This window comes from Faecalibacillus intestinalis, from assembly GCF_003024685.1.
Lineage (GTDB): Bacteria > Bacillota_I > Bacilli_A > Erysipelotrichales > Coprobacillaceae > Faecalibacillus > Faecalibacillus intestinalis.
Map to the genome: position 1 here is coordinate 1 of NZ_PYLQ01000007.1, position 104,932 is coordinate 104,932.

At 28.3% G+C, this 104,932-nt stretch carries 104 protein-coding genes, 3 pseudogenes and 1 riboswitch; of the genes and pseudogenes, 14 read left to right on the plus strand and 93 right to left on the minus strand.

The window, feature by feature from the left end:
- From C7U54_RS06470 to C7U54_RS15520, 22 genes are all read right to left on the minus strand, one after another.
- On the minus strand, positions 1-284 hold a 284-nt coding region (locus C7U54_RS06470; protein ID WP_277738285.1), incomplete at its 3' end, for a transaldolase family protein.
- Between the two features lie 11 nt (positions 285-295).
- Positions 296-1,222 carry a glycyl-radical enzyme activating protein gene (locus tag C7U54_RS06475; RefSeq protein ID WP_022002004.1) on the minus strand — a complete coding sequence of 309 codons (927 nt, stop codon included), beginning with the start codon at positions 1,220-1,222 and terminating at the stop codon, positions 296-298.
- Positions 1,185-3,518 (minus strand): glycyl radical protein, encoded by a 2,334-nt coding sequence (locus C7U54_RS06480; RefSeq protein WP_107029717.1) that lies wholly within the window; start codon positions 3,516-3,518, stop codon positions 1,185-1,187. Before C7U54_RS06480 ends, C7U54_RS06475 begins: the two co-directional genes overlap by 38 nt.
- Positions 3,519-3,623: 105 nt before the next feature.
- Complete coding sequence (locus tag C7U54_RS06485) at positions 3,624-4,388, minus strand: DeoR/GlpR family DNA-binding transcription regulator (RefSeq protein WP_022002002.1); 765 nt, start codon at positions 4,386-4,388, stop codon at positions 3,624-3,626.
- A gap of 169 nt (positions 4,389-4,557) precedes the next feature.
- Positions 4,558-6,249: a sensor histidine kinase gene (locus C7U54_RS06490; protein ID WP_107029718.1), complete on the minus strand. Its 1,692-nt coding sequence runs from the start codon at positions 6,247-6,249 to the stop codon at positions 4,558-4,560.
- A 1-nt stretch (position 6,250) separates the two neighbouring features.
- On the minus strand, positions 6,251-6,931 hold the full coding sequence (locus C7U54_RS06495) for a response regulator transcription factor (RefSeq protein WP_107029719.1): 681 nt from the start codon (positions 6,929-6,931) through the stop codon (positions 6,251-6,253).
- A 115-nt stretch (positions 6,932-7,046) separates the two neighbouring features.
- Positions 7,047-8,210 carry a hypothetical protein gene (locus C7U54_RS06500; protein WP_107029720.1) on the minus strand — a complete coding sequence of 388 codons (1,164 nt, stop codon included), beginning with the start codon at positions 8,208-8,210 and terminating at the stop codon, positions 7,047-7,049.
- The gene (locus C7U54_RS06505) at positions 8,207-8,899 is read right to left on the minus strand and encodes a LytR/AlgR family response regulator transcription factor (protein ID WP_107029721.1); all 693 of its coding nucleotides are present in this window, start codon (positions 8,897-8,899) and stop codon (positions 8,207-8,209) included. Before C7U54_RS06505 ends, C7U54_RS06500 begins: the two co-directional genes overlap by 4 nt.
- A gap of 52 nt (positions 8,900-8,951) precedes the next feature.
- Positions 8,952-9,662 (minus strand): hypothetical protein, encoded by a 711-nt coding sequence (locus C7U54_RS06510; protein WP_107029722.1) that lies wholly within the window; start codon positions 9,660-9,662, stop codon positions 8,952-8,954.
- 9 nt (positions 9,663-9,671) lie between these two features.
- The gene (locus tag C7U54_RS06515) at positions 9,672-11,654 is read right to left on the minus strand and encodes a penicillin-binding transpeptidase domain-containing protein (protein WP_107029723.1); all 1,983 of its coding nucleotides are present in this window, start codon (positions 11,652-11,654) and stop codon (positions 9,672-9,674) included.
- A gap of 447 nt (positions 11,655-12,101) precedes the next feature.
- A complete protein-coding gene (locus tag C7U54_RS06520) occupies positions 12,102-12,668 on the minus strand; it encodes a hypothetical protein (protein ID WP_107029724.1) in 567 nt (188 codons plus the stop codon).
- 83 nt (positions 12,669-12,751) lie between these two features.
- Positions 12,752-13,411: a phosphate signaling complex protein PhoU gene (gene phoU, locus C7U54_RS06525; protein ID WP_107029725.1), complete on the minus strand. Its 660-nt coding sequence runs from the start codon at positions 13,409-13,411 to the stop codon at positions 12,752-12,754.
- A 12-nt stretch (positions 13,412-13,423) separates the two neighbouring features.
- Positions 13,424-14,179, minus strand: coding sequence for a phosphate ABC transporter ATP-binding protein PstB (gene pstB / locus C7U54_RS06530; RefSeq protein WP_106988360.1), 756 nt, complete (start codon positions 14,177-14,179; stop codon positions 13,424-13,426).
- A 1-nt stretch (position 14,180) separates the two neighbouring features.
- Positions 14,181-15,047: a phosphate ABC transporter permease PstA gene (gene pstA / locus C7U54_RS06535; protein ID WP_107029726.1), complete on the minus strand. Its 867-nt coding sequence runs from the start codon at positions 15,045-15,047 to the stop codon at positions 14,181-14,183.
- Positions 15,040-15,969: a phosphate ABC transporter permease subunit PstC gene (pstC, locus tag C7U54_RS06540; RefSeq protein WP_107029727.1), complete on the minus strand. Its 930-nt coding sequence runs from the start codon at positions 15,967-15,969 to the stop codon at positions 15,040-15,042. The genes pstA and pstC overlap by 8 nt, the downstream gene beginning before the upstream one ends.
- Before the next feature lie 19 nt (positions 15,970-15,988).
- Positions 15,989-16,822 carry a phosphate ABC transporter substrate-binding protein gene (locus tag C7U54_RS06545; RefSeq protein ID WP_107029728.1) on the minus strand — a complete coding sequence of 278 codons (834 nt, stop codon included), beginning with the start codon at positions 16,820-16,822 and terminating at the stop codon, positions 15,989-15,991.
- 128 nt (positions 16,823-16,950) lie between these two features.
- On the minus strand, positions 16,951-17,175 hold the full coding sequence (locus C7U54_RS06550; protein ID WP_107029729.1) for a hypothetical protein: 225 nt from the start codon (positions 17,173-17,175) through the stop codon (positions 16,951-16,953).
- Positions 17,159-17,857, minus strand: a complete 699-nt coding sequence (locus tag C7U54_RS06555; RefSeq protein WP_107029730.1) for a PRD domain-containing protein — start codon at positions 17,855-17,857, stop codon at positions 17,159-17,161. Before C7U54_RS06555 ends, C7U54_RS06550 begins: the two co-directional genes overlap by 17 nt.
- Before the next feature lie 144 nt (positions 17,858-18,001).
- Positions 18,002-18,847 carry an aldo/keto reductase gene (locus tag C7U54_RS06560; RefSeq protein WP_022001988.1) on the minus strand — a complete coding sequence of 282 codons (846 nt, stop codon included), beginning with the start codon at positions 18,845-18,847 and terminating at the stop codon, positions 18,002-18,004.
- 2 nt (positions 18,848-18,849) lie between these two features.
- Positions 18,850-19,698: an aldo/keto reductase gene (locus tag C7U54_RS06565; RefSeq protein WP_022001987.1), complete on the minus strand. Its 849-nt coding sequence runs from the start codon at positions 19,696-19,698 to the stop codon at positions 18,850-18,852.
- A complete protein-coding gene (locus tag C7U54_RS06570; RefSeq protein WP_022001986.1) occupies positions 19,691-20,539 on the minus strand; it encodes an aldo/keto reductase in 849 nt (282 codons plus the stop codon). Before C7U54_RS06570 ends, C7U54_RS06565 begins: the two co-directional genes overlap by 8 nt.
- Before the next feature lie 264 nt (positions 20,540-20,803).
- Entirely contained in the window at positions 20,804-20,890 is an 87-nt protein-coding gene (locus C7U54_RS15520; RefSeq protein WP_396129920.1) for an NAD(P)H-dependent oxidoreductase, read from the minus strand.
- Positions 20,891-21,019: 129 nt separating this feature from the next.
- Here C7U54_RS15520 and C7U54_RS06575 point away from each other — a divergent pair, with 129 nt between their 5' ends.
- A complete protein-coding gene (locus C7U54_RS06575) occupies positions 21,020-21,907 on the plus strand; it encodes a LysR family transcriptional regulator (protein WP_158548261.1) in 888 nt (295 codons plus the stop codon).
- Positions 21,908-21,952: 45 nt separating this feature from the next.
- Here the strand turns inward: C7U54_RS06575 and C7U54_RS06580 are convergent, their stop codons facing one another.
- The 5 genes from C7U54_RS06580 to C7U54_RS06600 all read right to left on the minus strand — a co-directional run bounded on the left by C7U54_RS06580 (position 21,953) and on the right by C7U54_RS06600 (position 26,030).
- Positions 21,953-22,639 carry a metallophosphoesterase gene (locus C7U54_RS06580; RefSeq protein WP_193448610.1) on the minus strand — a complete coding sequence of 229 codons (687 nt, stop codon included), beginning with the start codon at positions 22,637-22,639 and terminating at the stop codon, positions 21,953-21,955.
- An 8-nt stretch (positions 22,640-22,647) separates the two neighbouring features.
- Positions 22,648-23,637, minus strand: a complete 990-nt coding sequence (locus tag C7U54_RS06585; RefSeq protein WP_107029733.1) for a helix-turn-helix transcriptional regulator — start codon at positions 23,635-23,637, stop codon at positions 22,648-22,650.
- Positions 23,638-23,646: 9 nt separating this feature from the next.
- Positions 23,647-24,279, minus strand: coding sequence for a hypothetical protein (locus C7U54_RS06590; RefSeq protein ID WP_107029734.1), 633 nt, complete (start codon positions 24,277-24,279; stop codon positions 23,647-23,649).
- Positions 24,280-24,369: 90 nt separating this feature from the next.
- Entirely contained in the window at positions 24,370-25,539 is a 1,170-nt protein-coding gene (locus C7U54_RS06595) for an aminotransferase class I/II-fold pyridoxal phosphate-dependent enzyme (RefSeq protein ID WP_048924762.1), read from the minus strand.
- Positions 25,539-26,030, minus strand: a complete 492-nt coding sequence (locus tag C7U54_RS06600) for an Lrp/AsnC family transcriptional regulator (RefSeq protein ID WP_107029735.1) — start codon at positions 26,028-26,030, stop codon at positions 25,539-25,541. Before C7U54_RS06600 ends, C7U54_RS06595 begins: the two co-directional genes overlap by 1 nt.
- Before the next feature lie 136 nt (positions 26,031-26,166).
- Here C7U54_RS06600 and nagA point away from each other — a divergent pair, with 136 nt between their 5' ends.
- The 4 genes from nagA to C7U54_RS06620 all read left to right on the plus strand — a co-directional run bounded on the left by nagA (position 26,167) and on the right by C7U54_RS06620 (position 29,880).
- Positions 26,167-27,306: an N-acetylglucosamine-6-phosphate deacetylase gene (gene nagA, locus C7U54_RS06605; RefSeq protein ID WP_107029736.1), complete on the plus strand. Its 1,140-nt coding sequence runs from the start codon at positions 26,167-26,169 to the stop codon at positions 27,304-27,306.
- Between the two features lie 96 nt (positions 27,307-27,402).
- Positions 27,403-28,425, plus strand: coding sequence for a lactonase family protein (locus C7U54_RS06610; RefSeq protein ID WP_107029737.1), 1,023 nt, complete (start codon positions 27,403-27,405; stop codon positions 28,423-28,425).
- A gap of 13 nt (positions 28,426-28,438) precedes the next feature.
- Complete coding sequence (locus tag C7U54_RS06615) at positions 28,439-29,113, plus strand: AIM24 family protein (protein ID WP_107029738.1); 675 nt, start codon at positions 28,439-28,441, stop codon at positions 29,111-29,113.
- Positions 29,113-29,880: an HAD family hydrolase gene (locus C7U54_RS06620; RefSeq protein WP_107029739.1), complete on the plus strand. Its 768-nt coding sequence runs from the start codon at positions 29,113-29,115 to the stop codon at positions 29,878-29,880. Before C7U54_RS06615 ends, C7U54_RS06620 begins: the two co-directional genes overlap by 1 nt.
- Positions 29,881-30,187: 307 nt before the next feature.
- Here C7U54_RS06620 and carB (C7U54_RS06625) read toward each other — a convergent pair whose 3' ends face one another.
- From carB (C7U54_RS06625) to C7U54_RS15525, 13 genes are all read right to left on the minus strand, one after another.
- Positions 30,188-33,385 carry a carbamoyl-phosphate synthase large subunit gene (gene carB / locus C7U54_RS06625; protein WP_107029740.1) on the minus strand — a complete coding sequence of 1,066 codons (3,198 nt, stop codon included), beginning with the start codon at positions 33,383-33,385 and terminating at the stop codon, positions 30,188-30,190.
- 1 nt (position 33,386) lies between these two features.
- A complete protein-coding gene (locus C7U54_RS06630) occupies positions 33,387-34,457 on the minus strand; it encodes a carbamoyl phosphate synthase small subunit (RefSeq protein WP_107029741.1) in 1,071 nt (356 codons plus the stop codon).
- Positions 34,458-34,729: 272 nt separating this feature from the next.
- Entirely contained in the window at positions 34,730-34,942 is a 213-nt protein-coding gene (locus tag C7U54_RS06635; RefSeq protein WP_107029742.1) for a hypothetical protein, read from the minus strand.
- A 47-nt stretch (positions 34,943-34,989) separates the two neighbouring features.
- Entirely contained in the window at positions 34,990-35,196 is a 207-nt protein-coding gene (locus C7U54_RS06640) for a hypothetical protein (RefSeq protein WP_107029743.1), read from the minus strand.
- 1 nt (position 35,197) lies between these two features.
- Positions 35,198-35,395 (minus strand): hypothetical protein, encoded by a 198-nt coding sequence (locus tag C7U54_RS06645; protein WP_048924770.1) that lies wholly within the window; start codon positions 35,393-35,395, stop codon positions 35,198-35,200.
- Between the two features lie 5 nt (positions 35,396-35,400).
- Positions 35,401-37,284 carry an ATP-binding cassette domain-containing protein gene (locus C7U54_RS06650; RefSeq protein ID WP_107029744.1) on the minus strand — a complete coding sequence of 628 codons (1,884 nt, stop codon included), beginning with the start codon at positions 37,282-37,284 and terminating at the stop codon, positions 35,401-35,403.
- Positions 37,281-39,299, minus strand: coding sequence for an ATP-binding cassette domain-containing protein (locus C7U54_RS06655; RefSeq protein WP_107029745.1), 2,019 nt, complete (start codon positions 39,297-39,299; stop codon positions 37,281-37,283). The genes C7U54_RS06650 and C7U54_RS06655 overlap by 4 nt, the downstream gene beginning before the upstream one ends.
- Positions 39,300-39,326: 27 nt before the next feature.
- On the minus strand, positions 39,327-39,650 hold the full coding sequence (locus tag C7U54_RS06660) for a hypothetical protein (protein ID WP_107029746.1): 324 nt from the start codon (positions 39,648-39,650) through the stop codon (positions 39,327-39,329).
- Positions 39,651-39,776: 126 nt separating this feature from the next.
- Positions 39,777-40,907 (minus strand): hypothetical protein, encoded by a 1,131-nt coding sequence (locus C7U54_RS06665; protein ID WP_107029747.1) that lies wholly within the window; start codon positions 40,905-40,907, stop codon positions 39,777-39,779.
- Positions 40,904-41,587 carry a LytR/AlgR family response regulator transcription factor gene (locus tag C7U54_RS06670; protein WP_107029748.1) on the minus strand — a complete coding sequence of 228 codons (684 nt, stop codon included), beginning with the start codon at positions 41,585-41,587 and terminating at the stop codon, positions 40,904-40,906. The genes C7U54_RS06665 and C7U54_RS06670 overlap by 4 nt, the downstream gene beginning before the upstream one ends.
- A gap of 113 nt (positions 41,588-41,700) precedes the next feature.
- The gene (gene carB / locus C7U54_RS06675) at positions 41,701-44,919 is read right to left on the minus strand and encodes a carbamoyl-phosphate synthase large subunit (protein ID WP_107029749.1); all 3,219 of its coding nucleotides are present in this window, start codon (positions 44,917-44,919) and stop codon (positions 41,701-41,703) included.
- Positions 44,920-45,267: 348 nt separating this feature from the next.
- Entirely contained in the window at positions 45,268-45,885 is a 618-nt protein-coding gene (locus tag C7U54_RS06680; protein ID WP_146137618.1) for a hypothetical protein, read from the minus strand.
- Positions 45,886-45,980: 95 nt separating this feature from the next.
- Positions 45,981-46,115 carry a helix-turn-helix transcriptional regulator gene (locus C7U54_RS15525; protein WP_107029791.1) on the minus strand — a complete coding sequence of 45 codons (135 nt, stop codon included), beginning with the start codon at positions 46,113-46,115 and terminating at the stop codon, positions 45,981-45,983.
- 199 nt (positions 46,116-46,314) lie between these two features.
- On the opposite strand from C7U54_RS15525, the gene C7U54_RS06690 reads away from it, so the two are divergent.
- The gene (locus C7U54_RS06690; protein WP_107029751.1) at positions 46,315-46,776 is read left to right on the plus strand and encodes a hypothetical protein; all 462 of its coding nucleotides are present in this window, start codon (positions 46,315-46,317) and stop codon (positions 46,774-46,776) included.
- A 21-nt stretch (positions 46,777-46,797) separates the two neighbouring features.
- Here C7U54_RS06690 and C7U54_RS06695 read toward each other — a convergent pair whose 3' ends face one another.
- The gene (locus C7U54_RS06695; RefSeq protein WP_107029752.1) at positions 46,798-47,115 is read right to left on the minus strand and encodes a helix-turn-helix domain-containing protein; all 318 of its coding nucleotides are present in this window, start codon (positions 47,113-47,115) and stop codon (positions 46,798-46,800) included.
- 150 nt (positions 47,116-47,265) lie between these two features.
- On the opposite strand from C7U54_RS06695, the gene C7U54_RS15415 reads away from it, so the two are divergent.
- The 4 genes from C7U54_RS15415 to C7U54_RS06710 are packed head-to-tail and all read left to right on the plus strand — an operon-like array spanning position 47,266 to position 49,755.
- Positions 47,266-47,397 carry a hypothetical protein gene (locus C7U54_RS15415; protein ID WP_277738300.1) on the plus strand — a complete coding sequence of 44 codons (132 nt, stop codon included), beginning with the start codon at positions 47,266-47,268 and terminating at the stop codon, positions 47,395-47,397.
- Positions 47,398-47,413: 16 nt separating this feature from the next.
- Complete coding sequence (locus tag C7U54_RS06700) at positions 47,414-48,112, plus strand: LytR/AlgR family response regulator transcription factor (RefSeq protein WP_107029753.1); 699 nt, start codon at positions 47,414-47,416, stop codon at positions 48,110-48,112.
- Positions 48,099-49,289 (plus strand): hypothetical protein, encoded by a 1,191-nt coding sequence (locus C7U54_RS06705; RefSeq protein ID WP_107029754.1) that lies wholly within the window; start codon positions 48,099-48,101, stop codon positions 49,287-49,289. The genes C7U54_RS06700 and C7U54_RS06705 overlap by 14 nt, the downstream gene beginning before the upstream one ends.
- Complete coding sequence (locus tag C7U54_RS06710) at positions 49,270-49,755, plus strand: accessory gene regulator B family protein (RefSeq protein ID WP_158562523.1); 486 nt, start codon at positions 49,270-49,272, stop codon at positions 49,753-49,755. Before C7U54_RS06705 ends, C7U54_RS06710 begins: the two co-directional genes overlap by 20 nt.
- Before the next feature lie 21 nt (positions 49,756-49,776).
- On the opposite strand, the gene gltA is transcribed toward C7U54_RS06710, so the two are convergent.
- The 7 genes from gltA to C7U54_RS14955 form a co-directional block, all read right to left on the minus strand.
- Complete coding sequence (gene gltA / locus C7U54_RS06715; protein WP_032090871.1) at positions 49,777-51,165, minus strand: NADPH-dependent glutamate synthase; 1,389 nt, start codon at positions 51,163-51,165, stop codon at positions 49,777-49,779.
- Entirely contained in the window at positions 51,165-52,013 is an 849-nt protein-coding gene (locus C7U54_RS06720; protein ID WP_022001960.1) for a sulfide/dihydroorotate dehydrogenase-like FAD/NAD-binding protein, read from the minus strand. Before C7U54_RS06720 ends, gltA begins: the two co-directional genes overlap by 1 nt.
- A 103-nt stretch (positions 52,014-52,116) precedes the next feature.
- Positions 52,117-52,311, minus strand: coding sequence for a hypothetical protein (locus tag C7U54_RS15165; RefSeq protein ID WP_241522581.1), 195 nt, complete (start codon positions 52,309-52,311; stop codon positions 52,117-52,119).
- 123 nt (positions 52,312-52,434) lie between these two features.
- On the minus strand, positions 52,435-52,653 hold the full coding sequence (locus C7U54_RS15170) for a MurR/RpiR family transcriptional regulator (RefSeq protein ID WP_241522582.1): 219 nt from the start codon (positions 52,651-52,653) through the stop codon (positions 52,435-52,437).
- A 115-nt stretch (positions 52,654-52,768) separates the two neighbouring features.
- Positions 52,769-53,536, minus strand: a complete 768-nt coding sequence (locus tag C7U54_RS06730) for a DeoR/GlpR family DNA-binding transcription regulator (protein WP_107029756.1) — start codon at positions 53,534-53,536, stop codon at positions 52,769-52,771.
- A 122-nt stretch (positions 53,537-53,658) separates the two neighbouring features.
- Positions 53,659-54,405: a PTS transporter subunit EIIC gene (locus C7U54_RS06735; protein ID WP_107029757.1), complete on the minus strand. Its 747-nt coding sequence runs from the start codon at positions 54,403-54,405 to the stop codon at positions 53,659-53,661.
- A gap of 243 nt (positions 54,406-54,648) precedes the next feature.
- A complete protein-coding gene (locus C7U54_RS14955; protein ID WP_206603602.1) occupies positions 54,649-55,452 on the minus strand; it encodes a YARHG domain-containing protein in 804 nt (267 codons plus the stop codon).
- Positions 55,453-55,522: 70 nt separating this feature from the next.
- A riboswitch (PreQ1 riboswitch) is annotated at positions 55,523-55,569 on the plus strand.
- Positions 55,570-55,643: 74 nt separating this feature from the next.
- On the opposite strand from C7U54_RS14955, the gene C7U54_RS06745 reads away from it, so the two are divergent.
- Positions 55,644-56,123, plus strand: a complete 480-nt coding sequence (locus tag C7U54_RS06745) for a QueT transporter family protein (protein WP_022001956.1) — start codon at positions 55,644-55,646, stop codon at positions 56,121-56,123.
- A 37-nt stretch (positions 56,124-56,160) separates the two neighbouring features.
- Here the strand turns inward: C7U54_RS06745 and acpP are convergent, their stop codons facing one another.
- Complete coding sequence (gene acpP, locus C7U54_RS06750; RefSeq protein WP_107029758.1) at positions 56,161-56,388, minus strand: acyl carrier protein; 228 nt, start codon at positions 56,386-56,388, stop codon at positions 56,161-56,163.
- 121 nt (positions 56,389-56,509) lie between these two features.
- Here acpP and C7U54_RS06755 point away from each other — a divergent pair, with 121 nt between their 5' ends.
- Positions 56,510-57,004, plus strand: a complete 495-nt coding sequence (locus tag C7U54_RS06755) for a GNAT family N-acetyltransferase (RefSeq protein WP_022001954.1) — start codon at positions 56,510-56,512, stop codon at positions 57,002-57,004.
- A gap of 8 nt (positions 57,005-57,012) precedes the next feature.
- Here C7U54_RS06755 and C7U54_RS06760 read toward each other — a convergent pair whose 3' ends face one another.
- Entirely contained in the window at positions 57,013-58,020 is a 1,008-nt protein-coding gene (locus tag C7U54_RS06760; protein WP_022001953.1) for a glycoside hydrolase family 25 protein, read from the minus strand.
- 115 nt (positions 58,021-58,135) lie between these two features.
- Between C7U54_RS06760 and C7U54_RS06765 the strand changes: the two genes are divergently transcribed.
- Positions 58,136-59,296 carry a C40 family peptidase gene (locus C7U54_RS06765; RefSeq protein ID WP_022001952.1) on the plus strand — a complete coding sequence of 387 codons (1,161 nt, stop codon included), beginning with the start codon at positions 58,136-58,138 and terminating at the stop codon, positions 59,294-59,296.
- A 106-nt stretch (positions 59,297-59,402) separates the two neighbouring features.
- The gene (locus tag C7U54_RS06770; RefSeq protein WP_241522583.1) at positions 59,403-60,767 is read left to right on the plus strand and encodes a coiled-coil domain-containing protein; all 1,365 of its coding nucleotides are present in this window, start codon (positions 59,403-59,405) and stop codon (positions 60,765-60,767) included.
- Positions 60,768-60,826: 59 nt separating this feature from the next.
- On the opposite strand, the gene C7U54_RS06775 is transcribed toward C7U54_RS06770, so the two are convergent.
- The 43 genes and pseudogenes from C7U54_RS06775 to C7U54_RS06990 form a co-directional block, all read right to left on the minus strand.
- Entirely contained in the window at positions 60,827-61,837 is a 1,011-nt protein-coding gene (locus C7U54_RS06775; protein ID WP_107029759.1) for an aldo/keto reductase, read from the minus strand.
- A 23-nt stretch (positions 61,838-61,860) separates the two neighbouring features.
- The gene (locus C7U54_RS06780; RefSeq protein WP_107029760.1) at positions 61,861-63,090 is read right to left on the minus strand and encodes an N-acetylmuramoyl-L-alanine amidase; all 1,230 of its coding nucleotides are present in this window, start codon (positions 63,088-63,090) and stop codon (positions 61,861-61,863) included.
- Positions 63,091-63,148: 58 nt separating this feature from the next.
- The gene (atpC, locus tag C7U54_RS06785) at positions 63,149-63,547 is read right to left on the minus strand and encodes an ATP synthase F1 subunit epsilon (protein WP_022001948.1); all 399 of its coding nucleotides are present in this window, start codon (positions 63,545-63,547) and stop codon (positions 63,149-63,151) included.
- Positions 63,540-64,943: a F0F1 ATP synthase subunit beta gene (gene atpD / locus C7U54_RS06790; protein ID WP_022001947.1), complete on the minus strand. Its 1,404-nt coding sequence runs from the start codon at positions 64,941-64,943 to the stop codon at positions 63,540-63,542. The genes atpC and atpD overlap by 8 nt, the downstream gene beginning before the upstream one ends.
- 10 nt (positions 64,944-64,953) lie before the next feature.
- On the minus strand, positions 64,954-65,808 hold the full coding sequence (gene atpG / locus C7U54_RS06795) for an ATP synthase F1 subunit gamma (RefSeq protein ID WP_032090881.1): 855 nt from the start codon (positions 65,806-65,808) through the stop codon (positions 64,954-64,956).
- Positions 65,808-67,331, minus strand: coding sequence for a F0F1 ATP synthase subunit alpha (gene atpA, locus C7U54_RS06800; protein ID WP_022001945.1), 1,524 nt, complete (start codon positions 67,329-67,331; stop codon positions 65,808-65,810). The genes atpG and atpA overlap by 1 nt, the downstream gene beginning before the upstream one ends.
- A 9-nt stretch (positions 67,332-67,340) precedes the next feature.
- Positions 67,341-67,874, minus strand: a complete 534-nt coding sequence (locus C7U54_RS06805; RefSeq protein WP_022001944.1) for a F0F1 ATP synthase subunit delta — start codon at positions 67,872-67,874, stop codon at positions 67,341-67,343.
- On the minus strand, positions 67,874-68,374 hold the full coding sequence (atpF, locus tag C7U54_RS06810; protein WP_032090883.1) for a F0F1 ATP synthase subunit B: 501 nt from the start codon (positions 68,372-68,374) through the stop codon (positions 67,874-67,876). The genes C7U54_RS06805 and atpF overlap by 1 nt, the downstream gene beginning before the upstream one ends.
- A gap of 31 nt (positions 68,375-68,405) precedes the next feature.
- Positions 68,406-68,630, minus strand: a complete 225-nt coding sequence (atpE, locus tag C7U54_RS06815) for an ATP synthase F0 subunit C (RefSeq protein WP_022001942.1) — start codon at positions 68,628-68,630, stop codon at positions 68,406-68,408.
- Positions 68,631-68,696: 66 nt separating this feature from the next.
- Positions 68,697-69,365, minus strand: coding sequence for a F0F1 ATP synthase subunit A (locus C7U54_RS06820; protein ID WP_107029761.1), 669 nt, complete (start codon positions 69,363-69,365; stop codon positions 68,697-68,699).
- The gene (locus tag C7U54_RS06825) at positions 69,362-69,727 is read right to left on the minus strand and encodes a hypothetical protein (protein WP_107029762.1); all 366 of its coding nucleotides are present in this window, start codon (positions 69,725-69,727) and stop codon (positions 69,362-69,364) included. The genes C7U54_RS06820 and C7U54_RS06825 overlap by 4 nt, the downstream gene beginning before the upstream one ends.
- Positions 69,724-69,936 (minus strand): hypothetical protein, encoded by a 213-nt coding sequence (locus C7U54_RS06830; protein ID WP_032090885.1) that lies wholly within the window; start codon positions 69,934-69,936, stop codon positions 69,724-69,726. Before C7U54_RS06830 ends, C7U54_RS06825 begins: the two co-directional genes overlap by 4 nt.
- Positions 69,920-70,546, minus strand: a complete 627-nt coding sequence (gene upp / locus C7U54_RS06835; protein WP_107029763.1) for a uracil phosphoribosyltransferase — start codon at positions 70,544-70,546, stop codon at positions 69,920-69,922. Before upp ends, C7U54_RS06830 begins: the two co-directional genes overlap by 17 nt.
- Positions 70,547-70,555: 9 nt before the next feature.
- Positions 70,556-71,794, minus strand: coding sequence for a serine hydroxymethyltransferase (locus C7U54_RS06840; RefSeq protein ID WP_107029764.1), 1,239 nt, complete (start codon positions 71,792-71,794; stop codon positions 70,556-70,558).
- A gap of 6 nt (positions 71,795-71,800) precedes the next feature.
- Positions 71,801-72,241 carry a ribose 5-phosphate isomerase B gene (gene rpiB / locus C7U54_RS14795; protein ID WP_022001936.1) on the minus strand — a complete coding sequence of 147 codons (441 nt, stop codon included), beginning with the start codon at positions 72,239-72,241 and terminating at the stop codon, positions 71,801-71,803.
- Complete coding sequence (locus C7U54_RS06850; protein WP_022001935.1) at positions 72,238-72,840, minus strand: L-threonylcarbamoyladenylate synthase; 603 nt, start codon at positions 72,838-72,840, stop codon at positions 72,238-72,240. Before C7U54_RS06850 ends, rpiB begins: the two co-directional genes overlap by 4 nt.
- 509 nt (positions 72,841-73,349) lie before the next feature.
- Positions 73,350-74,873 carry an ATP-binding protein gene (locus tag C7U54_RS06855; RefSeq protein ID WP_107029765.1) on the minus strand — a complete coding sequence of 508 codons (1,524 nt, stop codon included), beginning with the start codon at positions 74,871-74,873 and terminating at the stop codon, positions 73,350-73,352.
- Positions 74,874-75,003: 130 nt separating this feature from the next.
- A pseudogene (locus C7U54_RS15460) lies at positions 75,004-75,153 on the minus strand (GtrA family protein); the annotation flags it as partial.
- Positions 75,154-75,202: 49 nt separating this feature from the next.
- On the minus strand, positions 75,203-75,901 hold the full coding sequence (locus C7U54_RS06865) for a hypothetical protein (RefSeq protein ID WP_022001929.1): 699 nt from the start codon (positions 75,899-75,901) through the stop codon (positions 75,203-75,205).
- Positions 75,902-75,962: 61 nt separating this feature from the next.
- Complete coding sequence (cps2T, locus tag C7U54_RS06870) at positions 75,963-77,120, minus strand: beta 1-4 rhamnosyltransferase Cps2T (protein WP_107029767.1); 1,158 nt, start codon at positions 77,118-77,120, stop codon at positions 75,963-75,965.
- 3 nt (positions 77,121-77,123) lie between these two features.
- Complete coding sequence (locus tag C7U54_RS06875; protein WP_107029768.1) at positions 77,124-77,960, minus strand: glycosyltransferase family 2 protein; 837 nt, start codon at positions 77,958-77,960, stop codon at positions 77,124-77,126.
- 11 nt (positions 77,961-77,971) lie between these two features.
- Positions 77,972-79,054, minus strand: a complete 1,083-nt coding sequence (locus C7U54_RS06880; RefSeq protein ID WP_107029769.1) for a glycosyltransferase family 4 protein — start codon at positions 79,052-79,054, stop codon at positions 77,972-77,974.
- Positions 79,055-79,062: 8 nt separating this feature from the next.
- On the minus strand, positions 79,063-80,025 hold the full coding sequence (locus C7U54_RS06885) for a glycosyltransferase (RefSeq protein ID WP_107029770.1): 963 nt from the start codon (positions 80,023-80,025) through the stop codon (positions 79,063-79,065).
- Between the two features lie 465 nt (positions 80,026-80,490).
- A complete protein-coding gene (locus C7U54_RS06890) occupies positions 80,491-81,177 on the minus strand; it encodes a hypothetical protein (RefSeq protein ID WP_107029771.1) in 687 nt (228 codons plus the stop codon).
- A 127-nt stretch (positions 81,178-81,304) separates the two neighbouring features.
- The gene (gene rfbD / locus C7U54_RS06895; protein WP_107029772.1) at positions 81,305-82,195 is read right to left on the minus strand and encodes a dTDP-4-dehydrorhamnose reductase; all 891 of its coding nucleotides are present in this window, start codon (positions 82,193-82,195) and stop codon (positions 81,305-81,307) included.
- Between the two features lie 14 nt (positions 82,196-82,209).
- Positions 82,210-84,393 carry a glycosyltransferase family 2 protein gene (locus C7U54_RS06900; RefSeq protein WP_227352124.1) on the minus strand — a complete coding sequence of 728 codons (2,184 nt, stop codon included), beginning with the start codon at positions 84,391-84,393 and terminating at the stop codon, positions 82,210-82,212.
- An 11-nt stretch (positions 84,394-84,404) separates the two neighbouring features.
- Entirely contained in the window at positions 84,405-85,178 is a 774-nt protein-coding gene (locus C7U54_RS06905; protein ID WP_107029773.1) for an ABC transporter permease, read from the minus strand.
- A gap of 13 nt (positions 85,179-85,191) precedes the next feature.
- The gene (locus tag C7U54_RS06910) at positions 85,192-86,325 is read right to left on the minus strand and encodes an ABC transporter ATP-binding protein (protein WP_107029774.1); all 1,134 of its coding nucleotides are present in this window, start codon (positions 86,323-86,325) and stop codon (positions 85,192-85,194) included.
- Positions 86,326-86,390: 65 nt separating this feature from the next.
- Positions 86,391-87,974, minus strand: a pseudogene (locus C7U54_RS06915) (CDP-glycerol glycerophosphotransferase family protein).
- A 296-nt stretch (positions 87,975-88,270) separates the two neighbouring features.
- The gene (locus C7U54_RS06925) at positions 88,271-90,040 is read right to left on the minus strand and encodes a hypothetical protein (RefSeq protein ID WP_107029777.1); all 1,770 of its coding nucleotides are present in this window, start codon (positions 90,038-90,040) and stop codon (positions 88,271-88,273) included.
- An 87-nt stretch (positions 90,041-90,127) separates the two neighbouring features.
- On the minus strand, positions 90,128-92,317 hold the full coding sequence (locus C7U54_RS06930) for a DUF2142 domain-containing protein (protein ID WP_107029778.1): 2,190 nt from the start codon (positions 92,315-92,317) through the stop codon (positions 90,128-90,130).
- A gap of 30 nt (positions 92,318-92,347) precedes the next feature.
- Positions 92,348-93,133, minus strand: coding sequence for a glycosyltransferase family 2 protein (locus tag C7U54_RS06935; RefSeq protein ID WP_107029779.1), 786 nt, complete (start codon positions 93,131-93,133; stop codon positions 92,348-92,350).
- Positions 93,134-93,151: 18 nt separating this feature from the next.
- Complete coding sequence (locus C7U54_RS06940; protein ID WP_107029780.1) at positions 93,152-93,520, minus strand: DUF2304 domain-containing protein; 369 nt, start codon at positions 93,518-93,520, stop codon at positions 93,152-93,154.
- Complete coding sequence (locus C7U54_RS06945) at positions 93,513-94,241, minus strand: glycosyltransferase family 2 protein (protein ID WP_107029781.1); 729 nt, start codon at positions 94,239-94,241, stop codon at positions 93,513-93,515. The genes C7U54_RS06940 and C7U54_RS06945 overlap by 8 nt, the downstream gene beginning before the upstream one ends.
- 14 nt (positions 94,242-94,255) lie before the next feature.
- The gene (locus C7U54_RS06950; RefSeq protein ID WP_107029782.1) at positions 94,256-95,230 is read right to left on the minus strand and encodes a glycosyltransferase family 8 protein; all 975 of its coding nucleotides are present in this window, start codon (positions 95,228-95,230) and stop codon (positions 94,256-94,258) included.
- Between the two features lie 21 nt (positions 95,231-95,251).
- Positions 95,252-96,178, minus strand: a complete 927-nt coding sequence (locus tag C7U54_RS06955; protein WP_107029783.1) for a glycosyltransferase — start codon at positions 96,176-96,178, stop codon at positions 95,252-95,254.
- A gap of 8 nt (positions 96,179-96,186) precedes the next feature.
- Positions 96,187-97,419, minus strand: a complete 1,233-nt coding sequence (locus C7U54_RS06960) for a lipopolysaccharide biosynthesis protein (protein WP_107029784.1) — start codon at positions 97,417-97,419, stop codon at positions 96,187-96,189.
- A 141-nt stretch (positions 97,420-97,560) separates the two neighbouring features.
- Positions 97,561-99,210, minus strand: coding sequence for a DUF2142 domain-containing protein (locus tag C7U54_RS06965; protein ID WP_107029785.1), 1,650 nt, complete (start codon positions 99,208-99,210; stop codon positions 97,561-97,563).
- 148 nt (positions 99,211-99,358) lie between these two features.
- Positions 99,359-100,909, minus strand: a complete 1,551-nt coding sequence (locus tag C7U54_RS06970; protein WP_107029786.1) for a glycosyltransferase family protein — start codon at positions 100,907-100,909, stop codon at positions 99,359-99,361.
- Between the two features lie 9 nt (positions 100,910-100,918).
- On the minus strand, positions 100,919-101,293 hold the full coding sequence (locus C7U54_RS06975; protein WP_107029787.1) for a GtrA family protein: 375 nt from the start codon (positions 101,291-101,293) through the stop codon (positions 100,919-100,921).
- Positions 101,286-102,251, minus strand: coding sequence for a glycosyltransferase family 2 protein (locus tag C7U54_RS06980; RefSeq protein WP_107029788.1), 966 nt, complete (start codon positions 102,249-102,251; stop codon positions 101,286-101,288). The genes C7U54_RS06975 and C7U54_RS06980 overlap by 8 nt, the downstream gene beginning before the upstream one ends.
- Before the next feature lie 154 nt (positions 102,252-102,405).
- Positions 102,406-104,589 carry a L,D-transpeptidase family protein gene (locus tag C7U54_RS06985; protein ID WP_107029789.1) on the minus strand — a complete coding sequence of 728 codons (2,184 nt, stop codon included), beginning with the start codon at positions 104,587-104,589 and terminating at the stop codon, positions 102,406-102,408.
- A 121-nt stretch (positions 104,590-104,710) separates the two neighbouring features.
- Positions 104,711-104,932 (minus strand): annotated as a pseudogene (locus C7U54_RS06990) (hypothetical protein); the annotation flags it as partial.

Here is a 104,932-nt window from a genome sequence, read left to right on the forward strand (position 1 = left end):
ACTCCTTCATAAGAAACAGGCACTTTGATATAAACTTGATCATCAATTTCTTCAATAATACGATGGGCTTCTTTAACGATTTCATCACATTCCTTAGAAATCACTTGAATATGAAGACTTCTTTCTTTTCCAATGATTTTTCTTACTTCTTTCATATGTTGAAAGAAGTCTTTTGGACTTGTTTTCTTTACGATTGAAGGATTACTTGTTACTCCTACAATTGGCATATATTCTACTGCTTCTTTTATATCTTCTAAGTTTACTGTATCAATTATAAATTCCATTTTCTTTTCTCCTATTCTTTTATTAAGTTTTTTATTCCTGCTTGTAAAGCAACATCATAAAAATGTTGCATTTGTTGCTTGGTAAACGTTTGATATGATTCTAATCTGTATTTTAAATTCACAAGTTCATATTTTGCTGAAGCTAATGAATTATAGTTAAGCATTTCATATTTTACTTCTGGATTTATTTGAATTAAAAATTTTACGATTTGATGAATATTTTCATCCGTTGCACTCATTGTTGGAATCAGTGGTGTTCTAATGATCACTTTATCTTTATATTCACTTTGTAAAACATAACGAATATTTTCTTTAATAAGTTGTGGTGATACATTTGTACAGGCTTGATGTTTTTGCTCATCAAATATTTTTAAATCTATATAAACTAAATCTAAATAAGGCAATGCCTTTTTTATAAGTTCTAATGATGTATAAAATGATGTTTCAATAGCTGTATGAATTTTTTCTTTCTGACATCTTTTTAAAATTTCAATAAGAAATTCACCTTGCATAAAGGGTTCTCCACCGGAAAATGTAACACCTCCTCCATGTTGAAAGAAAACTTCATCCTCTTTAATTTTATTCATTAATTTATCTAAAGTATACTCTTGACTATCATATTGAATAGCACCACTAGGACATGTTTTAATAACTTGATCAAAGTCTTGATGATTTTGAAAATATGGCCGATCGTTTTGATAATTAATTTGTTCTTTGAATTGTTGACAACATCTACAATGAATACATTTATTTTTAAAATAGATGACTTGTCTTTGAGTGTTTAATCCTTCTGGATTTTGACACCATAGACAACGAAGTGGACACCCCTTAAAAAAAACTGTTGTTCTTAAACCACTGCCATCATGTATTGCAAATCTTTTAATATCAAAAACCAATGCTTTAGATATTTTCATAAGTTGTTCTTTCAATAATTTCATCTTGTAGCTTGCCAGCAAGTTCAACAAAGTATGCTGTATAACCAGCAACACGAATTGTCAACGATTGATGATTTTCAGGATGAACTTTAGCATCAAGCAAATCTTCTTTTCTAACAACATTAAATTGTATATGAGGTACTTTTAAATCCACAAAAGCACGTAAGAAATTTTCAAATTTCAAACAGCCTGTTTCTGTTTTAAAAAATTCTGGTAAGAATTTCATATTTAAAAGGCCACCATTCGTCGTACATGAATTATTAAGTTTTGAAACAGATTTTAAAACAGCTGTTGGGCCTTGTAGATCTCTACCATAGACAGGTGACATGCCTCCATCAGCAAGTGGTTTTAAAGCATTTCTACCATCTGGTGATGCTCCTACATTTTCACCCATTGGAACATGTGCAGAAACAGTATACATTCCTGTATGATAAGGGCCTCCTCGATAATTTGTATAACGTTTCATCTTTTCTCTAAAGTAACATGCCCATTGATTTCCAAGCTCATCGACCCACTTTACATCGTTTCCATATTTAGGCACTTTATTTAAAAGCATTGTTTGCATGATTTCATAGCCTTTAAAATCTTCTTGTAAAGCATTTAATAAATCATGTTGACTTATCATTTTATCATCATAAACAAGTTGTTTAATAGCTGCTAGAGAATCTGCAAGATTGGCTACTTGAATCATTTGAATACCTGATAGATTATATTTAGCTCCACCTTTAGTAACATCTAATCCTTTTTCTAAACAATCATCAATAACAGTAGATAGAAAAGCTGTTGGTAAATAATCTTGATGTGCTTTTTCTACAATCTTTTCTGTAGCCATCATTTTATCAATAAAATAATCAATTTGTTTTTGAAAAGCATTTTCTAAATCTTGATAAGTTTGATATGTTTCTAAACTTCCTAAATCTAATCCTATTTGTTGCTTTGTTAGTAAACATTTTCCATGATTCAAAGTAAGTTCTAATACTTTATTTAAATTAAACATGGCTGCATCAGACCATCCTAAATTGTTGCCATGTGTTGTCAGTTCAACACATCCAACAATAGCATAATTACGTGCATCTTTTTCTTCAATTCCTAAATCTTCAATCATTGGTTGAATAATAGCTTCATCATTGAAAAATTGTGGCATTCCACTACCAAGTGAAACAACTTTGATAGCAGCTTGCATTAATTCATGGCTAGAATTTTTATTAAGTCTTACAGATAAATTAGGTTGTGGTAATCCTAAATGCTCTTGTGCTTTTAAACAAAGTAAAGAAAGATCATTATATGTATCATTTCCCTTTTCATCCACGCCTCCTATCGCAATATTAAATCCTATTGGAAATCCAGCAAAATATTTAGCACTATTTTGATTTCTTAAATAAACAACTTGATTAAATTTCAACCACAAACATTCTAATATTTCTAAAGCTTCTTGTTTAGTAAGACTACCTTTTTCTATATCTCTTTGATAATAAGGATAAAGATATTGATCCATTCTCCCTGGTGAAAAAGAAGAAGCATTGGATTCCATATGTAATATCACAAATAAAAACCATAAAGATTGCACCGCCTCATGAAAAGTTTCTGGAGGTCTTTTAGAAAGATTCGTACAAATCTTTCCCACTTCTTTTAATGATTCGATTTTTTCCCTTTCAATCAAATCATGATATCTTTGCATAAAATGAACTGCTCCTTCTAATACAAGAATCGTACATTCATAAAATTCTTTTTGTTCATCTTTACAATTCTTTAATTTTTCTTTTGCTTTTTCCATTAAACCTTGAGGACCAAGTTTTAACCATAAAGCACTATCAGGACAAATATGACCTTGAGCATGATCCTTTTGATTAATTTTTACTACTTTACTTATTTCATTAATTTCTTTTCCATAAGTCCCTTTAATTGCATCTTCTAAAGATTTTCCTTTCCAATAAGGATAAATCTTTTCTCTAAATTCTTTAATATCTTCTTCTTTTACTAAAAACTGATCTTGTGGTCTTGTTGGTAACGTTTCAAATTCTTGATTGATCCACGAACAACCACTTTCAGGAAAAACCACCCCGTAACGTACACCCTTTGTACGATTTCCAACAATCAACTCTTCATCTTCAACAGAAATCTCTAATTTCTCTAATGCTGCTTTTAAAGAAAGAGCTCTTTTTTTAGGAATAGATAACTCTTCATTTTCTTGATAAACACGTGTAATGATTCGTGCTTGTTCAATAGAAGCATAACGTTTACTGCTCAACATCTTTTCTTTTAACTTAGAAATTCTTTTTGTTTGATATAAACAATTCATAACACGCCTCCTTTTATTGATTTTTATTATTACAAGGGTATTATAAGCTATAAAACAATAATATTCAATAATCGTTTTATTGTTTTTACATAAAAAAAGAAATCATTAAATGATTTCTAATCCATACTCCATTATTTTTTCTTTAAAAGGACTTCCTAACTCTTGTTCACCAATATATCCGGTAAATTCACTTAAATGCCCAAAAACATAATTCCCATCCAAATTGAACTTTTCATTTTCTGCCACAAGATAACATTTTTTACTTGCATCCATGACTTCTTTTTTTGTAAGTCCATCTTCTACATCATACGTTGTTACCTTATCATCATGAATATTCATGCCTACTGTTCCAATAAAAGCAAGATCAAAACGATAATTGTGAATTTGTTCAATTGTCAATGCACCAATAAAGCCATCTTTAGCACGATTAAAATGTCCTCCAATAAAAATAAGATTTACATGATGATCACCTTGTTTAAATAATTGCATAATATCAATCATATTAGTAACAATAGTGAGTGGTATATTTTTTTGATAAATACATTTAGCAAGTTCTAAATTCACGGTAGAAATTCCTAAAAATATCACTGTATTTTCTTCTATTAATTCAACTGCTTTTTTAGCAATAATTTTCTTTTGAGTTAAGCGCACACTCATACGTTCATCTACATGATAAGCATGAAGATTCTTTCTTACTTGCATAGCCCCGCCATGAATCCGTTTTAAAAGTCCTTCTTTTTCTAAAGCTGTTAAATCTTTACGAATACAATCCTCTGTGACTTCAAAATCAACAGCTAATTCTTTAACTTTTACTTTTCCATCAGTATTTAATCTTGCAAGTATTTGTTCATGTCTTTCTTGTTGAAGCATCTTTATCAACCTCTCTTTAAAGTCATTTTATCATATTCAAAATATCTTGAAAATGAATACCTCTTATCCTCAACTTGATAAAATACGTAAAAATACATTTTTTACTTGATAAAATATGTAAAATTACATATTTTATCAAGTTAGATACTTTTTCATAAAAAAATAAGGACTACAATGAGTCCTTAATGATTGGTAAAACAACCTTAAATGTTGTTCCTTTACCTAATTTACTTTCTAAATGAATTGTTCCTTTATAATATTGAACAATGTGTTTTACAATTGCAAGTCCAAGACCTGTACCACCTGTTTCCTTATCACGCCCTGCATCACATCTAAAGAAACGTTCAAAGACACGCCCTTGATCAATAAGTGAAATTCCACGACCTGTATCACTTACTTCAATAATGTAGTCTTGATCAACAAGATAAGAGTGAATATTTAAATTTCCTTTTTGTTTATTATATTTTACTGCATTATTAATCAGGTTATTCATTAATTGTTGGACATGTTGATGATTTGCGAGATATGTTTGTGGTGTTAAATCACATATAACTTTAATTTCTCTTTTTTCTATTTCTACTTTTAATGATTCTAAAATATCATCAACAATTGGTTGGAGATGAACAGGATGTTTAATGACCTCAATATCTTTGTTTTCAAGTCTTGAAATCATTAAAATATCACCTATCAATTGTGACATATGATCAACTTCTTTTTGTATTTTATCAAGAGATTGTTTTCTTACTTTAGGATCATCAATCATTCCTGCTTGTAATAATTCACTATAACCTCTAATGGATGTCATAGGTGTTTTAAGTTCATGAGAAACATTTGAGAAAAATTCTTGTCTCATTTTTGTAGCATTAACAGATTCAGTAACATTTACAAAGAGCAAAGTCACTCCATATTCTACTTTAGCAAGATGGCAATCATAGACTTCTTCATCTTTTTTTAGAGTAACGATTTTAGGTTCTACGCCGATATTTTCTAATTGATCTATAATTTGGTGATCGAAGATAAAATCTTGGATAGGTTGATTCACTTCCATTTTATCACTAAAAAGTTGTTTAGCTTTTTTATTGACCATAAGTATTTCATAATTTGTATCTAATAAAATGAACCCTTCATTCATTTTATCAAGAATACTATTTATTTTTAATCTTTCATTTTTCAAAGTTTTTAGCGTTTTTCTTATTGTATCTGCTTGTTCTTTAAGTTTTGTCGCAATAACATTAAATTCTTCATATTGATAATGATCAAAACTTAAATAACGATTATCATTAATTTTAGAAACCTCTTCACTAATTTCTTCTAATGGTTTAGTAAGTGTTCTAGAAAAACGATAAGAAAGAGCTAAAGCAACACATAATGATAAAGCAACACTAATAAATAATGGCTCTAAAAGTGGTCCTATATTATCAAAGATACCATTATAAGGAATCGCAATACGAACAACATAACCACGATGATAATAAGCCACATACATCATATTCTTTTTAACAGTTGAAGAATAACGTGTCGCATAACCAAACTGATCACTTAAAGCTTCTTTAAATTCACTACGTCCACTATGATTTTCTTGAATTCCCTCTTTATCACTATCCGCTAAAACATTTCCTTCTTTATCAATAATTGTTAAACGTGTATCTTTTGTATAAGCTAAATCATTAAGTTTCTCTACTTGATTATCTAAAGGTTTTTGATAATCAATTTGATTTTCTACAAGCTTTACCGTATAGTACATATCTTTTCTTGTTGTTTGCATCATTTGATCAGAAAGAATCACCATTGAAACACTTGAAGAAAATAATAACGTAATAATTAAAACTGTTGCAAAATATTTAAATAGAGCTTTATTCATCTTATTTCACTTCCTCAACATAGCGGTATCCTACACCTCTAATAGTTTTAATATACTTACTTCCATCATCATCCAATTTAGCTCTTAGAGCACGAATATGCACATCTAAAACTCTTGATTCACCAATAAAATCATACCCCCAAATATGATTTAAAATTTCATCTCTTTCTACGACACGTGTATGATTTTCTACCAAATATAAAAGTAGTTGGTACTCTTTATTGGTAAGTTCCATGACTTGTCCATTATGCATCACTGTTCTTGTTTGTTTATCAATTTTTAAAGTTTGACTTTCGATAATTGGCGCTGCTTTAGGAGCATGTCTTCTAAGCAAAGAACGTACTCTAGCTTGTAACTCTAAAACACCAAATGGTTTGGTCATATAATCATCACTACCACTATCTAAACCATTGACTTTATCAATTTCTCGGTCCTTCGCACTTAAAATCAAAATAGGTAATTCTTGATCAGTTTCACGTATCTTTTTGATAGCATCAATTCCTGAAATGCCAGGTAACATTAAATCAAAAACAGCTAGATCCACTTGATCATTTTCCATACTTTTTAAAGCATCTAAAGCATTAGAAAATTGTTTAACATTATACCCTGCACTTGTTAAAGCTAAATCTATAATTTCTCTAATATTTTCATCATCTTCTACTACATATATACATTCTTTCATTATTTCCACATCCTTTACATTATCTTAACATAGCAAAGGGGAGATTATGTTAAGTTTAGGTTAAAAGTTGATTAGAAATAAAAGAACTTATACCATGCTGTATAAGTCCTTTTTATTATTTATCAAAAATTCTTCTTAGATGTGCATAATCATCAAAGTAATCAATGTTGGTATCATCATTTATTTTATCAAAATTACTTTCTACGAATAAATCTAATTCAATATATGTTCCATATTCAATTAATTTTATTTCTAAATATGTTTTATCTGATTGCTCAAAGAAATTGGAGATAATAGTTATTATTTCTGTACAATTATTTACATCTTTAAAAAAGGAATCATTTCCTATATTGATCAATGATTTTACTTTGGCATTATATTTAGATTTTATGAGAAAAATATAATCATTTAACAAAGTATCAAATATATAATTATTCGTCATAATATTTATTTTATTATCTAATAAATCATAAAATTGTTCTATTTGATGTTTAGCATCATCATATTTTTTATCATCTATGTTATTTTCTATCAAAATTAATCCATATCTTAAACTATGTTGTATTTTTAAAATATTATCATGAAGATAATGTACTAAAGATTGATTTTTTTCTACATATTCTAATTCTTGATTCTTTAACATATATTCTGTTTTTTCATTATAAAGTCGTGTCATATGTAAAAACAAAATACAAACTACAAAAAATAAAACTGTTAACAAAAGTAAAACTAAATAGATATCATCTATAATTAGATGCATATGACCTATATCATTCAACAGAATAAAATATATTCCAAAAATCAACATCATAGTAATTGTTAATAAATATTTATTTTTTTCAATAATTGTATTTTTTATTTTAGATTTGAAATAATTTAATACCACAATAAGTGCAAAGAAAAGAATTCTTGCTAAAAAAATGATAGGTATTCTATACAACTTTATAATATTTTCTATATTATAATTTGTTATTACTTTAAAGAAAAATAAAACTATAGTTGAAGTAAAAACAGATATCCATTGAGAAAATATACAAGGAATAAAATTATAAAATTTAATTTCTTTTTTCATAACAGAAACAATTATAAAGTTAATAATTGTTATTGCATATGCCATTTCATTGCCAAACAAATCATAAGTTTGCATAAATTCCATAACTAAGAAACTAATTACTGATGAAATCAAACAATATCTATTTTTTTGTTCAACATCACAAAAAATACAAATTAATAAAGCTACCAATAACACTTCTAAATAATCTAAAAATAAATACATCATTTTAATAAATACTCCTTATACGATGCAAGTACATCTTGTTGATACTTCTTTCCAATCTTTAAAGTAACTCCATTTCTCAATAATAACTCTTCTTTATAAATTTCTTTGACCCAAAATAAATTAACTGCATATGATTTATGAATTCTAACAATATTAGTAGAATTTATAAGAGACATCATTTTATTAAAAGTGCTCGAATATTTATAAGAATTAGAGGATGTATGAATCGTAATTTCATGTAAAAACGATTCTAAATAAATGATATCTGATAATTGAATAGCTGTTTTTTTACCATTAAAATCAAAAGTAATAATTTTATGATTCTTATTAATATATTTTTTTATTAAATTACATGCAATTTTCATGTCTCTATCAAAATTATCTTTCCTAATAAAGTAAAATGGTTGTACAATTAATGAATCAAAAATCATATCATTCATTGCTGAAACAAATATAATGATTGCATTAGAATTATTTTCTCTAATTTCTTCAGCAATTTTTATGCCATTTTTTTCTTTTAAATCAATATCTAAAAAGAAAATATCCCCTTTTTCAAAATACTGAGCTTCAAAATTACTCGTTATACATTCTATCGAATAATCAAGAAAGATATCTTTAAAATTATCATAAACAATATCTTTTATCTTTTTTACAAAAACTTGATCATCATCTACTATCTTTATTAACATTCATATTTCACTTCTTTCTAAATAAAGTTACGAAAACAAGTATACCATATTATTATTTTTTATACTTATCTTTAATTTCTTTAACATAATGTATTTGATCATTGAATTCTACCATCTCATTAATACAATCATTCAATTCATTTTCTTTTTCTAAATGTTCTAAACAAATAATTCTATAATATAGCCTCATAACATATCCTATGTCTTTTTGTTGACTTGTAACCTTCTTTGATAATTCAAGAGCTTCTTCATATTCTTCATTTAAAATGAGATACATAATTTTAAAAAGTGGGTTTTTAACTTTATTATCCAATTGAGGATCATATAATTTTAAATATTCATCCTTTTTATTCAAATTATAATAATACTGTAATTTTATAGTATACCAATGTTTATTTTGCTTTTCATCAAAAATTCTTTTACTATTTTGTTCTACAAAGTTTTGATATTCTTCTTTATAATTAGAGATTTCTAAAAGAAAAATATATATTGTTATTAAACTGTCATTAATAGACTTATTATGAATTTTATCGATTGCTTCTTTTACTGTAGATAAATTCTTTTCAATATACTTATTTGACAACAATAATTTTGGAATATTCAATATATAAATATGCACTACAATACCAAACAAAACGATTAAAATCAAAGAATAGATTAATACCCTTTCTAAATGATTAATATTCATAATAACAATCAAAAAAGCCAATAAATAATAAACTAGTATAATGAATCGATAACTTAAAACTATCTTATTCTTCATAGTTTTTACCTACTTAGAAAGATATAAATCTAAAGATGTTTTTGTATGTTCAACAACATAACCACTGCCACCTCTATCTTTAACATCTTCAACCATTGTTGTTATTAAAAGAGGTTGTTTACTATCTGTCGTCATTACTGTAAACCAACCAAGTTCTGTTCCTGTGGTATCACTTTGGCTTTGTTTGATTTCTGCTGTTCCTGTTTTTCCAGCAAGAGCGATACTATCATGATAGATGGCATGCCCTGTTCCTTTTTCGTCTGCAATAACATTAATTAAATCTTCTTTTATTGTTTGTGATGTTTCTTTAGAAAAGACATTTTTAATCCATGTTCTTGTTTTTCCTTGAACGATATGGGGTTGATAGATTGAACCATTATTTACAAAAGCACTATAAATACTTGCAAGTTGTAGGGGATTCATCAAAATTTGTCCTTGCCCATAACCACTATCTGCAATTAATTGATCACTTACTTTTTGATTTTTGTTTATATATTGACTTCTATTCAAAGATAGTTCAAAAGGAATCTTTTTACCAATCTTTAAATTTTTGTAATATTTAAATAAATTATCTTTTCCAATATTTAACGCATTTCTTGCAAAATAAACATTATCTGAATATGTGATCGCATTCTTTAAATTATTAGGTGAAGGAGCATGTAATGTTGTTACATAATAGCTTCCCCAGCTTGAATCTTTTTGCCATTTATCTTTAGCCCCTAAATCTTTATCTGGATCAATTGTCTTTGTTTCTAAACCAATAGCTGCTGTGATTGGTTTCATAGTTGATCCAGGGGTATAAGTTTGTTTATAACGACTCATTAATGGTTGATTACTATCATTATTTAAAGCGTTCCATTTATCCGTTGAAAGTCCTAAGACAAAATCATTATTTGAATAAGATGGCATTGAAACAAGCGCTAAAACTTCTCCTGTTTGTGGATTTAAAGCAACAGAAGCACTTTTATCATTTTGATATTCATTATAAAGACTTTGTTGTAAATCAATATCGATTGTTAAACGAATATCTTTTCCATCTTTAGCTTCTTTTTGGGCAACTGTTTTAATGATATTGTTATTTTCATCAACAATGACAATTTTTCCACCTACTTCTCCACGTAACTGCTTTTCATAAGTGGCTTCAATCCCACTTCTTCCAATTACTGAACTACTTGTGTATCCTTCACTTTTATGTTTTTTTAAATCTTCTGAATTAACATTTTGGACATATCCAATGATGTGAGATGTTATTTTATCATAAGGATAAACACGCATAGAAATCGTATTGATTTTAACACCTTTAATATTTAAAATTCCTTGTTGAATCAATTGATTTTTTACTTGTTCTGATACATTTTTAATAGGTACAAAAGAATCATCTTTGATCCAAGATGCACTCATTTTCTTTTGAATGGCTTCAACATCCGTTTCTAAATACTTAGCTATTTGTGCATAATCATTTTCACCATTTAATTTTCCTCTTACAAGACCAAATGAATAAGCATTTCCTTGTTTAGCTAAATATTTTCCATTTCTATCTAAAATATACCCTCTATAAGGTTGTGTCGTAATCACTTTTACTTTGTTCTTATCAGAAAATTCATCAAAAATAAGTTGCTTATTAAATTTAATTTGTTCATTTTTAATTTCAATCTTATTTTTATATTTAACTTTTCCAGCTACAGTATCCATCGATATTTGATATTGAACCATATTATCGTTTTCATCTATTACTTTTACCTGTATATTACTTGGATTTATTACATCATAGATTTCTTTATGCTTTTCAATAAAATATTTTTGTGTAGGAGTATAGACTGTCTTTTGATCTAGCATTTGATACATTTGTTTATAATCTTTCTTTTTTAAAAGTTCAAAATATTCTGTAACAACTTGTTCATTACTTTTTCCATGATTAAAAACAAAAAATACCACTGTCATAAGCAGTACACAAACTATTGACCCAATTATAATATTTCTTTTCTTGTTCATATGGTAATCCTCCCTAATTAATACAATTATATATGATGATTAGCATTAATGATATATTTATTGCACAAGATGTTCTTTATTTGCATAAAAACCTTTTTTTAAACTGTCATTTTGTGATATTGACTTAGAAATTATCATAAATTATAATATAAATGAAAAAAGGAATAGTTATAAACGACTAGCCTTGGATTTTCTTGAGAAAAATAACTACCTCAATGTTCGCCAAAACCGTGTAAGGTAGCTTTTTTTTGTATTATTTTCGTTATATATAGAAGTATTTATAGCAAACTATAATTTTTTCATGACGATAAATGTATAACTGATACAAAATATGAATTTAGATTTCAAATTTTTCTTAATAATTTAAGAAAAACAAGTAAAAATCAAAGAAAACCACTCAAAATATTAAATTTCTTTACATCTTTTCTTACCTAATTATTATTAATTTTATTCGTAAGTTAAGTGCAATTTTATTTTTGAATTACTTTTCAAACTTTCTCCTTCCATCAATGTATAAACATTTTTATCTTTTAACCTTTTTTCTGAAATAAAATAACATTTATAATTAGAAAAATCCTCATTTTCTAATAAATTAATTTTAGATATTGTTTTTGGTTTTGAGGTATTTATATTGCTAGAACAATCAAGATAAATACATGTATCTTCATCGATTAATTTCAAAGTTATTTTCCCTTCATCAGCACTATAACCTTTAAATATATTTTTTATATCAAAATGGTTATTGATTTCGTAACTGCCTAAAACATCTTGAATAATTTCACCATCTTTTTCATATTGGAAATAAAATGTTATATTATTGACATTTTTTGATAAATAATGATATTTTGCATAATAAGTTGAAGATACATCATCTTGTTTTAAAGATAAAACAGCATCTTTTTCTAAAAACATATAATGAACAATACTTATACCAAAGGCAACGATAAAAAGAACAAAAATATAAAATAGCTTCTCATTCTTTTTAGCTATATGTCTACGAATTTGACCTAGCATAATAATACCTCCTTATATTTTTATTATATAGAAATCAATCATCCTTTTAAATCAAATAAAGAAAAAACCTCTCTAAAAGAGGTCTAAATTAATCGAGTATTGTTAAGTTTTCCTGTTTGGTTGAACTCAATCCATTCACAGATATTAACAACATGATCACCAATTCTTTCAAAATACTTTGCAATCATTAAGAAATTGATTGTTAAATCACCTTTATCATTTGATTCTTTAATCATTTGAATAATATCTTCTTTAACTTGATCAAACAATTCATCCATTTTAATATCCATCTTCTTTACTTCTAAAGCATGTTTTAAATCATGTTGATGGAAAGCATCTAAAGCTTCTTTAACCATTTTAGTTGCAATTTTTGCCATATCTTGAATATGTCCAATCATTAAGAAACTATCCATTTCTTTCATTTCTAAAATCAATTCAGCAATATCTGCACTTTGATCCCCAATTCTTTCTAAATCAGTAACTACTTTTAAAGCAGTAGAAACATCTCTTAAATCAGAAGCAACGGGTTGTTGTTTTAAAATCAAAGATAAACATTTTGCTTCAATCGATCTTTCCACATCATTAATTTGTTTATCCCCATGAATAATATCTCGAGCAAGTTCATAATCTTGTTCCCTAAATGCTGTAACACAGTTTTCAATAGCTAAAACAACAAGATGACACATTCTATCTAAATCAACATGCATCTTATTAAGCTCTTGATCAAATTGACTTCTTGGCATCTTTCTTTCCTCCTATCCAAATCTACCAGTAATATAATCTTCAGTTCTTTTATCTTTTGGCATACCAAAGACATCTTTTGTTGGTCCATATTCTACCATTTCTCCAACTAAGAAGAAGGCAGTATAATCAGCAATACGACTTGCTTGTTGCATATTGTGAGTAACGATAGCAATTGTATATTGATCTTTTAATTGTAATAAAAGTTCTTCGATTTTAAGTGTTGAAATTGGATCTAAGGCACTTGTTGGTTCATCTAATAAGATAACTTCTGGTTGCACCGCTAAAGCACGGGCAATACATAATCTTTGTTGTTGTCCACCAGATAAACCTAAGGCGCTTGAATGTAAACGATCTGACACTTCATCATAAAGTGCTGCTGCTTTTAAACTATCTTCAACGATTTTATCAAGTTGTTTTTTATTTTTAATACCATGAATACGTGGTCCATAAGCCACATTATCATAAATTGACATAGGGAATGGATTTGGTTGTTGGAAAACCATCCCAACTTTTTTTCTAAGTAATGTTGTATCAACACGGCTATCATAAATATCTTCACCATCTAAGATAACATCCCCTTCAATTTTAACGTTATCAACATAATCATTCATACGATTTAGTGTTTTTAAAAATGTTGATTTACCACACCCTGAAGGGCCAATAAACGCAGTAATTTTATTTTCTTTAATATCTAAACTGACATCTTTTAAAGCATGTTTTTGTCCATAATACAAATTCAGATGTCTTGCTTCTATTTTATTTTCCATCTTAATTATCCCCTTTATTTACATCAAATCTGCGACTGATCCATTTAGCTAACATATTTAAACCTAAAACAATAACTACTAAAACAAGAGCAATCACAAATGAAACTTCATAATTTCCTTTAGCCATTTCTAAATATAATTGAATAGTAAGTGTACCCCCACTACTTAATAAATGACCAAAAATATTTGTTGGTAAAATAGCAACTGATCCTGCTGTAAATAATAAAGCAGCTGATTCAGCAACGATACGTCCCATTGCAAGAATAACTCCTGTTAAAATACCAGGAATGGCACTTGGTAAAAGTACTGTACGAATCATATACCATTTTGTTGCTCCAATTCCTAAAGCAGCTTCACGATAGCTTTTAGGAACACATTCTAATGCTGTTTGAGTATTTCTTGAAATGATTGGTAAAATCATAATGGCAAGTGTAAGTGACCCTGTTAAAATAGAGAAATTCAAATGACAAAATGATCCAAAGAACAACATCCCAAATAATCCATAAATAATTGATGGAATACCTGCTAAAACTTCCGTTGTAAATGAAATGATACTAACGAATTTTTTATTTTTTGTATATTCATTTAAATAGATTGCTCCACCAATTCCTATTGGACAAGCAATTAAAAGTGTCACAATAACGATATAAAGTGTATTAACGATATTTGGTAAAATACCTACAGTATCATTAATAATACTTGTTGTATTTACTAAATAAGAAAAATCAAAGGCCGGTATTCCTCGATAGAGAATATAACCAATAATAACTAATAAGATAAAAATTGAAAGAAATGAACTTAATTGAATAAGTGCATAGAGAATTTGATCACTAACACGTTTCTTTTTTTCTAATATTGTATTATTCATCTAAGTCACCTCTTTTTAAAACATATGTTAAGACTAAGTTAATAACCATGATAAAGATAAACAGTACAAGTCCAATTGTAAATAGTACTTGACGATGTGTACCACTGGCATATCCCATTTCTGAAACGATGGCTGTTGTTAAAAAACGTACCGAATTAAATGGAAGTGGAAGAGATACTGCATTTCCGGCTACTAACAAAATAGCCATTGCTTCTCCAATAGCACGTCCTACGCCAAGTACTATCGCTGACATAATACCTGATTTAGCACTTGGTACAACAACTTTAAAAATTGTTTGCATTTTACTTGCCCCTAAAGCAAGTGAGCTTTTACGATAATCATCAGGTACAGCTTTTAAGGCTGTTTCTGAAATATTGATAAGCGTAGGTAAAATCATGATTGCTAGTACGATAATGGCTGATAAAAGATTTGCCCCACCTGTAAATTGATGTGTTTTAGATCCATGGTAGATCATTAATTCTAATTTATACATCATTGGATTGACAATCAAAATACCTAATAATCCATAAACAACAGACGGAATCCCTGCAAGTAATTCAATTGCTGATTTTAATATTTTTCTAAGTCTTGCTGGAGCAATTTCAGCAAGGTTGATTGCTGTAAATAAACCAATAGGTACTCCAATACAAATTGCTAGAAAAACCCCTACAATAGAAGTTAAAATAACATAAGCAATCCCATATTGAGGATGAGCTGCTGTTGGCGCCCATGTTGTAGAAAACAAAATACCTGTAATTCCTTCTTTAAAAATGGCAGGTGTCCCTGAAATAATCATATATCCTGTAATAGTAACAACTGCTAAAACAGAGATAATAGCACAGCCACGAAAGATCATCGCGGCTGTTTTTTCTACTAGGGATTTTGCTTTCTTATGGCTAATAATTGATAACTTTTTTTCCATAATACTTCCCTCTTTATTTTTATTTATTTGGTGTTACTAATCCAACTTTTTTAATGATTTTTTGTCCATCATCACTATTGATGAAATCAAATACTGCTTGAACTTGTTTAGATTGTTCACTAATTTTTCCATTTGTAGCCATTACGAATGGTCTTTGTAAAGCATAGCTTCCATCTTTTACAGTTTTTTCACTTGGTTCAACACCATCTAATTGAAGAGGAGAAACTGTATCATCCAATACATCTAATGAAACATAACCGATTGATCCAGAAGTTTTAGCAACTTTAGCAAGAACAGCACCAGTTTCATTTAATTCTTGAGCATATTGACATTGATCTTCAATTCCTAATAATTCTTCAAATGCTCCACGAGTTCCTGAACCAGCTTCACGTCCGATAACAACGATTGCTTCATCTTGTCCACCTAAATCTTTCCAGTTAGTAATTTGTCCTGTATAGATTTTTGCTAATTGATCTTTTGTTAAGTTTGTTACTTTATTAGATTTGTTTGTAATTGTTGCGATACCATCGATAGCAACAATATTTTCTTCTAATCCTTTTGCTTTTTCTTCATCTGTTAAAGCACGAGAAGAATCTCCGATATCTGTTGTTTTTGAAGCAACTGCTTCTAGACCTGCACCAGATCCTGTAAATTGTGCTTCTAATTGTAAGTTTGGATATTTTTCTTTAATTCCTTCTGATAAGGCATTAACGAATTTTTCCATTGAAGTTGATCCGTTTAAACTTACCTTTCCACTAATGTCATCTGATGTACTATTTGATCCTCCGCCACATCCGGCTAAACCAAGACACATCATGAAAACCATTAAAACACTTAATACTTTCTTTTTCATTTTTTATTTACCTTCCTTTGTTTTCTCTTAAGATATTATTTATTTTTGTTTCCTTTTCTTAAGACACTCATATCATAGTGTTTTTCAACACTTTCAAAAATCAAAAGAACGTATGGTTTATGTTAAGTTTATGTAAAATGAAAAAAGTCCATGTTTATAAACACGAACTCATTTTTATAACGTTTATCCTTAGTAACTCCTTTTTCTACAAACACATTTGAAAGTTCTCTTGTACAACGATAATCTCTCGTATGTATTCTTTTAAAAGTTCCATTAAATAAATCATCATTAATATAAACCAGCTTTTGTCTTTTTTTGTCATTGGAACATAGATTACTATGTATTCGATTCAAAAAAACATCTTCTTGCTTGTTTTGTTTTTTTATATTCAACTAAACGTTGTGCAAAAAATTTCAAATGGGTAATAAAGCGATAGTAATAAGCACTTTCTTCATTAAATTCTATCTTGAAGCGATAACGCACAATATTTTCAATTTCTTGCATGATTTTCGTAATTTCATACATGTCATGAACATCTTCATCTAATTGTCCATTGACAATATGTAACGCAATAAATCCTGCTTCATCATTTGGTAAAAGCACACCTGTTTTCTTTTCGATAATTACAAGAGCCTTTTTCACTATTAGATATTCTTCTTTATAAAATTTTTGAATATCCCATAATAAAGCATTCTTCACTAAAATATCGTCTTTTGCTCTAACAACTGCTGTATAAATGTGATTGACCATAGAAATATAGATATTATCATTTAAAGCTTTGCCTAAACTTAGTCTCGCTTCATCCATAATTTCTTCACCGATTTCTAAATATTCTAAAGGAATATCCACAACAAGTTCTTTAAATCGACTTAAAACTTCTTGGTTATGTAAATAAAAATCTTTATCAATTGTTTCTGGTTCTATCGTATCCCCTATTTTCTTTTTAAAACAGATTTCTCGTCCCATCACAATCTTTTCTTCATTATTTTCAAGAACAACAGCTACATTATTGTTAAAAACTTTGCTTATTTCCATAATCACCCCTCCAAAATAAAAACCTATTTATTGCGCACTTAAAAAGGGTGGCAATAAATAGGTTTAGCTTATACTTAAATAATCACTATCCTATAAACTACTCGAACATATTATCACAAATTTAAAATGGATGTAGTCTTTTTATTAGCGTTTTAAGCCACAAATCATTTCTACAGTTGCTGGATCATAGTGAGAAAAGAAAGAACTTGTATCTTTATTAAGTGAAGCAATTGTTTGCATATCTTCTTCACTTAATTCAAAATCAAAAATATTTAAGTTTTCTTGCATTCTTTCTTTTCTAACTGTTTTAGCTAAAGATACAATTTCTCTTTGTACAAGCCATCTTAAAATAACTTGTCCGACTGATTTATTATATTTATTACCAATTTCTACAAGTGTTTCATTTGTGAAAATACCATTTTTACCTTCCGCAAAGGGAGCCCATGCTTCTAATTGAACACCATATTTTGCATTGTAATTTAATGCTACATCTTGTTGATGGAAAGGATTGACTTCTACTTGGTTAACAGCTGGTACAACTTCTGTATCTAAAGCTAAGTCTACTAAACGATCTGGATAGAAGTTAGAAACACCAATAGCTTTAATTTTTCCTTCTTTATATAAATCAATTAAAGCACGATAAGCTCCATGATAATCTTTAAATGGTTGATGTAATAAAACTAAATCTAAATAATCTAATTGCATTTTCTTTAATGATTCTTCAACAGAAGCTTTTGCCTTTTCATACCCATAATTAGAAATCCATACTTTTGTCGTAATAAATAATTCTTCACGAGGGACATTTGTTTCTTGAATTGCTTTACCTACAGCTTCTTCATTTCCATAAGATTGTGCAGTATCAATTAAACGATATCCTGCATCAATCGCATCTAAAACAACTCTTTTACATTCTTCTTCATCTTTCACTTGGAAAACACCAAAACCAACAACTGGCATTTTCACTCCATTATTTAATGTTTTGTATTCCATAATTATTCTCCATCTTCAAAATTACATTTTGTTGTCGCCATTTTGTGCAATGATTCTTTAGTTACTTTATAAAATGGTGTATGTTTATTCACTTTTTCAATTTCTTTCATTTCTTCTTCTGTTAGTTTAAAATCAAAGATTTGAACATTCGCTTCAATATGATCTAATGATTTGCTTCCTGGAACAAGACCAAATCCCATTTGGAGATGCCATCTTAAAATGATTTGTACAGTTGATTTATGATATTTTTTTGCAAGTTCTACAAAAACTGGTTCTTTTAACATATCACTATTTCCATGTCCTAGAGGATACCATGATTGAAGTTGTATATGATTTTTCTTACAAAAATCATAAACATGTTCTGCTGGATAATAAGGATGACATTCTACTTGCATGATCATTGGTGGAATTTCACATTGATCTAAAATTTCTTGAATTTGTTCAATTTGGAAATTAGAAAGTCCAATCACTTTGATTTTGCCTGCTTTATACGCTTTTTCTAGCATTTTATAAGCATAAATATAGTTATTAACAGGATGATGTAAAATCATCACATCAACATAATCAACACCTAATCTTTTTAAAGTGTCATCAATTGCTTGATCGTTTTCATAAAGTGTTGGTCCTAATTTTGTTTCTAAAAAATAATATTCTCTTTTTAATCCTGATAATTTTAAACCTTTACCTACTTCAACTTCATTTTCATAACGATTGGCAGTATCAATAAGTTGATAGCCATGGTTTAAGGCAAAAGCTACATTGTCTTCAATTTGTTTACCAAATTGTTGAATGGTACCAAATCCAAGTTGAGGGATTTGGTATCCATTATTTAAAGTAATGAAATTAGTCATGAATTTTTAATCCCATTAAACGTGTTTCGTTGGCAGGATCTTCAGGATTATGAGATGGTTTATTTGTATCTAAGGCTTGCATGTTTTTCATTTCTTCATCTGTTAATTCAAAGTCAAAGATATCAATGTTTCCTTTCATTCTTTCTTCATTTGTAGATTTAGGTAAAGAAATAACTCCTTCTTGATAAATCCATCTTAAAATAATTTGACCTGCATTTTTATTATATTTTTTAGCAAGCTCTACAATTGTTTCATTTTCTAATAATTCTTTATTTCCATGTCCTAATGGATGCCAAGCTTCTAAACGAATATTATTTTCAGCCATCACTTTTCTTAATTCTTTTTGTTGAACAAATGGATTAAATTCTACTTGATTTACAGCTGGCATAACAGTCATACCATTTTTAAATTTATTCCATAAATTAACGGTAATATTAGAAATACCAATAGATTTAATCTTACCTTCTTGATAAGCTTCTTCTAAAGCTTTCCAAGCTCCTAAATAATCACCATATGGTTGATGTAATAAATAAAGATCAATATAATCTACTCCTAATAATTTTAAAGAAGTTTCAATACCTTTTTTCGCATTTTCATAACCATAATCTTGTAACCATAATTTAGAAGTAATAAAGATTTCTTTACGATCAATCCCACTATCTTTAATCGCTTTTCCTACATCACTTTCATTCATATATCCTGCAGCTGTATCAATATGACGATAACCTGCTTTTAAAGCAGCTAAAGTTGCATCATAAGTAGGTCCATCATTAGGAATCATAAAGACTCCAAATCCTACTGCTGGAATTGTTTGTTTGTTATTAAGTTCAAATATTTTCATTGTCATTCCTCCTTGTTTTCATTTATATTTTAGTTTTACTTTACTAAAAAGTACAATATGAATAATGCATATTAGTATAACTTTCAGTTATACTATTTTATTTAAACTTAAATTCTCCATATAATAAGTTATGATCAGAAAAAGAAGTAATCTTTACATCTTGATTAACCTTTGAAAAATGAGATGAATAATAAATATCATCAAGTGAAGCAAAATCTCTAAAAGTCATATATTCTTTATTTTGATTAATACTTTCTATTCCTTCTATTTTAAAATCTTCACCATTTCATCTAAAGCAACTCTTGTATTTCCTTGAGGACGAGGACTACCATTAATAATAAGTACTTTCATCTTATTTCTTTTTCCATTTCTTTACTATTATTTTAATCATTATTTATCCTATTGTACATGACTAAAAACAAATATCACTATAACCAAAAGTTATACTGTGTTATAATACGGAAAAGGAGAAGTGATACAATGATTGAATTCAACCAATTGAAACATCTTGTTGCTATAGCAAAAAATAAAACAATTTCTAAAGCAGCTGAAGAACTTCTTATTTCCCAACCTGGTCTTACAAGATCTATGCAACGGTTAGAAGAAGATTTAGGTTTATCGTTATTTAATCGTAAGAAAAATAAAATAGAATTAAATGATAATGGTTTACTAGCTGTTGAATTTGCGAAAAAGTTACTTGATGGTAGAGAAGAAATGATCAAAGAACTGACAAAACATAATCAAAATTATTTATCTTTTGCTAGCTGTGCACCTGCTCCTTTATGGGGAATTGAATATACTTTTCAAACAAATACAAATTCACAATTTGAAAGTTATCTTATTCAAGATGAGCAAACACTCATTGATGGTTTAGAAAATGGAGACTATTCATTAATTGTATTAACACATCCTTTAGATAATAAAAACTATATTTGCCAAGAATTCTTAAATGAATCACTTTACTTATCTGTGCCTCCGGCACATCCTTTAGCACCATTTAAAGAAATTTCATTTTCTGATTTAGATGGACAAAGTGTTCTTTTATTATCACATATTGGATTTTGGAATGAAGTATGTAAACAAATGATTCCTAAATCTCATTTGTTATTTCAAGATGATCCCTTTGTCTTTAATGAACTTACAAAGATGTCTGCTTTGCCTAATTTTAAAAGTAATATTACAATACAAAGAGACAATGAAGAAGATAATCGTATTTTAATACCAATCACAGATAAAGAGGCTCATGTTAACTACTATGCTATTTATCCAAAAGACAAAAAACAATTCTATCAACCACTTCTTAAACAAATAAAAGATCTTGATTGGAAAAAAACAAAAGATTTACCTAAAGTATTCAATAATCAATAATAAAATATTTTCTATCTAAAAAGCTGTTACATTTGTAGCAGCTTTTTAAAATTCAACAATTTCATTAAACATAAATATCATACAATCTATCTTTTTATCAGTATGAAAATGTCCACAATACCATTTCTTATAATCTAATCTTAATTCCAATTTATCTAAAAAAAATTCTGTACTATAATCTACTTTTAAAGGATTAATACTTTTCATAAACACTTCTCGCGGAAGATATTTATAAGGACAAGTATGAGAAAGTACAACATCTATTTGTGGATTCTTTTCTACATACATTAAAAGTTTATCTTTTATTTCTTCACTAGGTTGTTCACTTGAATACCAATTATATCCCATTTGTAGACGATAGTTTTTATCAACACTATAAGCTCCACCAATAACTAAAACACTTTGTTCATTAAATTGATACACTTCGCCATCTTTCGCAAATAATATATGAGGATATTCTTCTTCATAATATACAAGACCACCATGAAATATTTTTGTTTTATAGCCTTCTATATTTTCAGGACGTTCTTCATGATTACCATGAATACAAAAGAAAGTCATAGGATATTGTAAAAGACTATTTTTTAAATAAATATCTTGTTCATTGGCGTAATAGTTAATACCTGCATCTCCTAAAACAATCATAAGATCATCTCTTGTTGTTTTATTTTTATAACAAAATGCATAAACTTCACTAAAATCTCCATGCTTATCACCTGTTATATAAATCATAATTTCTCCTATTGATATTGTTTTAATGTCTTTTCAATTCTTTCTTTCATATTTTCTTTTAATGAATAGGGTTTAATAACTGTAATTTTATCTTGTAACATCATTAACCATCCTATTAATCCTTCATTAATTAAAACATCTTTTACTATTAAATGATAACGATTTTCATAATCCTTTGTCACACGATTATCTTGTCCAAACTTATCTACCACTTCTTTAATAATCGATTGATCAAAACTAATCTCTAAATCTTCTTTTTCTCCGGAAATATACATATTAATTGGATTATCAATTTGTTCTACATCAAATTGTTCTCCTTCAAAATATTTACTTTTATGATTTCTTACAAGTCTCATACGATCCAATCGATAAAGAGATAAACTATCTGGTCTTTTATCAAAATAACCAATCACATAATATTTAGAATTATTTTGAATGAGTTTATACGGAGAAATAATATAAAATTCTTTATTATCTTGATGATTACCATGGATATTTGATATTTCTACCAACCTATTTCTTTTTATTTCATAATTAACATACTTAAAATAAATATTTTTCTTTTCATTAATAGCTTTAATAATGGTTGTCATATTTAATAGCAAATCATAATTTCTTATATCATTTTGTCTAATTGTTTGATTTTGAATACGAGATAATTGTTTATTTGAACTTAATGTTTGTAATTTTGTAAGTAGTATATTTACTTCTTTTTGATCTAAATCATTATTATAAAGAATACTATCCCATAAATATTGTATTTGTCCATCATTAAAGAATTCTTCATTTATTGTATAGCCTTTACGATGTTTAGTCTTAATGATTTCTTTTTGATAAATATACTTCGATAATTCATTAATATTTTTTATAGCTTGATAAACCGTTTTAACATCAACTTTGATTCGATATTTTTCTTCAAGTTGCCCTTTTATTTCAATAGCAGGTATATAATCTAATGATTCTTTGATAATAAGATATGTGTAATAGAGTCTGTCCATAGTTTTCTCCTATCTTGCATAATTAAGTGAATATGTCTTGTCTTTATGATACAACATTTCATAACGATATGGTGAATAATTATAAAGAGATTTTTCAAAGCGTTTAAAGGCTTCATCAAGTGTTACAAATGGTAAATGAAAATAAGCTTGTTTATATTGTTTTTCTAATAAAAGAATAAGACTTGCTTGATAATGCATTTGTTCATCACTCATCATTTTATAATGTGTCATACCTAAAATGACTTGATTGAGTTGATTCATTTTAAATGTAAGCAAATGCCTTACTAGACAATAAATTTCTATATTAAAATCACTATGATCTAAAATATAATAAAATAAATTATATTTATATTCGACTAATGGTTTAAAATGTTGATTGATTAATAAATTCATCATGACTAAATGATATTCCATTTCATTATAAGATAAGCAACAATCAATATATCTTTTAATATTTGAAAAAAGCCATAATTGAATATCTTTTCTTTTATTTAATTTTCTTTTTAATTGAAAAACATCAATACACGTATTCATTAAATCATAAATATCTTGTTGATAAATTCCGGTACTATGAATTAATAAATATGTTTTTACCTCCATAATTGATACATCTGTCATTTGTTCATAACTTTTAACTACCATTAAAATCATCCCCTTTTCTTTATCTATATTATAGGGAGATGATGATTTTTATGATTAATTTGTATCTGTTTTAAAACCAAAAAAAAGGAGTTAAATAACTCCCTTATTTTCTAAGAATTTTCTAATTTTCTTTGTTGCTGCTTTAAGTTCTTCTAAACTATAAGCATAAGAAACACGAATATATCCTTCTCCTGCTTCACCAAAAGCACTTCCTGGCACACAGGCTACTAACTGATCATTTAATAATTCTTCACAGAATTGTTCTGATGTAAGCCCTGTTGATTTAATACATGGGAAAACATAGAAAGCACCTTGTGGTGTAAATGTTTTAAGTCCCATTTCATTAAATGTTTTGACTAAGAAGTTTCTTCTTGCAAGATAAGCTTGTCGCATTTTTTCAATTTCTTCATCACAATGTCTCATCGCTTCAATGGCTCCATATTGAGCACAAGTTGGAGCTGACATAATGACATATTGATGAATTTTTTTCATCATTTTAACTAGATATTCATTCGCAAGAACATAACCTAAACGCCATCCTGTCATCGCATAAGCTTTAGAAAAACCACTGACAAGAATAACTTGATCTTTGATTTCATCAAAAGATGCAATTGAACAGAATTTATGTTCATAAGAAAGTTCTGCATAGATTTCATCAGTTATGATCATAATTCCTGATTCTTTAAAGATAGGCACCAATTTTTCATAGTCTTCTTTTGTCATAAATCCACCTGTTGGATTACTTGGATAGTTTAAAAGAATGGCCTTTGTTTTTTCATTGATAGCTTCTTTTAAAAGTTCAGGTGTTAATTTAAATTCATTTTCTTCTGTTAAAGTAATGTTTCTTACCACTCCACCAGCAAGTGCAACACCCGGTGTATAAGCAACATAACTTGGTTGTAATAAAATGACTTCATCACCTGGATTAATAATTGTTCTAAAGGCTAAATCGATTCCTTCAGATCCCCCAACAGTGACAATACATTGTTCTGGTTTATAATCTAAATTAAATCTTCTTTTTTGATATTTACAAATTTCTTTTCTTAATTCTAATAATCCTTGATTTGCTGTATAGAATGTTTTTCCTTTTTCAATTGAATAGATTGCAGCTTCTCTAATTGTCCAAGGGGTTGCAAAATCAGGTTCACCTACCCCTAAAGAAATAACACCTTCCATTTGATTAGCTAAATCAAAAAATTTACGAATTCCACTAGGTGGAATATCTTTTACAACAGGATTAACAATTTTTTCAAAATCCATTATGGAGTTACCAATAATCTTTCTGCTGCATCTTTATTATCATCCTCAACAAGTTTACCCATGTTTTTATATTGTTTTAAAACATACATTGTGGCTGTTCTTTCAATACCTTCAATAACCGCTAAACGACTATTAACAAATTTAGCAACCTCAACCATTGTTTTTCCTTTAACAATTAATAAAAATTCATAATTACCCGCTAATAAATACATTGTATCTACTTCTGGGAAATTATAGATTTTTTTCGCAATACGATCGTATCCATAATCTCTTTCAGGTTTCGCATTAACTTGAATTACAGCTGTACACACATCGTGATTTGTTTTATCCCAATTGATCAAAGTATGATAACCATAGATTGTTTTATTTTTTTCTAAATCTTTAATTGTCTTATCAACATTTTCTTTTGTTTCGTTTAAGGCGGCCGCAAGATCAACGACTTCCATTTTCGCGTTGTTTTCAATTAATGATAAAAGTAAATTTTCATCCATATCCTCTTCCTCCTTATTATGACTCTAATTATATACTAATTTAGAGGTAAGGTAAATTGAATTTTTATTAGAAATAAGAGGAGTTGTTGCTTGTCTAGATAAGTAAAGTGTTCTATAATAAATATGAGGTGAAATTATGATTATACAAAGTAAAAAAGTCTGGATTGCGGATCAATTCACGCCAGCACAATTAGAATTAGAAGATGGAATTATTAAAGAAATATATCCTTACAATGAAAAAGAAGTTACGAAAGATTATGGAGATTTAAGAATTCTTCCTGGCTTTATTGATATTCATTGCCATGGAGCTTATGGTTTTGATACAAATGATGCTGATCCTGAAGGATTAAGAAAATGGGCAAAAGGAATCGTTGATGAAGGAGTTACTTCTTTCCTTGCAACAACTCTTACTCAAAGTGAAGAAGTTCTTACAAATGCGGTAAGTAATGTCGCAAAAGTTGTGGAAGAAGGTTATGAAGGTGCTGAAATCTTAGGAATTCATTTTGAAGGTCCTTATTTAAATAAAGCACATAAAGGTGCTCAACCTGAAGAATACTGTGTTAAACCTGATATTGAACAATTTAAAAGATATCAAAAAGCTGCTCATGGTTTAATTAAATATATTACTATGGCTGTTGAAAATGATGAAGATTACGCTCTTACAAAATATTGTAGTCAAAATAATGTGGTCGTAAGTATTGGACATTCAAATGCAACTTATGAACAAGCTGTTCAAGCATACGCTCATGGAGCAAGAAGTATGACTCATGTTTATAATGCAATGACACCATTTACGCATCGTGCAAATGGTCTTGTTGGTGGTGCTTTACGTATTAGAAATATGTATGGAGAAATTATTTGTGATGGAAATCATTCTACTCTTGCCGCTTTAAATAATTTCTTTACTTCAAAAGGTCCTGATTATAGTATTATGATTACTGATTCATTAATGTGTAAAGGATTCCCTGTAGGTACTAAATTTGATTTTGGTGGGCAAGAAGTTGTCATTTATCCAGATGGTAGTGCACACTTAGTAGAAGCTGGTAACTTAGCAGGATCTACTTTAAATGTAAACAAAGGATTAAAAATCTTAATTGAAGATGCATTAGTTCCTGTTAATTACGCGATCAATGCATGTACATCAAACCCAGCAAGATGTTTACATGTTGCTGATCGTAAAGGAACAATTGGCGTTGGTTATGATGCTGATCTTGTTGTTTTAGATAGAGATTATGAAGTTGTACAAACTTATTGTAAAGGCGTTGGGCAAAAATAAGATTTTGAGATGCTTCATGCATCTCTTTTTTTTTCTTATATAGAAAGCTTTTTATAGTCATTTTATGGTACAATTGTTTCAAAAGGAGGCGATTTTGTGTATCGTTTTTATGTATCAAGTTACGCTAAAGGAAAAGAAAAAGGTCTTTATGTATGTACTTTAGATGAAACTAAAAATGAACTTCATTTAAATAAACATATTCCTACCGAAGATTTTCCTTCTTATGTTATTAAAAAAGATGATTATCTTTATGTATCTTTAAAAGATGCACGTGTTGGTGAAGGAGGAGGTGTCGCAAGTTATCATATTGAAGAAGATGATTTAAAACAACTTTCTTTTTATAATTCCCATGGTCGTTCTTATACTCATTTATGTTTAAGTCCTGATCAAAAATATTTATTTACAGCCAATTATCACGTTGGAGCAACAGCTGCTTTCCCATTAAAGGATCATAAAATTGGAGATAAACTTTCAGTTGTTCACCATCATGGTTCAGGAATTGATTTACTTAAAAGACAAACAAGTCCTCATGCTCATTATGTAGGAATTACTCCTGATCATAAATATCTTTATAGTGTTGACCTAGGTGCTGATAAAATTGTTATGTATGAATTTATTAATGAAAAATTACAAGAAACATCATTAAGTCAATCTGTGATTCCTGGTAGTGGGCCTCGTCATATGATTTTTTCTCATGATGGTAAATATTGTTATCTCGTCAATGAAATTAGTAACAGTATTATGGTTTATCAATATCATGATGGACACTTTACTTTGATTCAAGTTATTCATTGTGTACCTCGTCATTTTCATGGCTTTTCAAGTGCTGCTGCTATTCATATGACATCAAGTGGTAAACATATTATTGTTTCCAATCGTGGACATGATAGTATTGTCCTTTATCGCGTTAATCAAGAAACAGGAAAAATCACTTTACTTTATATGGTGCATACAGGAAAAGGACCTCGTGATTTTAATATTATTGATGATCGTTATATTGTTGTTGCAAGTCAAGAAGAAGATTGTTTAGAGCTTTATACATTTGATGAAGAAAAAGAAGAAATTAAGCCTACAGGAAATACTTTAGATATTATTCAACCTGTTTGTGTAGCTTTATAAAAGGAGAAAGATTATGAAATACGAAATTGTTGGAGATACTCTCCCTGTTGTTATTTGTCACTTAAATAAAGGTGAAAAAATGATTAGTGATAGTGGTGCTATGGCTTGGATGGATCCATGTATGAAAATGGAAACAAACGGTGGTGGTGCTGGTAAAATCATCGGTAGAATGTTTTCTGGTGAAACTTTATTTAGAAATAGTTATACGGCAAATGAAGATGGTTTGATTGCCTTTGCCTCAAGTTTCCCTGGAAAAATTGTCGCTATTGATGTAGATTCTGGAAAAGAAGTCATCATTCAAAAATCTGCTTTTCTAGCTAGTGAAGAAAATGTAGAAACATCGGTTTTCTTTAATAAGAAATTTTCTTCTGGTATATTTGGTGGTGAAGGTTTTATTTTAACAAAGGTTTCAGGACATGGAACATGTTTTATTGAAATTGATGGAAGTACCGTAGAATATAATTTACTACCAGGTCAACAAATGGTTATTGATACCGGTTATCTTGCAATGATGGATGCTACTTGTAAAATGGATATCCAATCAGTTCCTGGTTTAAAAAATAAATTTTTAGGAGGAGAGGGATTATTTAATACCGTGGTTACTGGTCCTGGTAAAATTGTGGTTCAAACAATGCCTATTTCAGCAGTAGCAAATTCACTTGCAAAATTTTTCCCTCAAGGTAAATAATGAAGAAATTGTTTTGTTTTGATATTGATGGTACTTTAAGAACAACCACAGATCATCAAATACCAGAAAGTACCATCAAAGCCTTAAATTTATTAAGAGAAAAAGGTCATCTTTTATTAGTATCTACAGGTAGAAGTGTTGACTCTTTAAAGAATACTCACATTTATGATACTTTTGCCTTTGATGGGTATGTATGCAATAGTGGACAAGCTTTATTAGATAAAAATTTAAAACTTATTCACAAAGAAAGTTTATCTACAACTGTTGTTTTAAAAGCTTTAGACGCTTCTAAAAAACACAACATTCCTTTAGCTCTTAAATGTACACCAAGAATTATTAATATGGAACCCAATGAAGATGTCATTCGTTCATGTAATTATTTCAATAATCCAATTCCCCCTGTTGGTAGCTATACCAATCAAGAAGTAGGTGCCATGATTGCTTATGGTCCTTTAGATTATGACTATCAAGAATTTAAAGATATTGAAGAACTTGATGTGATGGTAGGAGAAAGTAGTTATGCTGATATTACTATTAAAGGAATTTCTAAAGCAACTGGCATTGCTTATTTTATGAAGTTATGGAATATGAAAAGTTATGTAGCTTTTGGGGATTCTTTAAATGATGTTGAAATGTTTAAACATGCTTCTTTTTCGATTTGTATGGGACAAGGAAATAATGAGTTAAAGAAATTAAGTGATTTTGTGACAACTTCTATTGATGAAGATGGTATTTATTATGCATGTAAAGAATTAGGCTATATCTAAAATAGCCTTTTTTATTTCGTCTAAGTTCTTACCTATTAAAAGTAAATCAAAGAGTTCTTCATATTGTTTGGTTGATAGATTTTCTAAAAAAATTGAATCTACATCAGGGAAGCGAATAAGGAAAAGTTTGAGAGCATTTCTTCTTGCAATCAGTTTTTTTGTTTTTCAAAAGAAGTATTTTCTTGATTCATAAAAAAACTCCTTCTTTCATTATAGAAAAATATATTTTTTTATAAATGGACAGATAGTCCAAAATACTCCTTAAAATTATGCCCAAAATAAAAATGGTCTTTCGACCATTTTTTAATTATCTTAATTTTGTAATATCAATTAACGATGGCACACCATGTTTACGTTTTTCAAGTGAATCAATAAGTGCTTTTGCTGTATCAAGTGAAGTATAAATTGGAATACCAGCTTCTACAGCAAAACGTCTAATTAAGAAGCCATCTTTTAAGTTATCATTTCTTGTTGGAATATCGATTACTAAATCAACTGTATCCGTAAACATTAAATCAAAGATTGTATTTGTTTTTTCACAAATACGATTGACAAAATGTACAGGTACATCATGTTCTTTTAAGAATTTATATGTTCCTTCTGTTGCATATAAATCATAACCAAACATATAATATTGTTTAGCGATTGGTAAGAATTCTTCTTTAGAAGAATCTTTAATTGTACAAATGATATTCTTTCTCTTAGGTAATTGAATACCTGTTCCCATGAATGCCTTATAAATAGCTTCATCTAAGTTTTTAGAAATACCTAAAACTTCTCCTGTTGATTTCATTTCAGGTCCTAAAGAAATTTCTGCACCTTTGATTTTTTCAAATGAGAACACTGGCATCTTAACTGCAATTGTTTCTTTTTCCGGAACAATTCCATAAGAATATCCTTGTTCTTCAATTGTATGTCCCATAATAGCTTTTGTTGCAATGGCAACAATTGGGATATCTGTAACTTTTGAAATATAAGGAATTGTTCTTGAAGATCTTGGGTTAACTTCAATAACATAAACTTGATCTTCATAAACAATGAATTGAATATTGATTAATCCGACAACATGTAATGCTTTAGCAAGACGTTTTGTATAATCAACGATCACATCTTTAATTTCTTGTTTGATTTTTTGTGGTGGGTAAACAGAAATACTATCTCCCGAGTGAACTCCCGCACGTTCAACGTGTTCCATAATACCTGGAATTAAGATACCATGTCCATCACAAACTGCATCAACTTCAACTTCTTTACCAGATAAGTATTTATCAATTAAAATTGGATGTTCTTGGTATTGTCTATTAATGATTTTCATGAACTTTTTAATATCACCATCATTTAAGGCAATTTCCATACCAGCACCACCTAATACATAAGATGGTCTTACTAAAACTGGATATCCTAATTTATTAGCAACTTCAATTGCTTCTTCTGCAGTAAAGACTGTTGAACCTCTTGGACGATCAATATGACATTTTTCAAGAATTTCATCAAATCTTTCTCTATCTTCTGCAGCATCTACATCATCAGCATCTGTTCCTAAGATTTTAACACCCATATCTGTAAGTGCTTTGGTAAGTTTGATCGCTGTTTGTCCCCCAAATTGAACGATTGCTCCATCAGGTTTTTCAATGTCTACAATACTTTCTACATCTTCAGCAGTAAGTGGTTCAAAGTATAAACGATCAGCAATATCAAAGTCTGTTGATACTGTTTCAGGGTTGTTATTAACAATAATTGTATCGTATCCTGCTGCTTTTAAGGCCCATACACAATGTACCGAACAGTAATCAAATTCAATACCTTGACCAATACGAATTGGTCCTGATCCTAAAACCATGATTTTTTTCTTTTCTCTTTGTGGTTCTACTTCGTTCACTCCACCTTGAATTGAATAGTAATAAGGTGTTTGTGCATCAAATTCTGCCGCACATGTATCAACAACTTTATAAGCTGCAACAATATTATTATCTTTACGCATTTGATGAATTTCTTGTTCTGTTTTTCCAGTTAATTCAGCAATGACTCTATCTGGGAATTGTAATCTTTTTGCTTGTTTTAATAAATCAACTGTTAATTCTTCTGTTTTAATTCTTTCTTCCATTTCTACTAAATGTTTTATTTTATCAATGAACCAAACATCAATTTTAGTAATTTCATGGATTTCTTGTTCAGTAATTCCTTTTCTTAATGATTCAGCAACTGCAAAGATACGTTGATCATCAACATCTTTTAATTTTTGTTTTAATTCATCATGTGTTAATTTTGTAAAGGCATCTAAGCGTAAGTAGAAAACATTTTGTTCAAGAGAACGTAAAGCTTTCATTAAAGCTCCTTCAAAGTTATTACAGATTGACATAACTTCTCCAGTTGCTTTCATTTGTGTTCCTAATTTTCTTGAAGCATCAACGAATTTATCAAATGGCCATTTAGGAATTTTACATACCACATAGTCTAATGTTGGTTCATAAGAAGCATATGTTTTACCTGTAACGGCATTTTTGATTTCATCTAAAGTATATCCTAAAGCAATTTTAGCTGCTAATTTAGCGATTGGATAACCTGTTGCTTTAGAAGCTAAAGCTGATGAACGAGAAACACGAGGGTTTACTTCGATAACACAGTATTCAAAACTATTTGGATTTAAAGCGTATTGTACGTTACATCCACCTTCAATATTTAAAGCTGTAATAATATTTAAAGCTGATGAACGTAACATTTGATATTCTTTATCTGATAAAGTTTGGCTTGGTGCCACAACAATACTATCTCCTGTATGAACACCAACAGGATCTAAGTTTTCCATGTTACATACAGTAATGCAGTTTCCTGCACTATCTCTCATTACTTCATATTCGATTTCTTTCCATCCAGCAATACATCTTTCAATTAAACATTGACTTACTCTTGATAGACGTAAACCATTTGAACAAATATCATGAAGTTCTTTTTCATTATTTGCGATACCTCCACCAGTACCACCTAATGTATAAGCAGGTCTTACAACAACTGGATAACCAATTTTTTCTGCAAATTCTAAAGCATCATTAACATGGTTAACAACGATGGATGCAGCACATGGTTCGTTAATTCTTTCCATTAAGTTTTTAAATTCTAAACGATCTTCTGCAAGTTTGATTGTATCTGTATTTGTCCCAATTGTACGAACATTGTGTTCTTCTAAGAATCCTTCATCCGCTAAAGCCATAGCGATGTTTAATGCATTTTGTCCACCTAATGTTGGTAAAATGCTATCTGGTTTTTCTTCCATGATTAATTTTTTAACAACAGGAACTGTTAATGGTTCGATATAAACTTTATCTGCGATATCACCATCTGTCATGATTGTTGCTGGGTTGGAGTTAATTAAAACAACTTCTACCCCTTCTTCTCTTAAAGCTCTACAAGCTTGAGTTCCAGCATAATCAAATTCTGCTGCTTGACCAATGATGATAGGCCCTGAACCGATAACTAATACTTTTTTTATACTTAAATCTCTTGCCATCTTATTTTACCTCCATCATTTTTTCAAATTCATCAAATAAAGCATCTGTATCTAATGGACCAGCACATGCTTCTGGGTGAAATTGAACTGTTTTAATATTTTTACCCATATATTCAACACCTTCGATTGTTTGGTCATTTACATTAATAAACCAAGGTTTTGCAATATTACGATCAATAGAATCATCACAAATTACATAGTTATGATTTTGTGTAGAAATATAAACACGACCTGTATTTAAATCTTTAACAGGATGATTTGCACCATGGTGTCCATATTTTAATTTTTCAGTTTTAAATCCATGAGCTAAAGCCATCAATTGATGTCCTAAACAGATTGCAAAGATTGGCAAACCACTTTCAGATAGTTTTTTAACTTCTTTAATGATTTCAACATTTTCGCTTGGATCTCCAGGACCATTTGATAACATCACTCCATCATAGTTTCCTTCAATGATTGTACTTGCAGGAGTAGATGCTGGATAAACTGTGACTTCTATATTTCTATTTGCTAATGATTTAGCAATATTTTTCTTAGCACCAAAGTCTAATAAAGCAACTTTTCGATCTCCTGTTCCTACTTTATATGGTTTGTCACATGTTGTTTTTTCAACGACACCAGTTACTTTAAAGTTATGTATTTTTTCCATCACTTCACTTAAATCATCATATTTTGTTGTTGTAATCATTCCGTTCATACAACCTTTATTTCTAATGATTTTAGTTAAATGTCTTGTATCGATTCCTTGAATACAAGGAATGTCATGTTCAATTAAATAATCTTTTAAATCAATATTTTTTCTAAAATTACTTCCAAGTCTAGCAAGTTCATTCACTACAAATCCTTCAACATAAGGTTTTGTAGATTCTTGATCTTCTAAACATACTCCATAGTTTCCAATTAATGGATATGTCATAACAACTGATTGTCCTGCATAGGAAGGATCCGTTAATACTTCTACATATCCTGTCATTGAAGTATTAAATACAAATTCACTGACAACTTCTTTGTTAGCCCCTACGCTTTCACCTTCAAATACATTTCCATCTTCTAAGATTAAATAGGCTTTCATATATTTTCCTCCTTTTTTTGTTATAAAAAAACATATCAATTAAAAATGATATGTTAGAAACAATGAGAATATAAAAATGAGGTACTCGTATTCAATTGTAAGCAATCATATTTGACACTTTGTTGTAACATAGCCCTCATCTCCTTTTGTTCTTGAATAGTATAGTAGATTTGATAACATTTTTCAACACTAATTTATAATTTTTTATTATTCTGTAATTTTATTTTATTAACAATTTTTTAGTATAAGAAAAAAGAAATTTTACTCTCTTTCTATGATTGAAAATACTTTTCAATATCCTTTCTTTCATCCTCTGATAATATTAAAATATCCCTCGCTCTTTGATATGAACAATTTAATTCATTTATAACACTTCTAACATGTTCAATATTTTTTTTACGTTCCATTTGTTTACCCTGTTTGATTCCTTGAGTAATTCCTTCATTCCTTGCTTCTAATGCAATACTTTCACCTAAATCACACATATCTTTAACCTCACTTTCTATTTTCTTTGTATCAAATCCATACTCTTCTATAATTCCTGTTTTCCCTTATAATCTAATACATTATTTAAAAAGACCATTAATGGTGTCAATAATGCATCACATTCTTCATACTTTTTATTTAAGTCATGTTCTTTGTTTAAGTATACCACAAGAATAACTACTTCTCTAAAATTCTTCCAATCCTTTATAAATAAAAGGCAGATCTTATTGACCTGCCTATAATAAAATTTCACTTTACTTGTTATTTCTCTTTATGACCCACAACAATATAATTCCTACTAATAAACTAATTGCGAATCCAATTGCCATCAATTGATAATTAAAATATGAATATGTTGATTGATCAATAATCTTTGTAACAGGATTCATACTTGCTATTAGCCAACTGAATACACATCCTATGAGTACAACAAATACTGGAACTTTTTTCATAGTAATCACCCCTCACTTGTTTTTAACATATTTCCTTCATTGTTTATTTTCATTAAAATGATAAATGTAACACATGGTACAAAAAGAATAATTAAATTCACAATCATCAAAACACTAAACGCTCTTTCTATAATTATACTTGCCAATGTATGGTATTGTAAGTAGAAAATACCCATTACTGAAACTTGCGCTAAAACAATAGATAGTAAACAATAGTTAATCCTTTCTTTTAAAATAAGTTTTAAACATTGTTTTTTATTGAACCCATTGACAAGCAACAATGCGTATTGATAACGCCTTGTGACAACATCAAATATTCCTATAATAAAACATGAAAGTACAAAGAGTATAAATATGATCTTTGAAAAATTGTAAATCATTTCAAAGCCAAATGATGTTGTTTGATTTAGAATCGTAGAAGATACTGGATTATAAACTTTAATTTGTTGATCGTGTTTTTTTATAAAATCTGTGACTGCCTGTATATTCTTATAAGAATTTATTTTTAAGATATAGACATTTGATTGATACGTGGCATCAGGTATACATTGATTGATGATTTTTTGATAGAGATTTTGTGAAATATAAATGATATTTTCAGTTGATTTCGTATAGCGATTACCAATATCCTTATCAGCAGTATCTGCATTTGAAAGTTCAAAAGGAATTTCAACAAATTCAAATTCATTGTTTTTTAGCACCTGCATTGTTCCAGTCAAATGAATATGACCTTTTATTTTTTGATAAAGTGAATAAGAAATATAAATCTTGTCTGTATTTATTTTTTGTTTATCAATTGAAAATACATGGTTGCTGTTTTTTTTGACTGTTTTCATTTTCTTATAATAGGGTTGTATGACCACTGTTTCTTTAAAAGATGAATCATTGACCGTCATATGAGCCACATTCCATTCAAAAAAGGGAGAAATATTTTGAATCATATGATTTTGTGATAAATCTTGTACAAGTGTTCTAGAAACTGGCGTTCCAGCCATATCATAAGCATTTCCACCATCCTTATAAGAAATCCTTAATTCATTATCGATTGCTTTATTTATCATTCTTTCTGTTTCTTTTTGATAATAGGCTTGAAAACACATCATATAGGCCATAATGATCATCAAAAAGGAAATGATGATATTTCTTTTATAATGGATTTTATTTGATTTTTGTGCATGTAAATAATAATTAAGTGGAAATGTTTGAATTGTTTTTCTTGCAATTAAATTCTTATTTTCTTTGATGATATTTTTCTTTAATAGAATTTGTTGATTTTCAATATGATAGTGTTTATCTGCAATCTCTAACATCTCTAAATCATGAGAAGCAATAACAACTGTCTTATGATATTTATAGCATAAATCATAAATGATTTTTCTCATACGTCTTCTGTTTTCATCATCTAAATACGCTGTTGGTTCATCCAAAAAAATGATTTCAGGTTCTTTCATCATACAGCATAAAATCAAAAGCCTTTGTTTTTGCCCTCCTGATAAAACTTTTACTTCTCCATTTAAATCAATATTTAAATCAAGTTCATCTAACAAATTCATCATTTTATCTTTCTTAAATTCAACCTGACCAAGTTGACTAAAGAATTCAATATTTTGAATGACTGATAGATCATTAAAAAGTCGACAGTCTTGAAAAACAAATGCGATTTTTCTTCTAAATGATTCCTCATCTAAATCAGACATTTTTTCATTTTCATAAATATATTCCTTATTTGCATAATCTGTAAGTCGTGCAAGTTCAAATAATAGAGTCGATTTACCCGAACCACTCTCTCCTGTAATCAATGTAATTTTCCCTGAATCAATTTTAATTTCTTGATCAGTAAATAAATCTTTATCCCTAAAGGATAAATTAATATGTTTCATTTCAATCATTGTTTCACCTTCTTAACAAAATACTTACTGTAGAATAAATACAAGATGTAAATAATGATAGAAACAGCTATTTGAATACTAAAGAAAAGTAATAAACTGATGATTAAACTTTGATCATTGACTGCAAAAAACCCCATCTTTCTTGCGATAAAAAAGCCCGGTATACCTAATGCAAGTGACAATAATAATTGAACAAAGCCATTTTCATTAATCAATGAATGAACATTCTTATCATTTAGTCCATAAAGTTTTAATAGTTTTACTTCATTTTTACGATCATCAAGTGCATTGATTTGTACCATTGCATAAAGTACAATGGCGACAAGAACCACCATAACCATGTAGATATATCTTCCTTTTCTTTCTTCTTTATAGATATCTGTCATATCAATAACTGAATTATATTGATCATAGGTTGCAAGATTTTTAGAAATCTTTGTTATTTCTTTCTCTACTATTTTTAAATTATTTATACGATCTACTTCTATAACATAATTCTTACTATGATAAGGTGTAATTGTTGCATTTAATTCTTTAGCGTCTAATAAACTATCTGGTGTCTGATTATTGTATTGATTCAATAAACTATAAAATGATTTTTCTGGCATTAAAATAGTATATCCTGCACTCAAAAATTCATTATAGTAATCATCGACAGAAATGATATGATCTACTTCTAAATCAAGTTTTACTTTTTTAGTAAGGACTTGCGACATCTCTGCCTTTAGCCCTGATTCATTCATTTCTCCTTGATAACTGTATTGTTGGACAGGTATATAGACCTCTACAGAAATCTTAAAATTCTTTTCATCCTTATCTATTCCTAGCTTATTAGCCAATGACTGACTGATAGCGTTTCCTTTAAGCTTTTTACCATTTGTTTTGATATTTTGAAAAGAATAATAAGGCGCCACAAGTGGACTGCCATCTTGTAAATAATCAAAATTTACCTTGTTTCCTTGAAAGTAAACACTCGTCGTTGATACATTTTGTATCTGATTGATCGTATCAAAAACATCAAAAGGATAAACACCTTTAACATGCTTGATTGCTTTCATTTGTGCGAGTTCATCATCACTAATATCAAGATTATTTATCTGATCCCCTATAAAATAACCATCATTTCCAAAAAAAGCATCATTCATTTTTCCTGTATAGACTTCTGCTTTATTAGCTCTTTCTATACCGTTTGCAAGCTGATTTTCCTGTAAAATACTGTCACTTATATTGGTAGAAATAGAAACTGTCATAATAAATCCCAGTAACATTACCAATATGAATTGAAACCATTGTCTTTGATTTTTATAGAAAAAATATTTTTTGATTCTTTGATGTTTTGTATTTTCTATTTTTAAATTCTTCTGAACTTCTTTTATTCCCTGATGACAGTAAAGTTGCTTATTTTCTATTTCATAAACGATATCTAAATGTTCTATAAGGAAATCATCATGTGTCGTAATAATAATATATTTATTGTCTTTCTTTAGTTTTTGTAACAGGTTTAAAATAATTTCTTTATTTTCTTGATCTAAAGATGCAGTTGGTTCATCAATGATAATGATTGATGCATCTTTATACATCGCCAATGCTATTAAAAATCTTTTTCTTTGTCCTATGGATAAAGAAGAAGGAAAGTAGGATAGATCTATATTATCTAATCTTACTAAATGAAGCATTTCTAACATTTTATCTTGGTCAAACCCTTGATTCTTTAATTGACTTATAAATTCAAAATGTTCACGTATTTTCATATTTTCAAAGAATGTACCAAATTGATCAATATAGCTGACATAATTCAATAAATAATCTTCTTTGTTTTTATCAGTAATTACTTGTTCATCAATAGAAAGTGTTTGATTACTGTATTGATAGATTAACGCTTTTAAGAATGTTGTTTTTCCACATCCACTTTTTCCTATGATACCTGTTATTTTCCCTGGACATGTTTTAAAGTTGGCATTCTTAAATATTATTTGGTTATCAAATTTGATGTCTAAATGCTTCATTTCAATCATAGTATTTCGCCTCTTTCTTTATATTATTTAAAATTTAATTGTTGAATATTTTGTTTGTTCTGCATTTCCAAGTCTTCCAATAACTTTTATTTGTGCGGTTTTTCCAGAATCTAAATTTTTTATACTTTGCGTTCCACCTGTCACTAAATATTTAGTCGAAACGGTACTTTTTGCTTTAGAATTTGTACAAGTTGCTTTATGCTCATTTATACAAATAATTAACCCTGATGTGTCTTTAGTTGTATAAACAACAACATTTCTTGTTTGTGTCGCTGCACTTACGCATCCTAAAGAAAACATAAAAACAAATGCTAAACTTAAAATTGATGTAATGACTTTTTTGTTTTTCATAATAACTTTCCTCCGTTCTACTATGATTATTTCCTTCTGATTACATTGTAACAAGCTTTAAAAAAATGATAATGCTTTTAGGACGTTTGACCATTTTATGAGGATAATTGACATAAAAAATACCTGTTATCTGCTAACAGGTATTAATAGTGAAATGTTTATATTTTGATTTTCATGAATAATTTTTATACTTCCCTGATATTTTTTTAGAATTAATTTTAATGTATCGTATTTCATACGATCAATATTTTCAATTCCCTGACTAATAAATATTGCAATTTCAAATACACATTCATCTTGAATAGCTTTTATTTCTAACTCATTATTTTGAATACAATTCATTGCTATATCAAAAAGATAACTAATGATAATATTTAAATGTTCATCATTAATAAAAGAAATATCTTGAATTGAAATAATCATTGTTGGCGTAATATGTTCTAGTTTTAATTGTTCTAATTTCATGTTTACAAATGCATCAAATAATTTATTTCCTGAAGTAATTATCATTTCTTCTTGATCAAGAGATGCTACCTTTTGATCAATCATTTGATTTACTGTTTCAAATTCTTTCCTTTTAACATATTCTTTCATTTGTAAATATTCATATTTTAAATCATGTTTTAATTTATTTAATTCATTATTTTTCTTTTCAATAAATGCATAATTTTGTTGATCGTTCTTAAAATAATTTACAGCTTGATTGAGTAACTGTTGTTCATGATAAAGTTTTGTATATCTAAAAAATAGATAATAAGAAAAAATGATTGTTAGTACTAAAGTTATTAGAATAATTAGATTTCGATTTACGCCCAACACATCTAAAAAATCATAATAAAGGATGTGATATACACATAACGTGCTTATCGAAATAAGCATTAATAATCCCCAATACATATTTTGATTATCTATAGGATAAAAATGTTTTATATATATCATCAAAGCAATAATAATCATGAAAACAATAAATGAAATAGCTTCATAAAATGGTAATAAAAGCACTATATCTTTTATAACCAATGAAAATGAAAGATAAAATAAAATTTCCGTTATATTCCTATCTAGGAAATAAAAAAGAAAAAAACATATAACTTCTAAAAACAAAACATCTTGTAACAATAAGGTTGATGCAATAGCGTTTATTAAACTATTTGATAACAGACAAACAATTAAATATTTCTTAAAAAATTCTTTTGGAACATCCAAAAGATAAATCAGCGCAATTTCAATACAACAAAAATATAAAAAAGTAATCATTGTAAGTATCTCCTATATGCATGATATTTTTCTACAATATCTTTTGATTGTCTAGAAACATTGAATGTTTGTTTATTAGAAAGTGTCACACTTTGACTATTGATTTTCGTTACATATTTAAAATTAATAATTGTATAAGAATTTATTTTATAAAAAGCAATATTCTTACATAATGTTTCTGCACATCTTTTTAAAGTTATATACTGTTGGTACTCATGATCTATTGTAAAAAAAGTACAAATATTTCTATGAGATTGAATATAACAAATATCTACATAACGGATATATTGATTATTTTTTTCATCCACCAAATATTGTTTATTACTTTCTGCTTCATCTTTTTCTATTTTAGTAAGTAATCTTTTAAAATCATCTTCATAAAATGCTTTCCTTATAAAAAAATAAAGATGCATATCAAAGCAATCATAAACAAGTGCTTCATTATTAGAAATAAATATAATTTTTGTTGTTTTATTGTTTACTTTTTTTGCTAAAGAAATTCCATCATCTTGCGCTAAAATAATATCAATAAATAAAAAATCATAATTTTCTATATCAATTGTTTGAAAATCATCATTATAAATATCTATATCATTTTCACAAAAATAATTACTATTTTCTATTTGTTTTTTTAATATATTACTAAATACAAGATCATCATCAATAATTCCTATTTTCATAAATACTTACTCCTTTTTTTAATTATATAAAAATGTATACGTGATTAATAGTAAATATTTCGTTTATAAAAAAATTGTTAGGAAATCAGATAATTTCCTAACAATCATGTATCTTAGTCTTTAATAGCTTTATGATATTCTTGAAGCGATTTTACTTCATGTGTTCCATGAATTTCAGCTTCTAAGATACCTTCTACAGCTGCATTTGCAGCAGCAATATTTGTCATATATGGAATTTTCATTTTAATAGCTGTTTTTCTAATATAACTATCATCATGTGCAGATTCTTTACCATGTGGCGTATTGATCACTATATCAAGTTCACCATTTGTAAGAGCATCTGCAATATTTGGACGACCTTCTTTGATCTTTTTAATTTTGATAGCTGGAATATTATTGCTATTGATTAATTCAAATGTTTTACCTGTAGCCACAATTTCAAATCCTGCATCATAATATTTTCTAGCAAGAGCAACAACATCTTTTTTATCTCTATCAGAGACAGAAATTAAAACACGACCAGATGTTGGTAATTTTGTTTGAGTAGCTTCTTCAGCTTTAAAGATAGCAGCTCCATAAGAATTAGCTAAACCTAATACTTCTCCTGTTGATCTCATTTCAGGCCCTAGAATTGGATCAACTTCAGGGAACATATTGAATGGGAAAACAGCTTGTTTTACACCAATATGAGGAATCTTTCTATCTTTTAAATCTTTAACAGGTGATGGTCTACCTGTAAGTTCACGCGTAACGATATCTGTTGCAAGTTTTACCATGTTGATGTTACATACCTTAGATACTAAAGGTACTGTTCTTGAAGCACGTGGATTTGCTTCTAAAACATAAACTTTATCATCAGCAATGGCATATTGCATATTCATTAAACCACGTACATTCATTTCTCTAGCAATTTTCTTAGTATATTCTTTTATTGTTTGTACATGTCTTACTGGAATATGTTTAGATGGTAAAATACATGCTGAGTCCCCTGAGTGAATACCAGCAAGTTCAATATGTTCCATAACAGCAGGCACAAAAACATTTTCTCCATCAGAAATAGCATCTGCTTCACATTCCATCGCATCATTTAAGAAACGGTCAATTAAGATGGGACGATCAGGTGTTACCCCAACAGCAGCAGCCATGTATTGTTTTAATGATTCATCATCATAAACAACTTCCATTCCTCTACCACCTAATACATAAGATGGTCTTACCATTAATGGATAACCAATTCTTTGAGCAATTTCTAAAGCATCATCAACTGTAACTGCCATTCCTGATTCTGGCATTGGAATTTCTAGTTTTTCCATCATTTCATTAAATAAATCTCGATCTTCAGCCATATCAATAGTTTCAGGTGTTGTTCCTAAAATATTTACACCATTTTCTTTTAATTGACTTGCAAGATTTAATGGTGTTTGTCCACCAAATTGAGCAATAACTCCTAGTGGTTTTTCTTTTTCATGAATACTTAAAACATCTTCTAATGTTAATGGTTCAAAATAAAGTTTATCAGATGTATCATAATCTGTTGAAACTGTTTCTGGGTTACAGTTTACAATAATTGTTTCAAATCCTAATTTCTTTAAGGCAAGAGAAGCATGAACACAGCAATAATCAAATTCAATACCTTGACCAATTCTGTTAGGTCCTCCACCTAAGATCATGATTTTCTTATTATTTGAAACTTCATCTTGATCTTTTCCATTATATGTAGAGTAATAATAAGAACTATCTTTTGTACTTGATACATGAACAGGTTCCCATACTTGATGCATACCCATTGCAAGTCTTTGATTTCTAATTTCTTTTTCTTCAACATCTAATAACTTAGAAATATATTTATCAGCAAATCCATCTTTCTTTGCTTGTTTTAAAACGTCATCTGGTAATTGATTTCCTTTATAAGAAGCAATTTTTTCTTCTTCTTCAACGAGTTCTTTCATTTGTTCAATGAAATAATGTTTAATTTTTGTAAGTTCAAATAATTCATCAACAGTAGCTCCTTTTCTTAAAGCTTCATACATAATGAATTGTCTTTCACTTGTTGGATTCACTAATAATTTTAATAATTCTTCTTTACTTAAATCATTAAAGTTTTTAGCATAACCTAAACCATAACGTCCAATTTCTAAAGAACGAATTGCTTTTTGGAAAGCTTCTTTATAAGTTTTACCAATACTCATAACTTCCCCAACAGCTTTCATTTGTGTACCAAGTTTATCTTCTGCTCCTTTGAATTTTTCAAAAGCCCAACGTGCAAACTTAATAACAACATAATCCCCATCAGGATAATATTTATCTAACGTTCCATATTTACCACATGGAATTTCATCTAATGTAAGTCCAGCAGCTAACATTGCTGAAACTAAGGCAATAGGGAAACCTGTCGCTTTAGAAGCTAAAGCAGATGAACGTGATGTTCTTGGATTGATTTCAATAACAACAATACGATCTGTTACTGGATCATGAGCAAATTGAACATTTGTACCGCCAATAACTCCAATTGATTCAACAATACGATAAGCTTGTTCTTGTAAACGATCTTGTACTTCTTTAGAAATAGTAAGCATTGGTGCACTACAGAAAGAATCTCCAGTATGTACTCCTAATGGATCAATATTTTCAATAAAACAAATTGTAATCATGTTATTTTTAGCATCTCTTACAACTTCTAATTCTAATTCTTCCCATCCTAAAATAGATTCTTCAATTAAGCATTGGTGTACTAAACTTGCTTGCAAACCTCTATTTACAACTATTTTTAATTCATCAACATTGTAAACAAGTCCTCCACCTGCTCCACCCATTGTATAGGCAGGTCTTACAACTACTGGATATCCTAATTTATCAGCAATAGCTAAAGCTTCATCAACCGTATTTGCAATTTCACTTCTTGCCATTTCAATACCAAGTTCATTCATGGCTTTTTTGAATTCTAAACGGTCTTCTCCACGTTCAATAGCATCTACTTTTACCCCTAATACTTGAACGTCATATTTGTCTAAAACTCCGGCATTACTTAATTCAGAACATAGATTTAAAGCTGATTGTCCACCTAAGTTAGGAAGTAAAGCATCTGGTCTTTCTTTTTCAATGATTTGTGTTAATCTTTCTACATTCAATGGTTCAATATATGTCACATCTGCAGTTTCTGGATCTGTCATAATTGTAGCTGGGTTAGAATTGACTAAAACAATTTTATACCCTAATCCTCTTAATGCTTTACAAGCTTGTGTACCTGAATAATCAAATTCACATGCTTGACCAATAATAATTGGTCCTGAACCAATGACTAATACTGTGTTAATATCTTCTCTTTTTGGCATCTTTAATCCTCCTTTTGATTGTAAAAAAAACATATCTTAGAAAAGATATGTTTCAAATTAAAAAATAAAAAGCGAAAAAGGGCCCATGTCTTTATATTGAATTGTCATAAGTAGATCTTTTTTCATAATGGCCTCCTATAAGCAATTTCGCTCTATCCATAGAAAGATTATATAAGATAATGATTGGGAATTAAATAAATTAAAATATAATTATCATACTAATTTTTTATTTCCATGCCAAATAATATCCTTGCCAATTCTTTTTAAGTTGAGCTGTTACTTCTTGTTTCTTTTTTATTCCCATTTCATTTGTATACGTATATTCAACCATCACAGTATCTTCTTTTTTTATATTTTTACATGTATATGCTTTCTCAAATTCAATATATCTTTATCACTATTAATACAAATTGTTCCTTTCACATCATGATATTCTGTATTTCTTTTAAAATTATATTCTTTATCCCACAAATAGATTTCATCTTTCTTTGTCTTATTTCCACTAAATGAAAGAGTAAAATCACCTTTGTTCTTTTTTTCATTATAACTTTCTAACATAATTCCACCACTAGCATCTTCATCTAAATAGTTTTTAAAGTTGATATCTGCATCTAACATTCCAAAATTTGTTTCACCATTTGTTTGGGAAATAAGTTGTGCAAATTGAACTGTTTGAATATGTAGATTTATTATTCCTTTAAAAGGACCTTCTTTATTTAAAGAAAGTGTATATGTATCTTTATCCGTTTTAAAAATAACTTGTGCTGTTGTATTATCTTGATAATTTTTTAAAATCAAATCAATATTTATATTATAACTATCCTTTTTAATATCACTGATATAACCACTAAAATAAGTACAAATAGAATTTGTATTTAGTGAAATTGGTTGATCACCATAAAAGTCATTGATTTGTTGTTGCAACAAAGAATTTGCTTCTTCCAATGCATCCATTTTCTCACTCATCTTAACTGCTACATAACTTTCCATAATAAATGCTAGAAAAACAACAATTCCAAAGATAATAATTATATTTCGATGATTATTACTTTGATCCGTTTTTATTTTTTGTTTTCATCTAAAAGTTCCTCTAAAGAGATACCAAAAACATCAGCCATAGCCTTACAACTTTGTATATCAGGTGATGATTGATTACTTTCCCATTTTGATATTGTTTGTCTTGTATATGTAGTAATTTACCTAATTCTTCTAGCGATAATCCCTTCATTTTCCGATATTTTTAAATACGTTCTCCAAGTGTCATATAATCTTTCCTCCTTTTATTCATCATAATATGAAATAAGAAGAAGATATGCTCTAAGGATTAACATTTTGTCTATAAATCTTTACTTTAATAAAAATCAAATATTTCGTACAATTATCTAAAGGAATTCTATGAAATCTAAAATACTCTTTATTTATTGTTTTATTTTATTATTATGTGGTTGTTCAAAAAAGGAAGACACTAAAACCGAAGAACTTCTTACAAATAATGATATTGGTTTTACAATTATCGTTGAAGATGGTCGTGGAATTACAAAGGATTCTAGGATAAATCATATAAATGATTATATTGGTGATCAGTATATAGAATCAAAAAAGAATAATGATACAGTTTATTATAATGATTCTATTCAAATTACTTTAAATAAAAAGAATAAAGTTAAAAAAGTAGAACTATTTACAGATCATTACAAAGTTGAAGGTAATTTCTACGTTGGTTTAGAAAAAAATAATTTAGATTACGAAAATCACAAAGAAGCGAACAATCAATATATTGCCTATAGTGAGAATAAAACAGTTAAAATGACCTACACGCTTTCAAACAATACAATTACAAAAATCACATTAGCCTAAAAATAGTTATCAATCAGATAACTATTTTTCTTTTAATTTCTTCATTTTTTCTTCTTTTGCAATCGTTTTAAAAATAATACTTTTACTTGTAGGACTATATGATTCAAAATCTATCTCATGTGCATGCTCATCATATATTGGTGCATCATCCACAATAATCGTTACATTCATACGTAAAATATCATAAATTCTTTTTACTAATTTATTATTGGGATTTAAATTAGGATTTGTTTCAATTCTATAAATAGTACTCTCACTTACTCCTAAGCCCTCTGCAAGCTCTTTTCTAGAAACGCCTCTTTCTATTCTTTTATTCATAATTAGCTCATTAACATTCATTATCCGTCACCCTTTTAATTCATGTTAACAATTAAATCGTGCATTTTACGCATTATAAAAGATACCTTCAGGAACGATAACTATTCTTTCATGCGCGTTCTATTGACTTTATATTCGTGTCAAATATAAAGTACACTTAAGGAGGTAATTATGATAAACTATTTAATTGAAAAATACTTTACATTGTTAAGCGGGGTAGCTTACTTAGGTGCCTCATCAGAATCAATATTAAATTTATATGAATTCGAAAAACCTGAACAATTAAAGAATTTAAACAAATAAGGAAGGTGGCATCATTATGAATATTTTGATATTAGAGGATACAAATACTTTTGTAGAGGAGTTTGTTGATATACTCAAAAATAACAATCTATTCGCTGATGCCCATTTCTTTTGTCTAGGGGATCACTTTGAAGAGATTGATAACACAAAAGACTACCAAATTATTTTTATAGATGTTCATTTAAGTAAATCAATAAATGGTATCGATTTTTCTATAAAACTTAAAAAGAGGTTTCCCAAAGCACTTATTGTTTTTGTGACCATGAACAATAACTTTGTTCATAAATCCATGGAACTTCAACCATTTTATTTCATTAGAAAAGATCATTTAAATGAAGACATGTCTATCTTCTTTAAAATGTTTAAAGAACATTTAGAAAACACAAGTTTTATAGTCATTAACGCTAGAGAAAAACACGTACGTATTAATACCAGTGATATTATCTACATAGAAGCTGATGGTCATTACTTAAAAATTGTCACATTAGATGGTGAATACAAATTCAAAGAAAAGATAAAAGAATTTAAAACTCAACTCAATAATAACAATATCATTCAAGTACATAGATCCTATCTTATTAATTTAGATTTTGTCTATGATGTAAATTCCAAGTTCATCATCTTAAGAAACAAGAAAGAAATCAATATAGGTAAAACATATAAAAAGAAATTTAAACTAACTTATCAGGATTATTTACTCAATGGTAGCTTATAGTATATTTCTTAATTTTGTAGAAATTTTAACTCTTACAACATTTGTTTACCTTTATTATTCACTTTCAAGTAGAAAACAATTTTGTCTTCTACTTACTTCTTTATTCTTAATATGTGAATTATGTGATATTTTTAGAGAAAATGGTTTCATGATACTAATTGGATACTTTATCGCATGTTATTCATTTGTCTTGTACGAAAAAAGAAGAATACACTTTGGAGATATATTTATATTAGCCGGTTATTTATTTTCAATGTTCATATATCCTTATATATCTTATTGTCTATATAATAAAATATTAGATACTGGATATGAAACTGTATACTACATTTGTGCAGGTATAACTTCTAAATTATTTTTAATACTTGTAACCTGTTGGTTACTTAGCCATTTAAAGTTCACATTTCCTGTTCCTAACAAACAATACTCATTAGTAATTATCACAGAAGTTGTTATTTTAAGTATTTTTGGAATGATTAGCTATGATAATGTAGAAGTAACTGCATCTTATAGTCCTGTTATTATTTGTATTTTATTATTGATTACTTTCATTCTTATTATAATTAATGGTATTTACCTAAATCGAATATACGCAGAAAAGATGCAGTATGAAAAACAATTACAAAAAGAAAAATATATAAAACAAAGCTTACGTCTCATACAAAACATTAGTTATGATATTGATGATAAGAAACATCGTATTCATTGGATATTAGAACACATTAAACACTTAAACAACGATACAAACACTGAAATATCCAAAGCTATTGAACAATATCAATCTAAAAACACTTACCAAAAATTAGTTGCATCTAAAAATCCGGTATTTGATATTTTGATTTCTGTAAAAATCAATAGGTTACAAGATGATAATATAAGTATTAAATCTTTCTTTGAAATTAGCCAAAATGAAAAATATGATGATTTAGATTTTATTGATGTTATTTCTGAAATATTAGATTATGTTAAAAGACATAATGAAATAACTTTGCATATCAAAGGTCAAGGTATTTATACGTTAGTTGAACTTTATTCAGAAAATGATTTTTATGATTATGATAGATGTAAAATTGAATCTGATTTAATTGTTAAGAAAAAGAACATTTATAAAGATGGTATTTATTACATGAAATTTTTATTAAAAGGAACAAATGATGATGTTAGAGAAAATTTATGATAAATATGATTTTGATCAAGATTATGAAGTATATAAGTATGGTCAACAAGTTTTAATATTTAATTCAATCGTTAATATATTTATGTTTATTCTAGGATTATGTTTACATGAAGGACTTATGACACTAGTTTGGATGCTTGCATTTTCCGGATTAAGAGTGAATTTAGGTGGATATCATTGTGATAGTCCTGTTAAATGTTTTGTATCTTCCAATTTAATATTTTTTCTATCTATGCTTTCTTATAAATATTTAAGTTCGTATTTCTTATTATTATTTATTCCACTTGGAATACTATTTATGTTATTTTTTAAATATATTCCATTTATAAATAAAAAAGCAAAAATTACAATATGTATAGAACTTATTTGTTTATTTATTCCAAAAATAAATATGATTGTTATTCTAGCTTTATGCGAAAATATCATTTTATATTTAATGACAGCCAAAGAAAAAGTCAATTCGTAATGTGAATTGACTTCTTAAATACTATTTATTTTGTAGATATTCATCCATTGCCTTAGCTGCTTTTTTACCAGCACCCATAGCTAAGATAACTGTTGCTGCACCAGTAACAACATCTCCACCTGCATAAACACCATCTTTAGATGTTTTCATTGAATCTTCATCAACGATAATTCCACCCCAAGATTGGCAATCTAAACCAGGAGTTGTATGTCTAATTAATGGGTTTGGACTTTGTCCAATAGCAACAATAACTGTTCCTGTTTCAATTGTGAAGTTAGATCCTTCTTTAGCGATTGGTCTTCTTCTTCCAGATGCATCAGGTTCACCTAATTCCATTTCAACACATTCCATAGATTTAACCCATCCATCTTCACCTTCAATTTTAACTGGATTAGTTAATAGTTTGAAGATAATTCCTTCTTCTTTAGCGTGATGCACTTCTTCAGCACGAGCAGGAACTTCTTCAGGTCCACGACGATAAACGATATATACGTTTTTAGCTCCTAAACGTTTTGCAGTTCTTGCAGCATCCATAGCAACGTTACCAGCACCGATAACACATACTGTATCTGTTACTTTAACTGGAGTAGGATGATCTGGGAATTGATATCCTTTCATTAAGTTAACACGAGTTAAGAATTCGTTTGCTGCATAAACACCGTTTAAGTTTTCCCCAGGAATTCCTTGGAAACGTGGTAAACCAGCACCACTACCTACGAAGATTCCTTGATATCCTTGTTCTTGTAATTCATCAATTGTAATTGAACGTCCTACAACAACATTTGTTTCGAAATCTACACCTAAAGCAGCAACACCATCTACTTCGCTTTGCACTAATTTTTTAGGTAATCTGAATTCTGGAATACCATAAGATAATACCCCACCTGTTTTATGTAATGCTTCAAAAACAGTCACATCATAACCTTTTTTAGCTAATTCACCAGCACATGTAATACCAGCAGGTCCTGATCCAATAACAGCAACTTTTTTACCATTTTTTTCAATTTTTAATTCTGCAGGTTTTCCATGTTCTCTATGATAATCAGCAACGAATCTTTCTAATCGTCCGATTCCTACTGATTCAGTTTTAATTCCTCTAACACATTTACCTTCACATTGATTTTCTTGAGGACAAACACGTCCACAAATTGCAGGTAATGCATTTTCTCTTGTAATTGTTTGATAAGCTTCTTCAAATTCACCTTCTGCAACATGATGAATGAATTCAGGAATTGGTACTCCTACTGGACATCCATCCATACAGAATGGTTTTTTACAATTTAAGCAACGAGTTGCTTCTTCCATAGCTTGTTCTTTTGTATATCCTAAAGAAACTTCTTCAAAGTTTTTATTTCTTACATTAGGATCTTGTTCAGGCATTTTAACCTTATTTGGTGACATATTAGGCATTATTTTGCACCTCCCATTAAATTACAAATACGATCTGCATTCGCATCTACTTGATGTTCTTCTTCTTTAAACATTCTTTGACGAGCCATTAATTCATCAAAGTCTACTGATAAACCATCAAAGTCTGGTCCATCAACACATGCGAATTTAATTTTACCATCAACAGTAACACGGCAGCATCCACACATACCTGTCCCATCAATCATAATAGGGTTTAATGAAACCATTGTTTTTAAATTATGAGGTTTTGTTACCCCAACAACAGCTTTCATCATAGGTACTGGTCCAATAGCGATAACTTCATCAATTGGATCACCATTATCAATTAATTCTTGTAATTTAACAGTTCCAAATCCTTTTTCTCCTAAAGATCCATCATCTGTCATCACATATACATTTTTACAGAAAGCTTTGAACTTATCTGCCCATAATACATATTGTGCTTCACGTCCACCAATGATAACATCCACATCTACACCCATTTCAGCTAATTTTTTAAGTTGTGGATATAATGGTGCACTACCAACCCCACCGGCAATACCAACAACATGATTTGATTTATGTAAATCAGTTGGTACACCTAAAGGTCCAACGAAGTCAGTGATTTCATCACCTTCGTTTAATTTTGCTAATTGACGAGTTGAAAAACCTACAATTTGATAAATAATTGTAATTGTTTCAGCTTCTCGATCATAATCAGCAATTGTTAAAGGAATTCTTTCTCCATCTTCACCAACTCTTAAAATAATGAATTGACCTGGTTCGCACTTTCTAGCAACCATTGGAGCATGAACTTCCATTAATTCAACAACATCATTTAGTCTTTCTTTTTTGACTATTTTGTACATTTCTGGTTTCCCCCAATTCTTTTAGACTACCTCTATTATACGCTTATGTGAATAAAAAAACAACGTTCCTTCTAGTAAGATTTACTAAAAGAAAATCGTTGTTTTAATTTTTTAAAAATTCTATATTTTGAATATTTTTTGCTCTTTCAAGCTTTTCAATTAAGTTAATATTATAGTTATTTTTAAACAATAAAGAGAATATAATATCCATTATATAATCTGCATTTTTTCTTAAATAGCTATCATTAATAGAAGTAACAGCAATCACTGTACCTTCTTTTTGTTTAATATAATTCACAATTCTTTTAATCTATTGTTCCTCTCCAGAATACGAAATCACAATAGCAACACTATCTTTATTAGAAAGCATTGCTTGTCTATTTTGATCAGATGATATATGTTTTAGATTTATAATCACCTATTACTGAAGAGGCAAAATGTATTCTAAAGTCGTTATAGTTTTTTCACCTAATTTTTTACAAAATCTTGAAATTGTTGATGGTGATGTATATGTAATTTCAGCTAAATCTGTTATTTTCAAATCAACAATATAATCTTTATGATCAAGAATATAATTGGCTATACCTTTTTCTAAATCTGTAAAGTTATCTTGATATTCTAACTTATAAAGTAAGCTCATAGTATCACCTCAATATAAAAATAAAATATTCTTACAACAATAAATAGTGTTATAGAATACTTTATAATTTATTTTCAAATATCTTAAAAAAATCACTTTTTATTTTGAAAAATTTTTATTCTTTTTTTCCAATATAAACAGAAACCTTTTGACTTAAATCTTCATATACTTTTGTTGAGATGCGATGATCCGTAATAATACCATCGATTTCTTCCCAAGAACAAACTGTATATAATCCTTTTTCTTGAAACTTACTACTATCAGCAACCACAAAAACATAATCACTTTTTTCAATCATTTTCTTTTTAACTCCTAATTCTTGATAGGAATGACATGTTGGTCCATCACTATTTAATAATCCAGAAGTTCCTAAAACACAGACATCTACTTGAACTTTATCTAGATATTCTTCACTCCAATGTCCAACTATTGATTGATTTTTTTCTCTTTTTTTACCAGGAGTTAAAAACACATTATGTAAATTTCCATCTAATTGTTCAAATGCACCTATAGAAACCGTAAAAATATCTTTTGAAGGCATTAAATTAATATATGAACAACAACTTTGACAAGTACTTCCTGAATCAATGATCATACTATTATGTGCCATTAATATTGAAGAAATACAACGTGCAATTTCTTTTTTTTCATCATATTTTTGTTTTTCTCTAAATTCGATATTTTTTTCTGTTCCTAACGTTGCAAGTGTTGCTCCACCATATTCTTTTTTAACAACTCCTTTTTCTTCTAAAAAAGTTAAATCTTTACGAATTGTTTCCATACTTACTTGATATTTTTGGGAAAGTTCTTTTGCTTTGACATATCCTTTTTGATCTAATAAATCAACAATTTCTTGTAATCTTTTTGTTGCAGTAATAGCCATATTTCATCACTCCTTGAAGAGATTATAGCTACCTATATACAAAAACGCAACTTGCGATTAGTTGCGTTTTAAACATACTTTTTATTTATTATAAAAAAAACTTAGGATTTCTCCAAGCTCTATTAAGCTTCTACAGCTTGTTTGTTTTGATATTTTTCGTAAGAAATTAAGAATGATGTGTAAATAACTACAGAAATTGCAATTAAAATTGCTTGAGTTACTGCACCCATAATATTTGCACCTGTTGCCAAGAATCCAAAGATCAATGATGGACATGTCCAAGGTACTGTTAAACATGCAACTGGACAGAATCCAATAATTGTTAATACATAACCTACGATTTCAAGAACGATTGATGTTAATACAAATGGAATACCAAATGTAACTGTTTCGTTGATTTCGAATAATCCTGGAATTAATGATAATGAAGCGATTGCTTTGTTATCTTCACGTTTAGAGAAAATAAAGATAGCAATAACTAAACCTAATGTACATCCAGAACCACCAATTTCACCCCACATTTGAATAGCATACATATTAATAATGTTTGTTGTTTTTTCACCTCTGTTGAATTTTTCAAGTGCTAATGGAGTAAAGATTGATTCTTTAACAGCTGATACCATATTATTACCATGAATACCTACTAACCAGAATAACATGATTACTAAATATAAAATAATAAAACCAGGAACAGTTGCATCTAAGCTTCCTAAAGGATCTTGGATACTGTTTTTAATAATATCATTTAAATATAAACCTGTTATGTTATAATACGCTGATCCAATACAAGCAGTAATGATCAATGTTAAAATAGCTGGTACTAAAACTTCGAATGCACGAGATACAACTGGTGGAACTTGATCAGGCATTTTAATGCATCTTGTTTTCCAAAGAACGAAAAAAGGAAAAGTAAACGGGCGTCGCTTACTTTTCCTACGTCATTCAATGAATATAGTTGTCAAAAAAATATCTAAGAGAAGAATGACTTTATAATCTTCTTTGATTACATTTTCATTTTACATATCTTTTATGAATTGAAAATGAAATTTATAGATTTTGATAACTATTTTCATATATTTTTTCATTTATGATTTAGTGTATGCAAATTATTTTCATCGATGTGCTTGAATAAAGGAAATATTTTTTAATTCAATTTCATTAAAATATTCTGACATATGATTATTCATCATTTCTGATGTCAAAGTTTCATCTGCACTATACCAACTTTTAGATTTAAAATAGTCTGCAATCTCAGGTGTTTTAAACGTACAATGATGTCTGGCATAAATTTCATTAAGTCCTAACCGTAACTGAAAATCATCTTTATTTTCTAAATCAGCTTCTGTAAGAAGTTCTGTATCACTATGAGCAAATATATATTCATCCTCATCTGTATTTTCTTCTACTGTTGTTTCTATTTTTTCATTTACAATAACTTGAAGGGCTTTTTCTTTACCTGATTCACTAGTACAAATTACTTTTGTCTTACCTGATGATAAAGCCGTAATTTTACCATTTGTATCTACGATACATATTTTTTCATTTTTCGATTGATAAGTACATTTAAGATTAGTTTGAATAGTATATTCATCTCCAATATTTAATGTAACTTTACTTTTTTCTAAATGCAATGGTTTTTCAACATGTTGACTAACAAGATTATCTGGTGAATAAGATGGTTCATTTCCTTTAAAAAATAAAATAAATCCTAACATAGCAATCACCACGACAAGTGCTATGATTCCTAAAATAATAATTTTAGTTTTTTTACGCACTTCTTTTTTATGTTTTTCTCTATTTTTAACCCTTGAACCTACTTCTTCTACTTGGATATCCTCTTGCGATATTCTTGTTCCACAAATATCACAATATTTGGCTCCTTTTGTTAGTAAACTATGACATTTTGGACATAACATAATCATCATCTCCTTACCTTTATTATAAAATAAAATATATTGATTTTCACTACCCGTTTTAGTATAATGTCAAAGACTGGTTCGAGAGCCAAACCCAGTATAAAAAACTAAGAATAAGTAATGAAGATGGCTCTGTCATCTTTTTTATTTTATTTGGCTTCTAACTGTACTTTAGAAGAGGAGGACTACAAATGAATAATAAAAAGGTACAATTAATTGTAATGAATGCCATGATTGGTGCTGCTTATGCAGTTTTAACAATTTTGATTTCACCAATTGCTTATGGAGCAGTGCAAATGCGCTTAACTGAAATTATTGTTTTACTTGCATGTTACAACAAGAAATTTATTCCAGGACTTACTATTGGATGTTTGCTTGCAAACCTTGCATCTCCAATGGGATTATATGACATTTGTTTTGGAACAGCTGCAACATTGATTGCTTGTCTTGGTATGTATTATGTTAAAAATGTTTTTGCTGGAGCTTTAATTGGTGGGGTTGTCAATGGTTTAATCGTTGGTTTAGAACTTTATCTAGCTTTAGAATTACCATTTATGATTAATGCATTCTATGTTTTCATTGGTGAATTTATTGTTTTAATTATTGGAGCATTCTTATTTAAATGTTTAGAAAAAAATAAAAAACTTATGAATAACTATATTTTAGAATAGTAAAAAAGCTATAACAGCGAAATGCTTGTTATAGCTTTTATTTATGTTCTTCAATATAGGTTACTATATCGTTTACTGTTTTAAAATTCATAACGTCTTCATCAGGAATTTCAATTCCAAATTCTTCTTCAGCAGACATGATTAATTCAACTGAATCTAATGAATCTAATTCTAGATCTTCTTTTAATTTAGCATCTAAAGTAATTTTTGATTCATCAATATCCATTGTATCTTTTAAAATTTCTTTGATTTGATCAAGTACCATTTTATTTCCTCCTTCTGTATAAAGCTATTATAACAAATGCTTTTGATTTGTAAACAAAACAATTTGACAAACAAACTAAAAGTCTATATCATTTAGGAAAGTATGTTTGGGAGGTAAAATAATGATTTTAAGACCAACGAAAATCGAAGATATTTCACGTGTCATTGACATTATTAATCAAGCAAAAACTTATTTCAAAAATAATGATATTGATCAATGGCAAGATGGATATCCTAATGAAGAAACAATTGAAAAAGATATAGAAAATAATGAAGCTTATGTTTTAGAAGAAGACGGTGTTATTTTAGGAACGTGTATGGTAACGATTCATGGAGAACCTGCTTATAACCGTATTGAAGGAAAATGGATTTTAAATTGTCCTTATATATGTGTACATCGTATTGCTGTTGATAATGAATATAAAGGAAAAGGATTAGCTTCTACGATTTTAGATCAAGTAGTTGCTATGTATCCAGATTATCATAGTGTTAGAATGGATACACATCATGATAATCTTTCTATGCAAAGTTTTTTAACTAAATATGGTTTTAAATATTGTGGAGAAATCACTTTAAAAAGTGGTGCTTTAAGAAGAGCTTATGAAAAAAGAATCTAAGCTCTTTTTTATGTCCTTAATTTTCCTTCTTTAAGTAATCTTAATAATTCATCATTTTGCCTTTGTGAACCTGTATAATTATCTATTCCATTTAATTTAGCTAATTTTGTTCTATTAGCAAAAGAAGCATCTTCTTGAATAGAACGCAATGCATCTGTAAAACTATTGCCTGTATAATCAGGTGCACTTAAATATCTTATCTTTCTTTCTATGACCTGATCATTGACCCAGCCGGCATCTTGTCCTATAAGATAGGGATTTCTAGCACCTTGAACAATTCTCGTAATAATTCCAAAATGACGATATGGCATTAATGGCTGCGTAGATTCACTTGTTAAAAATACATGGTGAAATTCTACCTCATCGCCTATCTTATACCTTGTTAAATTCGTATTAGAAAAATTATTATAACCACCTTCTTCGATGATTTGTGGAAAATCTTTATAGGCATAATTTAGATCCACCATTGTATCAATTCCTAAAACATTTCCTGTAGCGCTATATTGCCACATACCATATTCTCCATCATAATTAAGTTCATCATTATATCTTGCAATCCATTTTGTATACTCATTAAAGATTGGACTTGTAAGTTTAGTTCTAAACCAAAACAATGATGCATACATTCCTACATAGTAACCTTCTTGTTCGAGTCTTTGAGCAAATGTTTGTGCAATATTCGCTATTGTTTGATTACTTTGTCTTCCTGTTGTATTATTATCTTCTAAATCATAATAAACAGGATAGGCCATTTGATAATCCTTTACGAGTCTTAATACATGTTTAGCTTCTGATAGAGCTTCTCTTTCATTGGTTGCATAAGAATATAAATAAACCCCAAAAGGGATTTTTAAACGTGTACATTCATCCGCATTTCTTTTAAAATACGGATCATCTTGACTTTCCAGATTACTTCCATACCCACATCTAATGATTGCAAAATCAATATGTTTTTTAACTTCTTGCCAATCAATCAACCCTTGAAATTTAGAAACATCAATTCCATGTTTTACCAAAATTTTTCACCTCATTATAAAATATGTCACAATGTCAAAAATGTTATTATTATCGTTGTTTATATTTACTTTTGGTTAAAAAAATAAGATAATAGCTACGGGAGGAATTATAGTTATGAAAAAGAGTTTAATCTCCATGATTTGTTTTACTTTGTTAGTATCCTTTTTTTGTTCTACAAGTCAAGTTCATGCAGTAAACTTTGAAGGACAAGAAGATAAATATATGAAACTTTGTTCTAGTAAAAGTTTATCTAATAGTAATTATAATACTTGTAAACAATTTAATTCATACTTAAAAAAGAAAAACAATCAGTTACAAAGTTCTATTGATGAATCTAAATCTAAAATTTCAGATACTCAAAGTTCATTAGATGACGTTGTTTCTAAAATTGCTGATTTAAATAACCAAATTGAACAAAAGCAACAAGAAATCAACTATTTGGAAAGTTCAATTAAATCATTAGAAGCAAGTATCACAGCTAAAGAAAACGAAGTTAAAGAACGTATGTATGCTATGCAATCATACAATAATAGTAATAGTTATATTGAATTTATTTTTGGTGCTTCAAACTTCTCTGATTTCTTTTCAAGAATTGATAGTGTCAATGAAATCACTCAATTCGATAAAGAATTAGTAGAAAAAATTGCTGATGAAAAGAAGCAAGTTGAATCTCAAAAAGCAACTATTGAAACAGTAAAAGCAAATATTGTTTCTCAACAAAACGAACAATATACTTTACAAACTCAATATGAAGATCTATTAGCTAAACAACAAAAAGATTTAGCATCTGCTGAAAGTGAACAATCTAAAATTTCTGATACTCAAAGTTCATTAGATTCATTCTTATCATCAGTCGTTGTTACTCAATCATCTTCATCAGGTAGTAGCAGTAGTGGTTCCACAACTATTAGACCATCTACAAATGTTCCTACTACAAATAAGTATGGTTCTACAGTTGTAGCTGCTGCTTATTCTAAATTAGGTTGTCCTTATGTATGGGGAGCAAGTGGACCTAATTCATTTGACTGTTCTGGTTTGGTTATGTGGTGTTATGCACAAGCAGGTGTTTCACTTGATCACTATTCTGGATCTCAAGGTCAATCTGGAGCAATTATTCCATTAAGTCAAGCTCAACCAGGAGATATCTTATGGAAAAGTGGACATGTAGGTATTTATATTGGTAATGGTCAATATATTCATGCACCACAAACAGGTGATGTTGTTAAGATTGCATCTAATGTAAGTAGATTTACTTGTGCAGTTAGACCTTATTAGTAATGACTTAAAACCTTTAAGTTTATAAGCTTAAAGGTTTTTATTTTGTATAAAAACAACTTTTATTTACTTTTTTTAGAAAGTGAGGTATAAATAATATGAGGGGGTGTTTTTTTTGAAAATTAAAAAATATTTTGTAGGATTTGTTGCATCTACAATGCTTGTATCAACATGCTATTGTATAAAACCTGTAGAAGCTATTGATTTTTCAAAAGATGAATCAAAATATATGTCACTATGTGCAAGTGGAAAACTAACAAATAGTAATAAGAAAACATGCGAAGAATTCAACAGCTATCTCAAAGCTAAAAATAAGAAGTTAAAAAAAGATTTAGAAAATCAAAAAAGTGCTGCGGCGAGTACAACGCAAACATTAGACAGTGTTCAAAAAAAGCTAAATTCATTAAATTCGGATATTTCATCTAAAGAAGCTGAAATTCAATATGTTGAAACATCTATACAAAATGCCCAAGCAGATATAGATAAAGATAATCAAGAAATAAAAGATCGTATGTATGTCATGCAATCTTATATGAATGAAAATACTTTTATCAATTATATATTTGGGGCTGATAATTTTACTGATATGTTATCTAGAATAGATAGTTTCAATACACTTACTTCAAGTGACCAAGATTTGATTGCTCAAATGTTAGAAAAGAAAAAGGAAATTGAAAATCAAAAAGTTACTTTAGAAAACGCAAAAGCTGTTTTAGAAGAACAAAAGAAAGAACAAGCTGCTATTCAAGTACAATATGAAACATTATTAGAAGAACAAAGAAAACAAATTGCTTCTACGCAAGATGCTATATATGATTATGGTGCTGCAAGTGAATCATTAGCTGCTGCTATTGATAAATTCAATGCTGAAGCTTATGAAACAAAACCATCAACAGCTAGACCTGCTCCACCAGCATCAAATAATACAAATAGCAATAATTCAAATAATACTGGTAATAATAATTCAAATAACAACAATAATAATAATTCAAGTAATAATAACTCTAATAGTAATACAAACAATAACACTAACAATTCTAACACAAATAACACAACATCTTCTAATCTTGGATATAAAATTTATGAAGTAGCTCGTTCAAAATTAGGATGTCGTTATTATTGGGGTGCAAATGGACCAAATATGTTTGATTGTTCTGGATTAGTCTATTATTGTTTAAACCATGCAGGAAAATCTGTAGGTAGAACAACCGCAGCAGGTTATTCATCTATGTTTTCAGGGGTAAGCTGGTCAAATTCACAAACTGGTGATTTAGCTTGCTTTGGAACTGGATCAGTTACACATATTGGAATTGTAATGTTGAATAGTGATGGTACTAGAAGTTTAATTCACTGTGGTGGTGGCGGATCGCATACTTTTGGAAATGATCCAAATGCTTGTGTTAAAATTAGTGATTTTCAACCTGGTTCTTATTACTATAAAAGAATTATAACAATTAGACATGTCTCATAAGGTCCATCTGGGCCTTTTTCTTTATAAAGAAAAAAGGTAGACGAATTTCGTCTACCTTTTTATTTTAAGAATGTTTTATAATCTTTATAATTTTTCTTTAATAATTCAGGTGTGTTTAAATGATATGGACATTTTGTCATACATTTTCCACAATTTAAACATTCTTCTATTTTTTTCATTTCATTTTGCCAATGATCATTAAGCCAACTTGCTGCTGGTGCTCTTCTTAACATTAAAGACATTCTAGCACATTGGTTAATTTGGATATCTTTTGGACAAGGCATACAATAACCGCATCCTCTACAAAAATCACCAGCTAACTCTTTACGATCATGTTCAATTAAATCTTTAATTTCTTGAGTAAGTTCGGGTGCTTTTGTTTGATAAGAAATAAATTCATCTAATTCTTTTTCTTTTTGAATTCCCCATATTGGTAAGACATTATCAAATTGTGCTAAATAAGCATATGCTGCATCAGAACGATTAATTAAACCTCCAGATAATGCTTTCATACAAATAAAACCAATATTGTGTTCTTTACATTTATGTACTAAATCAATATCTTTTTGATCAGCTAAATAACTAAATGGAAATTGAATTGTATCATATAATCCACTTTCACAAGCTTCTATAGCTACTGGTAAACGATGATTCGTTAAACCTATAAAATGTATTTTTCCTTGAGCTTTTGCTTCTAACATAGCTTCATATAAACCTGTACCATCTCCTGGTTTAGGGCAAAATGAAGGATTATGAAATTGATAAATATCAATATAATCTGTTTTTAAATTATTTAAACTTGTTTCTAAGTCTTTCCAAAAACCTTCTACTGTAGTAGATCCTGTCTTCGTTGCAATATAAATATCTTTTCTAACATCACTTAATGCATTTCCTAGCTTTTCTTCACTATCACTATACCATCTTGCACTATCAAAAAAACGAATTCCTTGATCATATGCCTTTCTTAAAATTGTTGTTGCATCTTCTCCAGTTACTCGTTGAATTGGTAATGCCCCAAAACCATTACGATTCACTGTAATTCCTGTTCTCCCTAATGTAACTTTTTCCATTACTTTTTCCTCTTTTTCTAATCTTAACTTAAATATTCACCAATTCCATTTACAATTCCTTGAACAATTTTATTTTGATAATCCTCACTTGAAAGTAATCGATCTTCTCCTGGATTTGATAAAAATCCCATTTCTACAATAGTAACAGGAACTTTTGACCAATTTAAACCTGTCATATTATCAACAATTGAAACTCCTCTATTTCTAGAACCTGTTGCCTTACAAATATTATTCACAATACTTTTTGAAAGTGATTGTGATTGACTTGCAATACTTGCACAATATCTATTAGAAGTTGAAGGCGCAAGTGTCAACGTTCCTGTAGAAGAAGATGATTCACTTGAATCACAATGTAAACGAATAAATGCATCTGCATTTGCCTCATTTGCCATTTGAGCTCTTTGAGCATTAGATAAATCGACATTTTGTGATGTACGACACATAACCACAGTATAACCTTGATTTGATAAAGCTTCTTGTAATTTAAGTGCCACTTCTAAGTTGATTTGTGATTCTGTTTTCCCTGTTACACATCCTGTTGCCCCTGTTGTCACTTTTGCTTTCATTGTCGATGAACCTGGTCCATTAGGTTCTAATGAACTATTTCCTCGTGCTTGATGTCCTGCATCAATACAAATCACTTTTCCTCCGCCATGATAAATCTTAGCTGCTGATAATTCTTGTTTAGGTTTTTCTTTTACATGTACAGTTATTTCTTTTTCTGCTTGATTTCCTGAACTATCTTTCGCAAATACTTTTATTTGATAATCCCCTGCTTTATTTACATCTAATGAAGATAAATCATATTGTAAATCAACATTGCTTAAATCTGTTGCTTTGATTTCTTGATTAAAATCATAATTTTCTGTTCCTTCTTCAAATGAAACTTCATTTATTTCATTAAAAACAGGAGCTGTAGTATCTTTAACAATCACTTTCTTTTTTAGTTTTTGATCTTGATATTTAATATTTATTGTATAGCTTCCAATTGCTGGATAATCTTTTTGATCTTCATTTTTTAGATTATCTGTTATTTTTATTTCTTTTTTTATTTCTTTCAACTTATCTTTATCTATGTCTTTTGTTTGAATAAGATCATCAAATGAATATTGAACTGTATTTCCATATTCTACAATAATCTCTTTTTTATTTTTTAATGATAATTCAATTTTTTCTTCTCGTGTAAGATAATAAATACCTCCCACTATCACCACGATAACAATCCCAATAACTCCTATAAACTTCTTTTTCATATTCTTTTTTCTCCTTAAAACTATTATACAAAAAAAAGAGAAGAATGGAAGTTCTTCTCTATAAACCTTTGACATGAATACGTGTAATTGCACGTTGCAAAGCTGCTTGTGCTCTTAACATATCGATTTCATCGTTTTGTATTTTAAGTCTTTCTTCAGCTCTTCTTTTTGCTTCTTGTGCTCTTTCTAAATCAATTTCTTCTTGTGATTCAATTGCATTAGCAATTAAAGTTGTTTCTGTTTCATTTACATAAATGAAACCACCTGCGACAGAAAAATATGTTCTTTTTCCATCAATAATATAATTCATTTGAGACACTTTTACACCACTTGCTAGTGGAATATGATGAGCTAAAATACCTATTTGTCCAGCAGTTGTATCAAGATTTATCTGATCAATTTCCACTTCTTGGTAAATACCTTGAGGTGTAATAATTTTTAGCTTAAATTTAGTCATTTTCGATTTGTTTAGCCTTTTCTACAGCTTCTTGAATAGTACCAACATTATGGAATGCTTGTTCAGGTAATTGATCCCATTTACCTTCAAGAATTTCTTTAAATCCTTGAACAGTATCTTCTACACGGACATATTTTCCATCTAAACCAGTAAATTGACTAGCTACTGTAAATGGTTGTGATAAGAAGTTACGTACACGTCTTGCACGTGCAACGATTAATTTATCTTCATCACCTAATTCATCCATCCCAAGAATTGCGATGATATCTTGTAATTCTTGATAACGTTGTAAGATTTGTTGAACACCATGAGCTACTTCATAATGATCTTTACCTACAACTAATGGATCTAAGGCTCTTGATGAAGAGTTAAGTGGATCTACTGCAGGGTAAATACCTAAAGCAGCGATTGAACGATCCAAGACGATTTTAGCATCTAAGTGAGCAAATGTTGTTGCTGGTGCAGGGTCAGTTAAGTCATCGGCTGGTACATAGACCGCTTGTACTGATGTAATTGATCCTTTTTTAGTTGATGTAATACGTTCTTGTAAAGCACCCATTTCAGTTGCTAGAGTTGGTTGATATCCTGCTTGTGATGGTACACGTCCAAGTAAGGCAGAAACTTCTGAACCTGCTTGTGTGAAACGGAAGATGTTATCAATGAATAATAACACGTCTTGACCTTGTCCATCACGGAATTGTTCAGCCATTGTTAAACCAGTTAAGGCAACACGTAAACGTGCTCCTGGAGGTTCGTTCATTTGTCCAAAGACAAGTGATGTTTTAGATAAAACGCCACTTTCTTTCATTTCATAGTATAAATCGTTACCTTCTCGGCTACGTTCTCCAACACCGGCGAATACTGATAACCCACCATGTTGTGTTGCGATATTGTTAATAAATTCTTGGATCAATACTGTTTTACCTACTCCGGCACCACCGAATAACCCAATTTTACCACCTTTGATAAAAGGACAAATTAAGTCTACAACTTTAATTCCTGTTTCAAAGATTTCTGTAGTTGTCATTTGTTCTGCATAAGTTGGCGCAGATCTATGGATAGGCATACGTGGAACATCATTTCCTAATTCACCTTTACCGTCAATTGGTTCACCTAAAACATTGAACATACGTCCTAATGTATCATTTCCTACTGGAACTGAAATTGGGTGACCTGTATCAACAGCATCCATTCCTCTTACTACCCCATCAGTTGGTCCCATGGCGATACATCTTACTGCATCATCTCCAATGTGTTGAGCAACTTCTACGACTAATTCTTCTTCACCATTTTGAATACGAATTGCTGTATTTAATCGAGGTAATTTATCTTCGCTAGCAAATGCAATATCAATAACTGGCCCACGGGCACTAATTATTTTCCCAATATTTGCCATATTGACCTCCTTATTGCGCATTAGCTCCAGCAACAATTTCACTAACTTCATTAGTAATTGCTGTTTGACGAGCTTGATTGTATTTTAATAATAATTGTTCTGTTAATTCTTCTGCGTTATCTGTAGCATTTTCCATTGAAGTTCTACGTGACGCATTTTCACTTGTCACACTTTCAACAAGATAGCCATAAACGACAGCTTGTAAATACATTGGTATTAAACTATCTAAAACTTCTTCAGGACTTGGTTCAAAAATAGTGAATTTATTGGTAATTTCAATATTTTCAAACTCATTTGTATCAATTGGTAAAAGTGTTACTGTACGTGGTTTAAATGTTAAGTTATTAACAAATTCAGTATAAATGATTTTTATACTTCCCACTTCTTTATTAATATAAAGATCTGTGACACTTTTTACTAATTTAGTCACTTCATCAAAAGCTAATGTTGAATTTAATGAAGCAAAATCAGTATTGATTGGTCCTTGATGCGTTCTACGGAAATAATTTGTTCCTTTACTTCCAATTGAGTAAACATAATCTTCATCTTTAATTTGTTGACTAATTTCTTTAAAGACATTGGCATTATATCCACCACATAATCCTAAACTTGAAGAAATAACAATATAAACATCTTTATCTACTTTATTTTCAGCGAGATAGGCAGAATCTTTTAACCCTTTATTAGAAGCTAAAATTTCTGCACATGTTTGTCTAACACCTTGATAATAAGGTTTTAATTCATCAAGTTGATTTCTTGTTTTACGAAGTTTAGATGTCGCAACTAATTCCATTGCTTTTGTAATCTTTTTAGTAGATTCAACGGATTTAATACGACGCTTAATTTCTTGCATTGATCCAGGCATTAGTTAGCCCCTTGTGTTTTTAAGAATTGATCAACATAAGCGCCTGTTGCTTCTTTCATCTTCGCTTCTAATTCATTTGAAATCACTTTTTGAGTTTCTATTTCAGTAATAAATTCAGGATGAGCCATTTGAATATTTTCTACTAAACCATCCATAAATTCTTTTACTTTTTCTACAGCTATTTGTTTTGTATAACCATATTTTAATGCAAATAAAGTAATGACTTGTGTTGGTACACTACGTGGTGAGTATTGTGCTTGTTTTAATACTTCACGTACTTTTGCCCCATGATCCAATGTTGCTTTAGTAGCAGCATCTAAGTCAGAACCAAATTGTGCGAAAGCTTGCATTTCTGCATATTGAGCAAGTTCAAGTTTTAATGAACCAGATACTTGTTTCATCGCTTTAATTTGTGCAGTAGAACCTACACGTGATACAGATAATCCTGTATCTACAGCTGGTCTAAATCCAGAGTTGAACAATTCTTGTTGTAAGAAGATTTGTCCATCAGTAATTGAAATAACGTTTGTTGGAATATATGCTGAAATATCCCCAGCTTGTGTTTCAATGATTGGTAAAGCAGTAATTGATCCTCCACCATTTTCTTCATTTAAACGGCAAGCACGTTCAAGTAATCTTGAATGTAAATAGAAGACATCCCCTGGATAAGCTTCACGTCCTGGTGGTCTTTTTAATAATAACGACATTGTACGATAAGCTACCGCATGTTTCGATAAATCATCATAAACAATTAAAACATCTTTTCCTTCATCTAACCAATGTTCAGCAATTGCACATCCAGCATATGGTGCAATATATTGAATTGGTGCAAGTTCACTCGCTCCGGCAGAAACAACACATGTATAATCCATTGCTCCACCTTGACGTAATTTTTCAACAACTTGTGCAACTGTTGAATTCTTTTGTCCAATAGCAACATAAACACAATAAATGTTTTGTCCTTTTTGGTTTAAAATTGTATCAATAGCAATTGCAGTTTTACCTGTTTGACGGTCACCGATAATTAACTCACGTTGACCTCTACCGATAGGAATGATAGCATCAATTGATGTAATACCAGTTTGTAATGGTTGATCAACTGATTTTCTTGTCATTACCCCACTAGCAACACGTTCGATTGGTTTAGTTTTACCAGTATTGATTTCACCTTGACCATCGATTGCTTGTCCTAATGGATTAACAACTCTTCCTAACATTTCATCCCCGACAGGGACTTCAATAATTCTTCCAGTACGTTTAACTTCGTCTCCTTCTTTAATCGTACTTTCAGATCCAAGTAGTACGGCTCCTACACTATCTTCATCTAAGTTCATGACCATTCCGTAAACATCATTTGGGAAAAGTAATAATTCACCTAACATGGCATTATCTAACCCATGAATAACACTTACACCATCACCAACAGTCACGACTGTTCCGACATCTTTTTGTTCAATGATATCGTCATAATGCTTAATTTGTTCTTTAATTAAAGCACTAATTTCATTTGGTCTAAGCCCCACTATTTCCACCTACTTTCTTAATAGTTCTTTTTTAAGCATTTCTACTTTATTTTTAATTGTTCCATCATAAATACGGTTAGCAATTTGAACTTTAATACCACCTAATAATGATGGATCAATAGATACTTTTAAAGTAACCTTTTTGTTTTCTTTTTGACTGATTGCTTTTTCTATATCTTGAATTTGTTGATCAGTTAATTCATAAGGTGTATAGATCATACCTTCTTCTATACCTAAATATTGATTTGATAAATTAATATAAGATTTAACAATATCATCAATATAACGAATTCTTCTTGATTGCACTAATAGTTTTAAGAAATTTAAAACATATTGATCAACATTCCCTTTAAATGATTGATCCAATAATTGAATCTTTTTATCATTTTCAATAAGAACGTGATTAAAGAATTGAACAATTTGAGGATCACTATCTAGAACCTCACCAACTAATTTGATGTCATCAAGATATTGAGTGACTTGATTTTCTTCTTTTGCTAAATCAAATAAAGATTCAGCATATCTATCGCCAACAACACTCATTAGTTAACCACATCATCAACAAATTCTTCTACTAATCCTTTGTTGATTTTTTCATTCATTTCTTTGTTCATCACTTTAGTTGCAACCTCAATAGCAACATCCACAATTTCTTGTTTCATATCTGCTTGAGCTTGTTTCTTTTCTGTTTCAATTTCTTTTTGTGCTTGTTCAATTTTAGCTCTTGCTTCTTCGTTTGCTTGGTCAATAATTTGTTGTTTCACTTTTTGACCATCATCTTTTGCTTGATCAAGAATTTCACGATATTTACTTGCCGCTTCACGTGCTTCTTTTTCAGCTGTTTCTAAATTTACAGAAGCTTTTTCATTCATTTCTTTTGCCTCATTGATTGTAGATTCTATGTAATCTGCTCTTTTAGCAAAATATTCCATGACATTTTTCCATAAAAACTTCTTAAAAATAAGTAACAAAACTCCTGTAGATAATAATTGAACAATCAGTGTTGTAAGATTAGGGAATAATTTTCCTGCTATATCTGGCATCTTTATTCCTCCTTTGTCAGATTTTCAATTATTAATATACGAATAATAAGATTAAAGAAACTAATAAACCATAGATGGCAACTGTTTCTGATAAGGCAATCCCTAAGATCATCATAGTACGGATTTTACCTTCAGCTTCTGGGTTTCTACCAACAGCTTCTACAGCTTTACTAGCAGCAATCCCTTCACCAATCCCTGTTCCTAAACCTGCACATACAGCAAGACCTGCTGCAATAGCAATTAAACCTTTTACCATAATTTTTTCCTCCTAAAAAATAGTTCATTTTTCATTTATATCTTAACTAGCAAGCTAGTAAAGAACTTAATCTGGATTTTCCATCATTATCAAGATAGATGATAATGTAACGAATACCAATGTTTGAATGCATCCTGCAAAGACATCAAAATAACAATGTAGCCAAGGAGCAATCACTGGTCCTAAAAAGTTAAAGTTGATCAATAACCCTGAAATATAACCTGTTAATTGATAAACTAAATACATAAGGATCGATCCACTTAAAATATTCCCAAATAAACGCATTGATAACGAAATCAATGGCGAAAGAATACTTAATAAGTTTGTTGGTGGCCATACAGCACCCCAAATGTAAGATAATAATCCTTGTTTTTTGATTGCATTAAACTGAATTAAACAGAATGTAATTGTTGTTAATGCAAGAGTAATAGAATAATTTGAAGTTGGTGCTTCAAATCCTAATAATCCACTTAAGTTGGCAATGATCAAATATGCAAAGAGCATTGCAAAGTATGGATAATAGCTCTTTTCAAATTTCTTTGGCATGATACTTTTTAAATAGTCGTAAATCATTTTAACACCTGTTTCAACAACTAAAACAACACCTTTAGGTCTTGCTGTTGGATCAGCAGTTGCAAATTTTTTTCCGGCATAAATAAAGAAAATAGCCATCACCACCATAATAATCAATGAAAAGATTAATTCTACCTGTAAAGAATCTAAGAAGTTACTCACCCTTTCACCCCCTTCATTTGATAACTTACAATATATATGGTTATTTTAATGACCATATATCCAAAAAGAACACCCATCAGATTAAACCATTTTGGAATAAAAATAGCAATTAAAAAACCAATCGCATAAATTGCAAGTTTGACTATATTTAATAAGATAATTAAACTTGTAGATCTTTTTAAGTTCAATATCATATCAGACGTGATAATAATAACATAAAAAATTGCGAGATTAAATAAATATCCAAGCAAAAAACCTAGCGGATAACTGATAGATTTCATCGTCAAACCAATAATTGAAAAAACGATAAAACCTATCAAAAAAATAAAAAATGATTTCTTAAAAACTAACTTTTCATTCATGATTTTCCACCTTTTAATAATGTTCTCATCACTTCTATAAACGCTAAAACAAGAAATACTAGCGTCAGAAGAGGTTTGGTTAGTAATATACTATCCAAATATAAACCCAATATGACGCCAGCTATTAAAGTTCCAAATATTTTACCTGATAATGTCAATGCATAAAGCAAATCTTTAAAAAGCTTCTCTTTATTATTCATTTGTTCCAAACAAACGATCTCCGGCATCTCCAAGTCCAGGAACAATATAACCATGCTCATTTAATTTTTCATCTAATGCTGCAAGTGTAATATCAACATCAGGATGTACTTCTTGAATCGCTTTAACTCCTTCTGGTGCTCCTACTAAACAAACAAGTTTGATTTTTCTTGCTCCTCTTTGTTTAATATTTTCAATTGCCATATTAGCACTTCCACCAGTTGCTAGCATTGGATCTAAAACAATGACTAAAGCATCTTCTAGACCTTTTGGAAATTTAGCATAATATTCACGTGGAATTAAAGTTTCTTCATCTCTTTCCATTCCAATATGTCCAACTTTAGCTGTTGGAATAATATCTCTAAAACCATCAACTAAACCAATTCCTGCACGTAAAATAGGTGCAAGAATAATTTGTTGATCCATTTCTTTTCCCACCATTGGACAAACAGGTGTTTCAATTGCTTTATCTTTTAATGAAACATTGCGTGTTACTTCAAATGCCATAAGTTTAGCAATTTCATCTAAGTTTTGTTTAAAAATATAAGTTGATGTATTTTTATCACGCATAATTGTTAATTTATGTTGAATTAAAGCATGATCTAATATTGTTACTGACATATTTGCCTCCTAAATATATTTAATATTTGAATACATTGTAACCTTTTCAGTAAGTTTTGCTACTCGTTTTAAACATTCTTCTTTAATTTCATCTGTTTCTTCATTTTTTAAACGATAAGCAATGATTCTTGCAACTTCTTCAAAGTCTTCTTCTTTGAATCCTTTAGTTGTCATCGCTGGTGTTCCAATACGAATTCCTGAAGCTTTGAATGGTTTTTCTGTATCAAAAGGAATTGCATTTTTATTAGCTGTAATATTGATTTCATCAAGTAAACGTTGTGCTTTTTTACCAGAAATACCACAACTTGCTTTAACATCAACAAGTAATAAGTGGTTATCTGTTCCTCCAGCAACCAATCTGAACCCTTCTTCTTTAAAGACTTTTTCCATTGCTTTAGCATTTTTGATAATTTGTTTTGCATAGTCTTTAAATTCTGGTTGTTGTACTTCATAGAAACATTGTGCTTTAGCAGCGATAATATGCATTAATGGTCCACCTTGCATACCTGGGAAAACTGCACGATCAATATCTGCAGCAAGTTCTTTTTTACACATGATGACACCACCACGAGGTCCTCTTAATGTTTTATGTGTTGTTGTTGTGACAATATCAGCATATGGAAATGGTGATGGATGAACGCCAGCAGCTACAAGTCCAGCGATATGAGCCATATCTACCATAAATAATGCGCCATTATCATGAGCAACTTTAGCCATAAATTCAAAATCAATAATTCTACTATAAGCACTTGCTCCAGCAACAACGAGTTTTGGTTTAATTTCTTCTACTTGTTTTTTATAAGCTTCATAATCAATTGTTTCTGTCTCTTTTGAAACACCATAGCTATAAAATTCATAGTTGATTCCTGAAAAGTTCAATGGATGCCCATGTGTTAAATGTCCCCCATCAGCAAGTGACATACCTAACACTTTATCTCCATGTTGTAATAAAGCTAAATAAACTGCAGTATTAGCTTGTGCCCCACTATGTGGTTGAACATTAGCATGTTCTGCCCCATAAATTTCACAAATTCTTTGTCTTGCAAGTTCTTCAACTTCATCAACAAATTGACATCCCCCATAATATCTTTTTGCTGGATATCCTTCAGCATATTTATTTGTAAGAACTGATCCAGCTAATTGTAATACTTCTTCAGAAACAAAGTTTTCTGAAGCAATCAATTCAATGTTATTTCTTTGTCTATTTAATTCTCTTTCAACACTTTCAAATAATTGTGTATCTTTCATTATTTATTACTCCTTTTCTAAAGCCATCATTTTTTGAATTCTTGCATCATGTCTTCCGCCTTCATATTCGCTTTCAAGCCATGCATGTAAGATTTCTAAAGCTAAGCCTTCCCCTATAACACGTTGCCCCATTGCTAACATGTTTGAATCATTATGTTGACGTGTTGCTTTTGCACTAAATACATCATGACATAATGAACAACGAATTCCGTTTACTTTATTGGCAGTAATGCTGACACCAATTCCAGTTCCACATACAACAACCCCCTTGTCGCACGTTCCATCAGCAACAGCTTTTGCTGCTTTAGAAGCATAATCTGGATAATCACAGCTTTCTTCTGTGTATGTACCAAAATCTACAACTTCATAACCATTTTTTTCTAAATCATCTTTTAATACATTTTTTAATCTGAGACCACCATGGTCACATGCCATTGCAATTTTCACTTCAATACCTCCATGATTTTTTCTTCACTAATACAACCTTGACGTAATATTGTTACATCATCATCAATTTTTACCACTGTACTTGCTAGAGTATTTTGACATTTTCCTTTGACGATCATCTTTAGTTTCCCATTAAATTCATGATACACATCTAAATCATTTAAAAGTGTCTCTTGACCTGAAATGTTAGCGCTTGTTACTAACATTGGCCCTACTCTTTTCAATAATTCTAATACAAATGGATCATCAGGTATTCTTATACCTATCGTTTCTAATCCCGCTGTAAAATCATCTGATAAAATTGATTTCTTTTTTAAAACAAGAGTTATCATTCCCGGCATAAATTCATCAATCAATTTTTGAGCATTTGTATTTACATAAGCATATTTTTCTATATCTTGAGAATCATAGATCATCAAAGATACTGCTTTACTATGACTTCTATGTTTAATTTCATAGATTTTTTCAAGTGCCGAAAGATTTCCAAACTTCACACCTAAGCCAAAAACAGTCTCGGTAGGAAAAGCCACAACCTCATCTTGTTTTAATAATTCAACAACCTCGTTTATGTTCTTTTTTTCTACCAAAACTGTTTCCATGATTCCACCTCATTTTGTGATATTATACTATTTTATTATTTAAAATGATACCCTTATCCCTGGATATTTATCTCTTTCAATAAAATATTTAGCATATTTCTTAACGATTTTCCCACTATTTCTTTAATTTTCCCTAAACAAGCAAAAATCAACCTATTTTATATAAAATAACAGTGAAATCTCTATACAAATAAAATTTAAAAAAAGATATTTCACTACCGACACACAGAAAATAAAAAATCTGAGATCATATCTTAAAAACACATTTCGCGTTCTCAGTTTAATATAGAGATTTTACTTGTGTTTAGAAAGGAGGCATTTAAAAAGCAACTCTGTTTAATGAGAGTTGTTTTTTATTTAAACCAAAAATGAACAAAAAAAGTAATCACCTATGCTGACAAGTTTGTGATTACTTTTTAATAAATTTTGAAATAAATCATCATAGCAATGAATCTATTTGAGAACTCTTTTCATATATATTACATTTTATTTCATCTTTAAAGACAATTCTATTTTTGACTATCTTTTAACCTATATTTTCTATTTGTGTTTGTACCAATTGATTCTACAGAATCCATTTGTGAAAGAATCTCTCTCGTTCTAGAATGTTTTAAACCAATATATTCTGCAATATCTTTTGTTTTTGCTTCTTTATTTTCACTAAGATATTCTTTTATTTTTATCATTTTTTCTTTTGTTTTATTTGTTATTTTTTTCTTCGCCGTTTTTTCTTCGCCACTTTTCTTCGCCGTTTTTTCTTCGCCACTTTTCTTCGCCGCTTTTTCTTTGTTTGTTTTATCTACAAATTCAAGTGTTAAGATAGTTCGATCAGGATCAAACCTTTCTTCAATAACAGGTTCTTTCCATCCTTGATCTTCCCATGTATTGAAGATATTAGGAACACCACTTCCAGAACGTTCACCTATGTTTACAAGATTAAACATTTTCATAAGAGTTTTATTACGAGGATCAGATTCCCCACCTTTTCTCATTTGTTCCTTTCCGGTTCTAATATATCCAGGATTTTCGAAAACAATTTGATTTTGATCTTTTTTAATAACAACCCCCCTTGTCCCATAGTAATCTGCATTAATCAAACAATTAGCCAATGCTTCACGAAGTGCTTTATGGACAGGTGTATCGTCTATCCTGTCCCCTCCTTTCATTGAAAAAGGAACTTTAACATCTTTAATGATTTTATTATAGACTCTAAAATAAAAGTCACATATATTTCCAGACCATTCACCTGAACTTGATTGTAAACGATCAGTCCAACGAATAGATGGATCTAAAACTTCTCGATAATCTAAAAAATAATCTGGAAAATGACGTACAATATTATACTCATTTCCAAACATCAACATTCCTGCTGCTGTAGGATGTAATTGATGATCTTCTTTTGAAATTGCTGCTGCACCAATGCTTCTTAAATATTCATCATTATTTAATCTTTCAAAGGGATGTCCTGCATTTAATACTTGATGTCTATTTCGATAACCTTGGATTGTTTCATAGTTTAAATCTTCTAATGGAACATCATCTAGCACTTCCATATCCATTGTTTTTTCTGCTTGGTCACGTAACATTGTTTTAACTTGCAAACGTGTACAATGATAATCACCATCATGATTTCTTCTATATGTTCCATGAAATAAATTATTATTAATATAGACAGGTTTTTCTTCCCTTCTTGCCATTGGAACATGAATCACAATAATTTGATCATCTTCTTTTTTATAAACTTCTACATCATCATCTCGTAATAAATTAATACTTACTTTTTGTCTATTATTAATATCATTCCAAAATTGTTTAATTAATTTTTGACAACTGTCAGCATCTAATCCTGAAGTAAACCATGTCCCATCTTTATTTTCTATTACCCCTAGAATAATAACTCCACCATATCCATTTGAAAAAGCAGAATACGTTTCCCAAATGGAGTTTGGTAAACCATTCTTAGCACTTTTTACTTCTCTTCGATTATCTTCTTTATATGAATCAAATTCATCTAAATCAAATAGTTTTTCCACAAAGATTATTCCTTTCTTTTGATCATATATAATATATGTTCATATATTGTATAAATTATACTATTTTTACTTCTAAAAAAATAGCTTATTTTAGCAAAAAGAAAAAGGCACTGAATACTCAGAAACCTCATTATTTCTTAAATACAACTAACTTACTTAAAATATAATTTAAGATAACAACAATAACATTGACAACAACTTTAGCAACAACATCATTAACAATATTAAAATTCACTAAGAACCACATTAACACCATATCCATGATTCCTGTTGCTAACCTAGAACAAAAAAATTATAGCAGGATAACTTATCCTGCTATGAAATATTTATTATTTACTTGGATATTCGATACTAAATCCTCTAAAAATTCCATTTCTATTTTCGTTACAGCAATCAAACATGTATTTATATCCTGCATCATTTGAATAATGGAATCTACCATCCGTTTCTTGGTTTGGTTCACCTAAAACCTTTTTAACTTGTGCATATTTTACTTTATTATTTAAAGCTAACGATCCTTCACTTGTTTCTACAACAACATCTTTAGCTGCTTTATCGTATTCTTCTTCAGCGTATTCATCATATTTTACTTCAATAAACGTTACAGATGCTTCTGCTACACTAATAGCTTTTTTAGTTGGATTTTCATATCTTAAATAGAAATGTGCAACATCACCACTATCTAATTCTACATTTAGATATGCTGCCATTGATGAAATACCGTTAGCATCTAATTCAACATCTTCTACTTTATCACCTGTATCATTTAATGTAACAGTTCCAACTTGTGATAAATAATTTGCATATTCTCCTACTGTTTCAGGAATTGCTATTTTTTTATCATCAATTGTAAAATATTTGATTAATCCATCAGCTTCTTGGAAATCATTAACATCTTTAATTTTAATGCTGTTTGATGTAGCAGGTTTCTTAGTTGTTGTTTTATCACTAGAATCACTAGTACTACATCCTACTAATGACATTGATAAAACACATGTCATTAATAGAGCGACTATTTTTTTAAACATAGTTGTTCCTCCACGATATTTTTCTTTTCTTCTTTTATACTATATAACAAATTACAATTATCTACAAATCTTTTTTTCTTAAGAACAGGCTTTCATAGTCTGAAACAATCTTTGTCCAACTATAAGCATTTTTAACTCTATCTTTAGCAGCTTTTCCTAAAGTATCAATATAATCTTGATCAAATGTTTCAACATGTTCTATAAGATGTTTTAAATTATTCTTTTCTTTACCCCAATAAATACATGAATCTAAACCTACTTCTTGATTAAAGCCAACATTTAATAAAAGATTTAAAGAAGTAGAACCTAAGGCTTCTAATAAAGAAGGATTTGTTCCTCCTACTTCATGACCATGTAAATAAGCAAAAGCATTTTTTCTTACACTTTTTAATAATGCATCATCATAAATTGTACCTACAAATTTAACTCTTTGATCATTTTCAAAATGATACTTGTTATTTAAAATATGATACAACTTACTTTCTTGATATCCAGTAACAATCACTAAATCTTTTTTTGTATTAGAATTCATAAATTCTCTAATCATTGTTTCATAATTATTTTCAGGAACAAAACGTCCTACAATAAGATAATATTCATTTTTTGAAATCTCATGTTCCTTAGCCCATACTTCAAATTTTTCTTCATCACTGTTATCAACAACATCTGCTCCATAAGCGATAAATGTTGTTTGGGGTTGATACTTTTTGTAATCTTCTTGAATATACTTTTCAATATTTTGTGAATCACAAACGACATAATCCGCATTTTTAATCATCAATCTTTCAGATAATTTCCAATATTGTCTAATAAACCAATTCCATTTAGCTCTTTTAAATTCATGACCGTCAGGATTAACAAAAACTTGAATATTTTTAGTATGAAACATTTTAACATATTTCTTTAAAAATGGACCAATACGACAAGCTAAAATATAAACAATCCCCTCTTCAATATTATGATCAACAACATATTGATAAACTGCTTTTAAAGCTGCAATATCATAATAAACTGCTTTTGCTGGTCCAATATTAGGCACTTGTACTTTAAAACATCTTGCTTGATTATGTTCAAATTCTTCTTCATGATCAGACAAACAAGCTACATGATACTTAATATCATCACTGACCTTATACTTTGTTAAATATTCGACAAAGGTTTCAAAGCCACCATAATTAGCAGGTATTCCTTTACTCCCTATAATAAATACATTTTTCATATTTTACATACCTTTCCATAATAATTGATAGATTGTATTATATAAAAATAAATCTATATTTTTTATTGATGGAACTAATTTTCCTTGTTTTTTCATATCATATTTATATGTAATAGTTCTTTTCAATAAATCAACATTGACATTATGACAATATTCTTTTAATAAATCAACCATTTCCATGTTAGACTTATGCACTTGGTCTATACTCCCTGAAACATTTTCTCCAGTATACTTATGGGTATATAATACATCATAATTCACATTAAATTGACATTTATTTTCAATCATCAAAAGCCATAAAAAGTAATCATCTGCCGAATTAACAGACATGACATGCTTTGTCCAATATTCTGGTATACTTGTTCTTTTAATTAAACAATGGCCTGGTGAAACAATTAAATCTCTCACTTTAATAAATCCTATTTGTTTCTTTAAATAGTTTTGAGAGCATCTATTTTTATAAATCAAACACTTTCCATTTTCTGATTCCATAATGCCATTAGCGATACATAAATCTGCATCTCCAATATGTTCTAATTGACTTTTAATAAAAAAATCACTAATTTCATCATCTTGATCTAAAAATAAAATATATTTACCTAACGCTTTTTTTAAACCATTGATTCTTGTTTGATGAATTCCTTGATTCATTTCATTATTAATAATTCTAATTGGAAAATCATGTTGACTACCTAAAATAATTTCTTCATCAGGATAATCATTAACAAAAATAACCTCTATTTCTTTTTGACTTTCTTGATAATTTTTCTCTATTTTATTTAATAAAGATTCTATATATCCATTTCCTTTATAAATAGGAATAATAACTGACACATCCATACTTTCACATCCTATATTCCATTAAAAATATCCACTAGATTTTGAGAAATATCATTTACATCATACGCTTTGGCCGTTTGATAAGCATGATCTTTAATCTCTTTTATTTGATGTTCATTCATTGATAAAATATCTTCTATTTTTTGATTTAAATCTTTACCATCTCTCGGTTTAAAGAAAAAACCATTTTCTTGATTTTTAATATAACTTGTTGGTCCTGCCATATTAGATGCAATAACTATACAACCACAAGCCATAGCTTCTAATCCAACCAATCCTAAACTATCACTTTTACGATAGGTTGGAAAACAAAAGATATCAATAGCTGAATAAAATAACGCCAATTCTTTTTGAGTTTGCATTGGATATTTTTTTATCACGTTTTCTAAATGATATTCTTGAATAAGTGCATTCGCTTTTTCTTCATCTTCTCCAACACCCACCATCACGATTTGATATTGTTCTACATTTACTAATAAACTAATAGCCTTTAAAAAGACTTCCCAACCTTTTCTTTTTTCATATCTTCCTATATAACCTATACATTTTTTATTTGGATCTAAATGCAATTTTTCTTTAGCGTTTTCTATTTCTTTAAAGACATCAAAATTAATACCTCCTGAAGGAAAAATCTTGATTTTATCTTCATTCAATCCATATTGTTCCATCATGACCTTTTGATAATAACTTGATGGTACAATACATAAATCTATTAGAGGTAATGTTGATTTAACTAAAGGAATAAACTTCTCATCATGTGCGTCTTCTGGAACAACGTCATTTCCATGAACATTTACAATCACCTTTATACTTGGTTTTAATTTCTTAATGATTTTAATTAATAATGCACAATGAGAAATATAATGAGCATAAAGATAATCATAGCGATGAAATAAACACAAAAAGATACTTTTTATATAAAAACTTAAATATCCACCTAATTTACCTAAATTACTATCTTTCTTTTTTAAAGCTGATACATCTACTTGATATCCATTATTTTTCAAAATACTTGCTGTATTTTGAACAAACACACCATAATGTTTATATTTTTTAGATGGATACATATTTGATATTAATAATATTTTTTCCATACAATCACCTATTTAATAATGTTCACTAAATCTCCTAAAAAAGTTTTAACTCTTCCAAATCCTTTATATTTTCCTTTTAAAAAGTATAAAATCAAAGAACAAGCTTTCTTTTCTTTCATCATTAAAACTCTTTGTGTTAAATAATCTTTATATTTTAAACAATATTTTTTTTGTTCTCTATTTAGCTCTAATCCCAATGTAAAATTCACATTTTCTATTTGTGCTTTCGTCTGTTCAATACGTTCATTCACTCTTTGTTTCTTTTCATTAATAATATTCCCATCAACAATATTATCCATTCCAATTGTATTATTATTATGAATTCTATAATCAATTAAAGGAATATCTAAATAATAACATCCATTTTGAATAGCAGAAATAATATTCAATTCCCAATCATGAGGCAATTTACCTTGTGTTACTTTTAAATATTCATCTTTAACTTCTTTTTTGATAGCCATACAACAACCTTGAGAAAAATTCATTTCTAATAAACTCTTTAAATCGATTTCCGTTAATTCTTCTGTTACTTCTTTAAAAAGTAAATTATTATTTGAACGTCCTTTTATTTTATTCACTTCGAAACAATTTCCATCTTGATCCATAAAATTAAAACTCGATGCTAGAGATAAAATATTGGATTGACTCATTTTTTCAACCATCACCTCTATTTTATTTAAATGCCAACGATCATCTTGGTCACTTAAAAAAATGATATCTCCATCTACTATCTCTAATCCTTTTTTAAAGTTCTTACGATATCCTAAATTATTTTCATTTTTTATAAGTTTCCAATTAATAAGTTTATAACCATCGATATACTGATGAATCAACTCATAACTATTATCAGTAGAAACATCATCTATTAATATTACTTCATCAATTGGATACGTTTGTTTTCTAATAGAATCTAATTGTTCAATTAAATACTTTTCGCCATTATATACAGCCATTACTAATGATACTTTCATAACTATCCCTTTCTTTTGTTAGAAACAGTATAACATAATTTAAATTATAAAGCGTAGTCATGGCACATAAAATCAACTAGATTTTAATTACTTCGTCTTTGAAAATGAGTAATTAAAAATACTATAATCCTATGCAGCTTTGTATAATTATCATATAGTTTAAATGTGACTACTCAATAACAAAAATTAACATTTAGTTTTATTTCTTTACTTTACAATTGATATATAAGCAACATTTTAATTATCATTTCTAACATATATTCTAAATACTGATCTTATTTCTTTTAGTAGTAACAGTTTATAAAACAAACAATTCCCATCTATCAAATATATAATGTATATAAAATTAATGCGCCTTTAAAAACATATTTTTCAATTTAACAAATTTCATATTAATTTTCTACTTTTAAGCCTACTATGTTTATAAACCAATACTTTAAATATTTTTTATCTTTGAATATTAATTTAATCTTTATTGACCTTTAAATAGCTTTTCTCTATTTCTTTTCTTTTAAATTCTTCCTTATCTATTCTTATTCCTTTATCATATGCATTTGAAGTTTTCTCATATAATTCTAAAAGTGCAATTCTCTTATTTATATCATCAATATTTTTTCCTTCAAACTTTAATAACGTGTTATTAAGATATTTAGATTTATTATATTCATAATCAAAATAACTATCCTCTTTAAAAATTTTTGATAAGACATTTATACAATAAATCCAAACAGAAACAACAAAAAAAAGAAAACATATCATTTCATATGTATTATATTCATTCAGTTTTTGATTTAATAAGACAAAACTGGACAAATACAAAGATAAAACAAAAAAATATAATTCAATAAATTTTTTTGTTAATAATTTCCATTGTACAAAGTTATATTTAAAGTCATATTTAATTTTAATCTTATATTGAATTTTGTCTATCACCACAAATATAAGGACAAAAATAGTCAATACAAAAATATTTTTAAAACTAAAAATATATATAATTTCTCTAATCATTTTCCTATTCAATCTTAATAAACTAAAATTTGAAAAAAATATATATGTACTCATTACAATAACACCAAAAGTCATAAATTCTAATAAACTAACACCCTTAGGTATTATTTTTTCCATTTTCTTCTCAATATATTTAATATCCATTATCATTTTCCTCTCACTATTACAAAACCAATTACTTATATTAACAACAAATCATAAATCTTATATTTTTCTTTAAAATTATAAAATTAAAACTAAAATTCGCTCATTTAAAATGAGCGAATCAATCTTAATATTCAATTTCTTTTAAATATCTACTTAAAGCATCTTGCCATGTAGGTAATGGTTTAAATCCATTTTCTACAAGTTTTGACTTATCCAATCTACTATTAAATGGTCTAGCAGCTTTAGATAAACCATATTCTTCAGTCGTTACTGGTAAAACTTCTGTAGTATATCCTGCTTGTTTAAAGATTTCTACTGTAAAATCATACCATGAAATATATCCACCTTCATTAGTTGCATGATAATAACCATATTTATCACTTTCAGCCATATCTACTAATAATCGAGCAAGATCATAAGTATATGTTGGTGTTCCAATTTGATCATTAACAACTTTAACTTGTGGATATTTCTTTCCAACATTTAACATTGTTTTAATAAAGTTTTTACCATTAATACCAAATACCCAAGCAATACGAACAATAAAATATTTATCTAAATTAGAAGAAACCGCAAGTTCACCTTCTAATTTAGTTTGTCCATAAACATTTAATGGTTTGTAATCTTTACAATCAGGATCCCAAGGGGTTTCACCTTGCCCATTAAATACATAATCAGTAGAAATATAAATCATTTTACAATCAATTTTCTTACATGTTAAAGCAATATTTTCTGTTCCTTTAGCATTTACTGCTCTCACTTTTTCTACTTTATCGTCATCTTCTGCTAAATCTACAGCTGTCCATGCTGCGCAGTGTACAACAACGTCAGGATTAATTTCTGTAATAATCTTTTCAACATTTTCTTTGTTTGTAATATCTAATTGCACATATTCGTTAAAGTGTTCATTACTTTCAGTAATGTCACTTCCTATAGCTTTATGTCCTCTTTTATTTAATTCATTCATAACGTCATAGCCTAATTGACCATTAACACCTGTTACTAATACTTTCATTAATTTACCTCCCATTATTCTTTATCTAAAACAAAAGCTTTCTTCAAACTTAAATTAGGATTATAGAAACGATCACTATATAACATATAACCCCATTTATCTTTGATATAATCATGTTCTTGTACAAATCGACGATATTTAGCACTATTTGTATCGACTGTATCATCACCTCTAGATTTAGATTCATAATGATATAGTTCTACTTGATTTAAACAAATATTGTAATATCCTTGTTTCAATAACTTTAAGTTGAAATCAACATCATTGAAGGCTACTTGTAGATCTTCTTCTAAACCATTGACTTCTAAATATTTTTCTTTAGAAACCATTAAGCAAGCTGCGGTAACAGCACTGTAGTTAAATGGAACGGATAATCTTCCATAAAAACCAACATCTTCTCTTGGATTATCAATAAAACAATGTTGTGCAATTCCACCAATACCTAAAATAATACCTGCATGTTGAACCGTATTATCAGGATATAACAATTTAGCACCTACTGCCCCAATATGAGGTTGCATTGCATAGCCAACCATTACTTGTAACCAATGTGGTGTAATAATTTCAGTATCATTATTTAATAAAACAATATATTCACCTTTAGCCGCTTCTACAGCTTGATTATTGATTTTAGAATAGTTAAATTCATAATTAGCATCAATAACTCTAAAGTTAGAATATTTATTTTGATATTTTTTAAATAAATCAAAAGTTTCTTTCTTTTCGCTATTGTTATTCATTAAAATAACTTCATAATTTTTATACGTTGTTTTTTCAAATAATGATTTTAAACATTGTTCTGTAATATCTGCATAATCTTTTGTTGGAATAATGATTGAAACCATTGGTTCTGTTTCATATTCATATCTTACTAAATAATAAGGTACTCTTGGATGTACTGTTACTTTTGCTTTAACACCTCTACGCTTTAAAGCATCTTCTACAGCCATTCTACCTTTTTCTACAGCATATCCTTTACTATCAATTGTCGCAGCTGTTGATCCTTCAATCATTCTCCAATGATAAAGAATCTTAGGAATATGATATACACGTTCAGGTGTTGTCTTTTCTAAAAATCTTAAGAAGATATCATAGTCTTGTGCCCCTTCATAGCCTACTCTAAAACCACCGATTTCATCAACAATTGATTTTCTCATGATTTCAAAGTGACAAATATAGTTACTTCCAAGTAATGAATCAGGTGCATAATCTGATTTAAAGTGAGGATCTCTTCTTAATCCTTCCATATCCATTTTATCTTCATCAGTGTAGATAAAATCTAATTCTTTATTTTCATTTAAAGCCGCTACACATTCAGCTAATGCATTTCTAGCAAGTAAATCATCATTATCCATTAAACCAATAAATTCACCGCTAGCAATATTTAAAGCATCGTTTGTTGCTTTAGAAATATGTCCATTTTCTTTACGATGATGTACTTTGATTCTAGAATCTTTCTTTTCATATTCATTTAAAGTATCAATTGTTTCTTGTAAAGTTGAACAATCATTAGATAAACATATTTCAAAGTTTTGATATGTTTGATTTAAAATAGAATCTAAACATTCTGCTAAGTATTTTCTTTCCACATTATAAACTGGTATACAAATTGAAATAAGTGGATTGTAAGAAAATTGAGGATGTTCCTCAAATGGTTTTTCATTTTTTTCTAACCATAAAAGATATTCTTTTTGATTTAAGAAATTATAAACATCTAAAAATTTATTTTTTGTTTTCTTATTTTCTTTAATACGTCTTTTACTTTGTTTTAATCTATTTGGTGTTAAAACAAAATGATATTCCTTAGCTATATATTTAACTTCTTTACCAATAGCATAAGTATTTACTTTTACTTTATTTTTACTTGAGTTTGCTTTAACCAAAATTAATTGAAAAAAAGTTCTTATTTTAGATTTTATTCTTTTAAGTAGGTTATTTTTTCTTACACAAATCAATTCTTTTTGATTATCATGTAATAAATAAACTTTGATTTTAGAATCACTTTTATTTAAAGAAAGTGATAATTCATAATTGTCACTAACTAAATCTGGCAAAAATTTAGCTTTTCTTTCCTTTCCATCAACCACTATTTCAAGTGAATATTTTTGCAAATCACAATTTCCTCTCATGATAAATGTTGGATTAACAATGCCATGTACATGAGCCTCTCTAATATTTATGTAATCTAATGTTTTCATACATATCTCCCTTATATTTCCTCAGCGAATCCTTTTTCTAATTTTCTAAAAATAAACATACCTAACACAAAACAAATAAGCGCCATGACAGCCATGTAGATTACACTAGACATTGCTGGTAACGTATGATACATAAAGAAGTCACGATAAGTGCTTACAATATGTGTAAAAGGATTTAAATAAAGTACCCAACGAATAGCTTCTGGGAACAATTCTGCTGGATATAAAATAGGTGTTCCATAAAATAACATATTAATAACGAATTGGATAATATATTCTGTATCTTGAATATAAACATTAATAGCACTTAATCCAATAACAAGTCCTGCTGTAAGTACAAATTGTATCAATGCAATAAAAGGTACTAATAAAATATGCCAGCTTAATCCAAGTCCACCAAACACACAGAAGATAATAATAATAATACATGCAATAAAAAAGTTAACGAGTCCACTTAATGTAGCTGATATTGGTAATATTTCTCTAGGAAAATATACTTTTTTAACGACACCTGCATTATTTTTAATACTTCCCATTCCAAGTCCCATAACTGTTGTAAAGAAATTCCATGGAATGACTCCACAAATTAGGTATTGTAAATAATTATCAGTTTTAATTCTCATAATATAAGGAAATACAATAGCATAAACAGCTACCATTAGTAACGGATTTAAAAACGACCATAAAATACCTAAAAATGATCCTTTATATTTTCCTCTAATATCTTTTTTTACATTTGTTTTTAATAATTCTCGATAGTCATATAAGTTTTTAAATAATTTCATCTTCTTTTTTCTCCTATATGATATTAACCTTTAAATCTTTTTCAGATATAACTTTATCTTTTTCATCTAATAATTGCACAAGAATAGAATGCTCTCCTAATTTCATTTGATTTACATCTACAAAGTAATCAAATCCACATTCATCATTATTTGTTCCATAGCCACCATATTTTTCTTGATAAGCCATTAAAACATCACTTCTATTTATTTTTCTCATTTCAGTAACCTCTTGATCATCAAAGGTTACTTTTAAACGATCATTTAAACAATCACTCAATGACCATCCAGAAATTGTAAATTGAGCTGTATCTTTTTTAACTTCAGCAAATGATTGAGGAATATCAACAACAACAATACCATGGTAAGTATCTAATGGTTTTTGATATTTTTTCTTAGCTTCTTCTTTATGATCTAATTTAACTTGTTTTAAATATTCATCAATAACATAAGTTGGATCACCATCTAATTTAAATTCACCTTTATAGATCCAAACAGCACGTGTACATAAATCTTTAACTGTATCTAAACTATGTGAAACAATAACAATTGTTTTATCACTATCTCTCAATTCTTTTAATTTATCAAAACATTTATCTTGGAAATGTTGATCTCCAACTGCTAAAATTTCATCAATTAATAAAATTTCTGCATCTACATTAATAGCAATTGAAAAAGCAAGTCTCATATACATTCCAGAAGAATAAGTTCTTACTGGATTATCAATAAATTCTCCTAGTTCTGAAAATTCAATGATATCATCTACTCTTTTTTCAATTTCAGCTTTTGTTAAACCAAAAACTGCTGCATTAAAATAAATATTTTCTCTTCCTGTAAAATCCTCATGAAAACCTGCACCTAATTCAAGTAATGATGTTAATTTTCCTTGAGTTTCAATCGTTCCTTCATTAGGATAAATAATTTTAGTCATTAATTTTAACAAAGTAGACTTACCACTTCCATTAGTTCCAATTAAACAAACAGTCTCACCTTTTCTAATGTCTAAATTTATATTTTTTAATACTGTATGAACTTCTTTTTTATTCTTTTTTGAAAATAAAAGACGTTCTTTTAAAGTATGTGCTTTATCATATTCAGTTTTGAAATATTTTGTCATATTTCTTACTTCAATTGCATTATTAATATCCATAAGCCCTCCATATCATTCGTATTATATCATAATATATTTCTATTTCAAATTTGTAACAAAATAACTCAATTCTTTATTAAATCTCTTAATCTACGATACCATTTTGTCATTTTCCAAGATTTTGAATTGTAAACCATTTGCAATTCATCCTTTAAACTTTTAATTTCCCTATCTTTTGATTCACTATCATTTATAGTATCTTCTAACAATTCTCCATCATTTACATATAAATCATCATAATTAAAATAAATGGTTAATTTTTGTTTGCTTTCAACATTTATTGGAATTAAAATTTGAGGATCTATAGTAGAAAAAATGATTTTATTATTATATTTTTTTCCACCTATAATAGTATAATTGTTTATTTTATCAACTCCTAAAGATATTTCAAACCTATCAATAGTTATTCTTCCTATATCATCTGGATCAAAACGTATCATTTTAATGTTCTTATCTACATCTAATTCTAAAGTAAATGTATTATTATTATTATTTTGATCTAGCAAATATTTTTTTGAAAGCTTATTTTTCTCATTAAAACCATTACCTTCATCAAAAAATATTTCTGCAATCAATTCATTAGTGATATATTGATCAAGGGGAGATATGTTTTTTTGAAATAATTGACCTACTAATTTTCCTGAATCAGATATATTTTCAATTTTAAGAATTTCTTCTAACAATCGTTTTGATGAATTTCCATCTAAATGATTATGAAAAAAAGGCATCATTTCTTTTCTTTTATCTTTATATGTATCATGATTTGCAATAATTAAAGATAAATTTTTTAATAGTTGTGCTTGTGTTTTTACAATTGCTCCTGGCATAAGTAAAGTTGGATCATCTACTATAAATCCCCTATCTTCCTTGTATTTTTCAATATCAGGACATGAAAAAATAATTGGTTTATTTAATAATAAATAATCAACATATATAGATGAATAATCAGTAATTAACCCGTCAAAAGCATCCATTATATGATAAATAGTACATAAATGTTCATTCATAATTTCAGTATTTAAAAAAATAAGTCTTTTAGGTAATTTAAAATCATCTTGCTTATATAATTTATTATCTTCAAAATGGATTTTAGCTACAATATAAATATTATTTTCTTCCAAAAATTCATCTATTTTTTCAACATCATAATCTAAACAATTAAAAATATTATTTTCAAAATGTTCACCTTCATCTTTTAAACCTTTTCTCATTGTAGGAAGATAAAAAAAGAGTTTGCTTTAGGAAATGTCAGTATCTAATAATTCTTGTAATTTTTGTTTTGAATTATTATTAAACATCATATCGTTCCGAGGATATCCCGTCTCTTTCACTTTATGGGGATCTACTGAAAACATTCCACTAAGTGTAATGTGCGAAAATCTTGAAGTTGCTGTAATTAAATCTGTTTGTGTTGTTATAACCTTTAATCCTTTCACATAAGTTTCACTTGCTGCTGCACTATCAAAAAATCCAATAACCTTTAAAGGAAAACCATGCCAAGCAGCAATATGAATCTGTCCAATTCTTTTATTATAGGCAAAATCAAAAGATGAAGTGATTAAATAATGGGCTTTATCAATGATTTCTCTTGCCTCTCTAGATCCCTCTAACACACACTTTATTTCCTTTCGGTTTAATAATTCAAACATCACCTTATCTTTTATGACCTAACATGTATCATAACTAGTATTTATGTTAATATACTCCCAAAATCCTCTAGGATTATCTGCAAAATCAGGACTTGATCCAAATACCATTAAATTATTTTCAATATTCATCTTTCCACATCCTTATCTTAATAGCTAAATTTAATATTCTACTTATAAAAATAGCAGGTAGTCTTATCTTTATAATAACACTACCCACAATCTTTATAAACTATTCTAAAAATAATTTCAGCAATTAAAACTAAAAACTATAAAAAATATACATATTTATAACAAGATTATTTTATTTCAGCAATGAATCCTATGTTATTAACATATTTTTTTTCAAAAGAATCAAAATAATTTGAATTTTCTAAATATACCGGACTGTCATAAAAAACCAATATATACTTACTATTTATTTTTCTAATTTTCTCATTAAAACTTTTAAAATTCATATTATAAAAATCCCAATCACTAAAATCCTGCATAGTAATATCTTGAAACCAAAAATTATCTTCATAACGAACAGCACCAGGTATACATGTTTCATCCGCCAAATCAATAAAATTATACACCCATTGATATAAGTCTATTCTTTGTTCATCGTACGCAGGTAAAAATAAATATGTATTATTAAATTTCACTATATCTACATAATGTTGCGAACGTACTTCAGATAAAATATTTGGATTTTTATTTTGAAGTCGAGTTTCTATATTATTAGCAAAAATTGCAAACAACAAAATCCACATTCCCCAAACAGAACATGATAAAATTTTAGTTTCATTCTTTGTATATAAAAACCCTTCATAATTCAATAACATAATTACAAGCCAAATTGGATAATACATCTTATAATAATAATAAGTAGAGGCTTTGCCTTTTAAAACCATTATAAATATGATAATAGAAAAAACAACTAATAATGGAGTTAAAATCTCTAATAAAACATTTTCCTTTTTTCTAATAATCATTAAATATCCTAAAATTGCAACAGAAATAAAGAAAATAAAATTTGAAAATAATTCTCTATAGCATCCACCTTCATTGTTTATTGCATTTGCAACGGTTACTCCATTCGTAAAAATGCTTCCATAAACAAAATATAGTCCTAATATACAGGGAACAAGGAATATTGCACAAGATGTTAAAATTGTACCCTTCGAAAATAAACACTTAGCCTTTGATTGTTTAAAAAACACACATAAAATTACAGCAAAATATAGTACTGGCACAAATAATACATATGTTTCAAAGACACCAAAACATGTTAACATTAATAATAAAATACAAAATTTTATAGATATTTCATTTTTCATATAAAACTCCATTAATAAAATAATGATACCTATAATCGTAATACTCATTCCTAAATATGTAAACCCAAATAATGTAACATTCAACGGATAAGTTATTACATATATTCCTGAAAGTAAAACACCTATAATTTTTTCAAATGAACTGCTAATTTTATGTCTAATAACACAGTAAAACATTGCTGCTGCTAATCCTAAATTTAAAATATCAGCTAGCACATATAATTTATAAAAAGCTGATGGAGATACAAAAACACCTAAAAATTCAATAAATAACGCATTCCAAACCATGTCATAAAACATCCCATCAACTTTTTGAAAATTTATAGTATAAAGAGCATTTTTAAAATGAACTCCCGCATCAATTGAAGCATAATTTATTCTCAAAGACATACCAGAATAATGTATTTTTGTAAAATAAATTAATCCTAACAACAATAATACAATAAAGATTAAATCTACTAACTCAAATTTATAATGTTGAATATCTTTATACTTAATAATTATATACCAGAAAAAAATTGAAGATATTAAATCAACAACACCTATAGATATAACATTAATTGGAATGCAAAGTACCTGAAATATTCCAGAAATCAATGTGTGATAACAACTTAAAACTATTATTAAAATTATTATCCATTGTAAAGCAAATAATTGTTTTTTACTTTTTTTCCAAAAAAATACACTCAAAAACAAAGATCCTGCACCTATTAAAAATATAAGAGATGCAATTATTGAACAATTCACTCTCTTCCCTCCCTTTTTATGCTAATCAAACAAAATAGAATGCAAATAATTATTTCAATCAAAATACACAAAAATATAAAATTTCAATTACATAAAATATCGAACTATATTAATCAATACAAATAAATGAATAAAAATAATTATTATCGATATGATGAAATTGGCACGTTTTTTTGACAACTTCTTTGGTGGAATTAATGCAATCAATAATAATATAACAACAGGAATAAAATATCTTCCTTGTACACCCTCAGTGACGTATTGGCCAACTGGAGTCCACTGAAAATTCATTCCTAGAATAACTAACATAAACACAAAAAGCGATAAAAATACTAACCATATTCTATTAGATAACTTAAACTTCTTATTTTTTGTTTCCTCAAATAAAATCGGTGTCCCAAATAATAAGCCATAGTAACCATAAAAAGAAACTCGATTCAATGGTATAGCTAAAACTCCTAACATCCCAATAAATGATTTTACATAAAAATCAAATTTATTACTTAAAGTTTCTACATACATATAAAATACGTTTTTAGGATTTGATAATAAAAATTTGATCTGAGCAGATTGATTTACATTATTTACTTTCACATAATTATCTAACGACTCTATTGTCTGTGCATTTACTTTTAATAATGATGTACAATAATATGATGTAAAAATAAGCAATACCATCAAAATACATATTGCATATTGATTAATAGTCATTCTCTTTAATTTATCAAATAATAAAAAGTAAATTCCAAATATTGGTAAATAAATATATTTAGCTAAAAAAACAATACCAATCAATGTAAAAACAATTATTATATCTATAGTTTCTATTTTGTCACTATTAAATTTCATTTTAAGGAAATATGCAATAGCTAATAAACAGATTGTATTAATTAATGAATCAGATGAAAATGACATTTCCTGTTGAATGAGCATTGGATTGAAAAAATACACAAAAAATACCCACTTTCCAAAAGGAATAATTTTTAAAATATTATAACCTATAATTATAAAAATCAACAAATTCATCATTCTTCCACAGTAGAATCCAAAATATACAGATAAATGTAAGATCCTTGTTATAAATAAAGGAATTGCAGAAAAAATATATAAGATAAAATGATATGAACACGCATTTTGATATAATGTTAATGATTTATAATTATCAAATTGAAAAATAGCTGGCAATATATCATTGTAATTTCTTATTTCTGTTACTAAATATTTTGTAGTTATTTTTACATCTCTTATAAACGAAAAATTAAATTGCGACGTTAGGTATGCTTTAGCAAAATGAACAGGTTCATCTGGTACACTTCCTGGAAGAATAAGAAATGTAAAACATAAACCTATTGGTATAATAAATAATCCAAAAATATAAGCAACATTGTCTTTAAATTTTATAAAAGCAATGAAAATTGCAAATATAAATAATGCAATTAAATATATATCTATCAAAAATAATATTGGATTAATTAACACCTCATAATACCAAGAACAAAACACCTTTAACGTCAACAGTAATAGTCCTAAAAAAGCTAGCCATTCTATAATATAAAAATTTACCTTTTTTATTTTAAATAACTCATCTATTTTTTTCACAACACCTTGATCTTTGTAATTACAGCATAATATTAATAATATTACAAAAATTTCAATCATAGAAAAAAATGCGATTTTTTTACTCTCATATCTTTCATTTATGCCTATAATTCCTGTTAATAAAACATTATCATTAGATTCATTATTTATTTTTAAACTTCCATCATGATAAGTACAGCTATAAATACTTAAGTCATCATTGTTACTGTGCACTTTCACATCTAAAGAAAATCTATCACATTTACTATACCGATTACTTTCTATATTTAAATTATACTTAATTTTTTCTGGTACTATATTAATCGTATCACTATATATTTGTTTACCTTTTTCATCTTTTAATGATACATCTATAAAAGAATCACCTTGTACCGTTTGTATTATCATTTGTAATTGATTAATTGATAAAGAATTAATCCATATTTTTTGCGATAATTTATCCCCATCTTGTAACGAAATTTTTTGAAAAACATCATTTTTTTCTATAATATTTTTCAAATCATTACCATCACTATATGTTAAAATTTGAGATGTTCCCTCATCAATGCCATTATAAGAAGAAACTGTCTCTATTTGCTTTTTGTTCAATTCAACACAAACAAACACCTGTGTAATTATTAATAACATTATGCAAAAAAAATACTTATAACGTTTTATTTTTCCTACTATATTTTTCATTAGTTAGCTCCTCAAATTAAATATTTATCACTAAGTATTATTACTGTTTTCTGCTTTTACATAAAATCTATTTAATAATTTTGAAATACATTCAGGCCAAAACTTTTTAAACATAATCATATCTTCTTTTGTTCTAATACGTTCACCTATAATTTCAGTTGTTGTTGATTCTTCATGAACACGATGTCCCATTAAACATTCCTTGACAAAAGTAAACTTTCCGTTTTCTTTTGATAATTTTTCCCAAGCAAACCAATCAACATCACAAACAAAATTGCATTTAAAGATATCTTGTGTATGTATATTTGATGTTACAAATGTTACAGCAGGACAACATATTGCATTTCCAAATCTTAATACAAGTCTTTTTCCAAATCTCGTTTTTGATAATAAATTAATTCTTATAGGACTTAGTAAAATTCTTTTTATTTTTAAATTTAAATTTGAATAAACATTTTTATTTTCTCTAATCTCATAATAATCAGAAAATATAATTGATGATGTAGGATATTTTTTATACTTATTAACTATCTGATATGAATATTCATAATCATATATATCATCTTGATGTGCGATTGTTACTAGCTTGGTCATTCCACATGAAATAGCATAGTCAAAATCATAGCCTATACCTTTCCCTGGGTTAGGATTTATATTTACTTTTAAGTGATATTTATTAGCAAGACTATATATGTATTCATTTGGTGTAGATGTAGCAATTACAACATTACTTTTATACTTTTGATTTAAAACAGATTTTATACACTCTTCTAAATACTTTGACTCCTTATATGCTAAAACAACATAAGTATGCATTTGAAAATTCCTCCCATTTTATCTATTTTTTTTACCATTACCTTTCATTTCTTCAACTTCTTTTTTCAATAATGAGATTTCCTGAATTAAAAGTACATTTTTTTTACTTAACCCTGTTATAATTACAGTTAATGACATAATCAAAAATAAAATTAAAACTAAAATAAACCCTATTATTAAATTTGAAATTGTTTGAAAGCCAAACAATTGTGCAAACTTAATAAACAAATTTGGTAATAAAGCCAATAAAGCAATAGCAATAGCTGGTATAAACCATATTATAGCAAACTTAACATTAATTTTATTTTTTCTAAGCGTTACTAATGTGACAATTATCAAGAGGAATGCCACCAAAAGCAATGAAATAGTTAATTTAGAATTATCCATTTTTTCTTTTCCCCCTCAATCCAAAAACTAATAGTGATAAAATAACGTTAATCATGTAATAAGCATTTTTCCAAGCTCTAATCGATGATACGCCACCCTCTCTTTCTCTCATTGCTACAGGGACCTCTTTTACATTATATCCTTTTAATATCAGATCCATATTTGTTAATGGTTCCGGATATTCAACTGGATAGTCTTGCGCAAACATTTTTATTATTTTTTTATTAGCTGCTCTAAAACCAGAAGTCACATCATAAATTCTTTTTTTGGTAATTAAGTGTATTGTGGATGAAATAATTTTTATTCCTATTCTTCTCGCAGCACTGGACTTAAATTCACTAGCATTTTCTGTCACGAATCTTGATCCTATAACAAAATCTGATTTTTCATTAATAATAGGATCAATAATATTTTTTGCATATTCAATATTATGTTGACCATCTCCATCATATTGAATAGCTATATCATAATTATATTCATATGCATATTTATACCCTGTCTGCACTGCACCACCAATTCCTAAATTATGAACCAATGAAATAACTGGTATATCATTTCCTTTACATATTTTTAAGGTGCTATCAGTTGAACAATCATCTATAACCAAAATATCATAATTAGTTTTATATTTTGAATTATATTCATAAATTTCTTTACAAGTTTTTAAAATACTTGCTTCTTCATTATACGCCGGAATAATGATTAATATTTTCTCATTCATAACAATCTCCTTTACTAGCTCTTTTTTCTATGTTTAATCATAATTGGAATTAAAGTATCCATTATTTTATATCTTAACATAGGAAAAGGCTTCATAACTGTATTAAATAGATTAAATGCTTTAAAATAATTTTCCCATCCTAATTCTAATGGTGTATTAGCCCAAGGAGTTTTATTCCAATAAAACATATATTCATTAGTATATGTATGCTTATTTCCAACCCTCCATGGTCTTTCTTCTCCAAGAAAATGAATGATAATGGGATTATTACATTGCACTTGATAATCTTCTTTGGAAATAAATTTTGTTGGTTTCATCATCTTAACCAACGCTTTATAATTATAAAATCTATAGCTATTACAGAAATTATAACTTATTGGTATTTGTAATATATAATCTTTTAACGCACCATTTATAGCACATTGATCATTAGCAAATAATCTGCCTTGATGTTCCTTATAGAAATTTAAAACTATCTTACCTGCATTCATTTCTTTCCATTTTTCCATATTTATTAGCAAAACCCCCGCATTATAATACGGCTTTGTTAGTTCTAAACTTATCGCTTTTTTTCTTTCACTATTTGCAGTTGGCTCTACTGCTGCACCAATTACATAATTACTAAGATCTATAGACCATAAATCATGTAAACTTCCTCTTACCATTGTATCACCATCTAAATAGATAATCTTATCTACATCATTAGGTAACAAACGATCAAAAAACAATCTAGCTAAGACAATATCATTCCAACTACTTGTATCAAAATCAAAATCTATATAATCTTTTACATTCGATAATTCTATTATACATATTTTTTTTCCGTATTTTTCCACATATCTTGTTAATGCGTCTTTATTATCATCAGTAATTCCTTTAGACACAACATAAAAACAAACATCCTCTTCTTTATTATTTTCACATATAGAACATATTCCTGTAGCTAATTGGGGCACAAACTTGTTATCAACTGTATAAACTATATTCATCTTTTTAATACCTCCTAAAAGTTAACATTTGCCTAATAGAAATAAAATTCTTAAAGCAATTTCCCCACCTAATGTTATCTTTAATTTTTTCGGATAAAATAATTTTTTTATTTTATTAGAAAAAGATTTATTTTCATTTGCAAATAAACTTAATACACTAGCTGTTTCATCATTAAAATCATTTATATATGCTTTTTTAAAATAGCATAGACTTTGATGCCACTTTTTCATTTCATCACCACATATTTCAGTAGTCCACCATCTTTTTACAGATGCTAATTTAGATTTATTTCCTGATGTCACAGCAGATTCATGTCTTCTAAATTTTGCTAAAACTGTTTTATTAGGAACAATTTTCCCTATTGACGTTGCTATCCATTGACACCATATATCATGTGCTAAATTCTTTCCAATAATATAATCAAAATCCAAACTATCTACCAAGGCTCTATTTATCATTTGTGTAAATCCAGGAGCATATGTATAATAAATCCCCCTTTCAAAAGAATAGTTGTTTAAAATATTTTCACCGCTTCTTAAATATTCCATATTTTGATTATAATAATCAAATGCACAATATGTCATCGCTGGTATAGTAGAATCAACTTTTTCTAGGCACTTAACTGATGATTCTATTTTTTCAGGTAGCCAGTAGTCATCTTGATCACAAAAACAATAATATTTTGCACGTGGAACATTTTTTAATATTTCCCAAAAACAATCCGGATAACCTAAATTTCTTCCACAAGAATCCACCTTAATAAAATTAATTCCATTGATTGATTTCCCACAATATTCATTAATAATATCCATTGTCTTATCTGTTGAATTGTCATCTCTTATATATACATCAATATTTTTATATGTTTGATTTATCAAACTATCTAATTGATCTCTTAAATACTTTTCCCCATTGTATGATGCTAATAAAACAATTACTTTTTCCATAATTTCTCCTAATCTTCACTTTTTACTAATTTTGAATATTCATATAAAAAATAAATAGTATACAATATTACATGCAATACCATCGTACTAGTATATCCGATTGTCGCGCCGTGTATTCCAAATGTGCTAATAAACAAATAACTTATTATAACGCTAAAAATTGCATCTATTAAATATATAATTAATTGCATCCCATTTCTACGCATCGTAATTAGTGCTGTAGAAAAAACACCTGCAATCGCATATAAAATTGCACCAAATATAATTATTATTAAATCTAATACATAAGCATTTAAATCAATAGCATAAACAATTCCTAAAATTGGAATACCTACAGTTGCTGCTCCTAACTCTACAATAATTCCTAAAACAACTAATATTCCCAATATCTTAAAAATAATATTCTTGAATTCTTTATATTTTTTTTGATTGTAACATTCAACAACATTTGTAAGTAAAGGTGCCATTATATATTGACCACATAAACTCATAACAGTGCCAGGCATAACAATTATACTAAATATTGTTTGAAATCTATTATCTAGCAATATATCAATCACGTATTTTGGAACATTAACAATATAAACAGCTAAAAAAGAAAAAGCAAAAACTGAAAATCCTTTTTTGAATAAACCAAATATTTTATTCCATCTAATTTTTTGAAATTTATTCAAATACTTTTTAGATTTTTTTATATCATATAAAAAAACAAATAAAAAGCTATTTATATTAAGTGCAACACATGAAACTATTATGTCTTTTGTTAAAAAATCAATAACAAAAAAAATGATAATACCAACTAATGATTTGAAAAACAATGATTTCCCTACTATATATAATTCATCATTTTTTTGTAAAAAACCATAAAAAGTTTCGCTCATAGCTTCAAATAACTTATATAAACAAAGTAATATAATGATAACATTTTTCTCTAAAGAATACTTTTGAACAATTATAAATACAATTGCTATTAAAAACATCATAGTACATGTAATATATTTATGCACTAAGTACTCATAATTATTTAAATTTTCATTTATATCTGAAACTTGATATGTCCTACCAGCGTATATTCCTACAATAAATAATAAACAAGCAATAGAAAATGCAAAACTAAAAATTCCAGCTATTTCTACCCCATTTACCCTATTAATAATTATCAAAAAAAATAAAGAATTAAAAGAGTTAATAGTAATACCTAAAGTATTCCATATTGCATTTAATTTAAGATTTTTTTCCATTAAACATCCTTTAAAAATATACAGTTATTAAACACATAGTATATTTTACCCTTTCTATAATATTGAAAAATATTTATACATTTAATATTTTACCATTTTTTTATTATATTCGCAAAAAAGCATATAAATTGGATAATATAATTATAAATAACAAGTATTTATTAAACTTCTAATAGTTAATACTACTAAAAAACACGGAAAAACGTTTATATATTTATAAATGTTTTCTTTTAAACAAATTTTTTTATTATTAATAATTATAATAATGGTATAAATAATTGGTATAAAATACCTTCCTTGAACTCCTTCAATGTGATCATACCCTAATGGCGTCCAATAAATGCACATTGATAATAGTACTAAAAAGAAAACTATAGAATTTATACATATAAACAATATTCTCATTCTACCATCTATTTTATTTTCTTCTTTCTTTAATGCACTAATCAATAATAACAATCCCCAACATTTAAATAATTCAAACGGTAATTTAACAGTAAACCAACTTAAATCTTGTCCTAAACATGAATAATAATACCATTCTAATTTAAGATTTATAGTATTTATAAATAGTGCTATTCCTTCTATTGGGTGCGTAATTAGCCAGCCAATTGAATAACCTTCTGTCCCACTCCAAGAAATAATATGCTTAGAAACAGCAGTAGACTCTACAACTTCTTTAGATGATGTACTTCCGAATGAAACAAAATTAAGCAATAATATTAAAATTGAAATACTCAATACTAAAATAATCTTATGTTTTCTTTCTAAATGAACATTACCATTTATATTATCAAATTTAGATAATATTGGAACTAAAAGTAAAAATGAATAAATAGCACTTTTAATACTTAATAACAGTACCGCTGCAAATAAATATTTTATATATTCATCATACCGTACATCTTCGCTATGATAAACGAAGAATAAACCATATGCCAAACAAAAAAATGCTGAAGCATTTAAAATTGCATCATAAGATAAAGACATCATTTGTTGGGAACACATAGGAAGAATAGATATCATAAACAATAGTTGTTTTCCAATAGGAATTTTCTTTATAGAAAAATATGTAAGCCAGATGTAAAAAAATAAATTAAACAACCTAGCAATATATAGAGTAGGTGTAGCTCCAAAATGCATAATTCTTGCGAAAATAGTGCCTATAACTGCCGGAAAATACCAAAATATTTGCTTCCAATTTGCTGAATCTTCATCTATTGTTACATATTCACCATTATCCTCACCTGAAAGTAAATGTGTATAACTATAATCATAACTTTCTTGATTTGGAGCTTGTGGTAAATGCTCATAAATATATTTTTCTTCTCCTCTTAATGTTGTCTTATCTTTTTCAACACCCATAATTTGACTTGCAAGTGAATACGTAAGCCTCATGTGCGTTGCTTCATCAGGAACCATACCTGGAATCATAATTAATGAGTAAATTATACTTATCGGTATCATAACTATTAAAAATAATTTTTCTAATTTGTAATCTTTTTTTGATAAGATATAATTTATTCCCACAAACAGACAAATTGAAATAACTACAAAAAAGAAAAAAATCATCTTTTGTATTGAAGATACTGATTGTCCATGTGTTATTACACAACTTTTAAAAAAATACACAAGTATAAATATTATCAATACATTACATATTATCTTAAAAATTTTATCAATCTTATTATTTTCTTCAACATCTTGTTGAAGAGTATTGTTTTCTTCCAAAATCTCATCTTTTTGGTTATCATATTTATTAAATACAAATTTTTGTTTTGCGTGTTTCATTCATCTACACATCCTTCAATAAAAAAGCTTGATAATATCATCAAGAACTTATCACATTATCTAGGTATTATCAATAAAAAAAGGCTATTTGCTAATATTGTTTTATTATTTTCTTCCAAAATAATTATAAATTAGCATAAGCCTTTACTCAATTACGCATATTTTTCATCTTACTATCTATTTTTATATATATATTCGCCGTTCCAATAACAAACAATAACAAATAATATGGTGAATATAGAAATAGATATCTTGCACGTGCTTCAAACAATAACAAGAATAATGTTATCCCGATTATAGTTAAATTAATAACTAATAACTCATGATTTCTAATTTTAAATATCGAAAATATACTCATAAACAATATTAAGAGCCATATAGATTGTAAATAACTTTCAAAATATTTATAATATTCTCCATTATTATAATACATCTTTTTCAAAAATATTGATTTATTTTCGCTAATAGTTTTTTGATAAAAATTTCCTTCTATCCCCCATGCAAATGATCCATCATCATAATTTATAAGCGATTTATCAATCAATAATTGCAAATATCCGTTGACTCCATATTGATTTAACCTTTTCTTTATTTCTTTAATATTCGCTGTTTTTTTATTATCAATTCCTTTAAAAGAAGTAGTATACTCCACATCTTCATAAAGAAATACACCCTTCATTTTTTCATTCATCCCCATCATCATGAAATGTGTCATAGGCATCTCAACATCAATATTTCGCTCATAACCTAAAAAAGACTTTGAAAAATTATTGATTATTCCAAATAATAATACCGATAAAACAATAGCAATTATACTTTTAAACAAAATATCTAATTTTAATTTTTTATTACCAAACAAATAGCTCCATATTTTTATAATAGCAATAGCTATAATTGAAATAATAACTGTCGGTTTAATTTTATAACCTATTAACGATATTAATACTAGCACAAATATATATACATATTGATCCAAGTTTTCCTTATTAAAGAAAATATATAAAACACTTGTGGTAAAAAACATTGCATATGTATCTGAATAAGGAATTACAATCCATGGAGAAAACATTAAAAATAATGTGCTTATAAATACAAATAAAACACACATATGCTTATTTTTGGATATTTTTCCTATAATTTTTATCATCATGATAATAGAAAGATTTACTGAAAGTGCACTCACTATAGACATTAATAAATGCGAATCTATACTACATATATATGCTATTTTAGAAATGATAACAAAGATGAACAACAAAAATAAATTATTTGGATAAATTTGTAAATATGTATTAAAACTATTTCCTTGATTTAATTTGATTCCCTCCATCAATTGATCTGTTGCTACTCTTAGCTGCGCAACATCCCACCCTGATAGGAAAAAAATTTTATTAATTATATATATTTGTAAAATAAATGTAACAAAAAAATAAATCAATAACAAAATATTACATTGTTTTTTAGTTAATTTGTCTACATATTTTTTTATAAATTTATTGTATATTACTACTAAGATAGCAAATACTACTATTCCTATAATTAATAATTTAATATTAGAAAACAAAAATTTCTTTTTGCAAGGAAATTCTCTCCTATTTGCTACAAATAAATTAATAAAAAGTATACCCGCCATCATAACACCAAATAATATAGCTATAAAATTATAAAATATTGGATATATTTTTTTTGTTGACTTCATATATCTAAACTATCCCTCCAAAAATACATGTCTTGATATAAAATTCCATATCATAACAGTTCCAGTAGATACTACTTTAGCAAATAAATAATAAATATTTACCATATCAACAAGAACATACATCATAACTTGATTAATTCCTAATCCTATAATCGCAGTAATAAAGAATCCTGTCATTTCTTTTGTTTTTGACATTTCTTTTTTATCAACAAAAACATATTTAATACTTAAAACATAATTAAATAACAGTGATATTGTAAACGCAATGCCTGATGCTATTATTACGTCTACATTAAAAAATTCTTTTAAAACAATCAACAATATATATTCAATAGCTGTAGCAAAAACTCCAACCAATCCGAAATTAATAATTTTTTTAATCATTTTCTTTACCTACTGATTTAGATTCTAATAAAACATCTATATTATATCTTGGTCTTTCTTTTACCTCTACATAAGTTTTACCTATATATTGTCCAATTACTCCTATTGAAAGCAACTGAACTCCTCCTAAAAACCATATAGAAATCATCAATGATGACCACCCACTTACTGTATTTCCTAAAAAGTGACCTATTAATGTATATATCATTGCACATATTGAAATAAATACAACTAATATTCCAATCCAACTAATCATTGTAATTGGTTTAACACTGAATGACGTAATTCCATCAAATGCAAAACTTAACATTTTCTTTAATGGATATTTTGATTCTCCCGCCATTCTTTCTTTTCTAGCATAATAAACACAAGATGTATTATATCCAATTAATGGTACCATTCCTCTTAAAAATAAATTTCTTTCTTTATAATTGCCTAATTGTTCTACTGCTCTTGCACTCATCAACCTAAAATCAGCATGATTATAAACACTTTTAACACCCATTACAGTCATTAATTTATAAAAACTTTGTGCTGTAAATCGTTTAAAAAATGAATCTGAGGTTCTATCATTTCTTACACCATAAACAATATCATTTCCCTTATTAAATTCATCAATCATGTTTTCTATAACATTGATATCATCTTGTAAATCAGCATCAATTGAAATTGTTGCATCCACATTCTTATATGCTGTCATTAATCCTGCATATAATGCATTTTGATGACCTACATTAGCAGCCAAATTTAAACCTGCAACCCATTTTTCTTGTTCATTGAATTTTGAAATAAGATTCCATGTCTGATCCTTACTTCCGTCATTTACAAATAATATATAACTTTCCTCATCAATTTTTCCTTTTTTATGTAATTGATCAAATAATTCACATAATTGTTTTGTTGTATCTTCTAATACTTCTTCTTCATTATAACAAGGTACTACTAACGCTAATTTCATTTTTTCACTTCCTTATTAATATTACTTTTACCAAGCTGATTATAAGTCACTTAATCTTTATAGTCAAACTCTTATTTATTATGAATATTATATAATCAAAAAAAAGATGCAAATAATATATATTTCAAATACATATTAATTACATCTTTTATATTTAGATATTTGGATCAGTTGGATCCCATCTTTGATTTGCTGGTATTTTGGGAGCACTCGGTTTACTTAATGGATCTGCACCACTAACAATATCAACTCTTGTTCCTAAACCACAGTTATCGTAAATCCATTTAGCATCTCTACACATCAATCTAACGCAACCATGCGAACAAGTTGTTCCAAGTTTATTAAATTCACTCGTTTGTAATGTATATGGATTTCGTTGATCGTATGGTAATGAATGAAATAATATACCATTTACAATTCTGGTGCAGTATTGCCCATAGCTTGGACCCACTAAATATCTCCATCTGTATTTTACAGGTGTATAATATGTTCCATATGGTGTATCATTGCCTGTTGAACAAACAAATCTTTTATAGGCAATATTATAATCGCCTGTACCATTAGCTGCTAATACGGTTACAACATTTGTTGATTTATTTACTCGTAGTACATATGAGCTTTTCATACCTAACAATCCTTGAGCATCTTCATATAATGTTCCATTTGCATCTTTACATACTTTAAATCCATTTTTATCTTCAAACGTTATGCATGATAAATGAGAAATACCTGGATTGGTAATATTTTTAGGATATAGTTTTATTTGAATTGATTCAATTCTATAGCCTCCACCAGTTGTACCAGCTATTCTATCATTACATGTCCATCCTAGCCAACCAAAATCTTGACATTGAACCCTATAGAAAACATCATAATAATTACTAATTTCTCCTGTAAGTCTTATTTTAATAGCTTCTATTCTTTTTGATTGTCCTATTGTACCTGAAATAGAATCATTACTAGAATAATTCATCCAGCCATAATCTTGTACATGTGTACTATATTCAATATTTCCTTCATAGGAATTATCACCTAATTTGATTTTTAAAGCCTCTAATCTCAACCCTTGCCCTACAGTTCCACTTGTATTACCATTATTAACATAATTTTGCCATCCAATATTTTGTACATGTGAACTATATTCCACTTTTCCTTGTTCAACAAAAGGTCTAGAAATATCTCCAGGCGCATTTTCACCTTTTTCAACTAAACATATTTGAATTGCTTCTACTCTTAATTCAAGTCCTTCAGTACCTGCTTTAGAATCATTGCAAGTCCAAGACATCCATCCTAAATCTTGTGCATGTACTCTATAATAGACATCGTAATAATTGCTTATTTCCCCAGTGAGTTTGATTTTTATAGCTTCTACCCTTTTGGATTGACCTGATGTTCCACTTATAGAACCATTCTTTCGATAAGATTGCCATCCTATATCTTGAATATGAGTACTATATTCTACATTACCACTATATGGTAAATTACATAATGAAACCTTTAATGCTTCTACTCTTTTGGATTGACCTGAAGTTCCACTTGTTTTTCCATCTCCAATATTAGATAACCACCCATAGTCTTGTACATGTGTTGAGTAATAAATATATCCAGGATAAATAAATGGATTTTGCGTGTTTTCAGGTATTTGGTCACCTTTTTTTATTAATTTAATTTCTATACCTTCTAATCGTTTACCATAAGTTTCACTACCAGCGCTTGTTCCATTACAAGCCCAATCAAGCCATCCATTATCTTGAATATGTACTCTATAATACACATCATAATAATTTGCTATATCTCCTACTAGCTTAATCTTAATAGCTTCTAATCTTTTTGATTTTCCTTCTGTTCCACTTAATTGATCATCTGATACAAAACTGGTCCATCCAATATCTTGAATATGAGTTGCATATTCAATGGATCCTTCGTAACTTCCTAAATCCAACTTCATTTTAATAGCTTCTAGTCTCTTTGATTTGCCAACAGTTCCAGAAACGCCCTCACTTATATAATTACTCCATCCGTAATCTTGTACATGTGTTTTATACATTATTTTTGGTGTAATTACTTCCTCTGGTGAATTTGTTGTAACTTGATTAGTTATTTCATCGTTCCCTTCAGTAGTATTAATTTCACTGTTTTCATTATCATCTACTATTTCAGTATTCTCATTTTGATCTACATCTTGTAAATCATCTTCATTTATAGAAGAATCATTTGTATTATCTTCTACTACTTCATTGGAAGAATTTTCTATCTGATTTGTTTCAAAAGCTTTTACATTTAAAATAGTACTGAAAATCAATAGCAAAGAAACTATAATGCTTAATGTCTTTTTCACATTCTCACCTCCCTAACTTAAGTTTACAACATTTATTAACATATAAAAAGGTAAATATTTGGTCGTTCAGTATCTAAAACTGTTGTTTAGTACTGTTGCCTATTATTTACCTTTTGGTTATTTATCTTTTATAGAAGCAATTACTTGTACTTCCTGGTGCACTGCTTCCTTTTTTTACAAGTTGGATTTGGATTGCTTCAAGTCTATATGAATATCCTTCCGTTCCTGCACTCTCTCCATTCTTTGCCCAGCCTAGCCAGCCAAATTCTTGTGAATGTACTCTATAGTAGATGTCATATTGTTTTGCCATCTCTCCTGTTAGCTTGATTCTTATCGCTTCTAG

Coding starts and splice junctions, on each gene's coding strand:
- cps2T (WP_107029767.1), bottom strand. CDS start 77,120: ATGAAAAATGTATTTATTATAGGGAGTAAAGGAATACCTGCTAATTAT.
- C7U54_RS06935 (WP_107029779.1), bottom strand. CDS start 93,133: ATGCATACTTATGTTGTTTTAGCATATAAGGAGTCAAAGTATTTAGAA.
- C7U54_RS06880 (WP_107029769.1), bottom strand. CDS start 79,054: ATGGAAAAAATATTATTAATATCAAATATGTATCCATCTAAAAAATAT.
- carB (WP_107029749.1), bottom strand. CDS start 44,919: ATGCCAAAAAGAGAAGATATTAACACAGTATTAGTCATTGGTTCAGGA.
- phoU (WP_107029725.1), bottom strand. CDS start 13,411: ATGCCAAGAAGTCAATTTGATCAAGAGCTTAATAAGATGCATGTTGAT.
- C7U54_RS06615 (WP_107029738.1), top strand. CDS start 28,439: ATGAAATACGAAATTGTTGGAGATACTCTCCCTGTTGTTATTTGTCAC.
- C7U54_RS15520 (WP_396129920.1), bottom strand. CDS start 20,890: ATGAAAGTACTTATTATTAATGGTAGTCCTCGTCCTCAAGGAAATACA.
- C7U54_RS06705 (WP_107029754.1), top strand. CDS start 48,099: ATGGTAGCTTATAGTATATTTCTTAATTTTGTAGAAATTTTAACTCTT.
- C7U54_RS06585 (WP_107029733.1), bottom strand. CDS start 23,637: ATGGACAGACTCTATTACACATATCTTATTATCAAAGAATCATTAGAT.
- C7U54_RS06485 (WP_022002002.1), bottom strand. CDS start 4,388: ATGCTTCAACAAGAAAGACATGAACAAATACTTGCAAGATTAAATACT.
- C7U54_RS15415 (WP_277738300.1), top strand. CDS start 47,266: ATGATAAACTATTTAATTGAAAAATACTTTACATTGTTAAGCGGGGTA.
- C7U54_RS06690 (WP_107029751.1), top strand. CDS start 46,315: ATGAAATCTAAAATACTCTTTATTTATTGTTTTATTTTATTATTATGT.
- C7U54_RS06595 (WP_048924762.1), bottom strand. CDS start 25,539: ATGGATTTTGAAAAAATTGTTAATCCTGTTGTAAAAGATATTCCACCT.
- C7U54_RS06780 (WP_107029760.1), bottom strand. CDS start 63,090: ATGAAAAAGAAGTTTATAGGAGTTATTGGGATTGTTATCGTGGTGATA.
- C7U54_RS06970 (WP_107029786.1), bottom strand. CDS start 100,909: ATGAAGTCAACAAAAAAAATATATCCAATATTTTATAATTTTATAGCT.
- C7U54_RS06515 (WP_107029723.1), bottom strand. CDS start 11,654: ATGAACAAGAAAAGAAATATTATAATTGGGTCAATAGTTTGTGTACTG.
- C7U54_RS06670 (WP_107029748.1), bottom strand. CDS start 41,587: ATGAAAATAGGAATTATTGATGATGATCTTGTATTTAGTAATATATTA.
- C7U54_RS06505 (WP_107029721.1), bottom strand. CDS start 8,899: ATGTTAATAAAGATAGTAGATGATGATCAAGTTTTTGTAAAAAAGATA.
- C7U54_RS06910 (WP_107029774.1), bottom strand. CDS start 86,325: ATGGATATTAATAATGCAATTGAAGTAAGAAATATGACAAAATATTTC.
- C7U54_RS06580 (WP_193448610.1), bottom strand. CDS start 22,639: ATGATTTATATAACAGGTGATAAGCATGGAGATTTTAGTGAAGTTTAT.
- C7U54_RS06745 (WP_022001956.1), top strand. CDS start 55,644: ATGAATAATAAAAAGGTACAATTAATTGTAATGAATGCCATGATTGGT.
- C7U54_RS06765 (WP_022001952.1), top strand. CDS start 58,136: ATGAAAAAGAGTTTAATCTCCATGATTTGTTTTACTTTGTTAGTATCC.
- C7U54_RS06565 (WP_022001987.1), bottom strand. CDS start 19,698: ATGACTAATTTCATTACTTTAAATAATGGATACCAAATCCCTCAACTT.
- C7U54_RS06905 (WP_107029773.1), bottom strand. CDS start 85,178: ATGAAATTATTTAAAAACTTATATGACTATCGAGAATTATTAAAAACA.
- C7U54_RS06570 (WP_022001986.1), bottom strand. CDS start 20,539: ATGAAAATATTTGAACTTAATAACAAACAAACAATTCCAGCAGTAGGA.
- C7U54_RS06965 (WP_107029785.1), bottom strand. CDS start 99,210: ATGAAACACGCAAAACAAAAATTTGTATTTAATAAATATGATAACCAA.
- C7U54_RS06475 (WP_022002004.1), bottom strand. CDS start 1,222: ATGAAATTATTGAAAGAACAACTTATGAAAATATCTAAAGCATTGGTT.
- C7U54_RS06720 (WP_022001960.1), bottom strand. CDS start 52,013: ATGTACAAAATAGTCAAAAAAGAAAGACTAAATGATGTTGTTGAATTA.
- acpP (WP_107029758.1), bottom strand. CDS start 56,388: ATGGTACTTGATCAAATCAAAGAAATTTTAAAAGATACAATGGATATT.
- C7U54_RS06875 (WP_107029768.1), bottom strand. CDS start 77,960: ATGGATGTGTCAGTTATTATTCCTATTTATAAAGGAAATGGATATATA.
- atpF (WP_032090883.1), bottom strand. CDS start 68,374: ATGCCAGATATAGCAGGAAAATTATTCCCTAATCTTACAACACTGATT.
- rfbD (WP_107029772.1), bottom strand. CDS start 82,195: ATGAAAGTATTAGTAACAGGTGTTAATGGTCAATTAGGCTATGACGTT.
- C7U54_RS06850 (WP_022001935.1), bottom strand. CDS start 72,840: ATGGAAACAGTTTTGGTAGAAAAAAAGAACATAAACGAGGTTGTTGAA.
- C7U54_RS06710 (WP_158562523.1), top strand. CDS start 49,270: ATGTTAGAGAAAATTTATGATAAATATGATTTTGATCAAGATTATGAA.
- C7U54_RS06930 (WP_107029778.1), bottom strand. CDS start 92,317: ATGAAAAATATAGTAGGAAAAATAAAACGTTATAAGTATTTTTTTTGC.
- C7U54_RS06680 (WP_146137618.1), bottom strand. CDS start 45,885: ATGAGTGAGAAAATGGATGCATTGGAAGAAGCAAATTCTTTGTTGCAA.
- gltA (WP_032090871.1), bottom strand. CDS start 51,165: ATGCCTAATATGTCACCAAATAAGGTTAAAATGCCTGAACAAGATCCT.
- C7U54_RS06590 (WP_107029734.1), bottom strand. CDS start 24,279: ATGGTAGTTAAAAGTTATGAACAAATGACAGATGTATCAATTATGGAG.
- C7U54_RS06620 (WP_107029739.1), top strand. CDS start 29,113: ATGAAGAAATTGTTTTGTTTTGATATTGATGGTACTTTAAGAACAACC.
- C7U54_RS06560 (WP_022001988.1), bottom strand. CDS start 18,847: ATGGAATACAAAACATTAAATAATGGAGTGAAAATGCCAGTTGTTGGT.
- pstC (WP_107029727.1), bottom strand. CDS start 15,969: ATGGAAAAAAAGTTATCAATTATTAGCCATAAGAAAGCAAAATCCCTA.
- C7U54_RS06700 (WP_107029753.1), top strand. CDS start 47,414: ATGAATATTTTGATATTAGAGGATACAAATACTTTTGTAGAGGAGTTT.
- C7U54_RS06960 (WP_107029784.1), bottom strand. CDS start 97,419: ATGGAAAAAAATCTTAAATTAAATGCAATATGGAATACTTTAGGTATT.
- C7U54_RS06865 (WP_022001929.1), bottom strand. CDS start 75,901: ATGTTTAAAAAAATAGTCGCTCTATTAATGACATGTGTTTTATCAATG.
- C7U54_RS06945 (WP_107029781.1), bottom strand. CDS start 94,241: ATGAATGAGAAAATATTAATCATTATTCCGGCGTATAATGAAGAAGCA.
- C7U54_RS06630 (WP_107029741.1), bottom strand. CDS start 34,457: ATGAAAGCCTATTTAATCTTAGAAGATGGAAATGTATTTGAAGGTGAA.
- C7U54_RS06545 (WP_107029728.1), bottom strand. CDS start 16,822: ATGAAAAAGAAAGTATTAAGTGTTTTAATGGTTTTCATGATGTGTCTT.
- C7U54_RS06600 (WP_107029735.1), bottom strand. CDS start 26,030: ATGGATGAAAATTTACTTTTATCATTAATTGAAAACAACGCGAAAATG.
- pstB (WP_106988360.1), bottom strand. CDS start 14,179: ATGGAAAATAAAATAGAAGCAAGACATCTGAATTTGTATTATGGACAA.
- C7U54_RS06635 (WP_107029742.1), bottom strand. CDS start 34,942: ATGTGTGATTTAGGTGAAAGTATTGCATTAGAAGCAAGGAATGAAGGA.
- nagA (WP_107029736.1), top strand. CDS start 26,167: ATGATTATACAAAGTAAAAAAGTCTGGATTGCGGATCAATTCACGCCA.
- C7U54_RS06645 (WP_048924770.1), bottom strand. CDS start 35,395: ATGAAAAAAGTTCCAGTATTTGTTGTACTCATAGGATGTGTATTCAGT.
- atpC (WP_022001948.1), bottom strand. CDS start 63,547: ATGACTAAATTTAAGCTAAAAATTATTACACCTCAAGGTATTTACCAA.
- pstA (WP_107029726.1), bottom strand. CDS start 15,047: ATGAATAATACAATATTAGAAAAAAAGAAACGTGTTAGTGATCAAATT.
- C7U54_RS06900 (WP_227352124.1), bottom strand. CDS start 84,393: ATGAAAACATTAGATTACATAAATATTAGAGAGGCTCATGTACATGGC.
- C7U54_RS06665 (WP_107029747.1), bottom strand. CDS start 40,907: ATGATTACTTTTTTATATTTTTGTTGTATTGAAATTGCGCTGATTTAT.
- atpG (WP_032090881.1), bottom strand. CDS start 65,808: ATGCCTGGATCAATGCAAGAAATTAAGCGTCGTATTAAATCCGTTGAA.
- C7U54_RS06575 (WP_158548261.1), top strand. CDS start 21,020: ATGATTGAATTCAACCAATTGAAACATCTTGTTGCTATAGCAAAAAAT.
- C7U54_RS06490 (WP_107029718.1), bottom strand. CDS start 6,249: ATGAATAAAGCTCTATTTAAATATTTTGCAACAGTTTTAATTATTACG.
- C7U54_RS06885 (WP_107029770.1), bottom strand. CDS start 80,025: ATGAAAGTATCATTAGTAATGGCTGTATATAATGGCGAAAAGTATTTA.
- C7U54_RS06940 (WP_107029780.1), bottom strand. CDS start 93,520: ATGGATAATTCTAAATTAACTATTTCATTGCTTTTGGTGGCATTCCTC.
- C7U54_RS06735 (WP_107029757.1), bottom strand. CDS start 54,405: ATGCCTGATCAAGTTCCACCAGTTGTATCTCGTGCATTCGAAGTTTTA.
- C7U54_RS15170 (WP_241522582.1), bottom strand. CDS start 52,653: ATGAGCTTACTTTATAAGTTAGAATATCAAGATAACTTTACAGATTTA.
- C7U54_RS06480 (WP_107029717.1), bottom strand. CDS start 3,518: ATGAATTGTTTATATCAAACAAAAAGAATTTCTAAGTTAAAAGAAAAG.
- C7U54_RS06655 (WP_107029745.1), bottom strand. CDS start 39,299: ATGATTGAAATGAAGCATTTAGACATCAAATTTGATAACCAAATAATA.
- C7U54_RS06980 (WP_107029788.1), bottom strand. CDS start 102,251: ATGAAATTAGCGTTAGTAGTACCTTGTTATAATGAAGAAGAAGTATTA.
- C7U54_RS06950 (WP_107029782.1), bottom strand. CDS start 95,230: ATGAATATAGTTTATACAGTTGATAACAAGTTTGTGCCCCAATTAGCT.
- atpE (WP_022001942.1), bottom strand. CDS start 68,630: ATGGTAAAAGGTTTAATTGCTATTGCAGCAGGTCTTGCTGTATGTGCA.
- C7U54_RS06805 (WP_022001944.1), bottom strand. CDS start 67,874: ATGAGTGTTGTTGGCGATAGATATGCTGAATCTTTATTTGATTTAGCA.
- C7U54_RS06825 (WP_107029762.1), bottom strand. CDS start 69,727: ATGAATGAAAAGTTAGTTTTTAAGAAATCATTTTTTATTTTTTTGATA.
- C7U54_RS06695 (WP_107029752.1), bottom strand. CDS start 47,115: ATGAATGTTAATGAGCTAATTATGAATAAAAGAATAGAAAGAGGCGTT.
- C7U54_RS06660 (WP_107029746.1), bottom strand. CDS start 39,650: ATGAAAAACAAAAAAGTCATTACATCAATTTTAAGTTTAGCATTTGTT.
- C7U54_RS06775 (WP_107029759.1), bottom strand. CDS start 61,837: ATGGAAAAAGTTACATTAGGGAGAACAGGAATTACAGTGAATCGTAAT.
- C7U54_RS06840 (WP_107029764.1), bottom strand. CDS start 71,794: ATGAAAGATACACAATTATTTGAAAGTGTTGAAAGAGAATTAAATAGA.
- C7U54_RS06975 (WP_107029787.1), bottom strand. CDS start 101,293: ATGATTAAAAAAATTATTAATTTCGGATTGGTTGGAGTTTTTGCTACA.
- upp (WP_107029763.1), bottom strand. CDS start 70,546: ATGTCAGTAACAATATTAGATCATGCTTTAATTCAACATAAATTAACA.
- C7U54_RS06955 (WP_107029783.1), bottom strand. CDS start 96,178: ATGGAAAAAGTAATTGTTTTATTAGCATCATACAATGGGGAAAAGTAT.
- C7U54_RS06555 (WP_107029730.1), bottom strand. CDS start 17,857: ATGGAAATAAGCAAAGTTTTTAACAATAATGTAGCTGTTGTTCTTGAA.
- C7U54_RS06520 (WP_107029724.1), bottom strand. CDS start 12,668: ATGCTAGGTCAAATTCGTAGACATATAGCTAAAAAGAATGAGAAGCTA.
- C7U54_RS06650 (WP_107029744.1), bottom strand. CDS start 37,284: ATGATTGAAATGAAACATATTAATTTATCCTTTAGGGATAAAGATTTA.
- C7U54_RS06890 (WP_107029771.1), bottom strand. CDS start 81,177: ATGGATATTAAATATATTGAGAAGAAAATGGAAAAAATAATACCTAAG.
- carB (WP_107029740.1), bottom strand. CDS start 33,385: ATGGCAAGAGATTTAAGTATAAAAAAAGTATTAGTTATCGGTTCAGGG.
- C7U54_RS14955 (WP_206603602.1), bottom strand. CDS start 55,452: ATGTTATGTCCAAAATGTCATAGTTTACTAACAAAAGGAGCCAAATAT.
- C7U54_RS06755 (WP_022001954.1), top strand. CDS start 56,510: ATGATTTTAAGACCAACGAAAATCGAAGATATTTCACGTGTCATTGAC.
- C7U54_RS06730 (WP_107029756.1), bottom strand. CDS start 53,536: ATGGCTATTACTGCAACAAAAAGATTACAAGAAATTGTTGATTTATTA.
- C7U54_RS06495 (WP_107029719.1), bottom strand. CDS start 6,931: ATGAAAGAATGTATATATGTAGTAGAAGATGATGAAAATATTAGAGAA.
- C7U54_RS06510 (WP_107029722.1), bottom strand. CDS start 9,662: ATGAAGAATAAGATAGTTTTAAGTTATCGATTCATTATACTAGTTTAT.
- atpD (WP_022001947.1), bottom strand. CDS start 64,943: ATGGCAAATATTGGGAAAATAATTAGTGCCCGTGGGCCAGTTATTGAT.
- C7U54_RS06500 (WP_107029720.1), bottom strand. CDS start 8,210: ATGATGTATTTATTTTTAGATTATTTAGAAGTGTTATTGGTAGCTTTA.